At 65.9% G+C, this 110,449-nt stretch carries 115 protein-coding genes, 4 tRNA genes and 1 pseudogene (2 of these 120 only partly in view); 91 read left to right on the forward strand and 29 right to left on the reverse strand.

The features are described 5' to 3' along the window. From GO608_RS05070 to GO608_RS05080, 3 genes are all read right to left on the reverse strand, one after another. Positions 1-1,538, reverse strand: the 5' portion of a protein-coding gene (locus GO608_RS05070; RefSeq protein WP_169197193.1) for a putative bifunctional diguanylate cyclase/phosphodiesterase. Its footprint begins 343 nt before the window's first position; only the first 1,538 of its 1,881 coding nucleotides appear in the window; the start codon lies at positions 1,536-1,538; its stop codon lies off the left edge, out of view. Between the two features lie 257 nt (positions 1,539-1,795). After that, entirely contained in the window at positions 1,796-2,434 is a 639-nt protein-coding gene (locus GO608_RS05075) for a DedA family protein (protein WP_169197192.1), read from the reverse strand. Between the two features lie 73 nt (positions 2,435-2,507). Next, a complete protein-coding gene (locus GO608_RS05080; RefSeq protein WP_169197191.1) occupies positions 2,508-2,930 on the reverse strand; it encodes a DUF4124 domain-containing protein in 423 nt (140 codons plus the stop codon). A 413-nt stretch (positions 2,931-3,343) separates the two neighbouring features. Here GO608_RS05080 and GO608_RS05085 point away from each other — a divergent pair, with 413 nt between their 5' ends. The 9 genes from GO608_RS05085 (at position 3,344) to GO608_RS05125 (ending at position 14,330) form a co-directional block, all read left to right on the forward strand. Next, positions 3,344-5,320, forward strand: coding sequence for an AMP-dependent synthetase/ligase (locus tag GO608_RS05085; protein WP_169197190.1), 1,977 nt, complete (start codon positions 3,344-3,346; stop codon positions 5,318-5,320). An 11-nt stretch (positions 5,321-5,331) separates the two neighbouring features. After that, complete coding sequence (locus GO608_RS05090; protein ID WP_169197189.1) at positions 5,332-6,165, forward strand: ABC transporter ATP-binding protein; 834 nt, start codon at positions 5,332-5,334, stop codon at positions 6,163-6,165. Positions 6,166-6,303: 138 nt separating this feature from the next. Continuing rightward, positions 6,304-7,230 carry a branched-chain amino acid ABC transporter permease gene (locus GO608_RS05095; RefSeq protein ID WP_169197188.1) on the forward strand — a complete coding sequence of 309 codons (927 nt, stop codon included), beginning with the start codon at positions 6,304-6,306 and terminating at the stop codon, positions 7,228-7,230. Between the two features lie 154 nt (positions 7,231-7,384). Further along, positions 7,385-8,452, forward strand: a complete 1,068-nt coding sequence (locus GO608_RS05100; protein WP_169197187.1) for a branched-chain amino acid ABC transporter permease — start codon at positions 7,385-7,387, stop codon at positions 8,450-8,452. 91 nt (positions 8,453-8,543) lie between these two features. Beyond that, positions 8,544-9,866, forward strand: coding sequence for an ABC transporter substrate-binding protein (locus GO608_RS05105; RefSeq protein ID WP_169197186.1), 1,323 nt, complete (start codon positions 8,544-8,546; stop codon positions 9,864-9,866). A 166-nt stretch (positions 9,867-10,032) separates the two neighbouring features. Further along, entirely contained in the window at positions 10,033-10,875 is an 843-nt protein-coding gene (locus tag GO608_RS05110) for an ABC transporter ATP-binding protein (RefSeq protein ID WP_169197185.1), read from the forward strand. A 54-nt stretch (positions 10,876-10,929) separates the two neighbouring features. Further along, positions 10,930-12,162, forward strand: coding sequence for a phenylacetate--CoA ligase family protein (locus GO608_RS05115; RefSeq protein ID WP_169197184.1), 1,233 nt, complete (start codon positions 10,930-10,932; stop codon positions 12,160-12,162). 75 nt (positions 12,163-12,237) lie between these two features. Beyond that, complete coding sequence (locus tag GO608_RS05120; RefSeq protein WP_169197183.1) at positions 12,238-13,404, forward strand: CaiB/BaiF CoA transferase family protein; 1,167 nt, start codon at positions 12,238-12,240, stop codon at positions 13,402-13,404. A 35-nt stretch (positions 13,405-13,439) separates the two neighbouring features. Then, complete coding sequence (locus GO608_RS05125) at positions 13,440-14,330, forward strand: AEC family transporter (RefSeq protein WP_169197182.1); 891 nt, start codon at positions 13,440-13,442, stop codon at positions 14,328-14,330. 25 nt (positions 14,331-14,355) lie between these two features. Here GO608_RS05125 and GO608_RS05130 read toward each other — a convergent pair whose 3' ends face one another. The 3 genes from GO608_RS05130 to GO608_RS05140 form a co-directional block, all read right to left on the reverse strand. Next, positions 14,356-14,793 (reverse strand): PhaM family polyhydroxyalkanoate granule multifunctional regulatory protein, encoded by a 438-nt coding sequence (locus GO608_RS05130; RefSeq protein ID WP_169197181.1) that lies wholly within the window; start codon positions 14,791-14,793, stop codon positions 14,356-14,358. A gap of 64 nt (positions 14,794-14,857) precedes the next feature. Next, a complete protein-coding gene (locus GO608_RS05135; RefSeq protein ID WP_247002876.1) occupies positions 14,858-16,789 on the reverse strand; it encodes a hybrid sensor histidine kinase/response regulator in 1,932 nt (643 codons plus the stop codon). Beyond that, on the reverse strand, positions 16,786-17,715 hold the full coding sequence (locus GO608_RS05140) for an ABC transporter substrate-binding protein (RefSeq protein WP_169197180.1): 930 nt from the start codon (positions 17,713-17,715) through the stop codon (positions 16,786-16,788). The genes GO608_RS05135 and GO608_RS05140 overlap by 4 nt, the downstream gene beginning before the upstream one ends. A 534-nt stretch (positions 17,716-18,249) precedes the next feature. Between GO608_RS05140 and GO608_RS05145 the strand changes: the two genes are divergently transcribed. Continuing rightward, positions 18,250-18,876, forward strand: a complete 627-nt coding sequence (locus GO608_RS05145) for a response regulator transcription factor (RefSeq protein ID WP_169197179.1) — start codon at positions 18,250-18,252, stop codon at positions 18,874-18,876. Between the two features lie 20 nt (positions 18,877-18,896). Here GO608_RS05145 and GO608_RS05150 read toward each other — a convergent pair whose 3' ends face one another. From GO608_RS05150 to GO608_RS05160, 3 genes are all read right to left on the reverse strand, one after another. Continuing rightward, complete coding sequence (locus GO608_RS05150) at positions 18,897-19,610, reverse strand: P-loop NTPase family protein (RefSeq protein ID WP_169197178.1); 714 nt, start codon at positions 19,608-19,610, stop codon at positions 18,897-18,899. 93 nt (positions 19,611-19,703) lie between these two features. Next, positions 19,704-20,459, reverse strand: a complete 756-nt coding sequence (locus GO608_RS05155) for a class I SAM-dependent methyltransferase (protein ID WP_169197177.1) — start codon at positions 20,457-20,459, stop codon at positions 19,704-19,706. Positions 20,460-20,536: 77 nt separating this feature from the next. Next, entirely contained in the window at positions 20,537-21,943 is a 1,407-nt protein-coding gene (locus GO608_RS05160; RefSeq protein ID WP_169197176.1) for an FAD-binding oxidoreductase, read from the reverse strand. A gap of 121 nt (positions 21,944-22,064) precedes the next feature. Between GO608_RS05160 and GO608_RS05165 the strand changes: the two genes are divergently transcribed. The 48 genes and pseudogenes from GO608_RS05165 (at position 22,065) to galE (ending at position 55,887) form a co-directional block, all read left to right on the forward strand. Then, a complete protein-coding gene (locus GO608_RS05165) occupies positions 22,065-22,544 on the forward strand; it encodes an Lrp/AsnC family transcriptional regulator (RefSeq protein ID WP_169197175.1) in 480 nt (159 codons plus the stop codon). 62 nt (positions 22,545-22,606) lie between these two features. Beyond that, positions 22,607-22,691: transfer RNA gene (locus tag GO608_RS05170), tRNA-Tyr, on the forward strand. Between the two features lie 73 nt (positions 22,692-22,764). After that, positions 22,765-22,838: transfer RNA gene (locus GO608_RS05175), tRNA-Gly, on the forward strand. A gap of 24 nt (positions 22,839-22,862) precedes the next feature. Then, positions 22,863-22,937, forward strand: a tRNA-Thr gene (locus tag GO608_RS05180). 71 nt (positions 22,938-23,008) lie between these two features. After that, complete coding sequence (gene tuf, locus GO608_RS05185) at positions 23,009-24,199, forward strand: elongation factor Tu (protein WP_169197170.1); 1,191 nt, start codon at positions 23,009-23,011, stop codon at positions 24,197-24,199. A 74-nt stretch (positions 24,200-24,273) separates the two neighbouring features. Further along, positions 24,274-24,349, forward strand: a tRNA-Trp gene (locus tag GO608_RS05190). Positions 24,350-24,374: 25 nt separating this feature from the next. Next, positions 24,375-24,722 carry a preprotein translocase subunit SecE gene (gene secE / locus GO608_RS05195; protein WP_053420922.1) on the forward strand — a complete coding sequence of 116 codons (348 nt, stop codon included), beginning with the start codon at positions 24,375-24,377 and terminating at the stop codon, positions 24,720-24,722. Positions 24,723-24,724: 2 nt separating this feature from the next. Further along, positions 24,725-25,258, forward strand: a complete 534-nt coding sequence (gene nusG / locus GO608_RS05200) for a transcription termination/antitermination protein NusG (protein WP_011237961.1) — start codon at positions 24,725-24,727, stop codon at positions 25,256-25,258. Between the two features lie 102 nt (positions 25,259-25,360). Beyond that, a complete protein-coding gene (gene rplK / locus GO608_RS05205; protein WP_011237962.1) occupies positions 25,361-25,792 on the forward strand; it encodes a 50S ribosomal protein L11 in 432 nt (143 codons plus the stop codon). Positions 25,793-25,794: 2 nt separating this feature from the next. Next, positions 25,795-26,493, forward strand: coding sequence for a 50S ribosomal protein L1 (rplA, locus tag GO608_RS05210; RefSeq protein ID WP_169197174.1), 699 nt, complete (start codon positions 25,795-25,797; stop codon positions 26,491-26,493). A gap of 238 nt (positions 26,494-26,731) precedes the next feature. Next, positions 26,732-27,232, forward strand: a complete 501-nt coding sequence (gene rplJ / locus GO608_RS05215; RefSeq protein ID WP_169118083.1) for a 50S ribosomal protein L10 — start codon at positions 26,732-26,734, stop codon at positions 27,230-27,232. A 39-nt stretch (positions 27,233-27,271) separates the two neighbouring features. Next, complete coding sequence (gene rplL / locus GO608_RS05220; RefSeq protein WP_011237965.1) at positions 27,272-27,646, forward strand: 50S ribosomal protein L7/L12; 375 nt, start codon at positions 27,272-27,274, stop codon at positions 27,644-27,646. 177 nt (positions 27,647-27,823) lie between these two features. Beyond that, positions 27,824-31,957 (forward strand): DNA-directed RNA polymerase subunit beta, encoded by a 4,134-nt coding sequence (gene rpoB, locus GO608_RS05225; RefSeq protein ID WP_169197173.1) that lies wholly within the window; start codon positions 27,824-27,826, stop codon positions 31,955-31,957. A gap of 34 nt (positions 31,958-31,991) precedes the next feature. Beyond that, on the forward strand, positions 31,992-36,221 hold the full coding sequence (rpoC, locus tag GO608_RS05230) for a DNA-directed RNA polymerase subunit beta' (protein ID WP_169197172.1): 4,230 nt from the start codon (positions 31,992-31,994) through the stop codon (positions 36,219-36,221). Positions 36,222-36,351: 130 nt separating this feature from the next. Continuing rightward, on the forward strand, positions 36,352-36,729 hold the full coding sequence (gene rpsL / locus GO608_RS05235) for a 30S ribosomal protein S12 (protein ID WP_169197318.1): 378 nt from the start codon (positions 36,352-36,354) through the stop codon (positions 36,727-36,729). Positions 36,730-36,761: 32 nt separating this feature from the next. Further along, a complete protein-coding gene (gene rpsG / locus GO608_RS05240; protein ID WP_011237969.1) occupies positions 36,762-37,232 on the forward strand; it encodes a 30S ribosomal protein S7 in 471 nt (156 codons plus the stop codon). Between the two features lie 106 nt (positions 37,233-37,338). After that, positions 37,339-39,435: an elongation factor G gene (gene fusA, locus GO608_RS05245; protein ID WP_169197171.1), complete on the forward strand. Its 2,097-nt coding sequence runs from the start codon at positions 37,339-37,341 to the stop codon at positions 39,433-39,435. A 28-nt stretch (positions 39,436-39,463) separates the two neighbouring features. Continuing rightward, positions 39,464-40,654 (forward strand): elongation factor Tu, encoded by a 1,191-nt coding sequence (gene tuf, locus GO608_RS05250; protein WP_169197170.1) that lies wholly within the window; start codon positions 39,464-39,466, stop codon positions 40,652-40,654. Positions 40,655-40,713: 59 nt separating this feature from the next. Further along, entirely contained in the window at positions 40,714-41,025 is a 312-nt protein-coding gene (rpsJ, locus tag GO608_RS05255; RefSeq protein WP_011237971.1) for a 30S ribosomal protein S10, read from the forward strand. Positions 41,026-41,138: 113 nt separating this feature from the next. After that, complete coding sequence (gene rplC, locus GO608_RS05260; RefSeq protein ID WP_169197169.1) at positions 41,139-41,783, forward strand: 50S ribosomal protein L3; 645 nt, start codon at positions 41,139-41,141, stop codon at positions 41,781-41,783. Positions 41,784-41,794: 11 nt separating this feature from the next. Beyond that, entirely contained in the window at positions 41,795-42,415 is a 621-nt protein-coding gene (gene rplD / locus GO608_RS05265; protein WP_169197168.1) for a 50S ribosomal protein L4, read from the forward strand. Then, the gene (gene rplW / locus GO608_RS05270; protein WP_011237974.1) at positions 42,412-42,717 is read left to right on the forward strand and encodes a 50S ribosomal protein L23; all 306 of its coding nucleotides are present in this window, start codon (positions 42,412-42,414) and stop codon (positions 42,715-42,717) included. The genes rplD and rplW overlap by 4 nt, the downstream gene beginning before the upstream one ends. A gap of 6 nt (positions 42,718-42,723) precedes the next feature. Beyond that, on the forward strand, positions 42,724-43,551 hold the full coding sequence (gene rplB / locus GO608_RS05275) for a 50S ribosomal protein L2 (protein ID WP_053420930.1): 828 nt from the start codon (positions 42,724-42,726) through the stop codon (positions 43,549-43,551). 10 nt (positions 43,552-43,561) lie between these two features. Beyond that, positions 43,562-43,837, forward strand: coding sequence for a 30S ribosomal protein S19 (rpsS, locus tag GO608_RS05280; RefSeq protein ID WP_053420931.1), 276 nt, complete (start codon positions 43,562-43,564; stop codon positions 43,835-43,837). A gap of 9 nt (positions 43,838-43,846) precedes the next feature. Further along, positions 43,847-44,176, forward strand: a complete 330-nt coding sequence (gene rplV, locus GO608_RS05285; protein WP_169197167.1) for a 50S ribosomal protein L22 — start codon at positions 43,847-43,849, stop codon at positions 44,174-44,176. A 9-nt stretch (positions 44,177-44,185) separates the two neighbouring features. Then, positions 44,186-45,022, forward strand: coding sequence for a 30S ribosomal protein S3 (rpsC, locus tag GO608_RS05290; RefSeq protein WP_169197166.1), 837 nt, complete (start codon positions 44,186-44,188; stop codon positions 45,020-45,022). After that, entirely contained in the window at positions 44,991-45,404 is a 414-nt protein-coding gene (rplP, locus tag GO608_RS05295) for a 50S ribosomal protein L16 (RefSeq protein ID WP_053420934.1), read from the forward strand. The genes rpsC and rplP overlap by 32 nt, the downstream gene beginning before the upstream one ends. Before the next feature lie 2 nt (positions 45,405-45,406). After that, positions 45,407-45,601 carry a 50S ribosomal protein L29 gene (gene rpmC / locus GO608_RS05300; RefSeq protein ID WP_053420935.1) on the forward strand — a complete coding sequence of 65 codons (195 nt, stop codon included), beginning with the start codon at positions 45,407-45,409 and terminating at the stop codon, positions 45,599-45,601. Then, positions 45,598-45,867 (forward strand): 30S ribosomal protein S17, encoded by a 270-nt coding sequence (gene rpsQ / locus GO608_RS05305; protein WP_169197165.1) that lies wholly within the window; start codon positions 45,598-45,600, stop codon positions 45,865-45,867. Before rpmC ends, rpsQ begins: the two co-directional genes overlap by 4 nt. Positions 45,868-46,009: 142 nt before the next feature. Next, positions 46,010-46,378, forward strand: coding sequence for a 50S ribosomal protein L14 (gene rplN / locus GO608_RS05310; RefSeq protein ID WP_053420937.1), 369 nt, complete (start codon positions 46,010-46,012; stop codon positions 46,376-46,378). Positions 46,379-46,390: 12 nt separating this feature from the next. Next, positions 46,391-46,708, forward strand: coding sequence for a 50S ribosomal protein L24 (gene rplX, locus GO608_RS05315; protein WP_169197164.1), 318 nt, complete (start codon positions 46,391-46,393; stop codon positions 46,706-46,708). 9 nt (positions 46,709-46,717) lie between these two features. Continuing rightward, positions 46,718-47,257 (forward strand): 50S ribosomal protein L5, encoded by a 540-nt coding sequence (gene rplE / locus GO608_RS05320; protein ID WP_011237984.1) that lies wholly within the window; start codon positions 46,718-46,720, stop codon positions 47,255-47,257. A 7-nt stretch (positions 47,258-47,264) separates the two neighbouring features. Next, entirely contained in the window at positions 47,265-47,570 is a 306-nt protein-coding gene (gene rpsN / locus GO608_RS05325; protein ID WP_169197163.1) for a 30S ribosomal protein S14, read from the forward strand. A 12-nt stretch (positions 47,571-47,582) separates the two neighbouring features. Beyond that, complete coding sequence (rpsH, locus tag GO608_RS05330) at positions 47,583-47,978, forward strand: 30S ribosomal protein S8 (protein ID WP_011237986.1); 396 nt, start codon at positions 47,583-47,585, stop codon at positions 47,976-47,978. Between the two features lie 9 nt (positions 47,979-47,987). Further along, complete coding sequence (rplF, locus tag GO608_RS05335; RefSeq protein ID WP_169197162.1) at positions 47,988-48,521, forward strand: 50S ribosomal protein L6; 534 nt, start codon at positions 47,988-47,990, stop codon at positions 48,519-48,521. Positions 48,522-48,533: 12 nt separating this feature from the next. After that, positions 48,534-48,887, forward strand: a complete 354-nt coding sequence (gene rplR / locus GO608_RS05340) for a 50S ribosomal protein L18 (protein WP_053420943.1) — start codon at positions 48,534-48,536, stop codon at positions 48,885-48,887. A gap of 12 nt (positions 48,888-48,899) precedes the next feature. After that, the gene (rpsE, locus tag GO608_RS05345; protein WP_053420944.1) at positions 48,900-49,424 is read left to right on the forward strand and encodes a 30S ribosomal protein S5; all 525 of its coding nucleotides are present in this window, start codon (positions 48,900-48,902) and stop codon (positions 49,422-49,424) included. A gap of 3 nt (positions 49,425-49,427) precedes the next feature. Then, positions 49,428-49,610, forward strand: a complete 183-nt coding sequence (gene rpmD, locus GO608_RS05350) for a 50S ribosomal protein L30 (RefSeq protein WP_053420945.1) — start codon at positions 49,428-49,430, stop codon at positions 49,608-49,610. Position 49,611: 1 nt separating this feature from the next. Next, positions 49,612-50,049, forward strand: coding sequence for a 50S ribosomal protein L15 (gene rplO / locus GO608_RS05355; protein ID WP_169197161.1), 438 nt, complete (start codon positions 49,612-49,614; stop codon positions 50,047-50,049). Between the two features lie 16 nt (positions 50,050-50,065). Further along, positions 50,066-51,391 carry a preprotein translocase subunit SecY gene (secY, locus tag GO608_RS05360; protein WP_169197160.1) on the forward strand — a complete coding sequence of 442 codons (1,326 nt, stop codon included), beginning with the start codon at positions 50,066-50,068 and terminating at the stop codon, positions 51,389-51,391. Positions 51,392-51,394: 3 nt separating this feature from the next. Further along, positions 51,395-51,613 (forward strand): annotated as a pseudogene (gene infA, locus GO608_RS05365) (translation initiation factor IF-1). A 21-nt stretch (positions 51,614-51,634) separates the two neighbouring features. Beyond that, positions 51,635-51,748 (forward strand): 50S ribosomal protein L36, encoded by a 114-nt coding sequence (rpmJ, locus tag GO608_RS05370; RefSeq protein ID WP_079432668.1) that lies wholly within the window; start codon positions 51,635-51,637, stop codon positions 51,746-51,748. A 53-nt stretch (positions 51,749-51,801) separates the two neighbouring features. Beyond that, positions 51,802-52,164 carry a 30S ribosomal protein S13 gene (gene rpsM, locus GO608_RS05375; protein ID WP_169197159.1) on the forward strand — a complete coding sequence of 121 codons (363 nt, stop codon included), beginning with the start codon at positions 51,802-51,804 and terminating at the stop codon, positions 52,162-52,164. A gap of 12 nt (positions 52,165-52,176) precedes the next feature. Then, the gene (gene rpsK, locus GO608_RS05380; protein ID WP_011237995.1) at positions 52,177-52,566 is read left to right on the forward strand and encodes a 30S ribosomal protein S11; all 390 of its coding nucleotides are present in this window, start codon (positions 52,177-52,179) and stop codon (positions 52,564-52,566) included. Between the two features lie 13 nt (positions 52,567-52,579). Beyond that, positions 52,580-53,209, forward strand: coding sequence for a 30S ribosomal protein S4 (gene rpsD, locus GO608_RS05385; RefSeq protein ID WP_169197158.1), 630 nt, complete (start codon positions 52,580-52,582; stop codon positions 53,207-53,209). Positions 53,210-53,248: 39 nt separating this feature from the next. Continuing rightward, positions 53,249-54,229 carry a DNA-directed RNA polymerase subunit alpha gene (locus GO608_RS05390; RefSeq protein ID WP_011237997.1) on the forward strand — a complete coding sequence of 327 codons (981 nt, stop codon included), beginning with the start codon at positions 53,249-53,251 and terminating at the stop codon, positions 54,227-54,229. A 27-nt stretch (positions 54,230-54,256) separates the two neighbouring features. Continuing rightward, entirely contained in the window at positions 54,257-54,661 is a 405-nt protein-coding gene (gene rplQ / locus GO608_RS05395; RefSeq protein ID WP_169197157.1) for a 50S ribosomal protein L17, read from the forward strand. 206 nt (positions 54,662-54,867) lie between these two features. Continuing rightward, entirely contained in the window at positions 54,868-55,887 is a 1,020-nt protein-coding gene (galE, locus tag GO608_RS05400; RefSeq protein WP_169197156.1) for a UDP-glucose 4-epimerase GalE, read from the forward strand. Between the two features lie 87 nt (positions 55,888-55,974). On the opposite strand, the gene uvrA is transcribed toward galE, so the two are convergent. After that, positions 55,975-58,845 carry an excinuclease ABC subunit UvrA gene (uvrA, locus tag GO608_RS05405; protein WP_169197155.1) on the reverse strand — a complete coding sequence of 957 codons (2,871 nt, stop codon included), beginning with the start codon at positions 58,843-58,845 and terminating at the stop codon, positions 55,975-55,977. Positions 58,846-58,984: 139 nt separating this feature from the next. Here uvrA and GO608_RS05410 point away from each other — a divergent pair, with 139 nt between their 5' ends. The 3 genes from GO608_RS05410 (at position 58,985) to GO608_RS05420 (ending at position 61,526) form a co-directional block, all read left to right on the forward strand. Beyond that, positions 58,985-60,169, forward strand: a complete 1,185-nt coding sequence (locus GO608_RS05410) for an MFS transporter (protein ID WP_169197154.1) — start codon at positions 58,985-58,987, stop codon at positions 60,167-60,169. A 21-nt stretch (positions 60,170-60,190) separates the two neighbouring features. After that, positions 60,191-60,688, forward strand: coding sequence for a single-stranded DNA-binding protein (gene ssb / locus GO608_RS05415; RefSeq protein ID WP_169197153.1), 498 nt, complete (start codon positions 60,191-60,193; stop codon positions 60,686-60,688). Between the two features lie 244 nt (positions 60,689-60,932). Beyond that, positions 60,933-61,526, forward strand: coding sequence for a DUF4142 domain-containing protein (locus GO608_RS05420; protein ID WP_169197152.1), 594 nt, complete (start codon positions 60,933-60,935; stop codon positions 61,524-61,526). Between the two features lie 72 nt (positions 61,527-61,598). Here GO608_RS05420 and GO608_RS05425 read toward each other — a convergent pair whose 3' ends face one another. After that, entirely contained in the window at positions 61,599-62,747 is a 1,149-nt protein-coding gene (locus GO608_RS05425; protein ID WP_169197151.1) for a MalY/PatB family protein, read from the reverse strand. 113 nt (positions 62,748-62,860) lie between these two features. On the opposite strand from GO608_RS05425, the gene GO608_RS05430 reads away from it, so the two are divergent. After that, positions 62,861-63,829, forward strand: a complete 969-nt coding sequence (locus GO608_RS05430; protein ID WP_169197150.1) for an MBL fold metallo-hydrolase — start codon at positions 62,861-62,863, stop codon at positions 63,827-63,829. A 21-nt stretch (positions 63,830-63,850) separates the two neighbouring features. On the opposite strand, the gene GO608_RS05435 is transcribed toward GO608_RS05430, so the two are convergent. Further along, a complete protein-coding gene (locus GO608_RS05435) occupies positions 63,851-64,516 on the reverse strand; it encodes a tetratricopeptide repeat protein (protein ID WP_169197149.1) in 666 nt (221 codons plus the stop codon). Between the two features lie 103 nt (positions 64,517-64,619). Here GO608_RS05435 and GO608_RS05440 point away from each other — a divergent pair, with 103 nt between their 5' ends. From GO608_RS05440 to GO608_RS05460, 5 genes are all read left to right on the forward strand, one after another. Next, a complete protein-coding gene (locus GO608_RS05440; protein WP_169197148.1) occupies positions 64,620-65,441 on the forward strand; it encodes a tRNA threonylcarbamoyladenosine dehydratase in 822 nt (273 codons plus the stop codon). Then, the gene (locus GO608_RS05445) at positions 65,438-65,824 is read left to right on the forward strand and encodes a sirohydrochlorin chelatase (protein ID WP_169197147.1); all 387 of its coding nucleotides are present in this window, start codon (positions 65,438-65,440) and stop codon (positions 65,822-65,824) included. Before GO608_RS05440 ends, GO608_RS05445 begins: the two co-directional genes overlap by 4 nt. 88 nt (positions 65,825-65,912) lie before the next feature. Then, entirely contained in the window at positions 65,913-66,962 is a 1,050-nt protein-coding gene (locus GO608_RS05450; RefSeq protein WP_169197146.1) for an efflux RND transporter periplasmic adaptor subunit, read from the forward strand. A gap of 13 nt (positions 66,963-66,975) precedes the next feature. Then, positions 66,976-70,227 (forward strand): efflux RND transporter permease subunit, encoded by a 3,252-nt coding sequence (locus GO608_RS05455; protein ID WP_169197145.1) that lies wholly within the window; start codon positions 66,976-66,978, stop codon positions 70,225-70,227. Then, entirely contained in the window at positions 70,224-70,448 is a 225-nt protein-coding gene (locus GO608_RS05460; RefSeq protein WP_169197144.1) for a YgaP family membrane protein, read from the forward strand. The genes GO608_RS05455 and GO608_RS05460 overlap by 4 nt, the downstream gene beginning before the upstream one ends. Positions 70,449-70,469: 21 nt before the next feature. Here the strand turns inward: GO608_RS05460 and GO608_RS05465 are convergent, their stop codons facing one another. After that, a complete protein-coding gene (locus tag GO608_RS05465) occupies positions 70,470-70,970 on the reverse strand; it encodes a disulfide bond formation protein B (RefSeq protein ID WP_169197143.1) in 501 nt (166 codons plus the stop codon). Positions 70,971-71,062: 92 nt separating this feature from the next. Next, positions 71,063-72,691: a methyl-accepting chemotaxis protein gene (locus GO608_RS05470; protein WP_169197142.1), complete on the reverse strand. Its 1,629-nt coding sequence runs from the start codon at positions 72,689-72,691 to the stop codon at positions 71,063-71,065. A 245-nt stretch (positions 72,692-72,936) separates the two neighbouring features. Between GO608_RS05470 and GO608_RS05475 the strand changes: the two genes are divergently transcribed. Both GO608_RS05475 and GO608_RS05480 read left to right on the forward strand, forming a co-directional pair. Then, positions 72,937-73,536, forward strand: a complete 600-nt coding sequence (locus tag GO608_RS05475) for an FMN-dependent NADH-azoreductase (protein WP_169197141.1) — start codon at positions 72,937-72,939, stop codon at positions 73,534-73,536. A gap of 137 nt (positions 73,537-73,673) precedes the next feature. Then, entirely contained in the window at positions 73,674-74,561 is an 888-nt protein-coding gene (locus tag GO608_RS05480) for a pirin family protein (RefSeq protein WP_169197140.1), read from the forward strand. Between the two features lie 8 nt (positions 74,562-74,569). Here the strand turns inward: GO608_RS05480 and ybiB are convergent, their stop codons facing one another. After that, positions 74,570-75,490 carry a DNA-binding protein YbiB gene (gene ybiB / locus GO608_RS05485; RefSeq protein WP_169197139.1) on the reverse strand — a complete coding sequence of 307 codons (921 nt, stop codon included), beginning with the start codon at positions 75,488-75,490 and terminating at the stop codon, positions 74,570-74,572. A gap of 50 nt (positions 75,491-75,540) precedes the next feature. On the opposite strand from ybiB, the gene GO608_RS05490 reads away from it, so the two are divergent. Together GO608_RS05490 and GO608_RS05495 are read left to right on the forward strand one after the other, a co-directional pair. Continuing rightward, a complete protein-coding gene (locus tag GO608_RS05490; protein ID WP_169197138.1) occupies positions 75,541-76,434 on the forward strand; it encodes a 2-hydroxy-3-oxopropionate reductase in 894 nt (297 codons plus the stop codon). Next, on the forward strand, positions 76,434-77,306 hold the full coding sequence (locus tag GO608_RS05495; protein WP_169197317.1) for an NAD(P)-dependent oxidoreductase: 873 nt from the start codon (positions 76,434-76,436) through the stop codon (positions 77,304-77,306). Before GO608_RS05490 ends, GO608_RS05495 begins: the two co-directional genes overlap by 1 nt. Before the next feature lie 175 nt (positions 77,307-77,481). Here the strand turns inward: GO608_RS05495 and GO608_RS05500 are convergent, their stop codons facing one another. Beyond that, complete coding sequence (locus GO608_RS05500; protein WP_169197137.1) at positions 77,482-78,147, reverse strand: class II aldolase/adducin family protein; 666 nt, start codon at positions 78,145-78,147, stop codon at positions 77,482-77,484. After that, positions 78,144-79,208 (reverse strand): S-methyl-5-thioribose-1-phosphate isomerase, encoded by a 1,065-nt coding sequence (mtnA, locus tag GO608_RS05505; RefSeq protein ID WP_169197316.1) that lies wholly within the window; start codon positions 79,206-79,208, stop codon positions 78,144-78,146. Before mtnA ends, GO608_RS05500 begins: the two co-directional genes overlap by 4 nt. A gap of 148 nt (positions 79,209-79,356) precedes the next feature. Here mtnA and GO608_RS05510 point away from each other — a divergent pair, with 148 nt between their 5' ends. The 5 genes from GO608_RS05510 to GO608_RS05530 all read left to right on the forward strand — a co-directional run bounded on the left by GO608_RS05510 (position 79,357) and on the right by GO608_RS05530 (position 84,669). Next, the gene (locus GO608_RS05510; RefSeq protein WP_169197136.1) at positions 79,357-80,514 is read left to right on the forward strand and encodes a pyridoxal phosphate-dependent aminotransferase; all 1,158 of its coding nucleotides are present in this window, start codon (positions 79,357-79,359) and stop codon (positions 80,512-80,514) included. A 50-nt stretch (positions 80,515-80,564) separates the two neighbouring features. Continuing rightward, complete coding sequence (locus tag GO608_RS05515; RefSeq protein WP_169197135.1) at positions 80,565-80,807, forward strand: PP0621 family protein; 243 nt, start codon at positions 80,565-80,567, stop codon at positions 80,805-80,807. 15 nt (positions 80,808-80,822) lie between these two features. Beyond that, positions 80,823-82,406, forward strand: coding sequence for a sensor histidine kinase (locus GO608_RS05520; protein WP_169197134.1), 1,584 nt, complete (start codon positions 80,823-80,825; stop codon positions 82,404-82,406). Continuing rightward, positions 82,403-83,773 carry a sigma-54-dependent transcriptional regulator gene (locus GO608_RS05525; RefSeq protein WP_169197133.1) on the forward strand — a complete coding sequence of 457 codons (1,371 nt, stop codon included), beginning with the start codon at positions 82,403-82,405 and terminating at the stop codon, positions 83,771-83,773. The genes GO608_RS05520 and GO608_RS05525 overlap by 4 nt, the downstream gene beginning before the upstream one ends. Before the next feature lie 86 nt (positions 83,774-83,859). After that, the gene (locus GO608_RS05530) at positions 83,860-84,669 is read left to right on the forward strand and encodes a DUF3014 domain-containing protein (protein ID WP_169197132.1); all 810 of its coding nucleotides are present in this window, start codon (positions 83,860-83,862) and stop codon (positions 84,667-84,669) included. Between the two features lie 134 nt (positions 84,670-84,803). On the opposite strand, the gene GO608_RS05535 is transcribed toward GO608_RS05530, so the two are convergent. Continuing rightward, positions 84,804-85,283 carry a pilin gene (locus GO608_RS05535; RefSeq protein WP_169197131.1) on the reverse strand — a complete coding sequence of 160 codons (480 nt, stop codon included), beginning with the start codon at positions 85,281-85,283 and terminating at the stop codon, positions 84,804-84,806. A 492-nt stretch (positions 85,284-85,775) separates the two neighbouring features. Here GO608_RS05535 and GO608_RS05540 point away from each other — a divergent pair, with 492 nt between their 5' ends. Together GO608_RS05540 and GO608_RS05545 are read left to right on the forward strand one after the other, a co-directional pair. Next, complete coding sequence (locus GO608_RS05540) at positions 85,776-86,060, forward strand: nucleotidyltransferase family protein (RefSeq protein WP_169197130.1); 285 nt, start codon at positions 85,776-85,778, stop codon at positions 86,058-86,060. Between the two features lie 9 nt (positions 86,061-86,069). Beyond that, on the forward strand, positions 86,070-86,414 hold the full coding sequence (locus GO608_RS05545) for a HepT-like ribonuclease domain-containing protein (RefSeq protein WP_211159204.1): 345 nt from the start codon (positions 86,070-86,072) through the stop codon (positions 86,412-86,414). Between the two features lie 10 nt (positions 86,415-86,424). On the opposite strand, the gene GO608_RS05550 is transcribed toward GO608_RS05545, so the two are convergent. Both GO608_RS05550 and GO608_RS05555 read right to left on the reverse strand, forming a co-directional pair. After that, on the reverse strand, positions 86,425-87,636 hold the full coding sequence (locus GO608_RS05550; protein WP_211159203.1) for an MFS transporter: 1,212 nt from the start codon (positions 87,634-87,636) through the stop codon (positions 86,425-86,427). 18 nt (positions 87,637-87,654) lie between these two features. After that, positions 87,655-88,131 carry a MarR family winged helix-turn-helix transcriptional regulator gene (locus GO608_RS05555; protein ID WP_169197129.1) on the reverse strand — a complete coding sequence of 159 codons (477 nt, stop codon included), beginning with the start codon at positions 88,129-88,131 and terminating at the stop codon, positions 87,655-87,657. A 188-nt stretch (positions 88,132-88,319) separates the two neighbouring features. On the opposite strand from GO608_RS05555, the gene ampD reads away from it, so the two are divergent. Further along, positions 88,320-88,985, forward strand: coding sequence for a 1,6-anhydro-N-acetylmuramyl-L-alanine amidase AmpD (gene ampD, locus GO608_RS05560; RefSeq protein WP_211159202.1), 666 nt, complete (start codon positions 88,320-88,322; stop codon positions 88,983-88,985). 4 nt (positions 88,986-88,989) lie between these two features. On the opposite strand, the gene GO608_RS05565 is transcribed toward ampD, so the two are convergent. The 4 genes from GO608_RS05565 to GO608_RS05580 all read right to left on the reverse strand — a co-directional run bounded on the left by GO608_RS05565 (position 88,990) and on the right by GO608_RS05580 (position 92,319). Then, entirely contained in the window at positions 88,990-89,346 is a 357-nt protein-coding gene (locus GO608_RS05565) for a hypothetical protein (RefSeq protein WP_169197128.1), read from the reverse strand. 125 nt (positions 89,347-89,471) lie between these two features. Further along, positions 89,472-90,128, reverse strand: coding sequence for a LutC/YkgG family protein (locus GO608_RS05570; RefSeq protein WP_169197127.1), 657 nt, complete (start codon positions 90,126-90,128; stop codon positions 89,472-89,474). Then, entirely contained in the window at positions 90,125-91,531 is a 1,407-nt protein-coding gene (locus GO608_RS05575) for a LutB/LldF family L-lactate oxidation iron-sulfur protein (protein ID WP_169197126.1), read from the reverse strand. Before GO608_RS05575 ends, GO608_RS05570 begins: the two co-directional genes overlap by 4 nt. Then, positions 91,531-92,319, reverse strand: a complete 789-nt coding sequence (locus GO608_RS05580) for a (Fe-S)-binding protein (protein WP_169197125.1) — start codon at positions 92,317-92,319, stop codon at positions 91,531-91,533. The genes GO608_RS05575 and GO608_RS05580 overlap by 1 nt, the downstream gene beginning before the upstream one ends. A gap of 280 nt (positions 92,320-92,599) precedes the next feature. On the opposite strand from GO608_RS05580, the gene GO608_RS05585 reads away from it, so the two are divergent. From GO608_RS05585 to GO608_RS05615, 7 genes are all read left to right on the forward strand, one after another. Next, positions 92,600-93,631 (forward strand): efflux RND transporter periplasmic adaptor subunit, encoded by a 1,032-nt coding sequence (locus GO608_RS05585; protein ID WP_169197124.1) that lies wholly within the window; start codon positions 92,600-92,602, stop codon positions 93,629-93,631. Continuing rightward, entirely contained in the window at positions 93,628-96,789 is a 3,162-nt protein-coding gene (locus GO608_RS05590; RefSeq protein ID WP_169197123.1) for an efflux RND transporter permease subunit, read from the forward strand. Before GO608_RS05585 ends, GO608_RS05590 begins: the two co-directional genes overlap by 4 nt. A 31-nt stretch (positions 96,790-96,820) precedes the next feature. Then, entirely contained in the window at positions 96,821-97,225 is a 405-nt protein-coding gene (locus tag GO608_RS05595) for a DUF2784 domain-containing protein (RefSeq protein WP_169197122.1), read from the forward strand. A 115-nt stretch (positions 97,226-97,340) separates the two neighbouring features. Then, complete coding sequence (locus GO608_RS05600) at positions 97,341-99,413, forward strand: YgiQ family radical SAM protein (protein WP_169197312.1); 2,073 nt, start codon at positions 97,341-97,343, stop codon at positions 99,411-99,413. A gap of 51 nt (positions 99,414-99,464) precedes the next feature. After that, entirely contained in the window at positions 99,465-99,617 is a 153-nt protein-coding gene (locus tag GO608_RS05605; RefSeq protein WP_169197121.1) for a hypothetical protein, read from the forward strand. Next, positions 99,614-100,069, forward strand: a complete 456-nt coding sequence (locus GO608_RS05610; protein ID WP_169197120.1) for a DUF411 domain-containing protein — start codon at positions 99,614-99,616, stop codon at positions 100,067-100,069. Before GO608_RS05605 ends, GO608_RS05610 begins: the two co-directional genes overlap by 4 nt. A gap of 33 nt (positions 100,070-100,102) precedes the next feature. Beyond that, complete coding sequence (locus GO608_RS05615; RefSeq protein WP_169197119.1) at positions 100,103-100,423, forward strand: hypothetical protein; 321 nt, start codon at positions 100,103-100,105, stop codon at positions 100,421-100,423. 27 nt (positions 100,424-100,450) lie between these two features. Here the strand turns inward: GO608_RS05615 and GO608_RS05620 are convergent, their stop codons facing one another. The 5 genes from GO608_RS05620 to metK all read right to left on the reverse strand — a co-directional run bounded on the left by GO608_RS05620 (position 100,451) and on the right by metK (position 105,934). Then, positions 100,451-101,362, reverse strand: coding sequence for a bestrophin family protein (locus GO608_RS05620; protein WP_169197118.1), 912 nt, complete (start codon positions 101,360-101,362; stop codon positions 100,451-100,453). Positions 101,363-101,463: 101 nt separating this feature from the next. Beyond that, a complete protein-coding gene (locus GO608_RS05625; RefSeq protein WP_169197117.1) occupies positions 101,464-102,105 on the reverse strand; it encodes a PepSY-associated TM helix domain-containing protein in 642 nt (213 codons plus the stop codon). A gap of 37 nt (positions 102,106-102,142) precedes the next feature. After that, positions 102,143-104,242: a TonB-dependent siderophore receptor gene (locus GO608_RS05630; RefSeq protein ID WP_169197116.1), complete on the reverse strand. Its 2,100-nt coding sequence runs from the start codon at positions 104,240-104,242 to the stop codon at positions 102,143-102,145. A gap of 99 nt (positions 104,243-104,341) precedes the next feature. Next, positions 104,342-104,551: a hypothetical protein gene (locus tag GO608_RS05635; protein WP_169197115.1), complete on the reverse strand. Its 210-nt coding sequence runs from the start codon at positions 104,549-104,551 to the stop codon at positions 104,342-104,344. A gap of 216 nt (positions 104,552-104,767) precedes the next feature. Continuing rightward, entirely contained in the window at positions 104,768-105,934 is a 1,167-nt protein-coding gene (metK, locus tag GO608_RS05640) for a methionine adenosyltransferase (protein WP_169197114.1), read from the reverse strand. 286 nt (positions 105,935-106,220) lie between these two features. Here metK and GO608_RS05645 point away from each other — a divergent pair, with 286 nt between their 5' ends. The 5 genes from GO608_RS05645 to GO608_RS05665 all read left to right on the forward strand — a co-directional run. Next, on the forward strand, positions 106,221-107,090 hold the full coding sequence (locus GO608_RS05645) for a lysophospholipid acyltransferase family protein (protein WP_169197113.1): 870 nt from the start codon (positions 106,221-106,223) through the stop codon (positions 107,088-107,090). Further along, positions 107,084-107,971, forward strand: a complete 888-nt coding sequence (locus GO608_RS05650) for a lysophospholipid acyltransferase family protein (RefSeq protein WP_169197112.1) — start codon at positions 107,084-107,086, stop codon at positions 107,969-107,971. Before GO608_RS05645 ends, GO608_RS05650 begins: the two co-directional genes overlap by 7 nt. 99 nt (positions 107,972-108,070) lie before the next feature. Continuing rightward, complete coding sequence (gene dapF, locus GO608_RS05655; protein WP_169197111.1) at positions 108,071-108,904, forward strand: diaminopimelate epimerase; 834 nt, start codon at positions 108,071-108,073, stop codon at positions 108,902-108,904. Positions 108,905-108,983: 79 nt separating this feature from the next. Continuing rightward, positions 108,984-109,634: a DUF484 family protein gene (locus GO608_RS05660; protein WP_169197110.1), complete on the forward strand. Its 651-nt coding sequence runs from the start codon at positions 108,984-108,986 to the stop codon at positions 109,632-109,634. 342 nt (positions 109,635-109,976) lie between these two features. Then, on the forward strand, positions 109,977-110,449 hold the 5' portion of the coding sequence (locus GO608_RS05665) for an IclR family transcriptional regulator (protein ID WP_169197109.1). Its footprint extends 73 nt past the window's final position; 473 of the gene's 546 nt are visible here — the first part of the coding sequence; its start codon is at positions 109,977-109,979; its stop codon lies beyond the right edge, outside the window.

Below are 110,449 nucleotides of genomic sequence, written 5' to 3' on the forward strand. Positions count from 1 at the left end.
TCGTCGATGAAGAGCTCGACGCCGAGGGCCTTCAGGCGCTGGAGCGTCTTGAGTGCGCCGGCCGGGTCTTCCATCAGGGCGCTTTCGGTCAGTTCGAACTGCATCATCTCGGGCGGCATCGCCCACGTGGCAAACAGGCTCGAGATGCGGTCGACGAGGCGCGGGTCGCGCAGGTCCTGCGCCGACAGATTCACCGACAGCGGCTGGCGGATGCCCTGTTCGAACCACGTGTGGCTCTGGCGGAACGCAGTTTCGAGCACCCAGCGCGTCAGCGGCATGATCAGGCCGGCACGTTCGGCGAGCGCGATGAATTCGCCCGTCGCGACCATACCGTGCTGCGCGTGCTGCCAGCGCACCAGCGCTTCCGCGCCGCATACTTCGCCGGACGAGATCGACACTTTCGGCTGGCAGAACAGCAGCAGTTCGTTCTTGTCGATCGCGCTGCGCAGGTCGCTCATCAGCGCGAGGCGACGCGTGCATTCCTGATCGGCAGTGCCTTGGTACAGGGCGAATTTCGCGGCGGTGCGCTTTGCCTGGACGGCGGCGATCTTCGCGCGGCGCAGGATCGCATCGGCAGTGTTGCCGTGGCCGGGAAACATCGCGACGCCGATGTAAGCGTGCGGGTCGACGGTCAGCGGGCCGAGCGGCACCGGGTCGCAAACTTCGCGCATGATCCGCTGTGCGAGCCGGATCGCGACTTCAGCGCTGGTGTTCGGCAGGGCGAGCGCGAATTCGTCTTCACCAGCGCGCGCGACGGACCGTCCTTCGCCGGCGAGCTGCGACAGGCGCCTCGCCATCTCCTGCACCAGCAGGTCCGCCTCTTCGTAGCCCAGCGTGTCGCTGATCTCCTGGAAGTGCCCGATCTTGATGATCAGCAGCGCTAGCGGATTGTGCGCGGCATGCACCGCTTCGATCGCGGTCGTCAGCTCCTGGTGCAGTGAGGTGCGGTTCGGCAGGCCGGTGAGCGTGTCGAAGAAGGCCATGTGGCGGATCGTTTCTTCCGCCTCGCGGTGGCGCGCGCGCATCCGCAACGTGCCGATGCCGAAGCCGAGGTCATCGGCCATTTCGCCGAGCAGTGCACATTCCTGTTCGTTGAAAGCGTCGGGCTCGGCGGCGAAAATCGTCAGGTTGCCCGTCACCCGACCTTCGACCAGCAGCGGAAAGGCCGCGACCGAACCGTAGCCGCGCTCGATGGCTTCAGTGATCGGGATCGGCAGGTGGGGCGCGACCACGGTGTTGATATCCTGCACGACAGCCGGTTTGCCGGTTCGCACCGCCTGTGCGGTCGGGCCGCCTTCCCCTTCCGCCCAGGTGAAATGCGCGATGTCGAAAAAACCCTCTTCGAATCCCCTGTGAGCGACCGGCCGCAAGGTCTTCGCTTCATCCTGCTCGGCGAACCCGACCCATGCCATGCGGTAGCGGCCGAGTTCGACGATGATCCGGCACATCTCCTGCAACAGGCTCGTTTCGTCCTCGGCCCGCAGCAGCGCCCGGTTTCCGGCGCTCAACGTGCGCAAGGCACGTTCGGCATAATTCATGATCTTCCTTTTGTACCTCGCGCCCTGGGGACGCGCGGTCTCGCTGGATTCGATCGTGGCTGTCCCGCACGACTTTGCGATGGTTTGCCAGTGCGTCGCCCGATCGACAATAAGACCGGAGCTCTCGCAGATCGTGCCACCCTCCTGCCTTCAGGGTAGTGCCCGGAGTGTTCTGGCGCAACGACGGTAGATTGCGGGGCAGGCGGCGGCGCCGGAGGGCTGCGCGACGGCGAGCCGCATGATCGCCGACCCCCGCCTTACGCAGCGGAGCGTGATTTCCACGCCCCGATCGCGACCGGCACCAGCGACAGGACGATGATCGCGACGATGACGAGCGTGAGATTCTGCTTGATCCACGGCATGTTGCCGAACCAGTAGCCGGCGAACGTCAGCGATACGACCCAGGCCAGCGCGCCGATGACGTTGAAAAGCGTGAAACGTGCGTACGTCATGCTGCCGATGCCGGCGACGAACGGGGCGAAGGTGCGGAACAGCGGCAGAAAACGCGAGATGACGAGCGTCTTGCCGCCGTGCTTCTCGTAGAAAAGGTGCGTCTTCATCAGCGCCGCCTTGTTGAAGAGGCGCGAGTTTTCCCACTGGAACACCTTCGGCCCGAAGTAGCGGCCGATCGCATAGTTGAGGGTGTTGCCGAGCACCGCGGCGATCGTCAGCGCGGCGATCAGCAGGCCGATGTCCATGCCGCCGACCGCCGCGAGCGCGCCGGCGACGAACAGCAGCGAGTCGCCGGGCAGGAACGGCGTGACGACGAAACCCGTCTCGCTGAAGATCACTGCGAACAGGATCGCGTAGATCCATATCCCATAAGCCTGGACGAGCGCCTCGAGGTGCTTGTCGAGGTGCATCACGATGTCGATGAGGAAGTTGATGATTTCCATGGGCGGGGGCACGTGCGCCGGTTGGCGAAGTTGGGGATTTTACCCGACGGCGTCCGCCGCGCCCCATGGCGTTTCACCGCAGTCCCCCAGTGCGCCGGCACTCGAAAAACTCGCGTTCCGACAGCTTTTCCGCAGTCTCCCTTTCGCTCCGGGCATTGTCCGAGGGCCGCCGCGCTTTCGCCAGACGCTGCGCCCTCGCTCTGTCTTCGCGAATCTGCAAGCAGCGGTCCGATTCCGCCTTCTGCCGTAACTCATTCTCCGCGGCGGCGTCGCGGCGCCTCGCCGCCCGCTCGTCGTCGATGCGCCTCAGTTCGACCCGGCCGGTCTCGGTTCGCGAGCGCGCCCGCCGGTCGTCAAGCTGGTTGTAGTCGCCCGCTGCCGGCTTCACTTCGAGCGGCGCCGAATCGGCGTCGCAGGGGGTGCCGGAAAACACGATCCTGCCGCTTTCCCGGCATTGGTAGACCTGTCCCTGCGCGGATGGATGGAGCGCCAGCAAGGCGGCGCCGAGGCATAGCGAAAGGAGACGGGGAGTGAATGGACGTTCCTGCACGGTCGCTCCGTTCGATGGGGACGGGTTTCGGCGGCCTCGTCGCCCGCCCGCGGGGAAGGCCGCCCTTTTGCAAAGCTCGATTCTAGCCGGTGAAAAATCATTACGATTATTCCATATGGTTTTGCTTTCGGACGATGTGACGTCGTACGCTGCCTGCGACGCCATTGCAATAATTGACTACATTTCCCAAACAGTTGCGCAAACATCGCTTGCGACACTACCCATCAACACGTTCCGTCCCGGTCTTTCTGGCCGGACCGGGACGCCGGCGCCAGCGCTGCGCCATCCCGCAGGCCTGCAGCGAACCGCAGGGCTCGGGCACATAAGTGAAAGGAATCGAACCGAAGGAGGAAGTGGGTATGTCCGAATCGACCGGGCAAGCCGTGCACTTGGCTGCGCTGGACACGTTCCCGCGGTTGCTGATGCACCACGCGAGCGTGCGGCCGAACCGGCCGGCGATGCGCGAGAAGGAATACGGCATCTGGCAGACCCACAGCTGGGCGGCCGTGGCGCAGAACGTCCGCGCGATTGCATGCGGGCTCGCCGAACTGGGCTTCAGGCGCGGCGACCGGCTCGCGATCATCGGCGACAACCGGCCGCGGCTGTACTGGTCGGTCGCCGCGTGCCAGTGCCTCGGCGGCATTCCGGTGATGCTGTACCAGGACGCGGTCGCGCAGGAGATGATCTACGTGCTGCAGGATGCCGAGATCCAGTTCGCCGTCGTCGAGGACCAGGAGCAGGTCGACAAGATGCTCGAGATCGAGGCGCAAGTGCCGCTGCTGCGGCACGTCGTCTACGACGACCCGCGCGGCATGCGGCATTACACCCAGACGCTGTTGATGGGGCTCGACGCGCTGCAGGAGATGGGGCACAGCCACGATCGCAATCACCCCGATTTCCTCGACGCCGAGATCGACAAGGGCGCTTCCGATGACGTTTCGGTGATGCTGTACACGTCCGGCACGACCGGCAAGCCGAAAGGCGTGTGCCAGACGCATGGCGCGTTCATCGCCGCGGCGACCGGCGGGATGGAGTTCGACCGGCTGACCGACCGTGAGGACATCCTGTCGTACCTGCCGATGGCGTGGGTCGGCGATCACCTGTTCTCGTTCGCGCAAGCGATGGTCGCGGGCTTCACGATCAACTGCCCGGAGTCGGGCGACACGGTCATGACCGATCTCCGCGAGATCGGCCCGACCTATTATTTCGCGCCGCCGCGCGTGTTCGAGAACCTGCTCACCCAAGTGATGATCCGCATGGAAGACGCGGGGCCGGTGAAGCGCAAGCTCTTCCACCACTTCATGGACGTCGCGCGCCGCTGCGGAGCCGACATCCTCGACGGGAAACCGGTGTCGGCCGGTGACCGCGTGCAGTACGCGCTCGGCGACTTCCTCGTGTACGGGCCGCTGAAGAACGTGCTCGGCATGAGCCGCATCCGCGTCGCCTACACGGCCGGCGCGGCGATCGGGCCCGATCTGTTCCGCTTCTACCGCTCGATCGGCGTGAACCTGAAGCAGCTCTACGGCCAGACCGAGACCTGCGCCTACGTGTGCCTGCAGCCCGACGGCCAGATCAAGCTCGATTCGGTCGGCAAGCCGGCGCCGTTCGTCGAAGTCAGGCTCGACGACAAGGGCGAGATCCTCGTCAAGGGGCCGATGCTGCTGAAGGCCTACTACAAGCGCCCGGACGCGACTGCGGAATCGATCAACGCCGACGGCTACTTCATGACCGGCGACGCCGGCTTCTTCGACGAGGACGGCCACCTGAAGATCATCGACCGCGCCAAGGATGTCGGCAAGCTCAACGACGGGTCGATGTTCGCGCCGAACTACATCGAGAACAAGGTGAAGTTCTTCCCGTACGTGAAGGAGGCGGTCACGTTCGGCAATCACCGCGACTGCGTCACCGCGTTCATCAACATCGACCTCGAGGCGGTCGGCAACTGGGCCGAGCGGAAGGGCATGGCGTATTCGGGCTACACCGACCTCGCGTCGCAGCCGGCGGTGTATGAGCTGATCCGCGACTGCATCGAGAAAGTCAATGCCGACCTCGCCGCCGATCCGAAAATGAGCGGCTCGCAGATCCGCCGCTTCCTGATCCTGCACAAGGAGCTCGACGCCGATGACGGGGAGCTCACGCGCACGCGCAAGGTCCGCCGCAACTTCATCGCGGAACGCTACGGCGCACTGATCGAGGCGCTGTTCGAAGGGCGGAAGAGCCAGCACATCGAGACGCTGGTGAAGTACGAGGATGGCCGCGAGGGGCGCATCAGCGCCGACCTGCGCATCGAGGAAACGAAGACTTTCGCGCCGCACGCGGCGGCCCGTGCCGCGTGAGGAGAGGAGCGATGATGATGAACGACCTGATTCACGTGGCTCCCGACGCGCAACTCGCCGTCGCCGAGCGGCGCATCGGCGGCGTGGTCCTCGATCTGCAGAACATCTCGCTGTCGTTCGGCGGCGTCAAGGCGCTGACGAACATCAGCTTCGACGTGCGCGAGCACGAGATCCGCTCGATCATCGGTCCGAACGGCGCGGGCAAGAGCTCGATGCTGAACGTCATCAACGGCGTCTATCACCCGCAGGAGGGCCGCATCATGTTCCGCGGCGAGCTGCGCCAGAAAATGGAGCCGCACGTCGCCGCCGCACAGGGCATCGCGCGCACTTTCCAGAACATCGCGCTGTTCAAGGGCATGAGCGTGCTCGACAACATCATGACCGGGCGCAACCTGAAGATGAAATGCAACCTCTTCCAGCACGCGCTGTACTGGGGCCGCGCGCAGAAGGAGGAGATCGAGCATCGCCTCAAAGTCGAGGAAGTCATCGATTTCCTCGAGATCCAGGACATCCGCAAGACGCCGGTCGGGCGCCTGCCTTACGGGCTGCAAAAGCGCGTCGAACTCGGCCGCGCGCTCGCCGCCGAGCCGAGCCTGCTGCTGCTCGACGAGCCGATGGCCGGCATGAACGTCGAGGAAAAACAGGACATGTGTCGCTTCATCCTCGACGTGAACGACCAGTTCGGCACGACGATCGTGCTGATCGAGCATGACATGGGGGTCGTCATGGACATCTCGGACCGCGTCGTCGTGCTCGACTACGGCAAGAAGATCGGCGACGGCGCGCCGGACGAGGTCAAGAACAATCCGGAAGTGATCGCCGCCTACCTCGGCACGTCGCACTGATCGACTCACGGTCAACAGGAATCATTAAACCGGCGATTCGATACGACCGTTCGCCCTGAGCCCGTCGAAGGGCGCTGCCAGGGCTTCGACAAGCTCAGCCCGAACGGTATTTGGCTGCCGGGTTACTAGGAGACAGGAATGGGGTTCTTTTTCGAAGTACTGATCGGCGGCCTGCTGTCGGGCGTGCTGTACTCGCTGGTCGCGCTCGGCTTCGTGCTGATCTACAAGGCGTCGGGCGTGTTCAACTTCGCGCAGGGCGCGATGGTGTTCTTCGCCGCGCTGACCTTCGTCGGCTTCCAGGAAGTGCTGCCGGGCTGGACCGGGCTCGACGCGGACAGCAACGTCGTGTTCTGGCTCGCGTTCGTGCTCGCGCTCGCGGCGATGATCGTGCTCGGCATCCTGACCGAAAAAGTCGTGCTGCGCCCGCTCGTGAACCAGCCGCACATCACGCTGTTCATGGCGACGATCGGCCTGACTTTCCTTGTCGAGGGGATCGCGCAGGCCTTGTGGGGGGCGAACGTGCGGGGCCTGAGCTTGGGCATCGCGGACGAGCCGGTCGAATGGATCATGGAGAGCGCCGACATCCTGGTGTCGAAGTTCGATCTCTTCGCCGCGACGCTCGCCGGTGCGCTCGTCGCGTCGCTCGCGCTGTTCTTCCAATACACGAAAGTCGGCCGCGCGCTGCGGGCGGTCGCCGACGACCACCAGGCGGCGCTGTCGATCGGCATCCCGCTGCAGCACATCTGGGCGATCGTCTGGGCGGTGGCCGGTTTCGTCGCGCTCGTCGCCGGGCTGATCTGGGGCGCGAGGAGCGGCGTGCAGTTCGCGCTGACCTTCACCGCGCTGAAGGCGCTGCCGGTGCTGATCCTCGGCGGCTTCACGTCGGTGCCCGGGGCGATCGTCGGCGGGCTGATCATCGGCGCGTCGGAAAAGCTCGCCGAAGTGTATATCGGCCCGTTCGTCGGCGGCGGCATCGAAGGCTGGTTCCCGTACGTGCTCGCGCTCGGCTTCCTGCTGATCCGCCCCGAAGGGCTGTTCGGCGAGCGCCACATCGACCGGGTCTGAAGCGACTCGCGACCGCGATGGCACACCTACTGAACCGGCAATTGAATACGACCGTTCGCCCTGGGCCTGTCGAAGAGCGGTGGCAGGGCTTCGGCAAGCTCGGCCCGAACCGTATCGGGTTGCCGCGTTAACAAAAGAAAGACGGAGACAATGCATGCTTTATCGTGAAGCGGGCCAGTTCAAGGTCAGTTACCAAGAGGATCAACAGATCTTCCCGATCCGCCAGGACAGGGTCGGGTTCATCGCGATCCTCGGTTTCTTCTTCCTTGCCGTGCCGCTCGTCGCGAGCGAGTACTGGCTGCAGGCGATCCTCATCCCGGTGCTGATCTTCTCGCTCGCCGCGATCGGCCTGAACATCCTCACCGGCTATGCCGGGCAGCTGTCGCTCGGTTCGGCGGCGTTCATGGCGGTCGGCGCGTTCGGCGCATACAACTTCATGCTGCGCGTCGACGGCATGCCGTTCCTCGTCGCGCTGGCGATCGGCGGGCTGTGCGCGGCAGTGGTCGGCGTCGCGTTCGGCTTGCCGAGCCTGCGCATCAAGGGCTTCTACCTCGCGGTGGCGACGCTCGCGGCGCAGTTCTTCATCGTCTGGGCGCTGGTGAAGTTCCCCTGGTTCTCGAACAACTCGTCGTCGGGCGTGATTTCCGCGCAGCAGATCGAGATCCTCGGCTTCGCGTTCGACACGCCAGTGTCGAAATACCTGCTGACGCTCGGCATCGTCGCGGTGCTCGCGCTCGCGGCGAAGAACCTCGTGCGCAGCACGACCGGCCGCTCGTGGATGGCGGTGCGCGACATGGACGTCGCGGCCGAAGTCATCGGCATCCGACCGATGTTCGCGAAGCTGTCGGCGTTCGCGGTGTCGTCGTTCTATTGCGGCGTCGCCGGCGCGCTGTACGCATACGCCTACCTCGGCACGGTCGAGCCGGAAGGCTTCAATCTCGACCTGTCGTTCAAGATCCTGTTCATGATCATCATCGGCGGTGTCGGCTCGATCATGGGCTCCTTCCTCGGCGCGGCGTTCATCGTGCTGCTGCCGATCTTCCTGAACGTCGCGATGCACGCGCTGTTCGCCGGCTCGATGCCGGCGGGGCTCGGCTCGAACCTCGAACTGATCATCTTCGGCGGCCTGATCATCTTTTTCCTCATCGTCGAGCCGCACGGGCTCGCGCGGCTGTGGCAGATCGGCAAGGAAAAGCTGCGGCTGTGGCCGTTCCCGCACTGAGCATCGAACCTTCGAATGCCGGCACCCGCGGGGGCGCCGGCCGGTGGTCAAGGTAGAACGCAGCACCATTACATAAAAAAGAGGAGGCAACATGAAACTGAAGCACACCGCACTGATCGGCGCCGCCGTCGCCGGACTGCTCGCCACCGGCCATGCCGCCGCCCAGGAGCAGTTCATCGGCCTGCCGAGCTACCGCGTCGGCCCGTTCGGCGCGAACGGCGCGTCGCTGTATGGCGGCTGGATCGACTACATGGCGATGATCAACGCGCGCGACGGCGGGATCAACGGCGTCAAGCTGACGTGGGAAGAGTGCGAAACCGAATACAACAACGCGCGCGGCGTCGAATGCTACGAGCGGCTGAAGACGAAAGGTGCGACCGGCAACACGGTATTCCAGCCGCTGTCGACGGGCATCACCTACTCGGTGCTCGAGAAAGTCGCGCAGGACAAGATCCCGATGGTGACGATCGGCTACGGCCGCACCGACGCCGCCGACGGTCGCGTCTTCCCGTGGGTCTTCCCGATGATCTCGACGTACTGGACCCAGGCGTCCGCGATCATCAACTACCTCGGCACGAAGGAAGGCGGCATCGACAAGCTGAAAGGCAAGAAGATCGGCCTGCTGTACCACGACTCGGCGTACGGCAAGGAGTCGCACGCAATCCTCGACAAGCTCGCGGCGAAGCACGGCTTCACGGTCGAGAAGATCGCAGTGGCGAACCCCGGCAACGAGCAGCAGGCGCAGTGGCTGCAGATCCGCCAGATGAAGCCGGACTACGTGATCCTGTGGGGCTGGGGCGTGATGAACCCGACCGCGCTGCGCACCGCGGCCAAGACCGGTTATTCGCGCGACAAGATCGTCGGCGTGTGGTGGTCCGGCTCCGAAGAGGACACGATTCCCGCCGGCGACGCGGCAAAAGGCTACACCGCAGCGGGCTTCAACGTCGCCGGCACGAACTATCCGGTCGTGCAGGAAATCCAGAAGCACGTCTATGCGAAGAACGCCGGCAACATGGCCGACAAGGACCGTGTCGGCTCGGTGCTCTATAACCGCGGCGTGGTGCACGGAATCATCACCGTCGAGGCGATCCGCAAGGCGCAGGAAAAATATGGCAAGGGCAAGCCTGTGACGGGCGAGCAGGCGCGCTGGGGTTTCGAGAACCTGGACATCGACAACGCGCGGCTGACGCAGCTCGGTGCCGCCGGGTTCATGCCGGACCTGAAGATCACCTGCGCCGACCATGAAGGTGCGGGAAAAGTGAAGTTCCAGCAGTGGGACGGCACGAAGTGGAAAGTCGTCACCGACTGGATCCAGGGCGACCAGTCCGTCGTGCGTCCGATGATCGAGGAATCGGCCGCGGCCTACGCGAAAGAAAAAGGCATCACGCCGCGCGACTGCTCGAAGGAGAGTTGAGCGCCCCCAGGAAACGGCTTTGCCGTTTCCGCCCCCCGCGGGGGACAAGAAAACTTGGGGCGGCCCGGCGTTTTCTTGAGAGCGCAACGGACGGCGGGCGGGGTTTCTCCGCTCGTCGCCGGTTCAGGCGCCCCGGGGCGCAGACCACAACAGGCGAAGACACAGCATGCAGACGAATACAGCCGCGGCCCCTGCCGTGCCGGCAGCAGCGCCGTACCTCAGCATCAACAACGTCGAGGTCATCTACGACCATGTGATCCTCGTCCTCAAGGGCGTGTCGCTCGAGGTGCCGAAAGGCCGCATCGTCGCGCTGCTCGGCGCGAACGGCGCGGGCAAATCAACGACGCTGAAGTCGATCTCGAACCTGCTCGGCGCCGAGCGCGGCGACGTGACGAAAGGCAGCATCGAATTCAAGGGCGCACGCATCGACCGGATGACGCCGAACGACCTCGTTAGGCGCGGCGTGATCCAGGTCATGGAAGGCCGCCACTGCTTCGGCCACCTGACGATCGAGGAGAACCTGCTGACCGGCGCCTATACGCGCTCGATCTCGCGCACCGAGCTGAAGGACAGTCTCGAGAAGGTCTACCACTACTTCCCGCGGCTCAAGCAGCGGCGCACGTCGCAGGCCGGCTACACGTCGGGCGGCGAGCAGCAGATGTGCGCGATCGGCCGTGCGCTGATGGCGAAACCCGAGATGATCCTGCTCGACGAGCCGTCGATGGGTCTCGCGCCGCAGATCGTCGAGGAGATCTTCGAGATCGTGAAGGACCTGAACGCGAAGGAGCAGGTCAGCTTCTTGCTCGCCGAGCAGAACACGATGGTCGCGCTGCGCTACGCCGACTACGGCTACATCATGGAAAACGGCCGCATCGTCATGGAAGGCGAAGCGAAAGGACTCGCGAACAACGAGGACGTCAAGGAGTTCTACCTCGGCCTGTCGGGCGAGGGGAGGAAGAGCTTTCGCGACGTCAAGCATTACCGCCGGCGCAAGCGCTGGCTTTCTTGAGCGCGGACGGCCGCGCGCCTGATCCGGTCGTTTTTCCGTACCAAGGACTTAATGATGAACTTCTACGACGCCCGAGAAATCCGTGACCCCGCCGAGCGCGAACGCGAGCTGTTCGCTCGCCTGCCGGCGCAGCTCGCCCATGCGAAGGCGAACGCAGCGGCTTTCGCGAAGCTGCTCGACGGCGTCGACGCGGATGCGGTGACGAGCCGCGAAGCGCTCGCGAAGCTGCCCGTGACCCGCAAGTCGGCGCTGCTCGAACGCCAGAAGGCGGCGCGGCCGTTCGGCGGCTTCGCGACGACGCGCTGGGGCGCCGGGTGCCGTCGGGTGTTCGCGTCGCCGGGTCCGCTGTACGAGCCGGAAGGCGGGCGGCCGGACTATTACCGCATCGCGCGGGCGTTGTTCGCCGCCGGTTTCCGGGAAGGCGACCTCGTGCACAACACCTTCTCGTACCATTTCACGCCGGCCGGCTCGATGATGGAAACGGCCGCGCACGCGCTCGGCTGCACGGTGTTCCCGGCCGGCACCGGCCAGACCGAGCAGCAGCTCGCGGCGCTCACGGACCTGCGGCCGAACGCGTATGTCGGCACGCCGTCGTTCCTGCGCATCCTCCTCGATCGCGCCGATGAACTCGGCGTCGCTCACAGTTTCACGAAAGCTTTCGTCTCCGGCGAGGCCTTCCCGCCGAGCCTGCACGAGGCGTTCGCGGCGCGCGGCATCCCGGCATTCCAGGGCTACGCGACGGCCGACGTCGGGCTGATCGCGTACGAGACGTCGGCGCGCGAAGGCTTGGTCGTCGACGAGGATGTCGTGCTCGAAATCGTCCGCCCCGGCACCGGCGACCCGGTCGCACCCGGCGAAGTCGGCGAAGTCGTCGTCACGACCTTCAATCCGGACTATCCGCTGATCCGTTTCGGCACCGGCGACCTCTCCGCGCTGTTGCCGGGGATGTCGCCGTGCGGGCGCACGAACGCCCGCATCCGGGGCTGGATGGGGCGCGCCGACCAGACGACCAAAGTGAAAGGCATGTTCGTGCATCCGGGCCAGATCGCCGACGTCGTGCGGCGCCATCGCGAAATCCGGCGTGCGCGCCTCGTCGTCGACAACCCGGATCTGACCGACCGCATGACGCTGTATTGCGAGGTCGAGCAGGCTCCGGCGGGTCTCGACGCGGCGCTCGCGGCGAGCCTTCGCGAGCTGACGAAGCTGCGCGGCGAAGTGAGCTTCTGCGCGCCCGGCACCCTCGCCAACGACGGCAAGGTCATCGACGACGTGCGCACGTACGAGTGAGCGTCATGTGCGGGACGCGCGCCGCGGCCGGCTAGAATGCTGCCTCCGATCCCTTTCCGGAAATATACGCAAAGCATGCGACCGAAACCCCTGCACGGCCTGCGCGTCCTCGATCTCACGCGCCTTCTGCCCGGCCCGCTCGCGACCCAGCACCTGGCCGATTATGGTGCCGAAGTCATCAAGATCGAGGACACCGGCGCCGGCGACTACGCGCGCACGATGGGCGCGATGAACGGCGCGACGAGCTATTTCTATCAGGTCGTCAATCGCGGCAAGAAGAGCCTGCGCCTCGACCTCAAGAACGAGGCGGGGCGCGCGCTGTTCCTGCGCCTCGTGGCGAGCGCCGACGTCGTCGTCGAAGGCTTCCGCCCGGGCGTCATGGACAAGCTCGGCCTCGGCTACACCACGCTCGCCGAGGCAAAACCGGCGATCGTCTACTGCAGCATCTCCGGCTACGGCCAGACCGGCCCGTACGCTCAGCGCGCCGGCCACGACATCAACTATCTCGGCTATTCCGGCGTGCTCGACCAGATCGGCGTGGCCGGAGGGCCGCCGGCGATCCCCAACCTGCAGATCGGCGACCTGCTCGGCGGCAGCCTGTCCGCGCTGCTCGGCCTGCTCGTCGCGGTCATCGACGCGAAGGCGACCGGGCGCGGCCGCCACGTGGACGTCGCGATGACCGATGCGGCGCTCGCGCATGCGATCTTCCCGCTCGTCGAAGTGCTCGCGCACGGCGGCGTGCGCCCGCGCGGCGAAGACCTGCTGACGGGCGGCGTGCCGTGCTACGGCGTGTACGAGACTGCGGACGGGCGCCACATGGCGGTCGGCGCGCTCGAGGAGAAGTTCTGGTTGTTGGTGTGCGACACGCTCGGCCGGCCGGACCTGAAAGCCGCGCACCTGGCGACAGGCGCGGACGGGACGCAGGCGCGCAATGAGCTCGCGGCGATTTTTCGCGGCCGAGCGCAGGCCGAATGGGTGGCGATCTTCGACGCCGTCGACTGCTGCGTGACGCCGGTGCTGCGGCTCGAGGAGAGCCTCGCGAACCCTCACCTCGCCGCGCGCGGCATGGTCGTCGAAGTCGCCGGGGTGCGCCAGTTCGCGCCGCCGGTCCGCCTGTCGGAATTCGAGCCGGGGCCGGCGACCGCAGCGCCCGAGGCAGGCGGGAACAGCGACGAAATCCTCGCGGGCCTCGGGCTCGATGCGGCGCAGATTGCGCGCCTGCGGGCGGACGCAGTGATCTGACGCGGTCCGCCGTGCCGATCGGGTAAGCTCGGGGCATGCAAAGCCTGCTCCTGCTCCTGCCCGATTTCTCGCTGATTCTCCTCGGCGCGGGCCTGCGCCGGAGCCTCATTCCTGACGGCGCGTTCTGGGCGGGCGTCGAGAGACTCGTCTATTTCATCCTGTTCCCGGCGCTGCTCTTCCATGCGATGGCGGGAGCGGACATCGATCCCGGCAAGGCGCTGCCGCTGTTTCTCGCTGGGCTGGGCGTGATGGTCGCGGGTTTCGTTCTCGGCTGGCTCGGGCGCCCGCTGATGGGCCTGGACGCGATCGGCTTCGCGTCGCGGCTGCAGTGCGCGTATCGCTTCAATACCTATATCGGCATCGCCGTCGCCGGGAAGCTCCATGGCGCCGCGGGCGTGGCGATGATGGGCGCGCTGTGCGGCGCGATGGTGCCGTTCGCGAACATCATGGCGGTCGGCATGCTCGCTCGGCATGGCCATGGCGGCCTGTTGCGCGAGCTGGTGCGCAATCCGCTGGTGCTCGCGACCCTCGCCGGCCTGGCCGTAAACCTGTCCGGCGTCGCGCTCGCCGAGCCGTTTCAGTTCTTCCTCAAGCGCCTTAGCGATGCGGCCGTCGCGCTCGGCCTGCTCGCAGTCGGGTCGGCCCTGCGCTGGGGCGAAGCGGGCGGGAGGTGGGGCGGCTCGGCCTGGCTGGTCAGCGTGAAACTGATGCTGCTGCCGGCGCTCGCGTGGGCGCTCGGGCGCCAGCTCGGGCTCGGCGGCATCGCGTTCGACACGCTGGTGATGTTTGCCGCGCTGCCGTCGGCGAGTTCGGCGTACATTCTCGCGATGCGCATGGGCGGGGACGGACCGGGCGTGGCATGGCTGATCTCCGCGACGACGCTGCTCGCAGTCGCGTCGCTGACGTTCTGGCTGCAGCTGCTCTAGGCCGGTGCCCGGAGCCGCCGGCCGCCTACTTCGGCTGCGTTGTCGATTTGGCCGTTGCGGCCCCGGAAGGCTTCGGTTCGGCCTTCTTCTGATCCGGCGTCGAGGAGGGCTCGCCGGCCGCAGGCGGCGTCCCCGCCATCAGGTTCCAGGGCCACATCGCCGCGGCGGCGAACGGGTTGTCCCCCTGCTGGGCAGGATTTTCCGTGGCTTCGCGCGCCTGCTGGGTCATCGCCTGCATCGTGGCGATCGCGACGCGCTGCATCTCCAGCCCCTGGATCGTCATCTGCAGCATGTTCAGGTTCATCTTGAGCCAGTTTTCGACCGCTTTCAGGTCGGCGATCCGCTTGTCGAGTTCATCGACGTCGAGCGTCGGCGTGACCATCCCGGGCAGCGAAAACCCCATGCTGCTCCACATGCCGCGCACGAACTCGAGCGGATCCTTGGCTGACGTTTCTTTCGACACGGGAGTCTCCTGCAGCGGATCGACAAACGCCGATCTTACCCTACTCCGTGCGGAGCGCGCGGCGTCAGAAATCCCGCTCCGGGTGGGACAGGCGGTTGAGCAGCGCCCGCAGGCGCGCCGGCCGGACCGGCTTGTGGAGCAGCGCCAGGCCTTCGGCCTGCGCCAGACGCAGGGTTTCGGGGGCGGTGTCGCCGCTGATCAACGCCGCCGGGAGGTTTTCGCCGTATCGTGCGCGCGTCATGCGGATCGCATCGATGCCGTTCGAGGTGGGGTGCAGGCGGTAATCGCTGATGATCAGCTGCGGCTCGTCGCCGGACCGCGCGAGTGCCTCCAGCACGCTTTCGATGTCGCTGCCCGCGCTGACTTCGCACCCCCAGGACGTCAGCAGGCTGCGCATGCCCGCTTGGGCGAGCGGATCGTCATCGACGAGCGCGACGCGTACGCCGGCCAGGTCGCCGGGCTGCCGGCGGGTCTCGCCGGGCTCGGCGTATTCGACCGGTTGCGTGAGCGGCACTTCGATTGCGAACACCGACCCCCTGCCGGGACGGGAGCGGACCGCGAGGCGATGGCCGAGCAGATCGGTGAGGCGTCGCACGATCGCGAGCCCGAGCCCGAGCCCCTTGTCGCGCGAACGCGCCGGATTGTCGAGCTGGATGAACTCCTGGAAGATGATTTCCTGTGCGTCGGCGGCGATGCCGACGCCGCTGTCGCGCACTTCGATCCGCACTCGCTCGCCGCGCCGCCGGCATGCGATCAGGACCCGGCCCTTGCGCGTGTAGCGCACCGCGTTGCTGACGAGGTTGCCGATGATCCGCTCGAACAGCACCGGATCGCTCTCGACCCACAGCGGCGTCGGCCGGGTCCTGAGCAGCAGGTCCTGCGTGTCCGCGCGAGGACGCTGCTCGGCGGCGATGCGGTCGAGGACCGGTTGCAGCGGAAAACTGCTGATGTGCGGCTCCAGCACGCCGGCATCGAGTTTCGAGATGTCGAGCAGGCTGTCGAGCAGGTTCTCCATCGCTTCGGCCGAGGCCGCGATGCGCTCGACGAGGCGGCGCGACGCCGGCGCGTGCGTGTGTTGCGACAGCTCGGCGATGAACAGGCCCAGCGCATGCATCGGTTGGCGCAGGTCGTGGCTGGCAGCGGCGAGGAAGCGCGACTTCGACAAGGTCGCGCGCTCGGCTTCGTCCTTGCGTGCCCGCAGCTCCGCCGTGGCGTCCGCGATCTGGCGACTCATGTCCTCGTGCGCACTCGCGAGCTTCGCCGCCATCTGGTTGACTCCGTCGGCAAGCGTGCGCAGCGTGCCACCGCCGATACCCGACAGCCGTGCGGAAAACTGGCCTCGCCCGATGCGCTCGACTGCCGACGCGACACGCCGGATCGGCCCGGTGACGCCGCGGCTCATGTAGTGCGCGAGCACGAGGCTGCCGATCAGCACCATGAGGATCGCAGTGCTGCCGGTGATCAGCAGTTCGTTCTGCCGTGCGTTGAGCTGCGCTCGCGAGATGTCGACGACGACCGTGCCGAGCGCTGGGGGCGGCTTCGCGCCGGAAGGTGGGTCGAGGGCCGCTCCGTTGAAACCGTCGTCCAGATCGAGCGACGTCGGCAGTACCGGCTCGATGACGCGCAGCGTCCCGCTCGCGGTGACGAGGCCTGGCGTCCACGCCGTGCGCCGCGGCAGCGGCAGCGTCGCATCGAGCCGTCCGCTTCGCGCGAGCGCGTCTCCGTTGCGGTCGATGATCATCACGCCGAGGACGTCGGTCTCGGCGAGCATCGCGCCGGCGAGGCGCCGCAACGACTCCCGGTTGCCGGAAAACACGGCATATTCGCTCGCTGCTGCGAGCTGCCGCGCAAACGCCTGGCCGCGGGCGAGGTGGGCTTCGCGATGATCGGTGACTCGCGAGCCGGTGTAGAACGCGGTGAGCACGATCGCCAGCACCAGTGTCGGCAGCACTGCGACCAGCATCACGCGCGACCGGATGCCCCAGTTCCTGATCATGGCCGGGCGTCCCTGCGGATCATCCGCGCGGCGATCTCCTCCGCCGGTTCGAGCGTGATGCCCAGCGAGCGCGCGACATTCTGGTTGATGCCGACTTCGAACTGCCGTGGCGGCTGTGGCGGCGGCAGTGCTCCGCCGGCGAGGACGGTACGGATCGCCTCCGCGGCCTGTTCGCTGATTTGCGCCGGCGTCGAAAACAGGCCGAGCAGCGCACCCGCGCGAACGTAGGCGGGCGAAAAGCCGATCAGCGGCGAGCGGTGGCGGTAGCTCGTGAGCAGAATGTTCTGGATCGTGTAGCTGTTGAACACGACGCGATCGGGCAGCGCCAGCAGGATCGCGCGTTCGGCCAGCAGACGCTCCAGCGCCGGATAGATTTCGCGGTCGGTCGCAATGTTCTCGATCGTCACCACCATCTGCTGCTCGCGTGCGGCTGCGGCGAGCTTGGCGGCGAGATGCTGGCTACGCGGCCCGGCCAGCAGCGCGAGCTGCCGCCACTCGGGAAGGGCTTCGACAAGCAGCGCGATCTGCCGCTGGACCGGCTGATCGAGGAACACCGCGGAGCGTCGGCCGGCTCCCGAGGGGGCAGGCAGGTTCTCGAAGCTTTCGCGCGGCAACAGCGTGTGCAGCACCGGCTGGCGCGGTGCCTGTTCGGCCACCGCCTGCGCCGCTTCGGCGCCGACCGTGACGATGATCCGGCTGCCGGCGAGCGCGTCCGGGCTCACGTGTTGCGTCTCCACGACCGCGATGTTGGCAGCGGCGACACCCGGGGCGAGCGCTGTGCTGATCGCCGCGATCGTCTCTTCGTATGCTCCGCTGCGTTCGCTGCTCACGAACAGTACGTCCGCAGCCGCGACGGCCTCTCCCCGGCCGAGGGTGGCGGCGAGGAAAAGCAGGGTGGCAAGAAAAATGCGGCAGCCGCGGGGCATGATCGGTATCGGGTCGAGACTCAGGTGCGCCGCCAGCGGGACGCGGTCGCGTGGTTGAAGTAAGGCGCTGCCCAGCGCCGGCTTCCGGATGCAGACGCCGATCTCGAAGACTGCATCCGGACGGAGAACGGAAGCGGGGCGAGATGGTGCCCGAAAAATCCTCTCGTGCGTTCCTCACGGGGCATGCGTGCCGGATTTTTGTTGCCGCCGGGAGGGTCGGTGAATTTCGTCGCCGCGGGATGCGTCTTATGCATGAGGAATTCCTCGCGCCTGGTCTTTGCGGATCGTCATAGCATGCCGCGGTCCGTGACGCCATGTCTCGAGCCTTGAAAGCTCGGGCCCGCCGTCGCGGTTTCCCCGTGCCGGCCGGGGCGATACCATAGCGCGGCCGCCGGCGAGCGTGCGGTAATCCGCTGTTCCCGCATCCCGCAGTGCTGCAGTCCGCGCTCGTCCCGCGCCGGGTGGTGCAGAACGTTTTGTTACATCTGCGCGTGCTATGCTTTCTGCCTATCGCCGCCGCCTCCGGAGCAAGCAGTGACCCGCATACTCATCGTCGAAGACCATGCGCTCGTGCGCGAGGCGCTGGCGCAGACTCTCGCCCGACTCGGGGACGGGGTAGAGTGCGTCGAGGCGAAAGGTTCGGAAGAGGCGCTTGCCCGACTCGAGGAGAGTGCGGACTGGGATCTCGCGGTGATCGACCTGATGCTGCCCGACCTCAACGGGTTCGGTCTGCTTGCGGTGCTGGCGCGGCGTTTCCCCGACGTTCCGGCGATCGTCGTGTCGGCGCTCGACGATTCGGCGACGATCCGGCGCGCGATGAGAGGCGGAGCTTCGGGCTTCGTGTCGAAGGCGAGTTCGGGCGAAGTGCTGAGAAGTGCGGTCAGATGCGTGCTCGAAGGTGGCATCTATGCGCCCAGTGAGCCCGAAGGCGGCGCAAAGCGCTCCGGTGCGCCGGCCAGCGAGCGTTTCGGGCTCACTGCAGGGCAGACGCGAGTCATGGAACTGCTGGCGCAAGGAAAATCCAACCGCGAGATTGCCGAGCTGCTCGGATTGTCGGAAGGCACCGTCAAGGTGCATATGTCGGCGATCTTCCGCGCCTTGAACGTCAGCAGCCGGGCGCAGGCGCTGATCGTGATCGCCCGCCACGGGCCGCGGCTGTAGCCGGTGCGATCGATCCGCCGTCAGTACGGGCGGCGGCTCGCCTGGCTCAGGCGCATCGGCATCTCGGCGGGCGAGAGCCGGCCGCCAATCTGGTCGGCGTCGTGGCACCCGGTCGGGGCCGGTTCTGCGCCGTCGATCTCCATGATCTCGAGCACTTGGCGAGCGAATGCGCGGCAGGCATTGGCCAGCGGAGTCGGCAATTGTTCCGGCACTTTCTTGTGCACCAGCAGCTTGGATGCGGAAAGGGCACAGACGGGATTCAGGATGCGCTCGCGATACGCTCCCATCAGCTGCGACACGCAGCGGTCCGCGGCGTCGCGCTGCCAGGCGTTGGTTGGCCATTGGGCCGGCACGGCGTAGGCGCGCGGGAACATCTCGAGGTCGCGCAGCACCGTGCGGATGTCTTCATGGGACTCGCGGAAAGGCAGCAGCACGATGTCCGCCAGGGCGTACAGATGGCGATCCATCTCGGTGCGGTTGCCGCCGCCGTCGATGATGCCGATCCATTCGTCGAGGGTGCGCAGCTTGTCCACGACTTTGGTCAGTGCGTCACGGGTGCGGGCGTCGGCAGTGATGTAACGCCGCCCTTCCGGGCTCAGGGGTTCGCGCGTGGTGTCGGTCAGTACGCACGCCGAACGATGGCCGAGCAAGCCCAGGCCTTGCGAAAGCATATGGGAAAGCGTCGTCTTGCCGGTTCCACCCTTGTTGCCGATGACGCAGATGATTTCAGCCATTGCGGTGTTCCTCGTTCGCGGCCCTTTTGCCGCCCTGCCATTATCGGGGCTGGTTTCGGCGGCCGAGCGGGAAAAAGGATGGGGAATCGGCCGCTATTCCGCTGGGGGTGCGGCCAGTGCGAAGCGGTAGACGTAGAGGACGGTCGCACGTGCGTCCGGGACCTCGACGATCCGCTCCGGAGGCTCGCCGGGCACCGGAAAGCTGTTGCTGATCAGCAGCCCGTCGTGCAATTCCCGGCGTGCCTTGGCCCACACGTCGGCCATCGGTACCGGCGACAGAAAAGCGTAGATGATGTCGCACCCGGACCAGGAACTGGAGAAGAAATCTCCCCGCTCGAAGCGCACATTAGGCGGATTCCGTGTCCACAACCGGCTCATCAGCCACGGCCCGGGCGCAGCCTCGATTCCCCTGAAGCTGCAGTCCGGCCGCAGTCGCGCAAGGGGGCGCAGCAGCGAGCCGGTGCCGCTGCCGAGGTCGAGCAGCCGTGAGCGTCGGCCGGGCGGCAGCAGGCCGGCGACTGCGGCGACCGTTGCCCGGTTCGTCGGATACAGCGGTACCTGAGTGCGGAAGCTCGTCCAATACACTGCGAGCAGCAGCCCGAACGCTGCGAGATACCAGCCCGGCGCGACATCGAGCCGCCCGGCGAGCACCAGCAGCGGGACGAAGCCCAGATGGATCGGCAGCCACCACCGGGCGCTGCGAAGAACCGTCCCGATCGCTGCGGCGCTGATTGCCTGGACAGCCACGAGCGGCCAGATGCCTGCTCCGAGCGGGGCGCTGCGTACGAGAGTGGCGGCGATGACGCAGCCGGCAAGCTGGGCAAGCAGGGCCTTGAGGGCAGGAGGCATGAGTCGACGGCCGGGGCGGAGTTGCCGATGATAACCGGGTGGTCGCCCACAATCGCTTCGCATGAGCCCTGAGGGCTTTATCCGGCAGGCACGATTTTCCCCGGGTTCAGCAGGTTGTCCGGGTCGAGTGCCCGCTTGACGGCGCGCATCGCATCGACCGCGTCGGCGCCGTGTTCGGCGACGAGGAAATCCTGCTTGCCGAAGCCGATGCCGTGCTCGCCGGTGCACGTGCCGCCCATCGCCAGTGCGCGCTCGACGATCCTGCGGTTGAGCGCCTCGGCGCGCAGGATTTCGGCGTCGTCGTTCGGGTCGACGAGGACGACGGTATGAAAGTTGCCGTCCCCGACGTGGCCGACGATCGGCGCGATCAGGCCGCTGGCGGCGATATCCTCGCGCGCCCCGGCGATGCAGTCGGCGAGCCGCGAGATCGGCACGCATACGTCGGTCGTCAGCCCGCGGCAGCCCGGGCGCAGCGCGATGCACGAGAAATAGACGTCATGGCGCGCTGCCCACAGCCGGGTGCGGTCCTCCGGATGCGTCGCCCATTCGAAATCCTGACCGCCGTTGTCGCGGGCGATTTCCTGGACCGTCTGCGCCTGCTCCTCGACGCTCGCCTTTGATCCGTGGAACTCGAAGAACAGCATCGGCGACTCGCGCAGCGTCGTCTTGCTGTAGCGGTTGATCGCCTGCACCGTCAGTTCGTCGAGCAGCTCGATGCGTGCGACCGGCACGCCGAGCTGGATCGTCTGGATCACGGTGTGCACCGCGCTCGCGACGTCCGCAAACGCGCAGACTGCCGCCGACACCGCTTCGGGCAGCGGATGCAGCCGCACGATCAGTTCGGTGATCAGCCCGAGCGTGCCTTCGGAGCCGATCATCAGACGCGTCAGGTCGTAGCCGGACGACGATTTTCGCGCCCGCCCGCCGGTGCGTATGACGCGCCCGTCGGCAAGCACCGCCTCCATGCCGAGCACGTTGTCGCGCATCGTCCCGTAGCGCACCGCATTGGTTCCCGACGCACGCGTCGCGGCCATCCCGCCGAGGCTCGCATCCGCCCCCGGATCGACCGGAAAGAAGAGTCCGCTGCCGTGCAGTGCGGCGTTGAGCTGCTTGCGCGTGATGCCCGGCTGCACGACCACGTCCATGTCTTCGCCATGGACCGCGAGCACCTTGTTCATTTCGGAAAAGTCGACGCTGATGCCGCCATGGAGCGGCAGGATGTGTCCTTCGAGCGAGCTGCCGGCGCCGAACGGTACGATCGGCACACGATGCCTGCCGCAGGCTTCGACGATCGCGACGACCTCGGCGGTGTCGTGGGGCCAGACGACGGCATCGGGCAGCATGTCGGGGAAATGCGATTCGTCGTGGCCGTGATGCGCGCGCACCGCCTCGGCGGTCGAAAAACGCGTGCCGAAGCGCGCGCCGAGCTCTTCGGTGAATGCGGCGGGCAATGGCCGGCGAGCCGGAGCGTGGGGCAGGTTCATGCAGGTCTCCTCGTGATCGGGCGGCTCGTGCCGCACGCGATTATTGCGCCCGTGACGGATCTATCCAATCTGCGCGATCATCTGCTCCCTTTCAGAGCCCATCTGCGGCGCGGAGCAGTTCATGAACGAATCGATCGACCGGACAGATCTGCGCATTCTCGAACTGCTGCAGCGCGACGGCCGCCTTTCCAACGCCGACCTGGCGCAACAGGTCGCGCTGTCGCCGTCGCCGTGCCTGCGGCGCGTGCGCCAGCTCGAGCAGTCGGGAGTGATCCGCGGCTATGCCGCGCTGCTCGAGCCGCGGCGCCTCGGGCTGGGCCTGCAGGCCTTCGTCACGGTGACGCTCGAGAAACGGCGCGACACGCCGATGCACGCGTTTCACGCCGCGGTGCAAGCAGCGCCCGAAGTGCTGTCGTGCTTCGCGCTGACCGGCGAGATGGACTACCTGCTGCACGTCGTCGCCGAAGACCTGGAGCATTTTTCGCGTTTTCTGATGGATCGCCTGCTCAAGCTCGATGGCATCGCGAACGTGAAATCCTCGTTCATGCTCCAATCGATCAAGGATACGACCGAGATGCCCCTTGGGCAGATCGCACGTTGAACAAATTCCAGAAAAAGATTTGACAGAGGCGGTTTGGCCCTCTATAGTCCAGCGCTTCGCTTGGAGGGGTTCCCGAGCGGTCAAAGGGATCAGACTGTAAATCTGACGGCACTGCCTTCGAAGGTTCGAATCCTTCCCCCTCCACCAGCAAGTTTTATTGCCGGCTTCAGTTCGGTCTGATGACTGGCATCGGGTGTAATGCGGTTCGTCTGCGTTGTATGCGGGTGTAGCTCAATGGTAGAGCAGAAGCCTTCCAAGCTTATGACGAGGGTTCGATTCCCTTCACCCGCTCCAGGTTCGGCGGTTGGTTGTTTCGGAGCCCATGTAGCTCAGTGGTAGAGCACTCCCTTGGTAAGGGAGAGGCCACGTGTTCAATCCACGTCATGGGCACCACAGCTTTTCTGCCGGTCTGGCGTAGCGGTCGATCGGTCCGGTTTTTCTGATTCTGAATATGAGGTGGCGGCATGGCGAAAGGCAAGTTTGAGCGGACGAAACCGCACGTAAACGTCGGGACGATCGGTCACGTCGACCACGGCAAGACCACCCTGACGGCGGCGATCACGACGATCCTGTCGAAGAAGTTCGGCGGCGAGGCGAAAGCCTACGACCAGATCGACGCGGCGCCCGAAGAGAAGGCGCGCGGCATCACGATCAACACCGCTCACGTCGAGTACGAGACGGCCAACCGTCACTACGCGCACGTCGACTGCCCGGGTCACGCCGACTACGTGAAGAACATGATCACCGGTGCGGCGCAGATGGACGGCGCGATCCTGGTGTGCTCGGCCGCGGACGGCCCGATGCCGCAGACGCGCGAGCACATCCTGCTCGCGCGCCAGGTCGGCGTGCCGTACATCATCGTGTTCCTCAACAAGTGCGACATGGTCGACGACGAAGAGCTGCTCGAGCTCGTCGAGATGGAAGTGCGCGAGCTGCTGTCGAAGTACGACTTCCCGGGCGACGATGTGCCGATCGTCAAGGGCAGCGCGCTCAAGGCGCTCGAAGGCGACCAGAGCGACATCGGCGAGCCGGCGATCTTCCGCCTGGCCGAAGCGCTCGACAGCTACATCCCGACCCCGGAGCGCGCGATCGACCGCCCGTTCCTGCTGCCGATCGAAGACGTGTTCTCGATCTCGGGTCGCGGCACCGTCGTGACCGGCCGCGTCGAGCGCGGCATCGTCAAAGTCGGCGAGGAAGTCGAGATCGTCGGCATCAAGGCGACCGTCAAGACCACCTGCACCGGCGTCGAGATGTTCCGCAAGCTGCTCGATCAGGGCCAGGCGGGCGACAACGTCGGCGTGCTGCTGCGTGGCACCAAGCGCGAGGACGTCGAGCGCGGCCAGGTGCTGTGCAAGCCCGGTTCGATCAAGCCGCACACCCACTTCACCGGCGAAGTGTACGTGCTGTCGAAGGAAGAGGGCGGGCGCCACACGCCGTTCTTCAACAACTATCGGCCGCAGTTCTACTTCCGCACCACCGACGTGACCGGTTCGATCGAGCTGCCCGAAGGCACCGAGATGGTGATGCCGGGCGACAACGTGTCGATCACCGTCAAGCTAATGGCGCCGATCGCGATGGAAGAAGGCCTGCGGTTCGCGATCCGCGAAGGCGGCCGTACCGTCGGCGCCGGCGTCGTCGCCAAGATCATCGAGTAATTGCATATTGTCCTCATAGCAATTGCTTGATCGGAAGGCGTCCCGGAACCGGGACGCCTCGTAGTCTCTGCTGCAGGGGCATAGCTCAATTGGCAGAGCGTCGGTCTCCAAAACCGAAGGTTGGGGGTTCGATTCCCTCTGCCCCTGCCACTCCTTTCCGGATATTCATATTTCGATGGCCGATAAGTTCAAGGTTGCGCTGGCTCTCGCGCTGATTGCGGCCGGTGTGGTCGGCTTTTACCTACTTTCCGAGCAGGCGCTGGTTCTGCGCGTGCTGTCGGTTCTCGCCGGCGTCGCCGCCGGCGTGGCGGTCGCGTGGCAGTCGGAGCCGGGGCGGCGTTTCGTCGCGTTCGCGCGCGAGTCGATCACCGAAACCAAGAAGGTCGTCTGGCCGTCGCGCAAGGAGACGGTTCAGACCACGGGTCTGGTGTTCGCCTTCGTTGTCGTGATGGCGGTTTTTTTGTGGGTCACGGATAAGAGTCTGGAATGGGTGCTGTACGACCTGATCCTGGGGTGGAAGTAATCATGACGAAGCGCTGGTACGTGGTACATGCTTATTCGGGCTTCGAGAAGTCCGTCCAACGCGCCTTGGTGGATCGGATCAATCGCTCTGGAATGCAGGATTTTTTCGGCCAGATTCTGGTGCCGGTCGAAGAAGTCGTCGAAATGAAGAGCGGCCAGAAGAGCATTTCCGAGCGGAAATTCTTCCCCGGCTATGTCCTCGTCGAGATGGAAATGAACGACGAGAGCTGGCACCTCGTGAAGTCGACGCCGAAGGTCACCGGTTTCGTCGGCGGCACGGCAAACAAGCCTTCCCCGATTTCCGAAAAGGAAGTCGAGAAAATCATGCAGCAGATGCAGGAAGGCGTGGAGAAGCCGCGCCCGAAAGTGCTGTGGGAGCTGGGCGAAGTCGTGCGCGTCAAGGAAGGCCCGTTCACCGATTTCCATGGCGCGGTGGAAGACGTCAATTACGACAAGAGCAAGCTGCGGGTGTCCGTGACGATTTTCGGTCGTGCGACGCCGGTGGAACTGGATTTCAGCCAGGTCGAAAAGACCTGACGCAGGCGGGCCTCCGGGCCCGGACGTGCCCGATGAATCGGGCGTAGCGAGGAGCACCGGCCGCGACCGGTGCGTTTGTACTCAAGACAGGAGCTAGCCGCAATGGCGAAGAAAATCACCGGCTATATCAAGCTGCAGGTGCCAGCTGGTAAAGCCAACCCCAGTCCCCCGATCGGCCCGGCGCTCGGTCAGCGCGGCCTGAATATCATGGAATTCTGCAAGGCGTTCAACGCCCGGACTCAGGGCCTCGAGCCCGGTCTGCCGATTCCGGTGGTGATCACGGCGTTCGCGGACAAGAGCTTCACCTTCATCATGAAGACGCCGCCGGCGACGATCCTGATCAAGAAGGCTGCGAAGATCACGAAGGGTTCGCCGAAGCCGCATACCGACAAGGTCGGTTCGATCACGCGTGCCCAGGTCGAGGAAATCGCCAAGACCAAGATGGCCGATCTGACTGCTGCCGATATGGAAGCCGCGGTGCGCACCATCGCCGGTTCCGCCCGCAGCATGGGCATCACCGTGGAGGGGCTGTAATCATGGCGAAGCTTTCCAAGCGCGTTCAGGCGCTGCGCACCAAAGTTGACCGCAACCGCACCTATCCGGTGAGCGAAGCGCTGGCGCTGGTCAAGGAATGCGCAACGGCGAAGTTCGACGAGTCGATCGACATCGCCGTGAACCTCGGCGTCGATGCGCGCAAGTCCGACCAGCTGGTACGCGGTTCGGTCGTGCTGCCTGCCGGTACCGGCAAGAGCGTCCGCGTCGCGGTCTTCGCGCAGGGCGACAAGGCCGAAGCCGCGCGTGCAGCGGGCGCCGACGTGGTCGGTTTCGAAGATCTCGCCGAGCAGGTCAAGGCCGGCAACATCGATTTCGATCTGTGCATCGCCACGCCGGACGCGATGCGCGTCGTCGGCCAACTGGGCCAGATTCTCGGTCCGCGCGGTCTGATGCCGAACCCGAAAGTCGGTACCGTGACGATGGACGTCACGACCGCAGTGAAGAATGCGAAGGCCGGTCAGGTGCAGTACCGCACCGACAAGGGCGGCATCATCCACGCGACGATCGGCCGTGCGTCGTTCAGCACGGAAGCCCTGCAGCAGAACCTCGGCGCGCTGATCGATGCGCTCGTGAAGGCCAAACCGGCTGCGTCGAAAGGGATCTACCTGCGTCGCGTCGCGCTGTCGAGCACGATGGGCTCGGGCGTTCGCGTCGAGCCGTCGAGCATCAACGCCGCCTGACAAGGCTGAAACTAGAACTTTGGGTCGACCCGGCGCCGCGGTGCCGGGTCGAATCGTCAAAGACCGCAGGTGCGGTCGCTCTGGGGCGACTGCTTAAGCATTCAACAATGGCCTGCGCAGACGGTGTGCCCAGAACAGGATTCTGGCTGATTCTTCAGCCGCGCTCCTGATCCAGGTCGCCGTGGGTGCGAATCGCAGGTTTGCGGTTCGCGTGTGGACTTGAAAGGAGGAAAGGCCTGTGGGTCTCAATCTCGATGACAAGAAAGCCGTAGTGGCAGAGGTGTCGGCACAAGTGGCCAACGCACAGACCATCGCGGTGGCCGAGTATCGTGGCATAGCGGTGGGCGATCTCACCGGGCTGCGTGCCAAGGCCCGCGAATCTGGCGTTTACCTGCGTGTGCTGAAAAACACCCTGGTGCGCCGCGCGATCGCCGAAACGCCGTTTGCCGGGCTGTCCGACCAGCTGGTCGGTCCGCTGATCTATGGCATCTCGGAAGATCCGGTCGCTGCAGCCAAAGTGCTCAACGACTTTGCGAAGGGTAACGACAAGCTGGTGCTGAAAGCCGGTTCCTATGCGGGCAATACGCTCGACAAGGCTGGCGTGCAGGCGCTCGCGTCGATCCCGGGTCGCGAAGAGTTGCTCGCCAGGCTGCTGGGCGTGATGCAGGCGCCGGTGACCGGTTTCGCTTGCACGCTGGCTGCCCTCGCGAAGAAGCGCGAGGAAGAAGTGGCTGCCTGAGCGTTTTCCGAATAGTTTTCGATTTAGGAGTGTTTTGAAATGGCAATCAGCAAAGAAGACATCCTCGAAGCCGTCGGCTCGATGACGGTGATGGAACTGAACGACCTGGTCAAGGCGTTCGAAGAGAAGTTCGGCGTTTCCGCCGCCTCGATGGCCGTGGCCGCTCCGGGTGCCGGCGCTGCCGCTGCACCGGTCGAGGAAAAGACCGAGTTCGACGTGATCCTGCTTGCCGCGGGCGAGAAGAAGGTCGAGGCGATCAAGGTCGTCCGTGCCGCTACCGGCCTGGGCCTGAAGGAAGCGAAGGATCTCGTCGACGGCGCACCGAAGGCCGTCAAGGAAGGCATCTCGAAGGCGGACGCCGAAGCGATCAAGAAGCAGTTGGAAGACGCCGGCGCCAAGGTCGAGATCAAGTAATACCTGTTCGTTTATCGGGGCTGGCGCTCTCCGGAGCGCCAGCCCTTTCGTGCTTTGTAACGCCAAGAAGCCAGAACCCAGCGCGAGCGCAGGTGTCTACACCCCTCCCGCCCGGTCCGCACCCTACGGGGCGCTGCGTTCTGTCTCTTTGACGTCCGACCTCTACCCGGAGCATCCATGGCGTATTCCTACACCGAAAAGAAACGTATCCGCAAGAGCTTCGCCAAGCGCGCGGCAGTGTTGAACGTGCCTTTCCTGCTTGCAACCCAGATCGAATCGTTCGCCTCTTTCCTGCAGGCCGATACGCCTCCTCCGTCGCGCCTGAACCACGGTCTGCAGGCCGCGTTCACGTCGATCTTTCCGATTTCCAGCCACAGCGGCAACGCGCGGCTGGAGTTCGTTCAGTACATGCTCGGCGAACCTGCTTTCGACGTCAAGGAGTGCCAGCAGCGCGGGCTGACTTTTGCGTCGCCGTTGCGCGCGCGCGTGCGGCTGGTGATTCTCGATCGCGATGCGCCGAAGGAGACGGTCAAGGAGGTCAAAGAGCAGGAAGTGTACATGGGCGAAATCCCGCTCATGACCACCACCGGCTCGTTCGTCATCAACGGGACCGAGCGTGTCATCGTCTCGCAGCTGCACCGCTCGCCCGGCGTGTTCTTCGAGCACGACCGCGGCAAGACCCACTCGTCGGGCAAGCTGCTGTTCTCGGCGCGCATCATTCCGTATCGCGGTTCGTGGCTCGATTTCGAGTTCGATCCGAAGGATGCGCTGTACTTCCGCGTCGACCGCCGTCGCAAGATGCCCGCGACGATCCTGCTGCGCGCGATCGGCATGGGACCGGAGGAAATCCTCGCGACCTTCCACGACTTCGACGCGTTCCACCTCAAGGGCAACGAGGCGGCGTTCGAACTGGTGCCAGATCGCCTGCGCGGCGATGTGGCGAAGTTCGACATCACCGACGGCGCCGGCAACGTGATCGTCGCGCGCGACAAGCGCATCACCGCCAAGCACATTCGCGAGCTCGACCAGGCCGGCGTGAAGATGATTTCGGTTCCCGACGAGTTCCTGCTCGGGCGCATCATCGCGCGCAATATCGTCGACGCGGAGACCGGCGAGATCGTCGCGCGGGCGAACGACGAGATCACCGAAGACTTGCTCGACAAGCTGCGCGACGCCGGCGTCAAGGACATCGAGACGCTCTACGTCAACGACCTCGACCGCGGGGCGTACATCTCCCAGACGCTGCGCATCGACGAGACCGCCGACCAATGGGCGGCGCGCGTCGCGATCTACCGCATGATGCGTCCGGGCGAACCGCCGACGGAAGACGCCGTCGAAGCGCTGTTCCAGGGCCTGTTCTATTCCGAGGAACGCTACGACCTGTCGTCCGTGGGCCGCATGAAGTTCAACCGCCGCGCCTATCCTGAGAAGATCGAGGACAAGGCGCCGGGCTGGCTGAAGCGCTTCTACGAGACAGTCGGTCCGCGTGGCGAGGAAGGGCCGGCGACGCTGTCGAACGAAGACATTCTCGCCGTCATCGGCGTGCTCGTCGAACTGCGCAACGGCCGTGGCGAGATCGACGACATCGACCACCTCGGCAACCGTCGTGTCCGGTCTGTTGGCGAACTTGCGGAAAACCAGTTCCGTGCGGGCTTGGTGCGCGTCGAGCGCGCCGTCAAGGAGCGCCTGTCCCAAGCCGAGTCCGACAACCTGATGCCGCACGACCTGATCAACGCGAAGCCGATTTCGGCCGCGATCAAGGAGTTCTTCGGCTCGAGCCAGCTGTCGCAGTTCATGGACCAAACCAACCCGCTGTCCGAGATCACGCACAAGCGCCGCGTCTCGGCCCTCGGCCCGGGCGGCCTGACGCGCGAGCGCGCCGGCTTCGAAGTCCGCGACGTGCATCCGACCCACTACGGCCGCGTGTGCCCGATCGAGACGCCGGAAGGTCCGAACATCGGTCTGATCAACTCGCTCGCCGTGTATGCGCAGACGAACCGCCACGGTTTTCTCGAGACGCCGTACCGCAAGGTCGTCGATAGCAAGGTCACCGACCAGATCGACTTCCTGTCGGCCATCGAGGAAGGCCAGTACGTGATCGCGCAGGCGAACGCCGAGATCGGTGCCGACGGCGTGCTGGAAGGCGACCTCGTGTCGTGCCGCCACAAAGGTGAGTTCGCGCTGTCGACGGCCGACCAGGTGCAGTACATGGACGTTGCGCCAGGCCAGATCGTGTCGGTCGCCGCGTCGCTGATCCCGTTCCTCGAGCACGACGACGCGAACCGCGCGCTGATGGGCGCGAACATGCAGCGGCAGGCCGTGCCCTGCCTGCGACCCGAGAAGCCGCTCGTCGGCACCGGCATCGAGCGCACCGTCGCAGTCGACTCCGGCACCGCGGTGCAGGCGATGCGCGGCGGCATCGTCGACTATGTCGATGCGAACCGGATCGTGGTGCGGGTCAACGACGACGAAACCCTCGCGGGCGAAGTCGGCGTCGACATCTACAACATGATCAAGTACACGCGCTCGAACCAGAACACGAACATCAACCAGCGTCCGGTGGTCAAGGTCGGCGATCACATCGGCAAGGGCGACGTCATCGCCGACGGCGCGTCGACCGACCTCGGCGAGCTCGCGCTGGGCCAGAACATGCTGGTCGCGTTCATGCCGTGGAACGGCTACAACTTCGAGGACTCGATCCTGATCTCGGAGCGCGTCGTCGCCGAAGACCGCTTCACGTCGATCCACATCGAGGAACTCACGGTCGTCGCGCGCGACACCAAGCTCGGCCCCGAGGAAATCACGCGCGACATCGCCTCGCTCGGCGAAGCGCAGCTGTCGCGCCTCGACGAGTCCGGCATCGTCTATATCGGCGCTGAAGTCGACGCCGGCGACGTGCTCGTGGGCAAGGTCACGCCGAAGGGCGAGACCCAGCTGACGCCGGAAGAAAAGCTGCTGCGCGCGATCTTCGGCGAGAAGGCCTCCGACGTGAAGGACACGTCGCTGCGCGTGTCGTCCGGCATGAACGGCACGGTCATCGATGTGCAGGTGTTCACGCGTGAAGGGATCGAGCGCGACAAGCGCGCGCAGAGCATCATCGACGACATGCTGCGCAGCTTCAAGACCGATTTGGCCGACCAGATGCGCATCGTCGAGCGCGACGCGTTCGCGCGGATCCGCCGCCTGATCGTCGGCCAGAAAGCCAACGGCGGGCCGAAGAAGCTCCTCAAGGGGACGGCGATCACCGGCGAGTATCTCGATTCGCTCGAGTTCTACCACTGGTTCGACATCCGCATGGCCGACGAGGAACTCGCCGGCCAGCTCGAAGCGATCCGCGAGGGTCTGGAGAAGACGCGCAAGGACTTCGACCAGGCTTTCGAGACCAAGAAGAAGAAACTCACGCAGGGCGACGAACTGCCGCCGGGCGTGCAGAAGATGGTCAAGGTCTATCTGGCGGTGAAGCGCCGCCTGCAGCCCGGCGACAAGATGGCAGGCCGCCACGGGAACAAGGGCGTCGTGTCGCGGATCGTACCGGTCGAGGACATGCCGCACATGGCGGACGGGACGCCGGTCGACATCGTGCTCAACCCGCTCGGCGTGCCGTCGCGGATGAACATCGGCCAGATCCTCGAAACTCACTTAGGCTGGGCGGCGAAAGCGCTCGGCAACAAGATCGGCGCAATGCTGCGGGCGAACGCTGCGGCAGCGGAGGTGCGCGAGTTGCTCGAGCACATCTACAACGACAACGGTCGCCCGGAAGACATGGGGTCGCTGAAGGACGACGAAGTCATCGAACTGGCGTCGAACCTGTCGAAAGGCGTGCCGTTCGCGACGCCGGTGTTCGACGGCGCGAAGGAAGAAGAGATCGAGGCGATGTTCGAACTTGCCGGGCTCGCTCCCGGCGGCCAAGTGACGCTGTACGACGGGCGCACCGGCGAAGCATTCGACCGCCAGGTGACGGTCGGCTACAAGCACGTGCTGAAGCTGCATCACCTCGTCGATGACAAGATGCACGCCCGTTCGACCGGGCCGTACTCACTGGTCACACAGCAGCCGCTCGGCGGCAAGGCGCAGTTCGGCGGCCAGCGGTTCGGCGAAATGGAAGTGTGGGCGCTCGAAGCGTACGGCGCCGCCTACACGCTGCAGGAAATGCTGACCGTGAAGTCCGACGACGTTACCGGCCGGACGAAGGTGTACGAAAGCATCGTCAAGGGCGAACACAAGATCGATGCGGGCATGCCCGAATCCTTCAACGTGCTGGTGAAGGAAATCCGCTCGCTCGCGATCGACATCGATCTGGACACGTACTGAACCGGGCGCTCTCCAGCCCCGGACGGAGTGATATATGAAAAGCCTGCTCGCTGACCTGTTCAAGCAAACCCTGCCGAACGAAGACCAGTTCGACGCGATCACGATCGGCCTCGCGTCGCCGGACAAGATCCGCTCGTGGTCGTACGGTGAAGTCAAGAAACCCGAGACGATCAACTACCGCACGTTCAAGCCCGAACGCGACGGCCTCTTCTGCGCGAAGATCTTCGGGCCGGTCAAGGACTACGAGTGCCTGTGCGGCAAGTACAAGCGCCTGAAGCACCGTGGCGTGATCTGCGAGAAATGCGGCGTCGAAGTGACGCTGTCGAAAGTGCGCCGCGAGCGCATGGCGCACATCGAGCTCGCGAGCCCGACCGCGCACATCTGGTTCCTGAAGAGCCTACCGAGCCGTCTCGGCATGGTGCTCGACATGACGCTGCGCGACATCGAGCGCGTGCTGTACTTCGAAGCCTTCGTCGTCGTCGAGCCGGGCATGACGCCGCTGAATCGCGGCCAGCTGCTGACCGAGGACGACTATCTCGCGAAAGTCGAGGAGTACGGTGACGACTTCGACGCGCTGATGGGTGCCGAAGGCATCCGCGGCCTGCTGCGCACGCTCGACGTCAAGCTCGAGATCGAGAAGCTGCGCGGCGACCTCGAGACGACCGGCTCCGAAGCGAAGATCAAGAAGTTCTCGAAGCGCCTGAAAGTGCTCGAGGCGTTCATGCAGTCGGGCATCAAGCCCGAGTGGATGATCCTCGAAGTGCTGCCGGTGCTGCCGCCGGACCTGCGTCCGCTGGTGCCGCTCGACGGGGGCCGCTTCGCGACCTCGGACCTCAACGACCTCTATCGCCGCGTCATCAACCGCAACAACCGGCTGAAGCGCCTCCTGGAGCTCAAGGCGCCGGAGATCATCGTGCGCAACGAAAAGCGCATGCTGCAGGAGTCGGTCGATTCGCTGCTCGACAACGGCCGCCGCGGCAAGGCGATGACCGGCGCGAACAAGCGGCCGCTGAAGTCGCTCGCCGACATGATCAAGGGCAAGGGCGGCCGCTTCCGCCAGAACCTGCTCGGCAAGCGCGTCGACTACTCGGGCCGTTCGGTCATCGTCGTCGGCCCGCAGCTGAAGCTGCACCAGTGCGGCCTGCCGAAGCTGATGGCGCTCGAGCTCTTCAAGCCGTTCATCTTCAACAAGCTCGAACTGATGGGCTTGGCGACGACGATCAAGCAGGCGAAGAAGATGGTCGAGAGCCAGGAGCCGGTCGTCTGGGACATCCTCGAAGAAGTCATCCGCGAACATCCGGTGATGCTGAACCGCGCGCCGACGCTGCACCGCCTCGGCATCCAGGCGTTCGAGCCGGTGCTGATCGAAGGCAAGGCGATCCAGCTCCACCCGCTCGTCTGCGTCGCGTTCAACGCCGACTTCGACGGCGACCAGATGGCCGTCCACGTGCCGCTGTCGCTCGAAGCGCAGATGGAAGCGCGCACGCTGATGCTGGCGTCGAACAACGTGCTGTCGCCGGCGAACGGCGAGCCGATCATCGTGCCGTCGCAGGACATCGTGCTCGGTCTGTACTACGCGACCCGCGAAGGCGTGAACGTCGCGGGTGAAGGCATGGCGTTCTCGGACGTCGGCGAGCTCAAGCGCGCGTATGAATCGAAGCAGCTGTCGCTGCACGCGCGCGTGTCGGTGCGGCTGAAGGAAGTCGAGGTGTCGGCCGACGGCGAGCGGCGCGAGAAGATCACCCGCTACAACACGACCGCCGGCCGCGCGATGCTGTCGGAAATCCTGCCGCCGGGACTGCCGTTCAGCGTGCTCGACAAGCCGATGAAGAAGAAGGAGATCTCGAAGCTGATCAACGCCTCCTTCCGCCGCTGCGGGCTGAAGGAAACGGTCGTGTTCGCCGACAAGCTGATGCAGTTCGGCTTCCGCCTGGCGACGCGTGCCGGCATCTCGATCGCAGTGAAGGACATGCTCGTGCCGCGGCAGAAGGACGTGCTGATTCATGCCGCCGAGCAGGAAGTGAAGGAAATCGCGCGTCAATACACGTCGGGTCTGGTGACCGATGGCGAGCGGTACAACAAGGTCGTCGATATCTGGGGTCGCGCCGGCGACCAGGTCGCGAAGGCGATGATGGACCAGCTCGGCCAGGAAGACGTCGTCAATCGTCACGGCGACACCGTGAAGCAGGAATCCTTCAACTCGATCTACATGATGGCGGACTCGGGCGCGCGTGGTTCGGCCGCGCAGATTCGTCAGCTCGCCGGTATGCGCGGCCTGATGGCGAAGCCGGACGGCTCGATCATCGAGACGCCGATCACGACGAACTTCCGCGAAGGCCTGAACGTCCTGCAGTACTTCATCTCGACGCACGGCGCGCGTAAAGGCCTGGCCGACACTGCGCTGAAGACCGCGAACTCGGGTTACCTGACGCGCCGCCTCGTCGACGTGACGCAGGATTTGGTCGTCACCGAGGACGACTGCGGCACACGTGACGGTTTCGTGATGAAGGCGCTGATCGAAGGCGGTGAAGTCATCGAGCCGTTGCGCGACCGCATCCTCGGCCGCGTGTGCGCCGAGGACGTCGTGAATCCGGAGTCCCAGGAGACGGTCATCGAAGCCGGGTCGTTGCTCGGCGAGGACGCGGTCGACCTGATCGAGAGCCTCGGTATCGACGAGGTCAAAGTGCGCACCGCCCTGACGTGCGAAACGCGCTACGGCCTGTGCGGCAAGTGCTACGGTCGCGACCTCGGCCGCGGCTCGCAGGTGAACGTCGGCGAAGCGGTGGGTGTCATCGCCGCCCAGTCGATCGGCGAACCGGGCACGCAGCTGACGATGCGGACGTTCCACGTCGGTGGCGCGGCATCGCGGGCTGCTGCCGCGAGCGGCGTCGAATCGAAGTCGGCCGGTACGGTGCGTTTTGCCGGCAACATGCGCTACGTTTCGAATGCGAAGGGCGAGAAAGTCATCATCGCGCGCTCGGCCGAGATTGTCGTCGCCGACGACATGGGTCGCGAGCGCGAGCGCCACAAGCTGCCGTACGGCGCGACGCTGCTCGTCGATGACGGCGCAGCGGTCAAGGCCGGCGTGATGCTGGCGACGTGGGATCCGCACACCCGCCCGATCGTCACGGAATATTCCGGTACCGTGAAGTTCGAGAACGTCGAAGAGGGCGCGACCGTCGCGAAGCAGATCGACGAAGTGACCGGTCTGTCGACGCTGGTCGTCATCGACGGCAAGCGGCGCACGAGCGGCGCGTCGTCGAAAGGCGTGCGTCCGCAGGTCAAGCTGCTCGACGAGCGGGGCGAAGAAGTCAAGATCGCCGGCACCGACCATTCGGTGGCGATCACTTTCCAGGTCGGTTCGCTGATCACCGTCAAGGACGGCCAGGAAGTCAGCGTGGGCGATGTCCTCGCGCGGATTCCGCAGGAATCGGCAAAGACGCGCGACATCACCGGCGGTCTGCCGCGCGTCGCCGAGCTCTTCGAAGCACGTCCGCCGAAGGACGCCGGCGTGCTGGCGGAATACACCGGCACGGTGTCGTTCGGCAAGGACACGAAGGGCAAGCAGCGCCTCGTGATCACCGAAGCCGACGGCACGGCGCACGAATTCCTGATCCCGAAGGACAAGCACGTCATGGTCCATGACGGGCAGGTCGTCAACAAGGGCGAACTGATCGTCGACGGACCGGCCGACCCGCACGACATCCTGCGCCTGCAGGGCATCGAGGCGCTGGCGCGCTACATCATCGACGAAGTGCAGGACGTCTATCGCCTGCAGGGTGTGAAGATCAACGACAAGCACATCGAAGTGATCGTTCGCCAGATGCTGCGCCGGGTGGTCATCAACGACGCGGGCAACTCGCGCTTCATCCGTGAGGAGCAGGTCGAGCGTTCGGAAGTGCTCGACGAGAACGACCGCATCGAGGCCGAAGGCCAGCTGCCGGCGCAGTACCAGAACGTGCTGCTGGGTATCACGAAGGCGTCGCTGTCCACCGATTCGTTCATCTCGGCGGCATCCTTCCAGGAAACGACGCGTGTTCTGACCGAAGCGGCAATCATGGGCAAACGCGACGACCTGCGCGGGTTGAAGGAAAACGTCATCGTCGGCCGCCTGATTCCTGCAGGTACCGGCATGGCCTATCACCGCAACCGCAAGGCGCAGAACGCAGGGGAGGATCTGGGCCCCGAACATGCATGGGCGGAAATGCAGGAAGTGCCGCCGGAGGTGCCAGCCGACGTCTCGCAGGACGTGCAGGCCGGTTGACGCAGAACCCTATTTCAGGATAACATCCGGCCTCTTTTTGTGGGCTGACCAATCGTAGTCAGTCACAGCCGGAATCAACCGCCCGAGGCGGCCCGTGGGGCGCCTCGGTATAATGGAAAATTCTCAAGCTATGCCAACAATTAATCAGCTCGTCCGCAAGCCGCGGCAACTGGCCGTCGTCAAAAGCAAGGTGCCGGCACTCGATGCGTGCCCGCAAAAACGCGGCGTATGCACGCGGGTCTATACGACCACGCCGAAAAAGCCGAACTCCGCGCTGCGGAAAGTCGCCAAGGTGCGCCTGACCAACGGTTTCGAGGTCATCTCCTATATCGGCGGTGAAGGTCACAACCTGCAGGAGCACTCCGTGGTCCTGATTCGTGGTGGCCGGGTCAAGGACTTGCCGGGTGTGCGTTACCACATCGTGCGCGGTTCGCTTGACCTGCAGGGCGTCAAGGATCGTAAGCAGTCCCGCTCCAAGTACGGCGCGAAGCGCCCGAAGAAAGCCTAATTGTCGGCATTCAGAAATAGCTAGAGGTTGTCATGCCCCGTCGTCGCGAAGTACCGAAGCGTGAAATCCTGCCCGATCCGAAATTCGGCTCGCAGGACGTATCCAAGTTCATCAACGTGATCATGCAGGCCGGCAAGAAGTCCGTTGCCGAGCGTATCGTCTATGGCGCGTTTGCGCAGATTTCCGGCAAGGCCGGCAAGGATCCGCTCGAGGTGTTCTCGTCGGCTGTTGCCAATGTCAAGCCTGTTGTCGAAGTCAAGAGTCGCCGCGTCGGCGGTGCGAACTATCAGGTTCCGGTCGAAGTGCGTCCGTCGCGCCGCATGGCGCTGTCGATGCGCTGGCTGCGCGAAGCTGCCCGCAAGCGCGCCGAGAAGTCGATGGCCCAGCGCCTCGCCGGCGAGCTGCTCGAGGCCGCGGAAGGGCGCGGTTCGGCGATGAAGAAGCGCGAAGAAGTGCACCGCATGGCCGAAGCGAACAAGGCATTCTCTCACTACCGTTTCTGAGATTCCGGAACGGTGGTTAATCGGGCCCTGGCAAGGGCTCGATTGTTTTGTGACAACACAATTGGATTTTCGCGCAGCGCGCGAATTCTCGAAGGCAGGGTAGACCGTGGCTCGCAAGACTCCCATTGAGCGTTACCGCAACATCGGTATTTCGGCTCACATTGACGCCGGCAAGACAACGACGACCGAGCGCATCCTTTTTTATACCGGCGTGAACCACAAGATTGGTGAAGTTCACGACGGCGCGGCGACGATGGACTGGATGGAGCAGGAGCAGGAGCGGGGGATCACGATCACCTCGGCCGCGACGACCTGCTTCTGGAAAGGCATGGAATTGTCTTATCCGGAGCATCGATTCAACATCATCGATACGCCGGGGCACGTCGATTTCACGATCGAAGTCGAACGTTCGATGCGTGTCCTCGATGGCGCATGCATGGTGTATTGCGCCGTCGGCGGTGTCCAGCCGCAGTCCGAAACCGTGTGGCGTCAGGCGACGAAGTACAAGGTGCCGCGTCTCGCGTTCGTCAACAAGATGGACCGCCAGGGGGCAAACTTCTTCAAGGTCGTCGAGCAGATGAAGCTGCGTCTCAAGGCGAACCCGGTGCCGATCGTGATCCCGATCGGCGCGGAAGAGAACTTCGTCGGCGTCATCGATCTGGTCCGCATGAAAGCCATCTACTGGGACGAGGCTTCCCAGGGCATGAAGTTCGACTACCGCGAGATTCCAGCCGAGCTTCAGGCGTCGGCCGAAGAGTGGCGGGAGAAGATGCTCGAGGCCGCTGCCGAAGCCAGCGAAGAGCTGATGAACGAATATCTCGAGAATGGCGATCTGCCGCACGAGAAGATCGTTGCCGGCCTGCGTCAGCGCACGATCGCCTGCGAAATCCAGCCGATGTTGTGCGGTACGGCGTTCAAGAACAAGGGCGTTCAGCGGATGCTCGACGCCGTCATCGAACTGCTTCCGTCGCCGGTCGATATCCCCCCGGTTTCCGGCGTCGATGACTACGAAAAGCACGTCGAGCGGCGTGCGGACGATTCCGAGAAGTTCGCTGCGCTCGCGTTCAAGCTGATGACCGACCCGTTCGTCGGCCAGTTGACGTTCGTGCGTGTGTATTCCGGCGTGTTGAAATCCGGCGAGACGGTGCTGAACTCGGTCAAGGGCAAGAAGGAGCGCATCGGCCGGATCCTGCAGATGCACGCAAACGAGCGGCAGGAAATCAAGGAAGTGCTGGCCGGCGACATTGCGGCGTGTGTCGGCCTGAAGGAGGTGACCACGGGCGAGACGCTGTGCGACCCGTCGGCGCCGATCATCCTCGAACGCATGATCTTCCCGGAGCCGGTGATTCACGTCGCCGTCGAACCGAAGACCAAGGCGGACCAGGAAAAAATGGGTATCGCGCTCGGTCGGCTGGCCGCGGAAGATCCGTCGTTCCGTGTCCGCACCGACGAGGAATCCGGTCAGACGATCATCTCCGGCATGGGGGAACTGCACCTCGAAATTCTCGTTGACCGTATGAAGCGCGAATTCAACGTCGAGGCGACGGTCGGCGCACCGCAGGTGGCGTACCGTGAAGCGATCCGCAAGCCGGTCGAGCAGGAAGGCAAGTTCGTCAAGCAGTCCGGTGGTCGCGGCCAGTTCGGTCACGTGTGGATCAAGCTCGAGCCGAACGAAACCGGCAAGGGCTACGAGTTCATCGACGCGATCAAGGGCGGTGTCGTCCCGCGCGAGTACATTCCGGCGGTCGACAAGGGCCTCCAGGAAACGCTGCCGAACGGCGTGCTGGCCGGCTTCCCGGTCGTCGACGTCAAGGTCACGCTGTTCGACGGTTCGTATCACGACGTGGATTCGAACGAAAACGCGTTCAAGATGGCCGCTTCGATGGCGTTCAAGGACGCGATGCGCAAGGCGAGCCCGGTGCTGCTCGAGCCGATGATGGCAGTGGTCGTCGAAACTCCCGAGGACTACATGGGCAACGTCATGGGCGACCTCTCCGGTCGTCGCGGCATCGTGCAGGGCATGGACGATCTGCCCGGGGGCATGAAAGAAGTCAAGGCCGAAGTGCCGCTCGCCGAGATGTTCGGCTACGCGACGCAGCTGCGGTCGTTGACGCAGGGTCGCGCGACGTACTCGATGGAATTCAAGCACTATTCCGAGGCGCCGAAGAGCGTGGCGGAAGCGGTGATCAACAATCGCAAGTAATCAACGAACCGAAGCGAGGAATTGAGCAATGGCGAAAGGCAAGTTTGAGCGGACGAAACCGCACGTAAACGTCGGGACGATCGGTCACGTCGACCACGGCAAGACCACCCTGACGGCGGCGATCACGACGATCCTGTCGAAGAAGTTCGGCGGCGAGGCGAAAGCCTACGACCAGATCGACGCGGCGCCCGAAGAGAAGGCGCGCGGCATCACGATCAACACCGCTCACGTCGAGTACGAGACGGCCAACCGTCACTACGCGCACGTCGACTGCCCGGGTCACGCCGACTACGTGAAGAACATGATCACCGGTGCGGCGCAGATGGACGGCGCGATCCTGGTGTGCTCGGCCGCGGACGGCCCGATGCCGCAGACGCGCGAGCACATCCTGCTCGCGCGCCAGGTCGGCGTGCCGTACATCATCGTGTTCCTCAACAAGTGCGACATGGTCGACGACGAAGAGCTGCTCGAGCTCGTCGAGATGGAAGTGCGCGAGCTGCTGTCGAAGTACGACTTCCCGGGCGACGATGTGCCGATCGTCAAGGGCAGCGCGCTCAAGGCGCTCGAAGGCGACCAGAGCGACATCGGCGAGCCGGCGATCTTCCGCCTGGCCGAAGCGCTCGACAGCTACATCCCGACCCCGGAGCGCGCGATCGACCGCCCGTTCCTGCTGCCGATCGAAGACGTGTTCTCGATCTCGGGTCGCGGCACCGTCGTGACCGGCCGCGTCGAGCGCGGCATCGTCAAAGTCGGCGAGGAAGTCGAGATCGTCGGCATCAAGGCGACCGTCAAGACCACCTGCACCGGCGTCGAGATGTTCCGCAAGCTGCTCGATCAGGGCCAGGCGGGCGACAACGTCGGCGTGCTGCTGCGTGGCACCAAGCGCGAGGACGTCGAGCGCGGCCAGGTGCTGTGCAAGCCCGGTTCGATCAAGCCGCACACCCACTTCACCGGCGAAGTGTACGTGCTGTCGAAGGAAGAGGGCGGGCGCCACACGCCGTTCTTCAACAACTATCGGCCGCAGTTCTACTTCCGCACCACCGACGTGACCGGTTCGATCGAGCTGCCCGAAGGCACCGAGATGGTGATGCCGGGCGACAACGTGTCGATCACCGTCAAGCTAATGGCGCCGATCGCGATGGAAGAAGGCCTGCGGTTCGCGATCCGCGAAGGCGGCCGTACCGTCGGCGCCGGCGTCGTCGCCAAGATCATCGAGTAATTGCTCGTCTCCGCCTGGGGCTCATTGCCCCGGGTTTTCGCTCTTTCAGGATTTCATCCATGCAAAACCAGAAGATTCGCATCCGTTTGAAGGCGTTCGACTACCGGCTGATCGATCAGTCCGCCCTCGAGATCGTCGATACCGCCAAGCGCACGGGTGCGGTGGTCCGCGGCCCCGTGCCGTTGCCGACCCGTATCGAGCGTTTCGACCTGCTGCGTTCGCCGCACGTCAACAAAGCGTCGCGGGACCAGTTCGAGATCCGCACCCACCAGCGCCTGATGGACATCATCGATCCGACCGACAAGACGGTCGATGCGCTGATGAAGCTGGATCTCCCCGCCGGGGTTGATGTCGAGATCAAGTTGCAGTAAGCCGCTCTAGTTGCGGAGCTTTGCGAAAGGCCGGTATAATCCGGCCTTTGCGCCTTTGGGCGCAATTTACGTGATAGGGCCCGGTCAATCGTAACCGGGGACAGGAGAAGAAGATGAGTCTAGGCCTTGTGGGACGCAAGGTTGGCATGACTCGCATCTTCGCCGAGGACGGCAGGAGTGTCCCGGTGACGGTGCTTGACGTGTCCAACAATCGTGTGACCCAAATCAAGACGCCTGAAAACGACGGTTATGCCGCCGTGCAGGTGACTTTCGGCAAACGCCGCGCAAGTCGGGTTGGAAAGCCCCTTGCCGGGCACCTTGCCAAGGCCGGCGTCGAAGCCGGTCACATGCTCAAGGAATTCCGTGTCGAAACCGAGCAGGTTGCTGGCTTCAAGGCCGGGGATGTCGTCGGTGTCGACCTCTTTGCGGTCGGGCAGAAGGTGGATGTCACCGGCACGTCGATCGGCAAGGGTTTTTCCGGGGTGATCAAGCGGCACAACTTCTCGTCGAACCGCGCGTCGCACGGCAACTCCGTGTCGCATAACGCGCCGGGCTCGATCGGCATGGCTCAGGATCCGGGTCGGGTCTTTCCCGGCAAGCGGATGGCCGGACAGTACGGCAACACCACGTGCACCACTCAGAGTCTCGAAGTGGTCCGTGTCGATGTCGAGCGTCAGTTGCTCCTGGTAAAGGGGGCGGTACCCGGCTCGAAGGGCGGCGACGTGATCGTCCGTCCGGCGGTCAAGGCCCGTGGCTGAGCGAGGGCGTAATGGAACTTAAATTATTGAATGATCAGGGCGGGCAGGCGGCAACGCTGCAGGCCTCTGATGCGCTGTTCGGGCGCGATTACAACGAAGCCCTGATCCATCAGGTCGTCGTGGCGTACATGGCCAATGCCCGCTCGGGCAACCGCGCGCAGAAAGGTCGTGCGGAAGTTTCCAAGTCGACGCGCAAGCCGTGGCGCCAGAAAGGCACCGGCCGCGCTCGTGCCGGTATGGCGTCGAGCCCGCTGTGGCGCGGAGGCGGCCGGATTTTCCCGAATTCGCCTGAAGACAACTTTTCGCAGAAGCTGAACCGCAAGATGTACCGCGCCGGTGTCGCGTCGATTCTTTCGCAGCTCGCGCGTGAAGGCCGCCTGGCAGTCGTCGAGAACTTCAGCGTCGAGGCGCCGAAGACGCGCCTGCTGTCACAGAAGCTCAAAGGCATGGGGCTCGATTCGGTGCTGGTCATTACCGATGAGTTCGATGAAAACCTGTTCCTGTCGTCACGGAACCTGCACAAGGTGCTGGTTCTCGAGGTCAGCGAGACGGATCCGGTGTCGCTTGTGCACTACGACCGGGTCATCGTGACCAAGGGTGCGCTGGCCAAGATGGAGGAGGCCTGGCAATGAGCGGATTTAGCCAAGAGCGTCTGATGCAGGTGCTGCTCGCGCCCCAGATCTCCGAAAAGGCGACGTATGTCGCCGACAAGAACGAGCAGGTTGTGTTCAAGGTTGCGTCGACCGCGACCAAGCCCGAAGTCAAGGCGGCTGTCGAATTGCTCTTCAAGGTTGAAGTGAAGTCGGTGCAGATTGCGAACGTGAAAGGCAAGGTCAAGCGTTTCGGCAAGATGACCGGCCGCCGCAAGGACTGGAAGAAGGCGTTCGTTTGCCTCAAGCCGGGCCAGGAAATCAACTTCGCGGCCGGGGAGTGAGGAATCATGGCACTGGTAAAACTTAAGCCTACGTCTGCCGGCCGTCGCGCGATGGTCAAGGTCGTCAATGCGGATCTCTACAAGGGACGTCCGCATGCCGCGCTGGTCGAGAAGCAGTCGAAGAACGCCGGCCGCAACAACAGCGGCCGCATCACCGTCCGCCATCAGGGCGGCGGGCACAAGCAGCATTACCGTCTGGTGGATTTTCGTCGCAACAAAGACGGCATCGCCGCACGCGTCGAACGCGTCGAGTACGACCCGAACCGTTCCGCGAACATTGCGCTGATCTGCTACGCCGACGGCGAACGCGCCTACATCATCGCGCCGAAGGGGCTCGAAGTGGGACAGACGGTCCTTAGCGGGCCGGAAGCGCCGATCAAGGCAGGCAACGTGCTGCCGATCCGGAATATTCCAGTCGGTTCGACGATCCACTGCGTCGAGCTGATGCCGGGCAAGGGGGCGCAGATCGCGCGTGCCGCCGGTACGTCGGTGCAGCTGCTCGCTCGCGAAGGCGCGTATGCCCAGCTCCGGCTGCGCTCTGGCGAAGTTCGTCGCGTGCACGTCGAGTGCCGTGCCGCCATCGGCGTGGTTGGAAACGAAGAGCACGGCCTGCGCAAGATCGGCAAGGCGGGTGCGAACCGCTGGCGCGGTATTCGTCCGACCGTGCGCGGCGTGGCGATGAACCCGGTCGATCACCCGCACGGCGGCGGTGAAGGCCGCACCGGCGAAGGTGGTGTGCCGCGCAGTCCGTGGGGACAGCCTGCCAAGGGCTACCGCACGCGCAGCAACAAGCGCACCGACACGATGATCGTGCAGCGTCGTCACAAGCGTTAAGGGGTAACAAATGGCACGTTCTATTAAAAAAGGCCCGTTTGTCGACGCGCACCTGCTCAAGAAGGTCGACGCCGTGCGGGCGAGCAACGACAAGCGTCCGATCAAGACCTGGTCCCGTCGCTCGACGGTGTTGCCGGACTTCGTCGGCCTGACGATTGCGGTCCATAACGGTCGCCAGCATGTTCCGGTCTTCGTGTCGGAAAACATGGTCGGCCACAAGCTCGGCGAGTTTGCCCTGACCCGTACCTTCAAGGGTCACGCGGCGAGCAAGAAGGCGAAGAGGTAAGGAGTCATCATGGAAACCAGAGCAATTCTCCGCGGCGTTCGCCTGTCTGCCCAGAAGGGGCGGCTGGTGGCGGACCAGGTGCGGGGCAGGCCGGTTGATCAGGCACTCAACATCCTCGCCTTCTCGCCGAAAAAGGGCGCGCAGATCATCCGCAAAGTGGTGGAGTCGGCGATCGCCAACGCAGAACACAACGATGGCGCAGATATCGACACCCTCAAGGTCAAGACGATCTACGTCGAGGAAGGCATGTCGCTGAAGCGCTTCGCGGCGCGGGCAAAAGGACGCGGGGCCCGCATTCTCAAGCCGACCTGCCACATCTACGTGACCGTCGGGGAATAAGGGGTACATATGGGTCAGAAAATTCATCCGACCGGGTTCCGCCTTGCGGTCACTCGCGACTGGAGTTCCCGTTGGTTCGCCTCGAGCGGCGATTACTCGAGAATGTTGCACGAGGACCTGAAGGTCCGCGATTTTCTCAAGAAGCGTCTTGCTCACGCCTCGGTGGGGCGCATCGTCATCGAGCGCCCGGCGAAGAACGCACGCATCACCCTTTTCAGCGCGCGTCCCGGTGTCGTCATCGGCAAGAAGGGTGAGGACATCGAGCTCCTGAAGCGCGAGCTTCAGAAGATCATGGGTGTGCCAGTGCACGTCAATATCGAAGAAGTGCGCAAGCCGGAAATCGATGCCAAGCTGATCGCCGATTCGATCGCCCAGCAGCTCGAAAAGCGGATCATGTTCCGTCGCGCGATGAAGCGCGCGATGCAGAACGCAATGCGGCTCGGTGCGCAGGGCATCAAGATCATGAGCGCCGGTCGCCTGAACGGTGCGGAAATTGCGCGTACCGAGTGGTACCGCGAAGGCCGCGTTCCGCTGCATACGCTGCGTGCCGATATCGACTATGGCGTGTCCGAAGCGAAGACCACGTACGGCATCATCGGTATCAAGGTGTGGGTGTACAAGGGTGAGATGCTCGGGCGCAACGAGCGGCCTGCGGTCGTCGAGAACGAGAACGAGGCTCGTCGCGGTCGCCGCGCGCCTCGCAATGATGCCGGTGACAACCGCGGCGCCAAGCGCCCCGCACGTCGCACCGGTGCCGAACAAACGGGAGCTGGCGACAAGGCCGGCACCCGGACCAGGAAAGCGGGAGTAGACGATGCTGCAGCCGTCGAGAAGGAAGTATCGTAAGGAGCAGAAGGGCCGGAACACCGGGGTCGCGACGCGCGGCGCCAAGGTCAGCTTCGGCGAGTTCGGGCTCAAGGCGATCGGCCGCGGTCGTCTGACCGCCCGTCAGATCGAGTCCGCACGGCGGGCAATGACCCGGCACATCAAGCGGGGTGGGCGCATCTGGATCCGGATTTTCCCGGACAAGCCGATCTCGAAGAAGCCGGCTGAGGTGCGGATGGGTAACGGCAAGGGGAACCCGGAATACTGGGTCGCCGAGATTCAGCCCGGCAAGGTGTTGTATGAGATGGACGGTGTCGACGAGACGCTCGCCCGCGAAGCGTTCCGGCTTGCCGCTGCGAAGCTTCCGCTCGAGACGGTCTTTGTTCATCGTCAGATGGGGTGAGCATGAAAGCGAGTGAACTCCGCGCGAAAAGCGCCGGTGAATTGAATCAAGAATTGCTCGAACTGCTGAAAGCGCAATTTTCGTTGCGCATGCAACTTGCGACTCAGCAGCTCGGCAATACGAGCCAACTCGGGAAAGTGCGCCGCGACATCGCGCGCGTCCGTACTCTCCTGCGGGAAAAGGCGGTGCAGAAATGACCGAGCAAGTCGAAAAAGTCAGGCGCGCGCTGGTCGGACGTGTAGTCAGCGACAAGATGCAGAACACCGTGACCGTTCTCGTCGAGCGCCGTGTGAAGCACGAGCTCTACGGCAAGGTGATCACGCGGTCCGCGAAATATCACGCGCATGTCGAAGATGGCGGCGCTGCGGCGGGCGATCTGGTGGAAATCGAGGAATGCCGTCCGATTTCAAAAACCAAATCGTGGCGTGTGGCCAAGGTGCTCGAGAAGGCTCGGATCATCTGACTGTAAGGTAGGTCTTCGGACAGCTTGGCAATACCACGCCAAGCTGTTATAGTTTTTATCTTTGCTTTTCGCTCTTCGGGGCTTTCTACCCGTACGGGTTCCAAGACTGACCGCTGTAGCGGGGCAAGTTGGAGATAAATTCATGATTCAAATGCAGTCCAGGCTGGACGTTGCCGACAATACCGGCGCGCGTTCAGTGATGTGCATCAAGGTCCTTGGTGGTTCGAAGCGCCGCTACGCGAGTATCGGCGACATCATCAAGGTCACCATCAAGGATGCCGCGCCCCGCGGGCGCGTGAAAAAGGGCGATATCTACAGCGCCGTCGTCGTGCGTACCGCCAAGGGCGTGCGTCGTCCCGACGGTTCGCTCGTCAAGTTCGATGGCAATGCGGCAGTACTGCTCAACAACAAGCTCGAGCCGATCGGCACGCGCATCTTCGGGCCAGTGACGCGCGAGTTGCGCACCGAGCGGTTCATGAAGATTGTTTCGCTCGCGCCTGAAGTGCTCTAAGGAGGGCGTGAGATGAACAAGATCCGCAAGGGTGATGAAGTGGTGGTTCTGGCTGGCAAGGATCGCGGTCGTCGCGGCGTCGTGCTGAGTCGCGTCGATGACGAGCGGCTGGTCGTCGAAGGCGTGAATCGGGTCAAGAAGCACGTGCGTCCGAACCCGCTCAAGGGTGAAGTGGGCGGCATCGTCGAGAAAGAGATGCCTCTGCATGTTTCCAACGTCGCATTGTTCAATCCTGCGGCCCAAAAGGGCGATCGCGTGGGAATCCGGGTGCTTGAGGATGGGCGCAAGGTGCGCTTCTTCAAGTCGAATGGCGAACTGGTGGACGCGTAAGGAGTGGCAATGGCGCGCTTGCAGGAATTCTACAAAGAAACGGTGGCTCCGGACTTGCTCAAGCAGTTCGGATACAAATCCGTGATGGAAGTGCCGCGCATCACCAAGATCACCCTGAACATGGGTGTCGGTGAAGCTGTCGGCGACAAGAAGATTCTCGAACACGCGGTTGGCGACATGGTCAAGATCGCCGGGCAGAAGCCGGTGGTGACGAAAGCTCGCAAGTCGATCGCAGGCTTCAAGATTCGTGACGGTTACCCGATCGGCTGCATGGTGACGTTGCGTGGCGCAAAGATGTTCGAGTTCCTCGATCGCCTGGTGACGGTGGCGATGCCGCGAATTCGCGACTTTCGCGGCATTGGCGGCAAGGGTTTCGACGGTCGTGGCAACTACAACCTCGGCGTCAAGGAACAGATCATTTTCCCCGAAATCGAGTACGACAAGATCGATGCCCTTCGGGGGATGAACATCAGCATCACGACGACCGCCAAGAGCGATCAGGAAGCTCGGGCCCTGCTCGTCGCGTTCAAGTTCCCGTTCAAGAATTGAGGAAGTTATGGCGAAACTGTCCCTGATCAATCGAGAAGAGAAGCGCCGCAAGACGGTCGAGAAATTCGCCGCCAAGCGGACCGCGCTGATCGCTCAGATCAACGATTTCAAGCTGCCGGAAGAGGAGCGCATGGCTGCTCGCCTGAAGCTGCAGCAGTTGCCGCGCAATGCAAGTCCGGTTCGGAAGCGTAATCGCTGTGCCTTGACCGGGCGTCCGCGCGGTGTGTTCCGCAAATTTGGATTGTCCCGTAACAAGCTGCGCGACCTGGCGTTCCGCGGCGAGGTGCCCGGCATGACCAAGGCGAGCTGGTAAGGAGATTATCGTATGAGTATGTCCGATCCTATCGCCGACATGCTGACCCGTATCCGTAACGGTCAGCAGGCTCAGAAAGTGAGCGTGTCGATGCCTTGCTCGAAGCTGAAGGTCGCGATCGCGAAAGTCCTGCAGGACGAAGGCTATATCGACGGCTATTCCATTCGCGAAGCGGGTGGCAAGCCGGAACTCGATGTTGCTCTCAAGTACTACGCCGGCCGTCCGGTCATCGAACGGATCGAGCGCGTCAGCCGCCCCGGTCTGCGCGTGTACAAGGGCAGCGGCGATCTTCCCCGTGTCATGAACGGGCTGGGTGTCGCGATCGTGTCGACCCCGCGCGGCGTCATGACGGACCGCGCGGCGCGAGCCGGACGGGTCGGCGGCGAAGTCATTTGTTACGTCGCATAAGGGGGGATCATGTCTCGTGTAGCTAAGAATCCGGTGGCAATCCCCCAAGGCGTCGAGATCACGGTCGGGGCCGACGAAGTCTCCGTCAAGGGACCGCTGGGGGCCGTGAAGCAATACATCGGCAATGCGGTGACCCTCGAACGCGATGGTGATGCGCTGGTGTGCAAGGCACGCGAAGGCGTTGCAAATAGCCGCGCGATGTCCGGCACGGTGCGCGCCCTCGTCAACAACATGGTGACCGGGGTGACGAAAGGCTTCGAGCGCAAGCTCACGCTGGTCGGCGTCGGCTATCGGGCCCAGGCGCAGGGCGACAAGCTCAACCTGACGCTCGGTTTCTCCCATCCGGTGGTGCATCAGATGCCGGCCGGCGTGAAAGTGGAAACTCCGACTCAGACCGAGATCGTCATCAAGGGCATCGACAAGCAGCAGGTCGGTCAGGTCGCAGCCGAGGTGCGTGCATACCGCGAACCCGAGCCGTACAAGGGCAAGGGCGTCCGTTATTCGGACGAAGTGGTTGTGCTTAAGGAAACCAAGAAGAAGTAAGGGCGGTTCGTCATGAACAAGAAAGAAGTTCGTCTGCGTCGTGCTCGTAAAACCCGAGCCAAAATCGCGGAGCTGAAGTCGGTGCGCCTAACCGTGTTCCGGACCAACTCCCATATCTACGCCCAAGTCATCGACGGTAGCGGTTCGCGGGTGTTGGCGGCGGCATCGACCGTCGAGGCCGACGTGCGCTCGCAGCTGCCGAACGGCGGCAACAAGCAGGCCGCGCAAGTCGTCGGCAAGCTCATCGCCGAGCGGGCGAAGGCCGCCGGGATCGAAGCGGTGGCGTTCGACCGTGCCGGCTTCCAGTATCACGGTCGCGTCAAGGCGCTGGCCGAGGCCGCCCGCGAAGGCGGACTCAAGTTCTAAGCGAGGTTTCGAATGGCTAAGCAACAAAGCAAGCGACCGCAAGCGGCGGATGAGCGCGACGACGGCCTGCGGGAGAAAATGGTCGCGATCAATCGCGTGACCAAGGTCGTCAAGGGCGGCCGGATCCTCGGTTTTGCGGCGCTTACGGTTGTCGGTGATGGCGACGGCGGCGTCGGAATGGGCAAGGGCAAGTCGCGCGAAGTGCCGGTGGCCGTGCAGAAGGCGATGGACGAAGCGCGTCGCAAGCTCAAGAAGATTTCGCTCAAGAACGGTACGTTGCAGCACTCGGTCGTGGGCAAGCACGGCGCGGCCTCCGTGCTGATGCAGCCGGCCCCGAGCGGCACCGGCATCATCGCGGGCGGTCCGATGCGGGCGGTGTTCGAAGTGATGGGCGTCACCGACGTGACTTGCAAGTGCCTCGGCTCCGCCAATCCTTACAACGTCGTGCGTGCGACGCTCAACGGTCTGCTGGCGATCAATACGCCGGCCGAGATCGCTGCCAAGCGTGGCAAGTCGGTCGAAGAGATCCTGGGGTAAGCGATGTCCGAGAAAACGATCAAGGTCACGCTCGTGAAGAGCGTGATCGGCACCAAGCAGTCGCACCGTGCAACCGTCCGCGGTCTCGGCCTGCGACGCATGAACCACTGTGTCGAACTGCAGGACACGCCTGAAGTTCGCGGCATGGTGAACAAGGTGTCGTATCTGCTGAAGTGTGAGGGTTGATATGCGACTCAATACGATAAAGCCCGGCGCCGGTTCGAAATCGGCAGCCAAGCGTGTCGGCCGCGGCATTGGCAGCGGCTTGGGCAAGACCTGCGGGCGCGGCCACAAGGGCCAGAAGTCCCGTGCCGGCGGCTTTCACAAAGTCGGTTTCGAAGGCGGTCAGATGCCGCTGCAGCGCCGGCTGCCGAAGCGCGGCTTCGTGTCGCTGACGGCTGCGCGCAAAGTCGAGGTGCGCCTGTCGGAACTCGACAAGCTGCCCGTCGACGACATCGATCTGCTGGTACTGATGCAGGCCGGCGTCGTTCCGGCCGATGCGCTGTCCGCAAAAGTCGTGCTGTCGGGGACGATCGGACGCAAGATCACGCTGCGCGGCGTCGGCGCGACCAAAGGCGCGCTGGCGGCGATCGAAGCTGCCGGCGGGTCGGTAGCGACCGCCTAAACCAAGGGAAAGCGAAGTGGCCAATCCTGCTGCCACGCTGGGGGCGTCCGGGCGTTTCGGGGATCTGAAACGCCGTGTCCTGTTCCTGCTCGGTGCACTCATCGTGTACCGGATCGGCGCACACATCCCTGTTCCCGGCATCGATCCGGCTCGACTGTCCGAGCTTTTCCAGTCGCAGGCGGGCGGGATCCTCGGCGTGTTCAACCTGTTTTCCGGCGGAGCGCTGTCACGGTTCACGATTTTCGCGCTCGGCATCATGCCGTACATCTCGGCATCGATCATCATGCAGCTGATGACGGTCGCGGTGCCGCAGCTCGAGGCGCTGAAGAAAGAGGGTGAGGCAGGGCGGCGCAAGATCACGCAATACACGCGCTACGGAACGGTGGCGCTGTCCCTCGCGCAGTCGCTCGGCATTGCGATCGCGCTCGAGAGCCAGCCCGGACTGGTGCTCGATCCGGGGCTCATGTTCCGTTTCGTGACCGTCGCGACGCTGGTTACGGGCACGATGTTCCTGATGTGGCTGGGCGAACAGATCACCGAGCGCGGCATCGGCAACGGCATTTCGCTGATCATTTTTGCCGGTATTGCGGCAGGTTTGCCGAGTGCCATCGGCGGGCTGTTCGAACTGGTGCGCACCGGCGCGATGCATCCTTTCACGGCGTTGCTGATCTGTGTGCTGGTGGTGCTGGTCACCGGCTTCGTCGTCTTCGTCGAACGGGGTCAGCGCAAGATCCTGGTGAATTACGCAAAGCGCCAGGTCGGGAACAAGATCTATGGCGGGCAGAGTTCGCATTTGCCGTTGAAGCTCAACATGGCAGGGGTGATCCCGCCGATTTTTGCTTCGAGCATCATCCTGTTTCCGGCGACGCTGGGGCAATGGTTCGGCGCCAGCGAAGGCATGACGTGGCTTCGCGATATCTCCTCGACGCTCGCGCCGGGACAGCCGATCTACGTGATGCTTTATGCAGCGGCCATCATGTTTTTCTGTTTCTTCTACACGGCGCTGGTGTTCAACGCCCGGGAGACGGCAGACAACCTGAAGAAGAGCGGTGCTTTCGTTCCCGGGATTCGGCCCGGCGATCAGACCGCGCGCTATATCGACAAGATCCTTACGCGGCTGACCCTCGTCGGTGCGGTGTACATCACTCTGGTGTGCCTGCTGCCCGAGTTCCTGATCCTTCGCTGGAATGTTCCGTTCTACTTCGGCGGGACCTCGTTGCTGATCATCGTCGTCGTGACGATGGATTTCATGACGCAGGTACAGGCTTACGTGATGTCCCATCAATATGAGAGTTTGCTGAAGAAGGCGAACTTCAAGGGTGCGGGCCTTCCTACCCGGTAACTCATGGCGAGGGGGCGTAATCGAGAGATGCAGGGCGAGGTGAACGAGAACCTGCCCGACGCAATGTTCCGCGTCCGGCTCGAGAACGGACAGGTGATTCTCGGACACATCTAGGGAAGAACGTGGCGGCACTGCATCCGCGTTCTTCCCGGCGACAAGGTCACTGTGCAACTGACGCCCTACGACCTGACGAAGGCCCGGATCGTTTTCCGGACCAGGTAATCAAGAAACTGGAGTAACAAAATGAGAGTTCAGGCTTCGGTAAAGCGGCTCTGCCGCAACTGCAAAATCGTGCGTCGTAAAGGCGTGGTTCGCGTGATCTGCACCGACCCGCGTCACAAGCAGCGCCAGGGTTGATTCTCTGGCGTTCACGTATTATTATTTAATGTTTCGCTTTTTGGGGTAATCGAATGGCCCGTATTGCTGGGGTAAACATTCCCAACCACAAGCATGCCGAGATCGCGCTGACCGCCATCTATGGAATTGGCCGTTCGCGTGCTCAGAAGATTTGCGATGCTGCCAGCGTCGTGCGTTCCGTCAAGATGAAGGATCTCACCGAATCCGACATGGAACGGCTGCGTGACGAAGTGGCGAAATTCATCGTCGAGGGTGATCTTCGTCGCGAGACGACGATGAACATCAAGCGCCTGATGGATCTCGGTTGCTATCGTGGTGTTCGTCATCGTCGCGGCCTGCCGCTTCGTGGCCAGCGCACCCGCACCAATGCGCGTACCCGGAAAGGGCCGCGCAAGGCAATCGCCGGCAAGAAGTGATAGGAATAGATAATGGCTAAAACTGCGGCGAAAGTTCGCAAGAAGGTCAAGAAGAACGTCGCCGAGGGTATCGCCCACGTGCACGCGAGCTTCAACAACACGATCATCACTATCACCGACCGTCAGGGCAATGCGTTGTCCTGGGCGACCTCGGGTGGTGCCGGCTTCAAGGGCTCGCGGAAGAGCACCCCGTTTGCCGCCCAGGTCGCGGCCGAAGCTGCCGGCAAAGCTGCACAGGAATGTGGCGTCAAGAATCTGGAAGTCCGCATCAAGGGCCCGGGGCCCGGGCGCGAATCCGCTGTCCGCGCGCTCAATGCGCTCGGCATGAAGATCTCCAGCATTACCGACATCACGCCGATCCCGCATAACGGCTGCCGTCCGCCGAAAAAGCGCCGCATCTGACAAGGAGTGTAACGTGGCTCGTAATCTGGATCCCAAGTGCCGTCAGTGCCGTCGCGAGGGCGAAAAGCTGTTTCTGAAGGCCGAGAAGTGCTTCACCGATAAATGCGCCATCGAGCGCCGTGCGTATGCGCCCGGCCAGCACGGCCAGCGTTCCGGTCAACGGATGTCCGGCTACGGCGTGCAGTTGCGCGAAAAGCAGAAGATCCGTCGCCTGTACGGCGTGCTCGAAGCGCAGTTCCGCAAAGTCTATGCCGAGGCCGAGCGCCGTCGTGGCCAGACCGGCGAGAACCTGCTGCAACTGCTCGAAGGACGCCTGGACTCGGTCGTCTATCGCATGGGCTTTGGCGGTTCGCGTGCCGAATCGCGCCAGCTCGTGCGGCACAACGGCATCCTCGTGAACGGCAAGCGGGTGAACATCCCGTCGTATGTCGTTCGTCCGGGCGAAGTCGTCGAACTCACCGAAGGGTCGCGCGCTCAGCTGCGCGTCAAGGCCGCGCTCGAAGCAGCTGCTTCCCGTGGTTTCCCGGAATGGCTGGAGGTCGATGCGAAGGCTGGCAAGGGCACCTTCAAGGCATATCCGCAGCGCGCTGAATTGCCGCCGACGATCAATGAAGGCCTGGTCGTCGAACTGTATTCCCGCTAACGGGTTCGCCTGAAGAATCAAAGATCCGAGGAACTGCTGATGCAAAGCAATTCGCTGCTGAAACCCCGCATCATCGACGTCCAGAGTGTGTCGCCGGTCCAGGCCCGCGTCACGATGGAGCCGTTCGAACGCGGTTTCGGCCATACCCTGGGGAATGCGCTGCGGCGCATTCTCCTGTCCTCGTTGCCGGGCTATGCCCCGACCGAAGTGTCCATCGAAGGCGTGCTGCATGAGTATTCCACTCTTGACGGCGTGCGCGAGGACATCGTCGATCTGCTATTGAACCTCAAGGGTGTGGTGCTCAAGCTCCACAGCCGCAGCGAGGCGACGCTGCGCCTGGCGAAGTCAGGCGATGGTGTGGTCACCGCGCGCGACATCGAGGTTGGGCACGACGTGGAAATCATCAACCCGGATCATGTGATTGCGCACCTCGCGCCGGGCGGAAAGCTCGACATGCAGATCAAGGTCGAGGAAGGCCGCGGTTACGTGCCGGGCAACGTCCGTCCGGCTGCCGGCGACACCAAGACCATCGGCCGCGTCGTGCTCGACGCGTCCTTCAGCCCGGTGCGGCGCGTGAGTTACCTGGTCGAGAGCGCCCGGGTGGAACAGCGCACCGACCTCGACCGGCTGGTGATCGACATCGAAACGAACGGCGCAGTGGACCCCGAGGAGGCCATCCGCTACGCGGCACGCGTCCTAATGGATCAGCTGTCGGTGTTTGCCGATCTCGAAGGCACCGCACCGGTCGTCGAACAGTCCGCTGCGCAGACGATCGACCCGGTGCTGCTGCGCCCGGTGGATGATCTGGAGTTGACGGTTCGGTCGGCCAACTGCCTGAAGGCGGAGAACATTTACTACATCGGCGACCTGATCCAGCGCACTGAGACGGAGTTGCTGAAGACGCCGAATCTGGGCCGCAAGTCGCTGAATGAAATCAAGGAAGTGTTGGCCTCCCGTGGGCTGACTCTCGGGATGAAACTGGAAAACTGGCCGCCGGCCGGGCTCGAAAAGCTCGGTTGAGGCGTGTCAGTGGAGTGAGGAAGAAAAATGCGTCACCGCAACGGTCTTCGCAAACTTAATCGTACCAGCAGCCACCGCCAGGCGATGTTTCGCAACATGGCCAACTCGCTGCTGCGTCACGAAGTCATCAAGACGACTCTGCCCAAGGCCAAGGAATTGCGCCGCGTGGTCGAGCCGCTGATCACCCTCGGCAAGAAGCCGAGCCTGTCGAATCGGCGTCTGGCATTCAACCGGATGCGCGACCGCGAGATGGTGGTCAAGCTGTTCGACGTGCTGGGTCCGCGCTTTGCCGAGCGTAACGGCGGCTATCTGCGCATCCTGAAGTTCGGTTTCCGCGACGGCGACAATGCGCCGATGGCGTTGATCGAACTGCTCGACCGCCCGGATGAAGGCGAGGAAGGGGCGAATGTCAGCGAGGCGGCCGCGGCCTGAATCGGGTCGCCGTAACGTTTCGCATATGAATGGGCCGGGAAACCGGCCCGTTTTTTTTCCTCGGCCCCGTTCCTCGAGTCGGCAGCGGGAAAGTCGGTTCGGATTCCCGTTCGCCGGGCTGCGAAAGCGCCGCGATCGGTCCGGATCGCTCGGGAACCGCTCCGCAACTCGTTCCGGGGCTTTGGAAGACAGGACAGGAGAAGGCGATGGGCTTGGTGCTGGTGACCGGCGGGGCGGGATATATCGGCTCCCACACTTGCGTGGAATTGCTCCAGAGTGGCCATGACGTCGTGGTCGTCGACAACCTGTGCAACAGCAAGCCCGAGGCGCTCGCGAGGGTCGAGCAGATCGCCGGGCGCAGGCTCGCGGGATTCCACGAGCTCGATGTCCGCGAACCCGGCGGCCTGAAAGCCGTTTTCGGCGCTTACCGGGTCGATGCGGTGATCCATTTCGCCGCCCTGAAAGCGGTCGGGGAATCGGTGCGCGAGCCGCTCGAGTACTACGACAACAACGTCGGCGGGACGATCGCGCTGACGCGGGCGATGGCCGAAGCGGGTGTGCGCCGGCTCGTGTTCAGCTCCTCGGCGACGGTGTACGGCGATCCGCACAGCGTGCCGATCGCGGAAAACGCCCCCGCTGCGCCGACCAATCCGTACGGCCGGACGAAGTGGATGACCGAGCAGGTGCTGTCGGACCTCGCCGCGTCCGATCCGCGCTGGCAGGTGGTGCTGCTGCGCTACTTCAACCCGGTCGGCGCCCACCGCAGCGGTCGGATCGGGGAAGATCCCAATGGAATCCCGAACAATCTGATGCCGTACATCAGCCAGGTCGCGGTGGGACGCCTGCCGCAACTGCAGGTGTTCGGCGGCGATTACGCGACGCCGGACGGGACCGGTGTTCGCGACTACATCCACGTCGTGGATCTCGCGCGCGGCCACGTGCAGGCGGTCGAGCGCCTCGCAGGGCTGCCCGGCGTGACGTGCCTGAATCTCGGTACCGGACGCGGATACAGCGTGCTCGAAGTCGTTCGCAGCTTCGAGGCTGCGTCCGGTCGATCGGTCCCGTACTGCATCGTCGACCGTCGTCCTGGCGACATCGCCGCGTGCTGGGCGGATGCCGGCCGCGCGGAAAAAGTGCTGGGCTGGCGGCCGGAGCACGACCTCGACGCGATGTGCCGGGATGCCTGGCACTGGCAGACGAGCAATCCGGAAGGCTACCCGGGCTGACGGCAAAGAGGTGGGGGCGATGCGCAACGCGCGCCGTCGTCGCGGCCCCACACGATCGGTCGGCGGCGGCGCTTCACAACCGGCCTGTCACGAACTGGAGTGCGCGGCAATCCCCGACGCGGCCGGGCGCGCCTCGTCCCGTGCCATCGCGTTCTTCAGATAGCGGCCGGTGTGACTTGCCGGGTGGGCAGCGACGGTTTCGGGAGGGGCGCTGCAAAGGATTTCGCCGCCGCGCCCGCCCCCTTCGGGGCCGAGGTCGATCAGCCAGTCCGCAGTCTTGATGACATCGAGGTTGTGCTCGATGACGACGACAGTGTTGCCGTGATCGCGCAGGCGGTGCAGCACGCCGAGCAGCAGCTCGATGTCGCGAAAATGCAGGCCGGTCGTCGGCTCGTCGAGGATGTAGAGGGTACGGCCGGTGTCGCGTTTCGACAGCTCGAGCGCGAGCTTGACCCGCTGCGCTTCCCCGCCGGAAAGCGTCGTCGCGCTCTGGCCGAGGCGAATGTAGCCGAGGCCGACGTCCACGAGCGTTTCGAGTTTGCGCGCGACGGCCGGAACGGCCCGGAAGAATTCCAGCGCGTTTTCGACCGTCATGTCGAGCACGTCGAAGACCGTCTTGCCCTTGTAGCGGATCTCCAGCGTTTCACGGTTGTAGCGCTTGCCGTGGCAGACGTCGCACGGCACGTACATGTCGGGCAGGAAGTGCATCTCGACCTTGATCAGCCCGTCGCCTTGGCAGGCTTCGCAGCGCCCCCCCTTGACGTTGAACGAGAAGCGTCCAGGGCCGTAGCCGCGCGCGCGCGCTTCGGGCACGCCGGCGAAGAGTTCGCGCACGGGAGTCAGCAAGCCGGTGTACGTTGCCGGATTCGAGCGCGGCGTCCGGCCGATCGGCGACTGGTCGACGTTGATGACCTTGTCGAAGAACTCCAGCCCCTCGACCGATGTGTAGGGCGCGGGCTCGGTGTTCGATCCGTAAAGATGCTTCGCCGCGATCGCATACAGCGTGTCGTTGATCAGCGTCGATTTGCCCGAGCCTGAAACGCCCGTCACGCACGTGAGCAGGCCGACCGGCAGTTCCAGGGCGACGTCCTTGAGGTTGTTCCCGCTGCAGCCGCGAAGCGTGAGCATGCGCTCCGGATCGGGCGCGGTGCGCCGTCGCGGGCTCGGGATGGCAAGGCGTCCCGCGAGGTACGCGCCGGTCAATGACGTCTCGCTGGCGAGGATTTCCGCCGGCGTGCCCCGGGCGACGATTTCGCCACCATGCACGCCGGCGCCCGGGCCCATGTCGACGACGTAGTCAGCCGAGCGGATCGCATCCTCGTCATGCTCGACGACGATCACCGTGTTGCCGAGGTCGCGAAGCTGGCGCAGCGTGCCGAGCAGGCGGTCGTTGTCACGCTGGTGCAGGCCGATCGACGGCTCGTCGAGCACGTACATGACGCCAGTCAGGCCCGAACCGATCTGGCTCGCGAGGCGGATGCGCTGGGCCTCGCCGCCCGACAGCGTGTCGGCCGAGCGATCGAGCGACAGGTAGTCGAGCCCGACGTTGATCAGGAAGCTCAGGCGGTCCGAGATTTCCTTGACGATCTTGCCGGCGACGAGTCCGCGGTGGCCGCTCAGCGAAAGCGCGTCGAAAAAGCGCTTGCAGTCGCCGAGCGGCAGCCGTCCGACGGCGTGGATCGGCTGCCCGCCGATCAGCACGTGGCGGGCTTCGGTGCGCAGCCGCGTGCCGCCGCAGCCCGGGCACGGGTGGGTCGCGCGGTACTTGGCGAGCTCCTCGCGCACGGCCGTCGAGTCGGTTTCGCGATAGCGCCGCTCGAGGTTCGGGATGATCCCTTCGAACGAATGTTCCTTCGCGACCATGCGGCCGTTGTCGGAGAGATAGCGGAACGGGATTTTCCGGCGCCCGGAACCGTGCAGCACGACTTCGCGCACCTCTTCGGGCAGCTCGCTGAACGGCGTATCGACGTCGAAACCGTAATGCGCGGCGAGGCTCGCGAGCATCTGGAAGTAGAACTGGTTGCGGCGGTCCCAGCCGCGGATCGCGCCGGCCGACAGCGACAGATCGGGATGCACGACGACGCGGGCGGGATCGAAGAAATCGACCTGGCCCAGACCGTCGCACTTCGGGCACGCGCCAGCGGGATTGTTGAACGAAAACAGGCGGGGTTCGAGCTCGGCGAGCGCGTAGCTGCAGACCGGGCACGCGAAGCGGGCGGAAAACAGGTGCTCGACGCCGCTGTCGATCTCGGTCGCGATCGCGCGACCGTCGGCATGGGTCAGCGCCGTCTCGAAGGATTCGGCGATGCGCCCGCGCTGGTCGGCGCGTACCTTGAGCCGGTCGATGACCACTTCGACCGTGTGGCGCCGGCCTTTCTCGAGCGCGGGCAGGGCGTCGAGTTCGCTGACGACGCCATCGACGCGCACGCGCACGAAACCCTGTGCGCGCAGTTCGGCGAACAGGTCGTGCTGCTCGCCCTTGCGGTATGCGACGACCGGCGCGAGGATCATCAGCCGCGTGTCCTGCGGCAACGCCAGCACGTGATCGACCATCTGCGAGACCGTCTGCGCTTCGAGCGCCTGGTCCGGGTGGTCCGGGCAGTGCGGCGTACCGGCCCGCGCGTACAGCAGGCGCAGGTAGTCGTGGATCTCGGTGACGGTGCCGACCGTCGAACGCGGATTGTGACTCGTCGCTTTCTGCTCGATCGCGATCGCCGGCGAAAGCCCCTCGATCAGGTCGACGTCGGGCTTCTCCATCAGCTGCAGGAACTGCCTCGCATACGCGGAAAGCGACTCGACGTAGCGGCGCTGGCCTTCGGCATACAGCGTGTCGAACGCGAGCGAGGACTTGCCCGACCCCGACAGGCCGGTGATCACGGTCAGCCGGTTGCGTGGCAGGTCGAGGCTGATGTTCTTCAGGTTATGGGTGCGGGCGCCGCGGATGCGGATTTCGTCCATGGGGCGGGGGAATTGCCGGAGGGGGAACGCGCCACTATACGAGAGAACACCGGTCGATCCAAACCGGATGACGGCGAATGCTAGAATCGCCGCTTTGGTCCGCCGCGTCCCCCTAATGTCCCGATTCGAGCACGATTCCATGACTCCCGCGGAGAAGCGGGCCGGCATGAGCCTCGCGGCGATCTTCGCGCTGCGCATGCTCGGCCTGTTCCTGATCCTGCCGGTGTTCGCGGTTCATGCCCACGAGATTCCCGGCGGCGACGATCTGACGCTCGTCGGGCTGGCGATCGGCGCCTACGGGCTGACGCAGGCGTTCCTGCAGATCGCCTACGGCGCCGCATCCGACCGTTTCGGCCGCAAGCCGGTGATCGTGTTCGGCCTGCTGCTGTTCGTCATCGGCAGCGCCGTCGCCGCCTTGGCCGACAGCATCTACATCGTCATCGTCGGCCGGGTCCTGCAGGGCGCCGGCGCGATTTCCGCCGCCGTGACCGCGCTCGCCGCCGACCTCACGCGCGACCAGCACCGCACCAAGGTGATGGCGATGATCGGGTCGAGCATCGGCCTGGTGTTCGCGATTTCGATGGTCGCGGCGCCGCTGCTGTACACGCTGGTCGGCATGAGCGGGATTTTCTGGCTGACCGCGGTGCTGGCCTTCCTTGCGATCGGCGTCGTCGTCTACGTCGTGCCGACCGTGCCGGTCATTCCGCGCGCCCATGGCGGCCGGCTCGTCGATGTCTTGCGCAACGGACAGCTGATGCGGCTGAACGTCGGCGTGTTCGCGCTGCACCTGATCCAGACCGCGATGTGGGTGCTGGTGCCCGCCGCGATCGTCGCCGGCGGCGCATTGCCGCTGCCCGAGCACTGGAAGGTGTATCTTCCCGCGGTGCTGCTGTCGTTCGCGTTGATGGTGCCGGCGGTGATCGTCGCCGAGCGCCGCGGCATGATGAAAGTGATCTTCAATGCGGCGATCGCGCTGCTGGTCGTCGTGCAGCTCGGCCTGTATGTGTTCGGCGACAGCCTGCTGGCGCTCGGCTTGTGGCTGACGCTGTTTTTCGTCGCCTTCAACGTGCTCGAAGCGGTCCTGCCGTCGTGGATATCGAAGATCGCGCCGGCCCACGCGCGGGGCACTGCGCTCGGCGTCTACAACACGCTGCAATCGGTCGGTCTCTTTCTCGGTGGAATGGTCGGCGGCTGGATCGCGCAGAACTACGGACCGTCGGCCGTCAACCTCGCCTGCGGGTTGCTCGCGCTGGTCTGGCTGATGGTGGCAGCGACAATGAACTCGCCTCCGCGCCGTGTCGTGGCGGCGCCGGCGGCACGTTAACCCCTACATGAGGAGAATCGCATGGCATCCCTGAACAAAGTGATCCTGATCGGCAATCTCGGCAAGGATCCCGAAACGCGCTATGCCCCCAGCGGCGATGCGATCTGCAACATCACGGTAGCGACGAGCGAAACCTGGAAGGACAAGGCGACGGGCGAAAAGAAGGAGCAGACCGAATGGCACCGCGTCGTGTTCTTCGGCCGGCTCGCCGAAATCGCGGCCCAGTACCTGCGCAAGGGCAGCCAGATCTACGTGGAAGGCCGGCTGCAGACGCGCAAGTGGCAGGACAAGGAAGGGCAGGACCGCTACACGACCGAGATCCGCGGCGACGAGATGAAGATGCTCGGTTCGCGCCAGGGCACGGGTGATGCATCCTCCGGCCGCCAGTACGACGCGGGCGGCTACGACGCGCCCGCCGCATCGCGCCCGAGCCCGCAACCGGCCGCGCCGAAGGCTCCGACGAAGAGCAGCGGCGGTGGCGCCGGTTTCGGCGATTTCGACGACGACATTCCGTTCTGACGGGGCTTCGGCCGCAGACGTTGTTCCCGGCTGGCTACGTGTTCCTTCGCGATGCATTATTTTCGCGTCGATGGGCGGCTTTACAGGCCACAGTTCGAGCCTCTGCCGTCGTCCGGGTCCAAAAGCTCTCGGGAAACGGTGTGCCGCCGCTTGCGGCACGGGGAATGAAAATTGCCACGGTCATGCTCCGTGAGTCGCACCGGCTCGGTGCGACTCGACGACTCACTTGTCGAAGGAGCATCCCATGACATCTCCGTTTCGCAGCAAAAGCCTTTGTATCGCCGCGGCAATCGGCCTGATCTCCCCGTCGGTGTTGTTCGCGCAAGCCAGCGGATCGGCACCGGCTGGGGCGCAGGGCTCGACTTCGGGCACGTCGAGCGCCGCGACCACGGCGCAGCAGTTGGCGGAGGACGACAGGGAGTTCGTCGAGAAAGCCGCTTCGGCGGGTCTTGCCGAAGTGCAGATGGGGCAGCTCGCCAGCAAGAGCGCAGCGTCTTCGCAGGTCAAGCAGTTCGCCGAGCGGATGGTGAAAGACCACGGCACCGCGAACAGCCAGCTGCAACAGATCGTCTCGGACACCGGCATGGAGCTGCCCAAGCAGCCCGACGACAAGCATCAGGACAAGCTCAAGGACTTGCAGAAGCATTCGGGCCAGAAGTTCGACCGCGAATACATGGAGCTGATGGTCAAGGAGCATGAGAAGGACATCGAAATCTTCGAGAAATACGCGAAGGATTCGAAGCACGCCGGACTCAAGTCCTTCGCCGAAAAAAACCTGCCGATCCTGCGCGAACACTTGGATCTTGCCAAGAAAAACGAGCGGGCTCTCAAGGATTGAAGCCGCGACGGTGACGCCGGGGCCCGAGCCACGGCTAGGGGGCTGCGCCGGCCGCGTTGCGCGTTTTTCCGGCTACCTTTCACCCAGCGCGCGCTGCATCCGTCCGAGCGCTTCGGCGAGCAGCGCTCGGGTGCAGCCGAAATTCATGCGTACGAACCCTGGCATCCCGAACGGCGCGCCGTCGGACAGGCCGACGCCGGCGGCTTCGAAGAACTTCCCCGGGTCTTCGAGGCCGGTCCTGCGGCAGTCGATCCACGCGAGGTAAGTCGCCTGCGGTCGTGCGGCCTCCAGTCCCGGCATCGTGTCGATCGCGGCCATCACAAGGTCGCGGTTGCCGCGCAGGTAGTCGAGCAGCGCCGTGCGCCACGGACCGCCGTCGCGGTAGGCCGCTTCGGCGGCGACCATCCCGAGCACGTTCGGATGCGGCACGATGCCGTGCATCGCGTGACGAAAGCGCCGCCGCAGGCGAGTGTCGGAAATGACGGCGAAAGCACAGTACAGCGCCGGGATGTTCCACGTCTTCGATGGCGCCATCAGCGTGATCGTGCGTTGCGCGACCGACGCATCGAGCGCGGCGATCGGGACGTGCGGGGCGTCGTCGTCGAGCACCAGGCCGCAGTGGATTTCGTCGGAACAGATCGTCAGGTCGTGCCGCTCGGCGAGGTCGGCGAGCCAGCGCAATTCGTCCTGGTCGAACACGCGGCCGACCGGATTGTGCGGGTTGCACAGCATCAGCAGGCGGCTGCGCGGCGTCAGCGCGGCTTCGAACGCGGCGCGATCCCAGCACCAGCGGCCGTCGGCGAAGGCGAGCGGACGCGTCACGAGGCGACGATCGCTGTTGCCCGGCGCGGCGAGGAAGGGCGGATAGACGGGGGTCGCGGTCAGCACTTCGTCGCCGGCTTCGCCGGTGATGCGGCAAGCGAGATTGAAGCCGGTCACGACACCGGGCAGCCACACCAGCCAGTCCGGTTCGATCCGCCACGCGTGGTCGCGCGCGAGGCCTTCGATCACCGCTTCGATCAGGCCGGGCCAGGCGTCGGTGTAGCCGAAGACGCGGTGGTCGAGGCGGCGCTGGAGCGCTTCGACGACCGGTGGCGGCGCAGCGAAATCCATGTCGGCGACCCACAGCGGAAGAATGTCGCGCCCTTCATAGCGTCCCCATTTTTCGCCGGGAACGCGCCGCCGGTCTATCTCAGTGTCGAAATCGAAAATCGGATTCATCGTCGTCGGCCCTGCGGCAATGCAAGAAAAGCTTGCGGTTCGATGCCGGGTCTTTGTCCCGTGCAGCGGATACAATTGCGGAAAACTAACCGAATGTGCAGGAGGAAGACAACGTGCAGCACGTCACCGCCCACCCCGACGGCATTCTTGCGGTCGATGCCGGCTACGGCCGGCCCGGCGTCGCGGCGATCCACCTGGTCATCCATCAGGGGCACGCCGCGGTCGTCGACACCGGCACGAACGCGTCCGTCCCCCGCGTGCTCGGCGCCCTCGTCGCCGCCGGCATCGCGCCCGAGAACGTCGACTGGGTAATCCTCACCCACATTCACCTCGACCACGCCGGCGGCGCGGGCAGCCTGATGTGCGCGCTGCCGAACGCCAGGCTGGTCGTCCATCCGCGCGGTGTGCGCCACCTCGTCGACCCGGCGAAACTGTGGGAAGGCACTTCCGCAGTGTACGGCGCGGAGCGGGCGTTTGCGCTCTACGGACGGCTTGCGCCGGTGCCGCCGGAGCGCATCGTGGCTGCCACCGAGGGGACTGAAATCGATCTCGCCGGGCGCCGCTTCCTCGTCCTCGAGACGCCGGGACATTCGCGACATCATATCTGCGTGTGGGACGAGACGGCCCGCGCCTTCTTCACCGGTGACACGTTCGGGCTTTCCTACCGCGAACTCGACGTCGACGGCCGCGCGTCGATTTTCCCGACCACGACGCCGACGCAGTTCGATCCCGACGCGCTGCATGCGTCGATCGACCGCCTGCTGAGTTTCTTCCCCGAGGCGATGTATCTGACCCACTACAGCCGCGTGACCGACGTCGAACGCCTCGCCGCGGACCTGCATCGCCTGATCGGTGCCCATGTCGCGGTCGCGCAGGCGGCGCGGGGCGAGGGCGTCGCGCGCCACGTCGAGATCCTTGCGGGACTGGAGCAGATCGTGCGCGAGGAAGCCGAGCGCCAGGGCTGGACACACCCCGAAGCCGAAGTGCTCGACCTGTTCCGGCAGGATCTGGAGCTCAATGCGCAAGGGCTCGGAATATGGCTCGATTTCACTGCCGGGAAGGAGCCGGCGCCGACGCAGTAGTGTCGCCTGCGCCGGGGGCGCTCACGGCGTGGTGGCCTCGATCTGCGACATCAGCGCAGCATGCTTCTCCCGCGCGAGCGCGTCGCCCTGCTGCGCCGCCTGCAGGTACCAGTGCGCCGCCAGCCGCGGGTCCCGCACGACGCCGTTGCCGGTCTCGTACAGGCTCGCGATGATGGATTGTGCGGCGACGTCGCCGGCGCGCGCGGCGGCAAGATACCAGCGTGCCGCAGTCGCGGCCTCGAGCGGAACGCCGTCGCCGGCGAGATGCATCGCCGCCAAGCTCACCTGCGCTTCGACGTGTCCCTGCCCGGCAGCGCGCCGATACCACTCCGCCGCGGTCGGCAGCGACTGCGGTACGTCGTCGCCGTGTTCGTACAGTCGCGCGAGCGTGAACTGCGCCTGCGGCAGCCCGGCCCCGGCGGCACGGCGCAGCCAGCGCCACGCCGAGTTCGCGTCGCGTGACTGCGCCTCGTTGCGGTACAGCATCATCGCGTAATTGAACTGGGCGAGGCGGTTGCCGGCGCGCGCGGCGCGCTCGAACAGCCGGGCCGCTTCGTCGTGGTGTCCCGCCTCGTAGGCGCCGATCGCGGTCTGGGCGAGCGCTGCTGCCGGAGGGTCCGCACCCGCGTACGCGCAGCCGAACGCCAGCGTGATGCAGAACAGTGCCTGGCGTAGCGGTCGATGCATGGTCGTTCCCCCTGTCGCAGGTTGGAGCAAGGCAGGTGCGATTCGGTTCAGGCGCGCGCGGGCTGAGGTAACATCGGCGCTCTCCCTTCCGCTTGCAGGTTTCATGTCGGCACCGATCACTTCCACCGTTCCGGATGTCGACCGGGAACGACGCTTCGGCGGCATCGCCCGCCTTTATGGCAACGATGCGCTGCCGCGGCTCGATCGCGGGCGCGTCTGCGTCGTCGGCATCGGCGGAGTCGGTTCCTGGGCGGCCGAGGCGCTCGCACGCAGCGGCGTCGGTCACCTCACGCTGATCGACCTCGACCACGTCGCCGAATCGAACATCAACCGGCAAAGCCACGCGCTCGACGCGACGCTCGGGCAGGCGAAAGTCGTCGCGATGGCCGAGCGGCTGCGTGCGATCAATCCGCTCGTGAACGTCGTGGTGGTCGAGGACTTCATCGGCGAGGACAACGCGGCGGCGCTGCTGCGCGATTTCGACGTCGTCATCGACGCGATCGACAACGTGCGCGCCAAGGTCGCGATCGTGCTGACGTGTCGCATGCGCCGCATTCCACTGATCGTCGCTGGCAGCGCGGGCGGCAAGACCGATCCGGGGAAGATCCGCGTCGACGACCTGTCGCGCACCGAGCAGGATCCGCTGCTGGCAAAAATGCGCAAGCGGCTGCGCAGCGAGCACGGCTTTCCGCGCAACCCGAAGCGGCCGTTCGGCATCGAGGCAGTGTATTCGAGCGAAGCGCTGCGCATCGATGGGGCGGCTTGCGACCTGCCTCACGGGCCGCAAGGGCTCGCCTGCGCCGGCTATGGTTCGAGCATGATGATGACGGCCAGCGTCGGCCTGTTCGCCGCGGCCCGCGCGCTCGAACGGCTGCTGGCGCGCCCGGCCGGCGACGCCGCCGACCTTCAGGAGGACCAGGCATGACTCATGACAGGGCAGTAGTGCTGTTCGGCCACGGCGCACGCGATCCGGCGTGGGCGCAGCCGATGGAGCGTGTTCGCGACACGCTGCACGCACTGGCGCCGGAGCTCGGGGTCGAGCTCGCGTTCCTCGAGTTCCTCGCACCGACGTTGGACGAGGCGATCGATGCGCTGGTCGCACGTGGCGCGCGGCGGATCGTTATCGTGCCGATGTTCATCGCCCGTGGCGGGCACCTGAAAAACGATCTGCCGAAGCTCGTCGCTGCGGCGTGCGAGCGCCATCCCGGCTGCGAGATCGTCCAGACGCTCGCCGTCGGCGAGGCGGAACCGGTCGTCGCGGCGATGGCGAGCTATGCGCGGCAATGCGCGTTCGAAGACGATGACTGAACGCTGACGACACGTTTGCCACCTTCGCGGGTAGCCTGCAATGGGGAGAGGTCTTGACTTGCTTGAATATTAGCATAAACTGATATTCATGATCGATCGGCTCCTGATCCGCCTACTGCTGATTTCGCTGGCGCTTGTCGCGGCCGGAATCGCGCACGCGGAACTGCCCACCGTCCGCGTTGAAGCTCGCGTCGTGGCGCGCTCGCACCCGGCCGAAGCGACGCTCGAAGCGGTTCACCAGGTCGCGCTCGCGGCGCAGGTGCCGGGCCGCATCGTCGCCCTGAACGTCGATGCCGGCGATCGGATCGCGAAAGGCGAAGTGCTGTTGCGTATCGACGCCGTCGAGGCGGCGCAGGCCGTTGCGGGCGCCGAAGCCGGCATCGCCGAGGCGCAGGCGAACCTCATCAATGCGAAAGCGGCATTGGAGCGCACTGCGCGTCTGCTCGAGCGCCGCTTCGTCAGCCCTGCCGCGCTCGACCAGGCGAAAGCGGTATACGACGCCGCCGAAGCGCAGCTGCGCGCGGCACGCGCTGGGCGCGGCCAAGCGGGCGCGGTGCAGGGTTACACGGCGATCGTCTCGCCCTTGACGGGGCTCGTCGCCGCGCGCCACGTCGAACTGGGCGACATGGCGCAGCCCGGGCGCGTGCTGCTGACCGTCTATGATCCGGCAGCGATGCGCGCGATCGTCGACGTGCCGCAATATCGCATCGCCGGCGTCGCCGGAGAGCAGCTGACGGCGCGCATCGAGCTGCCGGAGTCGGGGCGCTGGTTCGACGCGGCGCGCGTCGTCGTGCTGCCCGCGGCCGACCCGCGCACGCATACGGTCCGCGTGCGTGTCGATCTGCCGCGGCAGGCGGACGGGCTGGTGCCGGGAATGTTCGCGCGCGTCCATTTCGCGACCGGCGCGGACCGACGCATCGCGGTTCCGGCCGAAGCGATCCTGCGGCGCGGCGAAATCACTGGCGTATATGTTGCCGACGGCAAAGGCGGCTTCGGCTTGCGGCAGATTCGCGCCGGCCAGGCATTGGCGGACGGCAGCGTCGAAGTGCTCGCCGGGCTCGTCGGCGGCGAGGAGGTCGCGCTCGATCCGGTCCAGGCAAGCATCGCCGGCCGTGCCACCCGCGCCGCGAGCCGCTGACGGGAGCGCGACGATGACCCCCCTCGGCATCTCCGGCCGCATCGCCGGCGCGTTCCAGCGCAACGCGCTGACGCCGCTGCTGGCGCTGATCCTGTTGCTGATGGGCGTGTTCGCGACGCTCGTCACGCCGAAGGAGGAAGAACCGCAGATCGACGTGACGATGGCGAACGTGCTCGTGCCGTTTCCCGGTGCCTCCGCCCGCGACGTCGAGGCGCTCGTCGCGCGCCCGGCCGAGCAGGTGCTGTCGCGCATGGCGGGCGTCGAGCACGTGTATTCGGTGTCGCGCCCCGGTATGGCGGTCATTACCGTGCAGTTCGAAGTCGGCGTGCCGAACCAGGACGCGCTCGTGAAGCTCTACGACACGATCCATTCGAACCGCGACTGGCTCAGCCCGCAGCTCGGCGTCGGCGACCCGATCGTCAAGCCGAAAGGCATCGACGACGTGCCGATCGTCGCGCTGACTTTCTGGACTGCCGACCCGGCCCGCGCCGGCTTCGACGTGCAGCAGGTGTCGCGCGCGGTCGAGCTCGAATTGAAGCGCGTGCGCGGCACGCGCGACGTCGCGACGATCGGTGGCCCCGGCCACGTCGTGCGCGTGCTGATGGACGCCGAGCGGATGAACGCGCACGCGGTCACGGCGCAGGACGTGCGCGCCGGGCTGCAACTCGCGAATGCGTCGCAGCCGGCCGGCAACCTCGTCGCCGCGAACCGCGAAGTGCTGGTGCAGACGGGCACGTATCTCGAATCCGCCGACGACGTGCGCGGCCTCGTCGTCGGCGTCGCCGGCGGCCGCCCGGTCTTCATGAGGGATGTCGCGACCGTCGAGGACGGCCCGGACCAGCCGACGCAGTACGTGTGGTTCGGCACCGGCGCCGCGACCGCCCCGACGGGCGTTCGCGACAACGGCGTGTTTCCCGCCGTGACGCTCGCCGTGTCGAAGAAGCCCGGCGCGAACGCCGCCGACGTCGCCGAGGACGTCCTCGCGCGCGCCGAATCGCTGCGCGGCGAGCTCATCCCGGAAGGTGTCGATTTCACCGTCACGCGCAACTACGGTCAGACGGCGAACGACAAGGCCAACACGCTGATCGGCAAGCTCGTGTTCGCGACCGCCGCGGTCGTGCTGCTGGTGTTCTTCGCGCTCGGGCTGCGTGAGGCGCTGATCGTCGGCGTCGCGGTCGCTCTGACGCTCGCGGCGACGCTGTTCGCGTCGTGGGCGTGGGGGTTCACGCTGAACCGCGTGAGTCTGTTCGCGTTGATCTTCTCGATCGGCATCCTCGTCGACGACGCGATCGTCGTCGTCGAGAACATCCACCGCTGGCACACGCTCGAGCCCGACACGCCGCTGTGGCAGCTGATCCCGCGGGCCGTCGATGAGGTCGGCGGGCCGACGATCCTCGCGACTTTCACCGTGATCGCCGCGCTCTTGCCGATGGCCTTCGTCACCGGGCTGATGGGGCCGTACATGAGCCCGATCCCGATCAACGCGTCGATGGGGATGTTCATCTCGCTCGCGGTCGCGTTCGTCGTCACGCCGTGGCTTGCGCAGCGGCTGCTGAAGTCGGTCGACGCGCATCATCACGAAGGCGAGGACAAGCTCACCGCGCGGCTCGACCGCTTCTTCCGCCGCGTCATGACGCCGATGCTCGATCCGGTCAAGGGCGGGCGCGCGCGGCTGCGGTTGTGGCTGGTCGTCGGCGCGCTGATCGTCGCGTCGGTAGCGCTGCCCGCGGTGCAGCTCGTCGTCATGAAGATGCTGCCGTTCGACAACAAGAGCGAGTTCCAGGTCGTGCTCGACATGCCGGTGGGCACGCCGGTCGAGGAGACGGCGCGGGTGCTGCGCGAGATCGGCGAGCACGTCGGGAGCGTCGCGGAAGTCAGCGACTGGCAGGCGTATGCCGGCACTGCGAGCCCGATCAACTTCAACGGCCTCGTGCGCCAGTATTACCTTCGCAGCGCGCCGGAGCAGGGCGACGTGCAGGTCAATCTCGTCGACAAGGCGCACCGTTCGCGCAAGAGCCACGAGATCGCGGTGTCGGTGCGCGACGAGGTGACGCGGATCGCCCGCGCGGCGGGAGGCAACGCGAAAGTCGTCGAAGTGCCGCCGGGCCCGCCGGTGCTGTCGCCGATCGTCGCCGAAGTGTATGGGCCCGACTACGCCGGCCAGGTCGTGGTCGCCGGCCGCGTGCGCGCGGCGTTCGAGGGCGCGGCCGACATCGTCGGCGTCGACGATACCGTCGATGAAGCGGCGCCGAAGCTCGTGCTGCGCGTCGACCAGGCGAAGGCTGCGCGCATGGGCGTCGCGCAGGCGGATATCGTCGAAGTCGTGCGCTTGGGGCTCGCCGGCGAGGATGTCACACCAATCCACGGCGGCGACAACAAGTACGAGATTCCGGTGCGCATCCAGCTGCCGTCCGAACGGAAGTCGAGCGTCGATCCGCTCTTGGCGATGAAAGTGCGGGCGCGCGACGGCACGCTGGTGTCGGTGTCGGAGCTCGTGCGGGCGCAGGAGACTGTCCGCGAGCAGGTGATCTACCGCAAGGACCTGCTGCCGGTGGTGTATGTCACCGGTGACATGGGTGGACGGCTCGATTCGCCGCTGTATGGCATGTTCGACATCCGCTCGAAAGTGAAGGACCTCGCGCTCGACGGGGCGCCCGGGCTCGGTGGCACGCTCGGCGAATGGTTCATCCGTGTGCCGGTCGACCCGTATGCGGGCTACAGCCTGAAGTGGGACGGCGAATGGCAGGTCACGTACGAGACGTTCCGCGACATGGGCGCCGCCTACGCGGTCGGCCTGATCCTGATCTACCTGCTCGTCGTCGCGCAGTTCCGCAGCTATCTCGTGCCGCTCGTCATCATGGCGCCGATCCCGCTGACGATCATCGGCGTGATGCCCGGGCACGCGCTGCTCGGCGCGCAATTCACCGCGACGTCGATGATCGGCATGATAGCGCTCGCCGGCATCATCGTGCGCAACTCGATCCTGCTCGTCGATTTCGTCAATCAGCAGGTGCGCGCAGGCATGGATCTGGGCGAAGCGGTGATCCGCGCCGCGGCAGTACGCGCGAAGCCGATCGGGCTCACTGCGCTCGCAGCGATGATCGGCGCGCTGTTCATCCTCGACGACCCGATCTTCAACGGCCTGGCGATCAGCCTGATCTTCGGCATTTTCGTCTCCACCGTGCTGACGCTGGTCGTCATCCCGGTGCTGTATTTCGCCGCGATGCGCAATCGCGTCGCCCAACTGCAAGGAGAAACACCATGAACCTGACCGTCAACCAGTTCGTTCGCATTTTCGCCGGCGCCTTCGTGCTGATCTCGCTCGCGCTCGGCGTCGAAGCTTCGCCGCTGTTCGTCGACGCGAATTTCCTGTGGTTCACCGCCTTCGTCGGGGCGAACCTGTTCCAGAGCGGCTTCACGGGTATCTGCCCGCTCGAAACGATCCTTCGCAAGTTTGGCGTCAGGGACGCGGTCGCGTGCCGGTGAGCGGCGGGCCGGGAGGGTGCTTCAGCCGCCGCGCTTGCGCGCGATCATCATGATCGCAAACACTGCGACGAGCGTCAGGCATACCAGCGACCAGTTCGCGATCGACAGGCCGAGGAAAGCCCAGTCGACTTTCGAGCAGTCGCCCGCGCCCTGGAAGATCATCGGCAGCGCGTCGGCCAGCGGAAAGCTGCCGAGCATGAATTCGAGGTCGGGCCCGCATTCGGCGAACTCCGGCGGGTAGAGCTGCATCCACGTCTGGCGCAGCGCGACCCCCCCGCCGGCGAGCGCCAGCAACAGGATCACGGCGGCGTAGGCGCGCGTGCCGCTGCGTCCCGGCGCATGCAGCCCGGCGACCAGCGCCGTCAGCGCGATCGCGACGAACGCATAGCGCTGCATGATGCACATCGGGCACGGTTCGAGCCCGACGACGTGCTGCAGGTACAGGCCGAAGCCGAGCAGCCCGGCACATACCGCGAAAAGGCCGAGAAACAGCGCACGGGAAGAAAAGGCGAGAGCTTGCATGTTTGGCAGCGAGGGGTTGGGTAGGGCCGGATTGTAGGTCAGGACCTGCCTTCGTCGCTGCGCTGCAAGAAAAGTTCGTCGACCGCTCGCGCTCAGACCCTGAAGCGCCCGACCGCTCCTTCCAGCGCCCGCGACAATTCCGCGAGTTCCCGTGCGTGGCCGGCGGATTCGGCGGCCGCCGCGTGGTTGCGCGACGCCATGTCCGCGACCTGCTCGACGTTGCGCGCGATGTCCTGACTTGCGCTGTTCTGCTCGTCCAGGGCGTGCGTGATCTCGCCCACCGCCCGCGCCGCAGTGCCCGCGACGTCGGCGACCTGGCGTATCGCTTCGCCCGCGGCTTGGGCCAGGGCGACGCCGCTCTTCACTTGCCGGACGCCGTCTTCCACGTTGCTGACAGTGCTCCGCGTGCCGTTCTGGATCTGCGTGACGATGCCGATAATCTCCTGCGTCGACTGGGTCGTGCGTTCGGCCAGTTTGCGCACCTCGTCGGCCACGACCGCGAACCCGCGCCCCTGTTCGCCGGCGCGCGCCGCTTCGATCGCGGCGTTGAGCGCCAGGAGGTTGGTCTGCTCGGCGATGTCCTTGATCGCCTGCACGATGCTCGAGATCGCTTCCGCATCCTTGCCGAGCGCGGCGATCGATGCGGCGGCACTGCCGACGCCGGCCGCGATGCGCTGGATCGCGTCGGAAGCGTCGCTCGCGACCGCCACGCCGTCGCGCGACAGGCGACCGGACTCGGCCGACGCGCTTGCGACTTCGCGCGCATGTTCCGAGATCTGGCGAATGCTCGCGGTAAGCTCTTCGATGGTCGCGGCCATCGTGCCGGCCGCCTCGTTCTGGCTGGAACTGGTGTCGAGCGCAATGCCCGAAACGTCGACGAGGCGTGCGCTGCGCTCGGCGATGCGGCTGCCGTTCGAGCGCACTTCGCGGACGATGCTCTGCAGGTTTTCGAGCAGGTCATTGAAGGCGGCCACCGCATGCCCGATTTCGTTGTCGCCGCTCGAGGGCGCGCGCAGCGTCAGATCGCCGCTCGTGCGAATGCCGTTTGCGGTGCGCGCGAGCGCGCTCAACGGCGGGACGATGCGGCGGTAAGTCAGCATGCACAGCGCCGCGGTCAAAATCGCCGCGAGGAGCACGGCGGCGGCGATCGCCCACTGGCTGAACCGCATCGTCTCGTGCGCGGACGCGCGCGTGCGCGCGGCCTCAGCTTCGATGTGCGCGGCGAGCCCGTTCATTTCCGTTTCGAGCGCGCTGAAGTCCTTCATGAAGTCGATCAGCAGTACGGCGGTGTCGTCATAGCCGCCGACCAGCTTGCCGACGATCCGCTTGGCATTCGTCGTGTAGCGTTCGAGCGCCGGGCGCATCGACTCGACCGCAGCCCCGACTGCCGGGTCGAGTTCCTGCCGGGTGCTGCCAGCGAACGCTTCCTCGAGCGCGCCGACGTCGGCGTGCAAGCGGCGGCCGGCCTCTTCGACCGCCGCGTAATCGTCTTGTTCAGCGGCGAGCAGCGCGGCGAGGACGTCGCTGCGGACCGTGCCGCGCACGACGTCGGCTTCGACCTGCCGCAGTGCCGCCGCCGCCGCTTCGTGGCTGCGGGCGACCGATCCTTCCAGGCTCGTGACGCTGCGCAATCCGATCCCGCCTACTGCGAGCAGCATCGCCAGCACCACCAGCGACAGCGCAATCAACGCCGCCCTTATCGATAGAGCTTTCGCTTTCATGTCTCCTCCAGATGGTTCCGGTCGGCGTGATACATTTTTTCGCCCGTTTTTTCCGGTCTTGTAATGATTGATTAGCGTCCCGGAGGCGCCGAACTTGAGGAAAATCTTGCAGGACGGCGAACGGAGGCCCGGGGCACAGTGCAATTTTTGCAATAACAGGAACAGTGTTGTCAGGTTTCGTGGCTTTTCAGGCAACAGTTCAGGCAATAAAGTAGAACCCGCAAAACACTCACATGGAGAACGCAATGAACATCCTGCAAATCAATTCGAGCGCCCGCAGCGACGCTTCCAACTCCACCCGCGTCGCGAATAGCATCGTCGAGCGGCTGCGCGCGTCGCACCCCGGCGCCGCAGTCGTCGTGCGCAGCCTCGCGCAGAACCCGCACCCGGTGCTCGACGAAGCGGCGCTCGGCGCGCTGTTCACACCGGCCGACAAGCGCACGCCCGAGCAGGCGGCCCGCGTCGCGCTCGATGACGTGCTGATCGCCGAGATCCAGGCCGCCGACGCCGTCGTCATCGGCGTGCCGATGTACAACTTCGGCGTGCCGGTGCAGCTGAAGAACTGGATCGACGCGATCACGCGCCTCAAAGTCACATTCCGCTACACGGCGAACGGTCCCGAAGGCCTGCTGAAGGACAAGAAGGTGTACGTCGCATTCGCCCGCGGTGGCCGCTATCGCGACACGCCCGCCGATACCCAGGTCCCGTACCTCAAGACGATCTTCGGTTTCCTCGGCATGACCGACGTGCATTTCGTCTTTGCCGAAGGCCTCGCGATGGGCGCCGACGCCGCAGAGCAAGCTTTCGCCGAAGCCGAGCGCGATATCGAGGCGGCGCTCGCCTGACGGATCCTCGCAGCGCCCGTCTGAACCGGGTGCTGCGGCCTCACGCCGCACCTGCACCGATCGCTTCCGCAAAGACGGATGCCGCCTGCCCGTGCGGGCGGCACGAGCGAACCCCCGACCCCATCAGGAGAACCGCGATGCCTGCCGAACTCCCCGCAGCAACCATCGAATGCGTCATGCAGAGCCGCGCCGTCGAGCGCCTCGTTGCTGGACAGGCGACGTCCGACGGTGCCGGCGTGAAGCTCACGCGCGTGCTGACCCAGCCGCTGCAGCGTCGGCTCGATCCGTTCCTGATGCTCGACGCGTTCGGCAACGAGAACCCCGATGATTACCTCGCCGGTTTTCCCGACCATCCGCATCGCGGCTTCGAGACGGTGACTTACATGATCGCCGGACGCATGCGCCACCGCGACAGCGCCGGCCACGAAGGGCTGCTCGCGAACGGCAGCGTGCAGTGGATGACTGCCGGCCGCGGCGTGATCCACTCCGAAATGCCGGAGCAGGAAGAAGGCGTCATGGAAGGTTTCCAGCTGTGGCTGAACCTGCCGGCGCGCGACAAGCTGTGCGAGCCGTGGTACCGCGACTTCGCCGCTGCCGACCTGCCGCGGTTCACTACGGCGGACGGTGCCGAAGTCCGGGTCATCGCCGGCGCGAGCGACGGTGTCGCCGGTGCAGTCACGCGCGAAGCGACCGCGCCGCTGTATCTCGACGTCCACCTGCCGGCCGCGACGCGCTTCGCCCAGACGCTGCCGCCGACGCACAATGCGTTCCTCTACGTCTATCGCGGCGAAGTCGCGGTCGGCGGCACGGCGGTCGCCGAACGGCGCATGGCGATCCTCGCGAACGCGCCGCACGCCGACGGCGTCGTCATCGAGGCGGGCACGGTGCCTGCGCGGTTGCTGCTGATCGCCGGTCGGCCGCTGAACGAGCCGATCGCGCAGTACGGCCCGTTCGTCATGAACACCGAGGCCGAGATCCACGCCGCGCTCGCCGACTGCCGCGACGGGCGCTTCGCCCCGCGCTGACGAGGGGGTCAGTCTTCCCGCGCAAGCTGCACGAGCGCCGCGACCTGGTCGAGGATCGGTTGCGGCGTCGCGACGCTGCCGGCGAGCATCGCGCGGATCAGCACCGCGTTGGCGACGACGCCGGGCGCGTCGGCGACCCCTTCGAGCGGTGGCGCCCCGCCGCTTTCGGCGGGCCATGCGACGCTGGCGACGCCTTCGCGGAACGCTTCCATCGCCGGACGCCGGCGCGGATTCGCGTAGGCTTCGCCTTCGGTGCCGCGCATCAGCATCGCCCTCCCGCCATCGACGAGCAGGAACTCGTGCATCCGTTCGAGATATTCGGGGTGCGTGACCGCGACGACGCGCACGCTGCGGACGACGCACGGGTCGACCAGCTTCGCCATCGTGTGGCCGCTGCCGCGCACGCCGAGGCGCAGTCGCAGGCTGAGGAGGTGGTCCAGGCCGGGCAGCAGCTGCGGCAGCGTCAGGCACGCGATGCGGCGCTCGGCGAGCGCGCGGGCCGCGTCGTCGGTGTTCGCCGCCGGAACGATGTCGAGCGCGGCGAGGAGCCCGAACGGGCTGGTGCGCGACTCGAAGTCGTGCCGCCCCTGGATCAGCACCGGCACGCCTTCGCGCGCAACGAGCAGCGCGACGAGCGGCATCAGGTTCGCCTGGCGGCGCGCGCCGTTGTAAGTCGGCAGCACGACGCAGCGCGGTCCCGGCGGCACCTCCACGGCTTCGGTGCGGGCGTCCATCGCGCGCTTGAAGCCGACGAGCTCGTCGAGCGACTCGGTCTTGATGCGCAGCGCGATCAGCATCGCGCCGAGCTCGAGATCCGGCACCTTGCCGTCGAGAATGTCGCCGAACAGCGCTTCGGCGCTCGCCGTGTCGAGGGAGCGCGCGCCCTTGGCGCCGCGTCCGATTTCCTTGATGATCGAGGCGTAGGTCATGGCGCGATTATCCGTCGCCGTGGGCATTCCAGCCAGCCAGGAGCACAAGAATGGAAGTCGGATTTATCGGACTCGGCCTGATGGGCCGTCCCATGGCGCTGAACCTGATGCGCGCGGGTCACCGCGTGCACGTCTGGAGCCGGCGCCGCGAATCGATGCAGCCGCTGCTCGACGCCGGCGCGGGCGACTGCGCGAGCGCGGCGGACGTCGCGTCGCGCGCCGAAGTCGTCATCAGCATTGTCGCCGACGCGCCCGATGTCGAAGAGGTCGCGCTCGGCGCGCAGGGGCTCGCCGACGGCGCGCGCCCCGGCCTCGTGTTCGTCGACATGAGCACGATCGCGCCGGCCGCGGCACAGTCGATCGCGGCGCGGCTCGCCGAGCGCGGCATCGCGATGCTCGACGCGCCGGTGTCCGGCGGCGAAGTCGGCGCGATCGGCGCGACGCTGACGATCATGGTCGGCGGCGACACTGCTGCATTCGAGCGGGCAAAGCCGCTGTTCGACGCGATGGGCCGCACGGTATCGCTGATCGGCGCGAGCGGCGCCGGGCAGGTCGCGAAAGCATGCAACCAGATTCTCACCGGCGTCGGCGTCGCGGCCGTTGCCGAAGCGATGAACTTCGCGCACAAGAGCGGCGTCGATGCGGCGAAAGTGCGCGAAGCGCTGCTCGGCGGCTTCGCCTATTCGCGCATCCTCGAAAACCACGGCCAGCGGATGCTGGAGCGCAACTTCAAGCCGGGCTTCAAGGCGTGGATGCACCAGAAGGACATGCGCATCGTCATGGAAGAGGCGCATCGCCTCGGCCTCGCGCTGCCGTCGGCGGCAGCGACTGCGCAGATGTTCAACGCGATGGTCGGCAGTGGGCTGGGCGACGACGACTCGGTCGCGATGCTGAAGCTCCTCGAACGCATGAGCGGCGGCGAGCGCGGGCCGGAGGGCGAATGATGGAAGTCGGCTTCGTCGGCCTCGGCGTCATGGGCCTGCCGATGGCGCGGCACCTGCAACAGGCCGGCCACCGCCTGCACCTGTGGGCGCGACGGCCGGAGAGCGTCGCGCCGTTCGCGGGCAGCGATGCGGTCACGCACGCCCGTCCGGCTGCGCTTGCTGCAGCGACGGAGGTTACGTTCACCGTCGTCACCGCGAGCGCGGACGTCGAGCAGCTCGCGCTCGGCGCGGAAGGCTTGATCCACGGGGCGCGGCCCGGCTGGGTGCATGTCGACATGAGCACGATCGCTCCGGCCAGCGCGCGTCGCATCGCGGCAGCTTTCGAAGCGCGCGGCGCGGCGATGCTCGATGCGCCGGTATCGGGCGGCGCGCAAGGGGCGCAGGACGCGACGCTCGCGATCATGGTCGGCGGCGGCGCCGACGTGCTCGAACGGCTGCGGCCGCTGCTCGCGTGCCTCGGGCGGACGATCGTGCATGTCGGCGGCAGCGGCGCCGGGCAGGTCGCGAAAGCGTGCAACCAGATGATCATGGTCGCCGCGATCGAAGCCTGTGCCGAAGCGATGCATCTGGCGAACGCGCACGGCGTCGACCTCGCGGCGGTCCGCAGCGCGCTGCTCGGCGGTTCGGCGGCATCCCGGGTGCTGGAAGTGATGGGCGAACGGATGGTGCGGCGCGACTTCGCCGCCGGCATCGAGTCGCGGTTGCATCACAAGGATTTCGGCATCCTCATGGACGAAGCGGCGAGGCTCGGCGCGCCGCTGCCGATCGCTGCGCAGGTGTGGCAGCAGTTGAACGCGCTGATGGCGGGCGGCGGCGGGCGGGACGACACGTCCGCGCTGCTGCGGGTGCTCGAAGCGGCGTCCGGAGCGTGAGGCGAAGTGATGGCGACTTCGGCGCAGCGACCGAGCGCAGACGAGGCAGGCAAATACCGTTCGGGCTGAGCCTGTCGAAGCCCTGCCAATGCCCTTCGACAGGGCTCAGGGCGAACGGTTGTAATTAATTGCCGAACGTGCGCGCCTCCGGCGAGGCGAAATTTTGTTTCCCGCGCTACGGCTGCTGCTCCGCCGGCTTGCCGTACCAGCGGAAGCGCTCGACGACTTCTTGCATCTCGTCGTCCGACAGCAGCACCGGTTCGCCGAGCTGCCGCGTGCGCCAGTATTGTTCGCACAGGCTCTCGAACTCGAGCGCGAGCGCGAGCGCATTGGCGAGGTTGCGGCCGAACACGAGCATGCCGTGGTTCGCGATCAGGCACGCGCTGCGTTCTTCGATCGCCACCGAGATGTTGTCCGACAGCGCCTGCGTGCCGAACGTCGCATACGCGGCGCAGCGCACGGTATGGCCGCCGAAGCGCGCGATCATGTAGTGGAACGGCGGGATCTCGAGTCGCTGGCATGCGAGCGCGGTCGCGAACGGCGCGTGCGCGTGGATGATCGCGCCGGCTTCGGGCCGCAGCGCATAGAGGTCGTGGTGCAGCCGCCATTCGCTCGATGGCGCGAACCGGCCGGTCGGCGTGCCGTCGGCGGCGACGACGACCATGTCCTCGGCACCGCAGGATTCGGGCGCGAGGCCGCTCGGCGTGATCAGCATGCCGCCGCGCGTGCGCGCGCTCGCATTGCCCGAGCTGCCGATGTTCAGACGCGCCGCACTCGTCGCCAGCGCAGTCGCGAGGAGTTCGGCACGGAGGTCGGCGCCCTGGGCGTCCGGCGGGCTCATGGTGCCTCCGGGAACAGGTCGCGTAGCCGGCCGGGGGGGCTCGCTCCGCGCTCGGTGATGATGCTCGTGATCAGGCGGGCCGGCGTCACGTCGAACGCCGGGTTCGCGGCGCCGGTGGTGTCCGGCACGAGCGCGACGTTCTGCACGCTGCCGTCGACTGCAACGCCCTGCACGCTGCGCACTTCGGCCGGGCCGCGGTCTTCGATCGGGATCGCGGCGCCGTCCGGGCAGGCGAAGTCGATCGTCGACAGCGGCGCGGCGATATGGAACGGCACACCGTGTTCGCGCGCCGCGAGCGCTTTCAGGTACGTCCCGACCTTGTTCGCCGAGTCGCCGTTCGCCGCGACGCGGTCGGCGCCGGTGATCACGAGGTCGACTTCGCCGCGCGCGAGCAGGATTCCGGCGGCATTGTCCGCGATCACGCTGTGCGGCACGCCCGCTTCGCGCAGCTCCCACGCGGTCAGCAGCCCCTGGTTGCGCGGCCGCGTTTCGCTGACCCACACATGCACTGCGATGCCCCGTGCATGGGCAGCGTAGACCGGCGCGAGCGCGGTGCCGGCGCCGCAGGTCGCGAGCCAGCCGGCGTTGCAATGGGTCATGACGCGGACCGGCCCGTTGCGCCGCGCGGCGACCGCTTCGAGCAGCGCGACGCCGTGGGCGCCAATCGCGGCACAGGTCTCGGCGTCGCCGGCGCGGATCGTTTCGGCTTCGGCCCACGCCGCGTCGAGCCGCGCCGAAGCGGGCAGCGGGCGCAGCCGCGCCTCCATGCGGCCGAGCGCCCAGTGCAGGTTGACGGCAGTCGGTCGCGTCGCGGCGAGCGTCTGCAGCGCGATGTCGAGCTGCGCGTCGCTGCCGTCGGCGATGAGTGCGATCGCGACACCGAACGCGGCGGTCGCGCCGATCAGCGGCGCGCCGCGCACTTCCATCGAATGGATCGCGGTGGCGACCGCAGCGAGCGTGGCCAACCGGCGCTGTTCGGTGCGGAATGGCAGCCGCGTCTGGTCGAGGACCACGATCGCGTCGCCGTCGCGGGCCAGCGTCGGCACGGGTTGAGTGAAAATCGGATGAGTAGGCATGATCGCCATTTTAGCGCTTCGCGACGGCAGCACCGCGCACGGGCTCCCGCGATGCCCCGGCATTGGCCCCTCATTGGTCGTTCTCGCGCACTCTGCGAGAATCCCCCGATCCCGTTCTCGCGCGCCGCTCACCATGCCCACTTTCCCCGCCCGCATCGACTCCCGCCTGCCGCAGGTCGGCACGACGATCTTCACGGTGATGTCCCGTCTCGCGCAGGAATGCGGCGCGATCAACCTGTCGCAGGGCTTCCCCGACTTCAACGCTGACGACATGCTGTTCGAGCGCGTCGCGTACTGGATGCGCGCCGGATTCAATCAGTACGCGCCGCTGGCGGGCGTGCCGCCGCTGCGCGAGGCGATCGCGCACAAGGTCGCGGCGCTGTATGGCACCACGTACGACGCGGAAACCGAGATCACGGTCACTGCCGGGGCGACGCAAGCTCTTTTCACCGCGGTCGCGGCGCTCGTGCATCCGGGCGACGAAGTCATCGTGTTCGAGCCGGTGTACGACTCGTACGCGCCGGCGATCGAACTGCAGGGCGGACGCGTCGTGCGGCTGCAGCTGGCCGCCCCGGACTACCGGCCCGACTGGGACGCGGTCGCCGCCGCGATTACGCCGCGCACGCGGATGATCATGATCAACAGCCCGCACAACCCGACCGCGACGGTGTGGTCGGCCGACGACCTCGCGTGGCTCGCGGCGCTGACGCGCGGCACTGGCATCGTCGTCGTGTCCGACGAGGTCTATGAGCACATCGTCTTCGACGGCACGCGCCACGAGAGCTGCGCGCGCGACGCCGAACTCGCTGCGCGCAGCGTCATCGTGTCGAGCTTCGGCAAGACGTATCACATCACCGGCTGGAAAGTCGGTTACGTCGTCGCGCCGCGCGAGCTGATGGCCGAGTTCCGCAAGGTGCACCAGTTCAACGTGTTCACCGTCAACACCCCGGTTCAGCTCGCGCTCGCCGACTACATGGCGGACGCGTCGCGACACGAAGGGCTCGCGGCGTTCTATCAGGCCAAGCGCGATTTCTTCCGCGCTGCGCTCGGCGGCTCGCGCTTCGAACTGCTGCCGTCGGCCGGCACGTATTTCCAGCTCGTCCGTTATCGCGCGATCTGCGACGAGCCCGACACCGCTTTCGTCGAACGCCTGACGCGCGACACTGGTGTCGCCGCGATTCCGGTTTCCGCATTCTTCGCCGACGGTCGCGACGAGCGCGTGATCCGCTTCTGTTTCGCGAAGAACGAGGCGACACTCGCCGCGGCATGCGAGCGGCTGTGCCGGGTGTAACGTTGGCTGCGTGCTAAACTCGCCGCGCTTCGTTCCTGATAGATCCGCTCGTGCGAAACCTGCTCATCTTCATTCTCGTCCTCGTCGTCATCTGGTGGGTGCGCCGCGCGTTGAGCAAGCCCCGCGGAAGCGATCCGCGCGCGGCCGGCCGGCGGGGGGGACCGAAGAACGCGCCCGAACCGATGCTCGCGTGCGACCAGTGCGGCGTGCATGTGCCGGAGAGCGAAGGCGTGCACGACGACAACGGGTTTTTCTGCTGCGAGGAACACCGGCGCCTCGGCGTGCGGCGCTGACGGCGCGTGCGCCCGATGGCTGTGGCGGCATTCCCCGATCCGGACCTGGACCCGTCGCGCTGGGTTCCGCTGCGCTACCTGAACTTTTTCCGGCTCGTCATCGCCGGGCTGTTCCTCGTCGCCGGCAGCGAGCTGCAGCTCGGTCATGAAGCGCCGAAAGTCCTCATCGCGGTCGCGTTCGCCTATATCGCCGCCGTCCTGACGCTGGGGTTCCCGGACGCCGCGCGGCGCATCGGCCTCGATCGGCTGATCATGCTGCAGGTCGTCATCGACATCGCCGTGCTCGCGACGATCATGTGGGCGAGCGGCGGCTACCGCAGCGGCATCCCGGTGCTGATGATGGTGATCCTCGCGGGCGCCGGGCTGGTCGCGCAGGGGCGGGCGGTGCTGTTCTTCGCGTCGCTCGCGACCGTCGTCGTGCTCGCCGAGAACAGCTGGCGGTTCTTCAGCGGACGCTCCTCGGCGGATTTCCTGCAGGTCGGCTTCGTCTGCATCGGCTTCTTCGGCATCGCGATCGTCGCGCGTCTGCTCGCGCTGCGCGCGAAAGCGAACGAGTCGCTCGCGACGCTGCGCGGCGTAGCGCTGGCGAAGCAGCAGGCCGTCAATGAACGCATCATCCGCGACATGCAGGACGGCGTGTTGGTGCTCGGCGCCGACGGACGGGTGCGCCAGGCCAACCCGAGCGCCGCGCTGCTGCTCGGCGTCGATTCGCTCGAAGGCAGGCTGCTCGCCGAACTCGACGAGAGTTTTTCCGATTTCCGCGTCCGCTGCGCGACTGCAGACGGTGCGCTGCAGCGCATGCGCGCGTCCGGCAAGCTGCTGCGCTGCCGCGCGGTTGGCGCCGGGGAAGATCGCGAGGGCGACGGAGGAGAGTGGGGAGGAAGCGAGGGCGACACCCTGGTCTACCTGACCGATTTCGAAGAAATCCTGCAGCGCATGCAGCAGATGAAGCTCGCGGCGCTGGGCCGCCTGACGGCGAGCATGGCGCACGAGATCCGCAACCCGCTGTCGGCGGTGATGCAGGCGGCCGAGCTGCTGACCGAGGAAAAGCGCGCCGACGTCCAGGTCCGGCTGGTGCGCATCATCAACGACAACGCGCGGCGCATCGAGCGCATGGTGCGCGACGTGCTGGCGCTCGGCCGGCGCGAGGAAGCGCTGCCCGAGGCGCTTGCGCTCGCCCCTTTCGTCGCAACCGTGATCGAGGAATCGACGCTCGGCGGCGCAGCGGAACGGGACGTTTTCCGTGTCGAAATCCCGGCGCGGGCGACGCTCGGCATCGACCGCGCGCATCTGCACCAGATCCTCGACAACCTCGTCGCGAACGCGCGGCGCTATTGCTCCGGCCAGCCCGGCTCGGTGCGCCTGTTCGCCGTCGACGAGGGCGGGCGCACGGCGCTCCACGTGCTCGACGACGGGCCCGGCATCGATGCCGCCGAGCGGCTGCGCGTCTTCGAACCTTTCTTCACGACACATCCGAAAGGCACCGGCCTCGGGCTTTATATCGCGCGCGAACTCGCCGAAGCGAACGGCGCGACGCTCGAGCTCGCGGACAACGCTCCCGGCGCCCACTTCGTGCTCACTGGACGTACCCAGCCATGAACCATCCCGAACGACGCCAACGCCCCCGCATCGACGTCCTCGTCGTCGACGACGAGGAAGACATCCGCGAAGTGCTCGAGCTGTCGCTGATGCGCATGGGCCTCGGGTGCGACACCGCCGGCACGATCGCCGACGCGCGCCGCTTGCTCGGCGACAAGGCTTATCGCCTGTGCCTCACCGACATGCGCCTGCCCGACGGCGACGGCATCGAGCTCGTCGCCCACATCCAGGCCCACCAGCCGGGCCTGCCGGTCGCCGTCGTCACCGCTTACGGCAGCATCGAAACGGCGATCCGCGCGCTCAAGGCCGGCGCTTTCGACTTCGTCACGAAGCCTGTCGAGCTGAAGGCGCTGCGCGAACTCGTCAGTCACGCCCTCCGGCTTGCGCAGCCGGCCAGGGTCGCTCCTGCTGTCGCGAGCGGCCGCAGCCTGATCGGGTGCTCCGTGGCGCTCGCGCAGTTGCGCGTGCAGGTCGAAAAGCTCGCGCGCAACCAGGCGCCGGTGTTCATCCACGGCGAATCCGGTACCGGCAAGGAAGTCACCGCGCGCCTGATCCACGAACTCGGCCCGCGCGCCGCCGGCCCGTTCGTGCCGGTCAACTGCGGCGCGATCTCGCCGGAGCTGATGGAAAGCGAGTTCTTCGGCCACCGCAAAGGCAGTTTCACCGGCGCGGTGTCGGACAAGGATGGCTTGTTCCAGGCGGCGCGCGGCGGCACGCTGTTTCTCGACGAAGTCGCCGATCTGCCGCTGGCGATGCAGGTGAAGCTGCTGCGCGCGATCCAGGAACGCGCAGTGCGCCCGGTCGGCGCGCACGCCGAGGAGTCGGTCGACGTGCGCATCCTGTCGGCGTCGCACCGCGACCTCGCGCAGCTCGTCGCCGCAGGCAAGTTTCGCCAGGACCTGTACTTCCGCATCAACGTCATCACGCTGCGCGTGCCGCCGCTGCGCGAACGCCCCGAGGACATCCCGGAGCTTGCCGCGCACATCCTCGCCCGGCTCGCCGAGCGCGAAGGCGGCCCGCTTCGTCGCCTGAGCGCAGGCGCCGCTGCCGAACTCCGGCAGCACGCATTTCCCGGCAACGTGCGCGAGCTCGAAAACCTCCTCGAACGCGCGTGCGCGCTGTGCGACGGCGACGAGATCGGCGTCGACGACGTCAAGCTGTACCCGACGACAGGCATCGGCGAGCCGCTGCGCTTCGACTTCGGCGACCACCCCGACGATGAGTGCGCCGGCGACGGCGACGACGAGCGCCTGCGCGTGCTGCGCATGCTCGACGACACCCGCTGGAACCGTTCCGAAGCCGCGCGCCGGCTCGGCATGACGTTGCGGCAGCTGCGGTATCGGCTGCAGAAGTGGGGGATGGAGTAACGGGAAACGGGCGTACGGAACGCGTATGGAACGGATTCGCCGGCGCCGGATCACACCCCACGTCCGGGCAACGACAGGGGGATTTCATGAACGCAACGAAAAGCTGGGGACTTGTCGCGGTGGTCGCGCTGGCCGCCGTGGCCGGGTATTTCGCGCTGCGGGGAGCGGACCCGCAGCCCGATCCGCTGGTCGGGGTCGAAGAGCCGTCCGCGCCCGCGCCGATCACCGCCGAGCCGTCGATCCAATACCCGATCGAGGCCGTCGTCGACCCCGCCGCCGAAGTGCCCGATGCCGGGCCGCTGCCGGCGCTGGACGAAAGCGACGCCGCCGTCAGTGCCTCGCTCGACTCGCTTCTTGCCGGCGGTGCGCGGCCGGACCTGCTGTTGCTCCAGGACGTCATCCGCCGCGTCGTCGTCACCGTCGACAACCTGCCCCGCGAACGCTTCGCACGACGCCTGTCGCCGGTCAAGTCCGTCGAAGGTGGGCTGCTCGTGAGCGGCGCCGGCGGCGAACTGGTGATCAGCGAAGACAACCGGGCGCGCTACGCCCCGTATGTCGCGCTAGTCGAAGCCGTCGACATCCGCTATCTCGCATCGCTCTACGCGCGCTTCTATCCGCTTTTCCAGCAGGCGTACCAGGAACTCGGCTATCCGCAGGGGTATTTCAACGACCGCCTCGTCGCAGTCCTCGACCACCTGCTCGCGACGCCCGAACCCGCAGGCCCGCTGCGCGTCGTCCAGCCGAAAGTCCTCTACCAGTTCGCCGACCCCGAACTCGAACGCCTGTCGGCTGGGCAGAAGATCCTGGTGCGCATGGGGCCGGACAATGCGGCACGGGTCAAGGCGCGGCTACGGGAATTGCGGCGGCGAGTCGCGGGGGGAGTGAGCGCGCCGTGAAAATTTTCTCCTCTGTGCGATCTATCGGGCGATTTTCAAAACGAAGAAGACCGCCGGAGCGGTCTTCTTCGATGCTGTTTGGGTCAGGAGAAAAACGTGGTCTGTCCCCGTTTTTTCGTTTTTCCGCCACAGATTTAGCAAATGGCTCCGGCGCCGCGGGTTACGCATCCCCCCGATTTCACCCAGCCAATCTTCCCGTCCGCTGCTAGGGTGCCAGTGAGAACGTAAGTGTCGGCTGCGGCGACACCGTTTACAGCGTTAGGGACCAAGGTAAGAGTCGCAACGTTAGTTGCCACGGCCAACGTCACGCCCGCCGGGTTGAAGACTGTGCCCCCGGACGCAAGGCCGGGAATACCCGCGGCGACTGCCGGTGCGTCGGGTACGCCGGCAGCAACGGCGATGGCTGTGAAGTTTCCGCCCGTTACGCAGTCGCCATTCTGGGCGCACACTTCAAGCGCGAGTTTGTAAGGAGAGCTAGCCGCCACTACTTCTGTGTAACGTGCCTTGATCGTGTAGTTCTGATACGCAGGAATCGCCACCGCCGCCAGAATCCCAATGATCGCCACGACGATCATCAGTTCGATCAGCGTAAAACCCTGTTGAACCTTCTTCATGATGTTCCCCTTTGAACAGCGGAAAGCCCGCTTGGCAGGGATAACGCAACGGCCATGCCAGAAGTCCTGACGCCGGAATTACAGGGGCATGCCCTCGAAAAGCCGCTCCGGAGCGTCAAGGTGTGACGAGAGGGCGTGACGGATTGTCAAAAAATGACAGAGCAGGAATCGCCGCGCCGGAAGCCGGGGCACGAACCGCAAGTTGGAAGCGGTCCGCGTCCGGCCCCTGCTCCTTGCCCCGCACGGCGCAACCGGCACCTATAATTCCCATCATGCGACTCACCGACACTCAAGGGACGACGATTCGGCAATTGACTGCGGAACTGGCCGGCCTGTCTGCCAGCGTCCGCCTTTTCGGCTGGCGGCTCGGCGACGCAGCACGGGGGGGAGCGCGTGGGCGGTGAAAATGGGAGAGGCAGGCACGGCGAATTCACTGCTAGACTTTCCTTGGTGTCATTTCTGCTTCCACGAACCGAGCAATACGAGCTGATCATGCATCCTGTCATCGAAACCCACCGCAAGGAGCTTCGCGCGCTTGCACGACGCTACGGCGTACGTTCGATCAAGGTCTTCGGCTCGATGGCCCGTGACGAGGCGGATGTGGAAAGCGACGTCGATCTGCTGGTAGAGACGACACCGGATATCTCGGGATTCACGCTCGGAGCGCTCCTCATGGATGCGCAGGACCTTCTCGGGAGGCGGGTCGATATCGTGACTCCGGCGTCACTCCACCCGGCGATCCGCGCTCGCGTGTTGCGCGAGGCACGGGCGATTTGAGGCCGCATCTTGAAACCCGGCCCTGACGCCGACCGGGTTTATCTGGCGCATATGCTCGAGTGCATCGCCCGGATCGACGAGTATGTCGAGGGCGACGAGGGCAAGTTCCGGTCTTCCCGCCTCGTCCAGGATGCCGTCATCCGTAACCTCCAGACGCTGGCGGAATCGAGTCAGCGACTCAGCGAGGCCATAAAGGCCAGTGAACATCGAGTGCCGTGGCGCGCAATCTCGGGGTTCCGGAACATCCTCGTGCATGACTATCTTGGCGTCGATGTCGATAGCGTCTGGCAGGTCGTGAAGCGGGAATTGCCGCCATTGCAGGCTGCGCTTGCCCGGATGCGGGGCGAGGAATAGAGGACGACAGTCACTCCGACTTCGGCAACGAGGCGGCCAGCGCGTCGCGCGCGCGCAACCGGCCCACGTGCCGGCCGTGCAGCACATAAAACACGGGCATGCCGAGGACGGCGAGCGCTGCCATGCTGCCGTACAGGTTGCGGTAGCCTATTTCGGAGATCGCCAGGCCAAGGAGGTACGGGCCAAAGCCCAGACTCGCATCCATCGAAATATAGAAAGTCGATGTCGCCAGACCCATGCGCTGCGGCGCGACCACTTTGACGGCGACGGCATAGAGCGCGGATTGCAGGTTGCCGAATCCAATGCCGATCAATACCGCCGCCACCAGCAAGCCCATGCCGGACTGGACAGTGGCCAGCACGACCAGTCCGAGAGCGAGGAACAGGCAGGACGGGAAGACCACCATGTTGGAGCCTTTCCGGTCCAGCAGCCGTCCCGTCAGAGGGCGCGACAAAAGCACCACTGCGGAATACACGATGAAAAAGAAACTCGCCGCGGTGACAAGATCGAGCTCGACGGCGTAACCATTGATGAAGGCCAGCACGCTCGCATAGCACAGGCCGTACAGGAACGTGACGACGGAAATGGGAATCGCGCGGGCCTCGACCAGATTGGCCCATGAGAACTGGAACCCCCTGAGGCCTGCATGCGATGCCCCTTCCGGCACCTGCGCCCACATCGCGGCAAGCAGGCCGAGGATCGCGACGGCGACGCAAGCGGCGAATATCCAGTTGAAGTTCGTGTGCTGCAGCAGCCACACTCCCAGGAACGGTCCGGTTGCCGCAGCGAGCGTCGTGCTGAGGCTGTAGTAGCTGATGCCCTCCGCCCGGCGATCACGAGGGATGATATGGGCCACGGCAGTGCCGGCGGCCGTGCTGCCCACGCCGAGCGCGAGGCCGTGCACGAAACGTACGGCAATCAGCGTGGCTATGGAATCGCTGAGGAAATACAGGCCGCTCGTGATCGTGAAGGCGATCATGCCGATGACCATCGTTTTCTTCCGGCCCAATGCGTCGACGAACTGGCCGATGATCAGCCGCCCCAGCAAGGTGCCGATGACGAAAATGCCGGCGACCAGTCCTGCCTGGCTCAGCGACGAACCGTATTCCTGCATCGCATGCGCGCCGATCACGACGATCAGCATGTAAAACACCAGGGCCAGAAAAAAATTGACCGCAAAAACGATCACGAAGTCGCGGGTCCAGAGTTTTGTCGGTTGCATGATGAGCCCGGGGGAACGCTATTTGATGTTGCCGAGCAACTGCTGGAAGACCGTGACCGTCTGTTCCAGCTGCTCGGTGGCGATACCGGCGGTGGCGCGTCGCTCCAACGCCGTGATCTGCTCGCGGCACTCCGTGTAGATGCGCTGCCCTTCGGCAGTCAGGGCTAGCGATTTCTCGCGGCGGTCATTGCCCGGCGCACTCGTCAGATACCCCAGCTCCTCCAGGCGTTGCACGCGACGGGTGATGCCGGGCTTTTCGATACCGTAATAAGCGGAAATCTCCACCAGCGAGGCCTGCTCGTGCTCGTGCAGATAGAACATCACCTGCCACAGCGAATGGGACAAGTCATACGAATGGAGCAGCTGGTTCAGGGCCTGGATCACGGGCCGGTACAGCGACAGGTAGTGTCTGAAAAAACCCTGCATGGCGTAGATGGTTGCCTTGAGTAATAGTAAACTAAGGCAACTATATTTGAGCGGCAATTCAGCTGTCAATCGCCCGGGGGTCCGCCACGCCTTCGCTCTTGCCACCGGAACTGGAATCTAGGCGGAGGGGGGGCGATGAAGCCACTGGCAATGCTGCAGGGGCAGTTTTGAAAGTGACGGATAATGAAAACAGAACCTGCACGTTTTGCAGGGAAAACTTGGGGAGCTGGAACTCGTCCCCGTGAAGGTCGGGAACCATGACGTCGAGTACTGAAGCCGGGCGCCCCGAGGTGCCCGACGAGCGCGGGGCGCGAGAGGCGCTGCCGGTTTTCGCCGACGGCTGGCTCGCGGACGCCGAGCGCTGCGAGTCGCCGAATTACGACGCGCGACCCGCAGGCTGCGAGGTGCGGCTCGTCGTCGTGCATGCGATCAGCCTGCCGCCGGATGAGTTCGGCGGGCCGGGAGTTTCGCAGCTGTTCACGAACGCGCTCGACCCGGCGGCGCATCCGTATTACGCGACGATCCGCGACCTGCGCGTGTCGGCGCATTTCTTCATCGCGCGCGACGGCCGGCTGATGCAGTTCGTCTCCGCGGACAGGCGCGCGTGGCACGCCGGGGCGTCGAACTGGCGCGGGCGCGAGCGGTGCAACGATTTTTCGCTCGGCATCGAGCTCGAAGGCTGCGACACGTTGCCGTTCGAGACGGCGCAGTACGAGCGGCTCGCGGCCCTCGTGCGCACGCTCTGTGCGCATTACCCGATCGAGGACGTCGTCGGGCATTCGGACATCGCGCCGGGGCGCAAGACCGATCCGGGGCCGTTTTTCGATTGGGAGCGATTGGGCGCGTTGCTCGCCGGGCCGGGAGCGGTTGCCGTCCGCGGGACGCAACCGCCGCGACCGGCGGCAGGCGCAGAAGCCGGCTGAACGCTCAGCGGATCGGGATGACGATCGGCGGGATGCTGACGCCGATGACGACTGCGGGGTCGCGCGAATACACCGGTGCCGGCGGCACGTAGTACGACGGGCGCTCGCGCTCGTAGTAGCGGTATTCGCGCACGACCGGGCGACGCTCGACGATGCGTTCGCGGATCACGACGCGCTCGCGGTCGTGCTTCCAGTGCTTCTTGTAGTGACCGTGGCGGTGGCCGCGGTCGTGGTCGCGCCATTCGCGGTCATGGTCACGCCATTCGCGGTGTTCGCCGCGGTCGGCGTGGGCCGGTAACGCGGTGAGCAGGGCGCCGGCGGCGACGAGTGCGGCGAGCAGTTTGAGCGTGTGCGATTTCATGGCTGTCTCCTTGTTGGGCCGGATACGAGCAGCCGGCGCGTGTCGCACCGGGATCCTCTTGCCCGATTAAACGCGAGCCGGAGACGAAAGGTTGGCGTGGAGTTGTAAGTGAATATGGGTACGGCTCAGCCGACGAGGATCACATGCACGCGTCGCGGGCCGTGCGCGCCGAGCTGGATCGTCTGCTCGACGTCGGCGGTGCGCGACGGGCCGGAGATGATGTTCGTCGCCCGCGGCATGCCTTCTGGGCGGGCGCGCAGCTCGGTCCACCCGTCCTCGAAGTGGTCGACGATGCGGGCGGTCTCGAGCACGACGACGTGGTCGTCGGGGACGAAGTTGTGCGTCGTCGGGCTGTGCGGACCTGATGCGAGCATCAGGCTGCCGGTCTCGGCGATGCCGCACAGCGCCCGCGACACGGCGAGCGCTTCGGTGATGCCGGCCGCTTCATGATGGATCAGCCAGCCGTCGGGCCACGCGAGATCTTTCAGCGCCGCGCCGACTGCCGCGCGTTGGGGCAGGCGGTGCGCGAGCCGATAGGCTTCGACCGCGGCGGGAACCGCGTCGCGCGAGGCGACGCGCTCGATCGTCCCGGCGCGGCTTTCGAACTTGCGCATGAAGCGCGTGACGAGGTCTTCGTCGTGTGCCGGGCGGGTGTGGCGCGGCACGCGCGCGTCGAGCGCGGCGACCTGCGTCGCGTCGAGCGGATCGCGGCGCAGCGCGTCGCGGACGGATTTCAGGATCGCGTCCCGCGCATTGCCGCTTGCGTTTGCTGGTGCGTTCATCGCTGGCCTCGCTTGCCTTGCCACAGTTCGAGAAAAGTGCGTCCGGTCGGCGCCGGCAGGTCGCGCGAATCGGTCCAGCCGCCCGCGAGCGGCAGGCGCCGGATGCGCCCGCGCCGCGCGATGCCCGACAGCGCGCGGGCGGCGAGCTGCTCGAGCGCGTGGTAGAGCTTCGGCCGCGTCGCGACCCAGCGCCAGATGCCGAGCGCGCGCTTTTGCATCACCGGCGTGATGTTCTGCTGGTGCTGCAGGTGGCGCAGCTCGCGCAGCAATTCCGGGAGCGGGATCTTGACCGGGCACACCGACTGGCAGCGGCCGTTCAGCGTGCAGGCGTTCGGCAGGTCGTACGCGGCGTCGAGACCCTTGATCAGCGGCGTCAGCACCGAGCCCATCGGGCCGGGATAGACCCAGCCGTACGCGTGGCCGCCGACCGCGCCATACACCGGGCAGTGGTTCATGCACGCGCCGCAGCGGATGCAGCGCAGCATGTCGCGGAAACGCCCGGCGAGCATCTTCGAGCGGCCGTTGTCGACGAGAACGACGTGGTATTCCTCCGGCCCGTCGAGGTCGTCGGCGCGGCGCGGGCCGGTCGAGATCGTCGTGTAGGTCTCGGTCTCCTGGCCGGTTGCGCTGCGGGCGAGCAGCCGCAGGAACAGCGTTGCGTCGTCGAGCGTCGGCACGACGCGCTCGATGCCGGACGTGACGATATGCACTTTCGCCAGCGTCTGCGTCAGGTCGCCGTTGCCTTCGTTCGTGACGATGATCGACGAGCCGGTCTCGGCGACGAGGAAGTTGCCGCCGGTGATGCCGACGTCGGCGCGGAAATACTTGTCGCGCAGCACGCGCCGCGCTTCGTCGACGAGCTCGGGCACCTGCGTCTTGCGTGGCCCGCCGTGCGCGGCTTCGAAGAGGTCCGACACCTGGTCCTTCGTCTTGTGCACTGCTGGCGCGATGATGTGCGACGGCGGCTCGTGCGCAAGCTGGATGATGTATTCGCCGAGGTCCGTCTCGACGACTTCCATGCCGTTGTCGATCAGCGCCTCGTTGAGGTCGATTTCCTCGGACACCATCGACTTGCCTTTCGTGACCGTCTTCGCACCGACGCGCTTGCAGATGCCGAGGATGATCTTCCGCGCTTCCTCGGCATCGCGCGCCCAGTGCACCTGGCCGCCGGACGCGACGACCGCCTGCTCATAGCGGGCGAGGTAGTGGTCGAGATTGTCGAGGACATGGTTCTTGAGGTTCTTCGCCTCCTCGCGCAACTGCTCGAATTCCGGCAGATCGGCGACCTGCTGTGCGCGCTTGCCAACGAAGCCGTAGCGTGCGCGCCCGAGCGCGGTCTGCAGGTTCGCGTCGTGGATCGCGAAGACCGAGCGTTCCTTGAATTCATCCGAGCGGATCTGCATCAGCGCGACTCCTTCGGCGCGTCGGCGAGACCGGCTCCGTCGGCGAAGCCGGCGAGCACTTCGGCGATGTGGAACACCTTGACCGGAGCGTGGATGCGCTTCAGCCGGCCGGCGATGTTCATCAGGCAGCCCAGATCGCCGCCGAGCAGCGTGTCGGCGCCGGTGGCGAGGATGTTGCGCACTTTGTCATCGACCATTTTCTCGGAAATTTCCGGGTATTTGACGCAGAACGTGCCGCCGAAGCCGCAGCACACTTCGGCGTCTTCCATCTCCTTGAGCTTGAGTCCGTCGACTTCGCCGAGCAGTGCGCGCGGCTGGCCTTTGATGCCGAGGCCGCGCAGGCCCGAGCACGAGTCGTGGTAAGTCGCGGTGCCCGCGTAGCGCGCATCGACCGTGACCGCCGCGCCGCGCACGTCGGCGAGGAACGACAGCAGCTCGAAGCTCTTCCTCGACAGCGCTTCGGCACGCGGCAGCCACTGCGGGTCGTCAGCGAAGAGCGCGGGGTAGTCGTGGCGGATCGTCGCCATGCACGAGCCGGACGGCCCGACGACATAGTCGAAATGCTCGAACGCCTCGATGACCTGCCGCGCCAGCGCGCGCGCCGCGTCATAGTCGCCGCTGTTGTAGCCGGGCTGGCCGCAGCACGTCTGGCTCGCCGGCACCTCGACGCTGCATCCCGCGTCTTCGAGCAGCTTGACTGCGGAAAAACCGACGTTCGGCCGGAACAGGTTCATCAGGCAGGTGGCGAACAGTCCGACGCGGGGCCCGGCAGTGGGCGATGAGGTCATGAAGCGGTCTCCGGTTCTTGTTCTGGGCAGGGTGAGCGGTGAGGGCAGAGCGATGTTAGCAAGCGCCGCCGCGATGCAGGGCGAGGGATTTTCAGGCCGGCGATGAGCGCGTTTCATGCCAGCGGCAGCATAGCAGAGGCCTGCGGCGACGTCCGGCGGGCAACGCCCGCAGGTCGCCGCCCGCATATCGAGCGAGCGTGGCACACTGCGCGGTTTGTGCCGTTGCCGCCCCGGCCGGCAGCCGGATCAGGGTCGCGCTTACCGAACGGGAATATTCCGCATGATGCGTTTCGTATGCCTTGCCGTGATGCTCTCCGCGCTGTTGTCTGGCGTTGCGACGGCTGCCGGGTGGTCGACCCGGCCGTTGTCCGAAGTCGCCGTGTATCCCGAATTCCGCGCCTCGGCGCACGTCGTCGCGGTCGACGAGGCGCGTATCGCCGCCGAAGTTTCCGGGCGCATCGAGAGCCTGCCGACGCGCGTCGGGCAGGCGGTCGCGAAAGGCGCGGAGCTCGCACGCATCGATGCCGCCGCGTATCGCATCGAGGTGGAGCGCGCCGCGGCGCAGAGCCGCTTGGTCGGCGATCGCGTCAGGCTCGCCGAGGCGCAGCTCGACCAGGCGCGCGCACTCGCATCGAAAGGCTTCATCAGCGCGGATGCGCTCAGGATCAGGGAAACCGAGCTCGCGGTGCTGAAAAGCGAACTCGATGCGGCGCGCCAGGAGGTTGCGGCGGCCCGGCTGCAGCTCGCGCGCACGACGGTCCGCGCGCCGTTCGCCGGCGTCGTGCGTGAGCGCATCGCGAGCGTCGGCGACCTCGCCGTGCCCGGCACGCCGCTGCTGGTGCTGTCGGCGAGCGCGGACAGCGAAGTGCGCGCGCGGGTGCCGACGGCGCAGATCGAATCGCTGCGCGCCGCCGGAAAGTGGCAGTTCGTCGCCGGCGGCACGACGAGCCGGCTCACGCTGCTGCGCGTGTCGGCGGTCGTCGAGGCGGCCGGGCAGGCGCGCAACGCCGTGTTCTCGTCGGCGACGCCGCTGCCAGCGGGGCTTGCCGGTGAAGTCAGATGGACCGGGGCGACGCCGCATCTTCCCGCCGGCTACGTGCAGCAGCGCGGCGGGGCGCTCGGGGCCTACGTCGAGCGCGGCGGGCGCGCAGTCTTCATCGAGCTGCCGGACGCGCAAGTCGGGCGGCCGGTCGCAGTGAACTGGACGCCCGACACGCGAATCGTCGATGAAGGCCGGTTCTCGATCGGCCTCGGCCGCGATCTACACGACGAGCGCGCGCCTGAAACCGGCGGCGAGGGCGGGGGGGCATGACAGACTGGTACCGCCGCCTGATCGGCAACCACCCGCTCGCGAACATCGCGTTCGCCCTGGTGCTGCTCGGCGGCATCGTCACGTACCTGACGATGCCGCGGGCGCAGGACCCGGAAGTCAATTTCAACTGGGTCAGCATCATCACCGCGCTGCCGGGCGCGTCCGCCGAGGACATCGAGCGCGAGCTGACCGGGCCGCTCGAAGACGCGATCGAGCAGGTCAAGGACATAAAGTTCGTGTCGTCGTCGAGCCGCGAGGGCGTCTCGTCGATCCTCGTGCGCTTCGAGGAAATCAGCGGGCGCCAGTTCGACCGGCGCATCAACGACCTGCGCCGCGAAGTGCAGAACAAGGCCGACGCCGAGCTGCCGCCGGAGGCGACCGAGCCCGAGATCATCGAGATCACGTCGTCGAACGGCTTTCCGACCGCGATCCTCGTGCTGTACGGCGCGGGCGGCGGCGAGCGCCTGCGCAGCGCGGCGTTCGGCATCCGGAAGGATCTCGAACGCTTCGCCGACATCGACCAGGTGGTCGCCGCCGGATTCGACGAACCGGAACTGCACGTCGATTTCGATCCGGAACGGGTCGCCGCCGTCGGGTTGTCGCCGCTCGACCTGTCGGACAGCGTTGCGGCGTGGTTTCGCAACACGCTCGGCGGGCGCATCCGCGTGCAGGACCGCGAATGGCTCGTGCGCCTCGAAGGCAAGACGCCCGATCCGGACGTGCTCGCCCAAGCGGCCGTCATCACCCCTGCGGGGCGCGTCGCGCTCGGTGAAGTCGCGGCCGTCGCGCGCGGGCACGAGCGCACCGGCCAGCTCGTCAGCTACAACGGCCAGCCGGCGGTGATGCTGTCGATCACGAAGGAGGCCGGCAGCAACACGCTGGAGCTCGTCGACCGCCTGAACCGCTTCGTCGCCGAGCGCAATCCGCTGCTGTTCGGGCAGGGCGTGCAGCTCGTGATGATCGACGACCAGACGCATGCGACGCGCGACGCGATCGGCGTCATGGAGTCGAACGCGCTGCTCGGCCTGGTGCTGGTGCTCGGCCTGTGCTGGGTGTTCCTCGGCTCGCGGCTCGCGCTGCTGGTCGGACTCGGCGTGCCGTTCGCGCTCGCCGGCACGTTCCTGCTCGTCGACCTGATCGGTTCGACGCTGAACCTGACGGTGCTGCTCGGCGTCGTCATTGCGCTCGGCATGCTCGTCGACGACGCAGTGGTGATCGTCGAGGCGATTTATTACCGGCTGCAACGCGGCGAGCCGGTGCACCACGCGGTGACCGAAGGCGTCGCCGAAGTCGCGTTGCCGGTGATCTCGTCGGTGCTGACGACGATCGCGGCGTTCCTGCCGCTGATGCTGTTGCCGGGCATCCTCGGCTCGTTCATGTTCCTCGTGCCTTTCGTCGTCACCTGCGGCCTGCTCGTCAGCCTCGTCGAGGCGTTCTGGATGATGCCGGCGCACATCCTCCTGCTGCGGCCCGATTTCGGCGCCCGCCGCAGCCGCGTACAGGCGCGACGCGAGCGCTTCACGCACTGGCTGCGGGTGAAGTACTCGCGTGCGCTGGTTGCGGTGATGCGGCGGCCGAAGACCGCGCTCGCGGTGCTGCTGCTCGTCATGGCCGGGGCGGCCGGCGCGCTCGCCGGCGGACTCGTGAAGATCCAGTTCTTCGCGTTCGATCCGATCCGGCTGTTCTACGTCAGCATCGACATGCCCGCCGGCGTCCCGCTCGAGCGCACGCTCCAGGAGTCCGAGCGCGCCGCGGCGGTGCTGCGCAGAACGCTCGATCCGGCGGAAGTCCGCTCGATCACTGCGTATGCCGGAATCAAGTTCACCGAGACCGAGCCGCTGTATGGCGACCAGTACGGGCAGGTGATCGTGTCGCTGCAGCCGCGCAGCGGCGAGTTGCGCGATACCGCCGAAGTGATCGCCGCGGCGCACGATCCGGTACTGGCCTTGCAGGGCGAGGCGAAGTTCTCGTTCCTCGAACTCAAAGGCGGCCCGCCGACCGCGCGGCCGATCAGCGTCAAGGTCAAGGCCGACGATTACGGCGAGCTGCGCGCCGCGACCGACGCCTTGCTCGATGAAGTCGCGAAGATCCCCGGCGTGCGGGACATCACCGATGACGACGTGCCGGGACGCCCGGAGCTGCGGCTGACGCTGAACCGCGAGAAGCTCGCGCGCGCAGGGGTCGCACCGGGAGAGGTCGCGCGCCTGCTGCGGTTGTATGGCGAAGGCGAGGTCGTCGCGACGACTCGCGACGAGGGCGAGAAGGTTGAAGTCATCGTGCGCGCGCGGCCGCAATCGCTGACCGACGTCACCGAACTGCTGCAGCGCCCGGTGCCGCTCACGGCCGACGCGGAAGACGCGGAAGATGGCGGGGGCGCGCGACGCAGCGTGCAGCTCGGCTCGCTCGTCGACGCCGAGCCACGCATCGCGAAGGGCTACATCCGCCATTATCAGCTCACCCGCGCGATCACCGTCGAAGCCGGCCTCGACCAAGACGAGATCGACACGCTGACGGCGAACAACCGGCTGAAGGCGGCCTGGGCCGAGCTGCAGCCGCGCTTCCCGAACGTCGAGCTCGACTTCTCGGGCGAACTCGACGACATCCAGGAAAGCCTGGACTCGATGGCCGTGCTGTTCTCGCTGGGCGTCGGCCTGATCTACCTGATCCTCGCGACCCAGTTCCGCAGCTACTGGCAACCGTTCATGATCCTCGTGACCGTGCCGCTCGCCTTCACCGGCGTCGTGCTCGGCCTGCTCGTGTCGGGCAACCCGCTGTCGCTGTATACGATGTACGGTGTCATCGCGCTCGCCGGTATCGCCGTGAACTCCGCGATCGTGCTGATCGACGCGGCGAACGAGCGCCGTGCCGCCGGCATGAGCGTCGAGCACGCGGCGATCTACGCCGGGCGGCGGCGCGTCGTGCCGGTGCTGATCACGTCGTCGACGACGATCGGCGGCCTGGTCTCCCTGGCGGCCGGCCTCGGCGGCAAGTCGCTGATGTGGGGGCCGGTCGCGGCGAGCATCGTGTGGGGGCTCGGGTTCTCGACTTTGCTGACCTTGTTCGCGATCCCGCTGATCTACCGCTTGGCGATGGGACGGTCGCGGCCGGAGCGCGGCGTTCCCGTCGCCCGCCTCGCGTCGCCCCGCTCGCCGCGGTGAGCGAGCGGGGCGGCACTTGCCGGAGGAGCCGATGCTCGCGAGTTTCGCTGCCAATTTCGTCGTCCTGGTCCATTTCGCGTTCATCGTGTTCGTCGTCGCGGGCGGCGCGCTGGTGCTGCGCTGGCCGCGCCTCGCGTGGCTGCATCTGCCGGCAGTCGCGTGGGGAACGGGAATCGAGCTGATCGGCGGCGTGTGCCCGCTGACACCGCTCGAAAACGCGTTGCGCCGCGCAGCGGGCGAAGCGGGCTACGCGGGAGGTTTCATCGAGCATTACCTGCTGCCGCTGATCTACCCTGCGGGGCTGACGCCGGCGATCGGCACGGTGCTCGGCGTTTTCGTGCTCGCGGTCAATGCGGTGTTCTATGCGGTGCTGTGGCGTCGCCGGCGACGGGGCGCGCGAAGCGCATCGGACACTCGGCCGGGCTCCGGCGATTGAACCGAAGCGCGGCTCGGGGCGTCCCAGTACAATGCCCGCCACCATGCCTGCCGCTCCCGTCCCCAGCATTTTCGCCCGCGCCCGCCCCGCCCCGAGCCCTGCCCCGTTCCTGCCGATGTCGCGCGCCGAGATGGGCGCGCTCGGCTGGGACGAGTGCGATGTCGTCCTCGTCACCGGCGACGCGTACCTCGACCACCCGAGCTTCGGCATGGCGCTCGTCGGGCGGCTGCTCGAAGCGCAGGGCTTTCGCGTCGGCATCATCAGCCAGCCTGACTGGAAGAGCGCGGAGTCGTTCCGCGCGCTGGGGCGCCCGCGGCTGTTCTTCGGCATCACTGCGGGGAACATGGATTCGCTGATCAACCGCTACACCGCCGAGCGAAAGATCCGCTCGGAAGACGCCTATACGCCGGGCGCGCAGGCCGGCCGCCGGCCCGACCGCGCGGTGACCGTCTACGCCCAGCGTGCGCGCGAAGCTTTCCCCGGCGCGAATGTCGTCATCGGCAGCATCGAAGCGTCGCTGCGCCGCATCGCGCATTACGACTACTGGTCGGACAAGGTGCGCCGTTCGGTGCTCGCGGACTCGAAAGCCGACCTGCTGCTATTCGGCAACGCCGAGCGCGCGCTGGTCGCACTTGCGCACCGCCTCGCCGACGGCGAACCGATCGACGCGATCCGCGACCTGCGCGGCACGGCTTTCCTGGTCCGGCCGGGTTGGCTGCCGGGCGCCGAATGGTGCGAGCAGGACTCGACCGCGCTCGACCGTCCGGGCCGCGTCGAGCCGCATCCCGACCCGTACGCGATGGAGCCCGAAAAGCCGCCGGCAGCCGGGGAAGGCGGCGCACAGCCGGTGCGCATCGTCCCGGCGGCGGAACGCGCCGCGGCGCGGCGGCAGGCGCGCGGCAGGACCGTCGTGCGCCTGCCGTCGTACGAGACGGTCGTCGCAGATCCGGTAATGTACGCGCACGCTTCGCGCGTGTTCCACCTCGAATCGAACCCCGGCAACGCGCGCGCGCTGGTCCAGGCGCACGGCGACGGGCCGGGGCGGCGCGACGTGTGGCTCAACCCGCCGCCGCTGCCGCTTTCCACGCCCGAGATGGATTTCGTCTTCGGCCTGCCGTACGCGCGCCGGCCGCATCCGTCATACGGCGACGCGCGCATCCCGGCGTGGGACATGATCAAGTTCTCGATCAACATCATGCGCGGCTGCTTCGGCGGCTGTACGTTCTGCTCGATCACCGAGCACGAAGGCCGCATCATCCAGAGCCGCTCGGAGGCATCGATCCTGCACGAGATCGAGGAGATCCGCGACCGCACGCCGGACTTCAAGGGGCACATCACCGACCTCGGCGGCCCGACCGCTAACATGTACCGCATGGCGTGCAAGGACAAGCAGATCGAGTCCTCGTGCCGGCGACTGTCGTGCGTCTATCCCGGCATCTGCGAGAACCTGAAAACCGACCACGCGCCGCTGATCTCGCTGTACCGCAAGGCGCGCGCGATTCCGGGCGTCAAGCGCGTGACGATCGGCTCGGGGCTGCGCTACGACCTCGCGGTGCGCTCACCGGAATATGTCAAGGAACTCGTCACGCACCACGTCAGCGGCCTGTTGAAGATCGCGCCCGAGCATACCGAGGAAGGGCCGCTGTCGAAGATGATGAAGCCCGGCATCGGCACGTACGAGAAGTTCGCCGCGATGTTCGAGAAATACTCGCGCGAGGCCGGCAAGAAGCAGCACCTCGTGCCGTACTTCATCGCCGCGCACCCGGGTACGACCGACGAGGACATGCTGAACCTCGCGCTGTGGCTGAAGAAGAACGGCTTCAGGCCCGACCAGGTGCAGACGTTCATGCCGACGCCGATGGCGATGGCGACGACGATGTACCACAGCCGCCGCAACCCGCTGCGCAAGGTGTCCGCCGACTCGGAGATCGTCGAGACCGCGCGCGCCGGCAAGCTCAGGAAGTTGCACAAGGCGCTGCTGCGCTGGCACGACCCGGAGAACTGGCCGCTGATCCGCGAAGCGCTGCTCGGCATGGGCCGCGCCGAGCTGATCGGCAGCGGCCCGAACTGCCTCGTGCCGCGGCATCAGCCGGGCGTGCCGCTCGCCGTCGACCGCCCGGGACGTCGCCCCGCCGCGCGTTCCGGGGGCGAGTGCCGCGCGGCGCCGGCCCGCAAGGGCAAGCGGTAGCGGGGCGGCTGCAGCGCCGGCGATATCACCGGCGCAAGGCCCGCTCCTGACATGGCCACGCCGCTGCGACGTTTGTCGCTGCTCAAGGCCGATCGCTGCGTCAGTGCAGACAATGGCACGAACGGCAACGTGATCGCGAAGCGTTTAGGGCAACGGTCGCGGCGCCGGAAATATTTCACCCCTCTGCAACAGGAGTCGATATGAACACCCGTCCCGCCTTCCTCCGTCTCGTTTCCGCCCTCGGGCTGGTCGCTGCATTCGCGGGCGGACCGGTTTTCGCAGCCGGCGAGGAAGTGGTCATGTACAAGGATCCGAATTGCGGCTGCTGCGGCAAGTGGGCCGAGCACATGCGCGCGAGCGGATTTGCCGTGAAGGAAGTTCGCAGCACCGCGATGAGCGCCGTCAAGCGCGAAGCTGGCGTGCCGCAGGCACTCGCTTCGTGCCACACGGCGAAGATCGGCGGCTATGTCGTCGAAGGTCACGTGCCTGCGGCGGACGTGCGGCGCCTGCTCGCCGAAAAGCCGAAAGTGGCCGGCATCGCGGCACCGGGAATGCCGGCCGGCTCGCCCGGCATGGAAGGACCGTATCCTGCCGAGCGTTACGACGTCGTCAGCTTCGATGCGGACGGCAAGCACCGGACGTTCGCGTCGCACTGACGCCGGCGGCGGAAGTTGACCAGGGAGTCAGCCATGAAAAAACTGTTCATCGCGAGCCTGGCGGCAGGCTTTCTTTCGTCGACCCCGGCGTTCGCGCAGGCCGATGACGCGGTGCTCGGCGACCGGGGGAGCGGCATGATCGTCGACCTCGTCCTCGTGCGGCCGCTGACCTTCGTCGGTTCGGTGGTCGGGATCGCCGCTTTCATCGTTTCGCTGCCATTCACCGCGCCGACCGGCTCGGCGTCCGATGCGGCGCGCGAGCTGGTCGGCAAGCCGCTCGAGTACACCTTCAACCGGCCGCTCGGCGATTTCCGCAACTGCGGGGCGGACCGCCACCCTTGCGGCGGGCGGTGACCGGGCCGCGGGCGCAGCGGTCCCGCGTCACGCGAGCACGAAGTTCTCGTCGGGGACAGGCACCGGAGGCGGCTCTTCGCCGAGCATCTCGCGCAGGCTCGCGTTGACGCCGGCGACGAGCGCGTCGAGCGCGAGATCGTTCGCCATCGTGCCGAAAGGCTCTTCGATCTCATCGCTGAGCGCTTCGAGCGCGAAGAACGTGTAGGACACGAAGCTCACGACCAGCGGCGTCATGAGGCCGATCGAATCGACCAGCCCGAAAGGCAGCAGGGTGCAATAAACATAGGCGCTGCGGTGCAGGATCACCGTATAGGTGAAGGGCAACGGGGTATTGGCGATGCGCTCGCAGCCGCCGAGTGACGACGACAGCCCGTTCAGCGACTGCTCCATCTGCTGCGCGAGCATGATGTCGAGTTGCCCCGCTTCGCGGCGCTCGCGCAGCCATTGACCGAGCCACAGCAACACCAGCGCCGGCGCCGAGCGGGCGGCGCGGGCGCGCTCGATGACGACGGCGGGAAGCAGACCGAGCAGGTCGGCGTCGCGCGGCTGGTGGCGCAGCTGGTTGCGCATCGCCGCGGCGAAGCCGATGAGGCCGAGCACGAACGGCCGGCTCTCGACGTTGCGGGCCGTCAGCGTCAGGGCCTGCCGCGCGAGGTTGCGCGTCTCGACGAGGACGTCGCCCCACAGTTTGCGCGCTTCCCAGTAGCGGTCATAGCTCGCGTTGATGCGAAAGCCGAGGAAGATCGCGAGTGCGACCCCCATCAGCGAGAACGGGTTCGCGTTGAGCGTCACCTTGAAGTGGAAAAGCTGGCCGTGCATCAGCACGACGCCGCACGACAGCGCAAGGATGAACAGCTGCTGCGGCAGGATGCGGGAAACGAGCGACCCGCGGCGAACGAACAGCAAATGCATCCAGTGCGGACGAGGGCGGACGATCACGGCGGGGAATGTGGCGGTCGGGCGGCGGCGGGGGTGCGATTCTCTCAGGTTTTGGCGCGATGCGGATGTCAATTTGCTGCATTGCAAGAAAAAATCCGTGCCTACCCGGCAAGCCAAGCGAGCGTGCCGGTGAGGGCAAGTCCGGCGCTGGCGAGCAGCGTCAGCCTGCGCCGCGAGCCGTGCAGCCGTCCCCACAGCCAGAAGCCCGACAGGCCGAGAAACGCGAGGCCGAGCGCGGCGGCGTCGGACAGCAGGATCCACGCCGGCCCGGTACCGATCGACATGTGCAGGCGCGCCAGGTACAGCCACAGGTTCGGTTTCGTCCGCTTCACCTCGGCCTGGGGACTGCCGAGCCAGTATTCGACCTCCAACGTTTCGGAAGGGGTATCGGCGCGCAGCGTCCAGCGCTCGGGCTGGCGCAGTTCGCCGCCACCCCAGCTCACGGCGCGCGAAGGCTCGATACGCGGCTTCAGCGCCTCGGCTTCGATGCCGAGCGCCGGAGCGAGTGCCGCGGCGAGCGCCTGCGGATCGGCGGGCCCGGCTTCGAGCGACAGTATCTGCGTCACCTCGCTGCGGTCGAGCGCCGGAATCTTCATCACCGCGCGGTGGTTCAGCAGGAAGCCGGTCACTGCGAACAGCAGTAGCATCGCTGCGATCGCGAGCCCGAACCACGCATGAACGCGGCGCAGCCACTTTTGCACGTTGCCGCGCTGCGCCGCCGGGCGGGGATGAAGGTGGATCACGAAAGGCTCTCGGGTAACAGGGATGGGTCAGGAGGGATCAGAACGAAAGTTTCGCGGACAGCCGCAGCGTGCGCGGCATGCCAACCGCAAGCAGTGGGGAGTTCGAGTTTACCCGGCTATCGCCGGCCGCTGCCCAGTAGCGCTTGTCGGTCACGTTCTCGAGGTTCGCGACGAGGTCGAGCTGGCTCGTGCCGAGTTTCGTCCGATAGCGCGCGCCGACGTCGTAACGAGTGTAGCCGGCCACGGTCGCCTGGTTCAGCGGGTCGACTTCGCGCTCGCCGGTGTAATACGCGCCCGCCGACAGTGCGAGGCCCGGTGCCGCAGCGAGCTGATGCTCGACGAACAGGCTCGCGGTGAACTCGGGCGTGTTCGCCGGCCGGTTGCCGATCAGCCGGGGATCGTTCTCGGCGTCGGTGAACTCGGCGTCGAGCCACTGAGCCGACGCGAACAGGCTCCAGCGACGTGCGAACGGGCCGCCGGCCGACAGCTCGACGCCGCGCAGCCGCGCTTCGCCCATGCGCTGAAAGACGCGGTCCACCTCGCCGTTCATCGGCCGCTCGATCTGAAACAGCGCCGCATTGGTCTGCAGGCCCATCCATTCGCTCTTGATGCCGGCCTCCCATTGCTCGCTGACGAGCGGTTCGAGCGAGGTTCCCGCGTTGAGCGCTTCCGGCCGCGCGATGCCGCCGTCCTCGAGGCCTTCGAGGTATCCTGCATAAACATTGGTCGCCGGCGTGAGTTTGTAGACGGCGGCAATCGTCGGAGTCACCTTGCTCTTGCTGTAGTCCTGCGCCGGATCCGTCGCGTGCTCGAATTCGAACTTGCTGCCGCGGGCGCCGCCCATGACGAGCCAGTTGCCGAAGCCGATTCGATCGAATACGTACCAGCCTTTGTCGTAGGTGCGCGAGTGCGCCGCGCGGGCGGGGTAGCTTACCGGCGACTCCGGTATGTCCCGCGGATCGAAGAGGTTCTGCCGCACGACGAGGGTGCGCGTCGCGCCGACCGTCTGCCGCAGCGTGTTCTGCGCATAGCCGAACGTCGCGTCGTGCGTGACGAGGCCGGTATCGAACCGGCCGGCGATTTCGGTGCGGGCATTGCGGTTCTCGTATTCCTGGCCTTTCGTCCGCGAGATGCGCAGGTCGCCTTCGCCGGTCGCAAGGTCGTAGTTTTGCAGCTGCGAGAAGTTGCGGTCGCGCTCGAGCCATGCGCGGCCGGCTTCGACGGTCCAGATCCACGCGTCGTTGAGCGCGAAGTCGCTGCGTACCTGCACGTTGCGCGCGCGCGCGTCGTAGTTCGCCCAGTCCGGCGCGATCAGCTTCTCTGGGCCGGGGATGCGCGGCAGCGGGATCCGGCCGTTAATCGCCGGCAGCGCGAGGATGCTCGACTGCTCGACGACGTCCTTCGCGATGTCCTCGACGTCGAGCTTCAGCAGCCAGCGGTCGGTGACGTTCCAGTCGAACGCTCCGGCAACGAGCCGGCGATCGCCGTCGGCGCCTTCGACCGGGCTTTCGAGCTCGCCGCCGACGATGTTCACGCGTGCGCCAAACTGGCCCTCGGAGCCGAAGCGCCGGCCGACGTCGAGGCCGGCGACCGCGCTGCCGTTGTCGTCGGTCGAAAAGTGCAGTGCGGCCACCGGCGTATTGCCCGCGCGCTTCGTCACGAGGTTGACGATGCCGGACGGCGGCACGAAGCCGTAGTAGAGGCCGCCGACGCCTTTCAAGACTTCGACGCGCTCCTTGTTCTCGAGCGGCAGGTCGATGAGGTTCACGATCGGCAGGCCGCCGTTCAGGCGGTAGTTCGAGCGGTTCTCGACGAGCAGGCCGCGGATCGACAGGTTGTCGTACACGGTGGCGCCGAGCTGCGCGCGCGTGACGCCGGCAGTGTTCTTCAGCGCTTCGTACAGGCCGTTCGCCTGCTGCGCGTCGAGCAGGTCGCGGTCGATGACGTTGATGGTCATCGGCACGTCCTTTGCCGGCGTGTCGCGGAACGTGCCGACGCCGACGCTGCCAGCGCGCCAGCCGGAATCGGTGGCGAACACTTCGACCGCTTCGAGCTGCTGGTCGGCGGCGAGGAGGGGGCCGTGCGCGGCGAGCAGCGCCGCAGCGGGAATCAGGCGAGCAAGGGTTTTGAGTCGCATGTCTGGATCTTGTAGGTCGATGGAACGGAAAGGTCGAAAGCGGCCGGTAGTGCCCACCGACGCAGTAACGCCGGCGGACTGGCTGCGACAGGCCGGAAGTCAGAAGCGGTAGGTCGCGGTCGCCTGCAGCGCGCGTGCTGCGGCCGGCTGGTTCAGCCCATTGACGGAGGGGGTGACGCCTGCGTGGTCGGTGACGGGCGGCAGCGTGACCTGAGGCGGAGCTTGGGGCGAGGTTTGGGCCGAGGTCTGGGCGGCCGCGAGCGCAAGCAGCGCGGCTGCGATCGCCGTGCCGAGGGTGCGAAGATGCATCGGAACTCCGGTCGGAAGCGTTGCTGGCTGGCGATTCGGCCGGAAAAGGCGGAGTGGCTGGCTGCGATGGGGAAGAATTGTATTTCTATATGGTAATGCGAATCAATATTATTGTTGCGGACGGTCGGTGCAGGATTTGCGCGTCACGGCGGAGCCATGAGAGCGGGAGCGCGGCATCGCGCCCCCGCGAGCGTCACTGGTGTGCAGCGAAGCGGCTTAAAGGCCTGCGTCAGCGCGCAGCGCCGCCGCCTTGTCGGTTGCTTCCCACGTGAATTCGGGCTCGTCGCGGCCGAAGTGGCCGTACGCCGCGGTCTTGCCGTAGATCGGGCGCAGCAGGTTGAGCTCCTGGATGATCGCCTTCGGACGCAGGTCGAAATGCTTGCCGATCAGCTCGACGATGCGCTCGTCGCTGACCCTGCCGGTGCCGAAAGTCTCGACCATCAGCGACACCGGCTTGGCGACACCGATCGCATAGGCGACCTGCACTTCGCAGCGATCGGCGAGTCCTGCCGCAACGATGTTCTTCGCGACCCAGCGCCCGGCGTACGCGGCGGAGCGGTCGACTTTCGACGGATCCTTGCCGGAGAACGCGCCGCCGCCGTGGTGCGCTGCGCCGCCGTAGGTGTCGACGATGATCTTGCGCCCGGTCAGGCCGCAGTCGCCGTGCGGGCCGCCGATGACGAAGCGCCCGGTCGGGTTGATCAGGTAGCGCACTTGGCCCTGCATCAACACCTCAGGCAGCACCGGCTTGATGATTTCCTCGATGACGAGTTCGGTGATCTGCGCGTGCGAGACTTCCGGGCTGTGCTGCGTCGACACGACGACGGTGTCGATCGCGACCGGCTTGCCGTCGACGTAGCGGACCGTCAACTGGCTCTTCGCGTCCGGGCGCAGCCAGTTCAGCCGGCCGTCCTTCCTCAGTTCGGACTGGCGTTGCATGATGCGGTGAGCATAATAGATCGGCAGCGGCATCAGCGATGGCGTCTCGTTGCACGCATAGCCGAACATCAACCCTTGGTCGCCGGCGCCCTGGTCGAGGTCGAGGCCTTCGCCTTCATTGACGCCTTGGGCGATGTCTGCAGACTGGCGGTTGATCGCGGCCAGCACCGCGCAACTCTTGTAGTCGAAGCCGATGTCGGAGTTGTCGTAGCCGATGCGGCGGATCACTTCCTGCGCGATCTCGCGGTAGTTCGGATGGGCAGTGGTCGTGATCTCGCCGGAGATGACCACGAGGCCCGTCGATACCAGGGTTTCGCATGCGACCCGCGCATGGGGGTCGTCGGCGAGGATCGCGTCGAGGACGCCATCGGAAACCTGGTCGGCAACCTTGTCGGGATGGCCTTCGGACACCGATTCCGAGGTGAAGAGGTATTCCCTGCTCATGCGCTGCTCCTGAAAACGAAAAATCCCCAAAGCTGTCCGGCGTGGCCGGCTCCGGGGATTTCGTCGAGCAGGCGACGCTTTAGCAGTACTTGTGTGCCACGACCGGTTAGGTGCGTTCGTGGCGCCGCCCTGCAAGTTGTCGTATTAACTCGGCGGCTGGGCGATAATTATATGCTTTGTGATCCGGCGGTCAAATGTGCCGGGTCCGGAGCGGGCGCTTGGGCCTGTCCCCGGGCCTGCGCCGATTCGACCGGCGCCGATGCTCTCCTCGATGTGACCTCTTCGCGTGACCTTCTTCGTCAATCTGTCATTCCGCATTCTCGCCGGCCTGCCGCTGTCATGGCTTCATCGGCTCGGCGGCTGGGCCGGCTGGACCATCTGGCGCTGTTCACCGTCATACCGTCGCCGCCTCGAGGACAATCTCGCCCAGGCGACCGGCCGGCGCGACCCAGCGCTGCGTGACGCGGCGGTCGCCGAAGCCGGGCGGCAGGCGCTCGAGCTGCCGTTCGTGTGGCTGCGTCCGCAGGACGAGGTGTTGGCGCGCATCGTGCGGGTCGAAGGGCAGGAGCTGATCGCTCGGGCGCAGGCCGAGGGCGCCAGCGTGCTGCTGCTGACTGCGCACCTCGGCTGCTTCGAGATGTGCGCGCAGTATTGTTCGACGCACGGACCGATCACCGTGCTGTTCCGCCCGCCGCGCAAGACGGCGCTGCGCCCGCTGATGGAAGCCGGGCGTGCGCGCGGCGCGATCCGCGTTGCCCCGGCGGATGTGTCCGGCGTGCGCCGTCTGGTCAAGGCGCTGCGCAGCGGCGAGATGGTCGGCATGCTGCCGGACCAGGCGCCGGCCGAAGGCGAAGGCGTGTGGGCGCCGTTCTTCGGCCGGCCGGCATGGACGATGACGCTCGCGGCGCGCCTGTCGGAAGTGAAAGGCGTCAAGGTGGTGATGGTGTGGACCGAGCGGCTGCCGCACGGGGCAGGCTATGTGCTGCGGCTTTCCGAACCCGTGGAACCGATCGCGGGCTCACTCGAAGAGCGCTGCGCGGCGATCAATCGCGAGATCGAACGTCTCGTGCTTGCATGCCCGGCGCAGTACCTGTGGGGCTACAACCGCTATAAACGTCCTTCGGGCGTGCCGCCGCCCCCGGAGGCGACGTGCTGACGGGCGCGCTCACGCGCCTGACGGTGGCGCTGTTCTGGCTCCTGCACTGGCTGCCGCTGCCGGTGCTCGCGGTGATCGGCAGCGCCGTCGGCGAAGCGATGTACTGGGTCGCGCGCCCGCGACGCCACATAGCGTCGGTGAACCTGCGGCTGTGCTTTCCCGAGCTCGACGCCGGTGCGCGCCGGCGTCTTGTGCGCGCGCATTTTCGTGCGCTCGGACGCAGCCTCGTCGAGCGCGGGCTGCTGTGGTGGGCGAGCGAGGCGCGGCTCAAGCGGCTGATCCGGCTCGAAGGCGCGGAGCGGCTGCGCGCGCTGCTCGACTCGGGCCGGCCGGTGATCCTGCTCGCGCCGCATTTTGTCGGCCTCGACATGGGCGGCTCGCGCGTCGCGATGGAGTTCGACAGCGTCAGCATCTACGCGCGGCAGAAGAACCGCGTGCTCGACCGCTGGCTGTACCACGGACGCAGCCGCTTCGGCGATCAATTGCTGCTGTCGCGTCAGGACGGCGTGCGCGGTACGGTCAAGGCGATGAAGGCGGGGCGTCCGTTCTACTATCTGCCCGACATGGACTACGGCCGCAAGGACGCGATCTTCGTGCCGTTCTTCGACGTGCCGGCGGCGACGATCACCGGGCTTTCGCGGCTCGGCCGGCTCGCGGGCGCGGCCGTCGTGCCGTGCGTGACGAGAATGCTGCCGGGCGGGCGCGGCTACGTCGCCGAGCTCGGCGAGCCGTGGCCGGACTATCCGACGCGGGACGTCGAGGACGACACCGCGCTGATGAACCGCTGGATCGAATCCGTGGTGCGGACGATGCCCGAGCAGTATTACTGGGTGCACCGGCGCTTCAAGACGCGCCCTGCCGGCGAGGCGCGGCCGTACTGAGAATGCGTACAGCGTGCTGTCGCTGGACGTCCTGCAGCGGCTGAGCCAGAATTCGCCGAGCCACCGCTCCCCCTGCATCCACCCGAGCTGCGATTTCCCATGCTTCTGCGCTTCACGAAAATGCACGGCCTCGGCAACGATTTCATCGTCATCGACGCCATCCGCCAGTCCGTCCACCTGACCCCGGAGCAGGTCCGCCATCTTGCCGACCGCCATTTCGGCATCGGCTGCGACCAGCTGCTGGTGGTCGAGGAAGCGAGCCGCCCCGACGTCGATTTCCGCTACCGGATCTTCAACGCCGATGGTGGCGAAGTCGAGCAGTGCGGCAATGGCGCGCGCTGTTTCGTGCGTTTCGTGCACGAGCAGGGGCTCACCGCGAAGCGTCGCATCCGCGTCGAGACGCGCTCCGGCATCATCGCGCCGCAGCTCGAAGACGATGGTCTCGTGACGGTCGATATGGGCGTGCCGGTGCTCGAGCCCGCGCGCGTGCCGTTCGTGTCCGACTCCGACGCGATCGTGCAGCCGCTCGACGTCGGCGGTGAAACTATCGCGATCACCGCCGTGTCGATGGGCAATCCGCACGCCGTGCAGGTCGTCGCCGATGTCGACGCCGCGCCCGTCGCGGCGCACGGAGCGCTGATCGAACGCCATCCGCGCTTTCCGGCACGCGTCAATGCCGGCTTCGTGCAGGTCGTCGATGCCCACCGTATCCGCCTGCGGGTGTTCGAGCGCGGTGCGGGAGAAACGCTTGCTTGCGGCACCGGCGCCTGCGCGGCGGTCGTGGCCGTGATCCTGTGCGAACTCGCGCAGTCGCCGGTGCGCGTCGAGACGCGCGGCGGAGAACTCGACATCGCGTGGGGAGGCCCGGGGCAGCCGGTGCTGATGACCGGTCCGGCGGTGACTGTTTTCGCGGGCGAAATCGCCGTCGACTGAGCGACCTCGGCCGAGCGGTTTCGCTGATTGCAACGAATACGAGGAGGCGCGCATGGGCCTCACGGGGAGCAGCTTTTCCATGAATGCCGCTGATGTCGCACGTTATCTGAAGGAACATCCGGACTTTCTCGCCGACCACGGCGAACTGTTCACGCAGCTGACCGTTCCGCATCCGCACGGCGGGCAGGCCATCTCCCTGGCCGAACGGCAGCTTCATGCGTTGCGCGACAAGATCCGGCAGCTCGAAAGCAAGCTCGCCGAACTGATTCGCTACGGCGAGGAAAACGACGAAATCGGCGAAAAAGTCCATCGCCTGACGCTTGCGCTGGTCGAAGCCGAAGACTACGACACGCTGCGTTTTGCGTTGCTCGAAAATGTGCGCGACAACTTTTCGGTGCCGAACGTCGCGCTACGCATTTGGGCTGATGCGCAGTTGCGCGAAAGTGAGGACTTTTCGCCGGTAACCGAAGAGCTGCGCTTTTTCGCGACGGACCTGAGTCACCCGTATTGCGGCGCGCCGGCGAATCTTGAAGTGATCGACTGGTTCGGCCCCGCCGCTTGTCATATCCGTTCCGTGGCGCTGGTGCCGCTGCGCCGCGACGACCAGGTGCTCGGCCTGCTCGCGCTTGGCAGCGAAGAGGCCGAACGCTTCTACCCCGGGATGGGAACGCTGTATCTCGCGCGCATCGGCGACCTGGTCGCAGCGGCGCTGCGACGGCAGCTGGCCTGACGGGGTGCGCCGCGGACCGAGAGGCCGCGGCGCCGCAAGAACAGCTCGTCCCGCGAGCATTTGCAGTTCGCCGATCCTCCCTACACACCCTTCTGCATCTGGTCAAGGTTCCCGACGCGGCGCCCGCCGCGCAAGGAACCGCCGAGCCTCGCTGCGCCGCCTCGAGCGCCAGGCGCTGCCCCGCCACGTCCGGTCTTTCTGCCGGCGCCTCCCGCCAAACACTCGATGCCCAAATCGGGTAACAAAGTTTGAACCCGCACGCGGCTATTCAGCTATTCTGAAACATCTCTTAACAAATCTTCCCTCGGACCCGACGCCGCAGGCTGTGGGAGCAAGGCAGCAATGCCCGACATTGATCCTGAAACTCCTGGCGCCGGTGCGCCCGACAGCCCCAACGACGGGGCCGCCCAGACGCGTGTTTCGCTGCTGCGCAATGCGGCGATCGTGCTTGCCCGCTACCAGGTTCACAGCCTGAGGCGCCTGTTCGAGGAGTTCGAGCGGGATATTCTCTTGCCGATCCTGCTCGGCGAAATCGCGCTGCACAATATCGGTGCGCTCGAACACGACGACGAAAGCGATCGCCTCACCGCAGACGAAGTCGAGGGAGAATCCGACGAAGAGCACATGTCCCGGCTGCGGCCGTGCAACGCCTATTCGATCGCCGCTGCAACCGGCCTGCCGCGCGAGACGGTCCGGCGCAAGATCGGGCGCCTCGTCGAGCTGGGCTGGATCCGCAAGCAGCAGAACGGGCATCTGTATCTCACGCCGCGCGCGCTGAAGCATTTCGGCAACCTGCTGTGCTCGCGTGATCTGCC

It is taken from the genome of Aromatoleum buckelii (assembly GCF_012910785.2).
GTDB classification, from domain to species: domain Bacteria; phylum Pseudomonadota; class Gammaproteobacteria; order Burkholderiales; family Rhodocyclaceae; genus Aromatoleum; species Aromatoleum buckelii.

What these genes read in the sequence shown, in the direction of transcription:
- GO608_RS05425 (WP_169197151.1), bottom strand. Translation starts at nt 62,747, where the DNA reads ATGAATCCGATTTTCGATTTCGACACTGAGATAGACCGGCGGCGCGTT.
- rplC (WP_169197169.1), top strand. Translation starts at nt 41,139, where the DNA reads ATGAGTCTAGGCCTTGTGGGACGCAAGGTTGGCATGACTCGCATCTTC.
- GO608_RS05470 (WP_169197142.1), bottom strand. Translation starts at nt 72,691, where the DNA reads ATGAAAGCGAAAGCTCTATCGATAAGGGCGGCGTTGATTGCGCTGTCG.
- GO608_RS05610 (WP_169197120.1), top strand. Translation starts at nt 99,614, where the DNA reads ATGAACACCCGTCCCGCCTTCCTCCGTCTCGTTTCCGCCCTCGGGCTG.
- GO608_RS05440 (WP_169197148.1), top strand. Translation starts at nt 64,620, where the DNA reads ATGTCGGCACCGATCACTTCCACCGTTCCGGATGTCGACCGGGAACGA.
- GO608_RS05550 (WP_211159203.1), bottom strand. Translation starts at nt 87,636, where the DNA reads ATGCAACCGACAAAACTCTGGACCCGCGACTTCGTGATCGTTTTTGCG.
- galE (WP_169197156.1), top strand. Translation starts at nt 54,868, where the DNA reads ATGGGCTTGGTGCTGGTGACCGGCGGGGCGGGATATATCGGCTCCCAC.
- GO608_RS05120 (WP_169197183.1), top strand. Translation starts at nt 12,238, where the DNA reads ATGCGACCGAAACCCCTGCACGGCCTGCGCGTCCTCGATCTCACGCGC.
- GO608_RS05605 (WP_169197121.1), top strand. Translation starts at nt 99,465, where the DNA reads ATGGCCACGCCGCTGCGACGTTTGTCGCTGCTCAAGGCCGATCGCTGC.
- GO608_RS05460 (WP_169197144.1), top strand. Translation starts at nt 70,224, where the DNA reads ATGAACCTGACCGTCAACCAGTTCGTTCGCATTTTCGCCGGCGCCTTC.
- GO608_RS05155 (WP_169197177.1), bottom strand. Translation starts at nt 20,459, where the DNA reads ATGCCTCCTGCCCTCAAGGCCCTGCTTGCCCAGCTTGCCGGCTGCGTC.
- GO608_RS05590 (WP_169197123.1), top strand. Translation starts at nt 93,628, where the DNA reads ATGACAGACTGGTACCGCCGCCTGATCGGCAACCACCCGCTCGCGAAC.
- rpsJ (WP_011237971.1), top strand. Translation starts at nt 40,714, where the DNA reads ATGCAAAACCAGAAGATTCGCATCCGTTTGAAGGCGTTCGACTACCGG.
- rplQ (WP_169197157.1), top strand. Translation starts at nt 54,257, where the DNA reads ATGCGTCACCGCAACGGTCTTCGCAAACTTAATCGTACCAGCAGCCAC.
- GO608_RS05445 (WP_169197147.1), top strand. Translation starts at nt 65,438, where the DNA reads ATGACTCATGACAGGGCAGTAGTGCTGTTCGGCCACGGCGCACGCGAT.
- GO608_RS05125 (WP_169197182.1), top strand. Translation starts at nt 13,440, where the DNA reads ATGCAAAGCCTGCTCCTGCTCCTGCCCGATTTCTCGCTGATTCTCCTC.
- GO608_RS05500 (WP_169197137.1), bottom strand. Translation starts at nt 78,147, where the DNA reads ATGAGCCCGCCGGACGCCCAGGGCGCCGACCTCCGTGCCGAACTCCTC.
- rpmJ (WP_079432668.1), top strand. Translation starts at nt 51,635, where the DNA reads ATGAGAGTTCAGGCTTCGGTAAAGCGGCTCTGCCGCAACTGCAAAATC.
- rplB (WP_053420930.1), top strand. Translation starts at nt 42,724, where the DNA reads ATGGCACTGGTAAAACTTAAGCCTACGTCTGCCGGCCGTCGCGCGATG.
- GO608_RS05435 (WP_169197149.1), bottom strand. Translation starts at nt 64,516, where the DNA reads ATGCATCGACCGCTACGCCAGGCACTGTTCTGCATCACGCTGGCGTTC.
- ampD (WP_211159202.1), top strand. Translation starts at nt 88,320, where the DNA reads ATGACGTCGAGTACTGAAGCCGGGCGCCCCGAGGTGCCCGACGAGCGC.
- GO608_RS05410 (WP_169197154.1), top strand. Translation starts at nt 58,985, where the DNA reads ATGACTCCCGCGGAGAAGCGGGCCGGCATGAGCCTCGCGGCGATCTTC.
- rpsH (WP_011237986.1), top strand. Translation starts at nt 47,583, where the DNA reads ATGAGTATGTCCGATCCTATCGCCGACATGCTGACCCGTATCCGTAAC.
- GO608_RS05450 (WP_169197146.1), top strand. Translation starts at nt 65,913, where the DNA reads ATGATCGATCGGCTCCTGATCCGCCTACTGCTGATTTCGCTGGCGCTT.
- GO608_RS05115 (WP_169197184.1), top strand. Translation starts at nt 10,930, where the DNA reads ATGAACTTCTACGACGCCCGAGAAATCCGTGACCCCGCCGAGCGCGAA.
- dapF (WP_169197111.1), top strand. Translation starts at nt 108,071, where the DNA reads ATGCTTCTGCGCTTCACGAAAATGCACGGCCTCGGCAACGATTTCATC.
- rplL (WP_011237965.1), top strand. Translation starts at nt 27,272, where the DNA reads ATGGCAATCAGCAAAGAAGACATCCTCGAAGCCGTCGGCTCGATGACG.
- GO608_RS05535 (WP_169197131.1), bottom strand. Translation starts at nt 85,283, where the DNA reads ATGAAGAAGGTTCAACAGGGTTTTACGCTGATCGAACTGATGATCGTC.
- GO608_RS05520 (WP_169197134.1), top strand. Translation starts at nt 80,823, where the DNA reads ATGGCTGTGGCGGCATTCCCCGATCCGGACCTGGACCCGTCGCGCTGG.
- tuf (WP_169197170.1), top strand. Translation starts at nt 23,009, where the DNA reads ATGGCGAAAGGCAAGTTTGAGCGGACGAAACCGCACGTAAACGTCGGG.
- rplO (WP_169197161.1), top strand. Translation starts at nt 49,612, where the DNA reads ATGCGACTCAATACGATAAAGCCCGGCGCCGGTTCGAAATCGGCAGCC.
- GO608_RS05390 (WP_011237997.1), top strand. Translation starts at nt 53,249, where the DNA reads ATGCAAAGCAATTCGCTGCTGAAACCCCGCATCATCGACGTCCAGAGT.
- rpmC (WP_053420935.1), top strand. Translation starts at nt 45,407, where the DNA reads ATGAAAGCGAGTGAACTCCGCGCGAAAAGCGCCGGTGAATTGAATCAA.
- GO608_RS05105 (WP_169197186.1), top strand. Translation starts at nt 8,544, where the DNA reads ATGAAACTGAAGCACACCGCACTGATCGGCGCCGCCGTCGCCGGACTG.
- GO608_RS05495 (WP_169197317.1), top strand. Translation starts at nt 76,434, where the DNA reads ATGGAAGTCGGCTTCGTCGGCCTCGGCGTCATGGGCCTGCCGATGGCG.
- GO608_RS05420 (WP_169197152.1), top strand. Translation starts at nt 60,933, where the DNA reads ATGACATCTCCGTTTCGCAGCAAAAGCCTTTGTATCGCCGCGGCAATC.
- GO608_RS05140 (WP_169197180.1), bottom strand. Translation starts at nt 17,715, where the DNA reads ATGCCCCGCGGCTGCCGCATTTTTCTTGCCACCCTGCTTTTCCTCGCC.
- GO608_RS05630 (WP_169197116.1), bottom strand. Translation starts at nt 104,242, where the DNA reads ATGCGACTCAAAACCCTTGCTCGCCTGATTCCCGCTGCGGCGCTGCTC.
- GO608_RS05480 (WP_169197140.1), top strand. Translation starts at nt 73,674, where the DNA reads ATGCCTGCCGAACTCCCCGCAGCAACCATCGAATGCGTCATGCAGAGC.
- rplF (WP_169197162.1), top strand. Translation starts at nt 47,988, where the DNA reads ATGTCTCGTGTAGCTAAGAATCCGGTGGCAATCCCCCAAGGCGTCGAG.
- GO608_RS05455 (WP_169197145.1), top strand. Translation starts at nt 66,976, where the DNA reads ATGACCCCCCTCGGCATCTCCGGCCGCATCGCCGGCGCGTTCCAGCGC.
- GO608_RS05110 (WP_169197185.1), top strand. Translation starts at nt 10,033, where the DNA reads ATGCAGACGAATACAGCCGCGGCCCCTGCCGTGCCGGCAGCAGCGCCG.
- rpsG (WP_011237969.1), top strand. Translation starts at nt 36,762, where the DNA reads ATGCCCCGTCGTCGCGAAGTACCGAAGCGTGAAATCCTGCCCGATCCG.
- GO608_RS05475 (WP_169197141.1), top strand. Translation starts at nt 72,937, where the DNA reads ATGAACATCCTGCAAATCAATTCGAGCGCCCGCAGCGACGCTTCCAAC.
- GO608_RS05090 (WP_169197189.1), top strand. Translation starts at nt 5,332, where the DNA reads ATGATGATGAACGACCTGATTCACGTGGCTCCCGACGCGCAACTCGCC.
- GO608_RS05085 (WP_169197190.1), top strand. Translation starts at nt 3,344, where the DNA reads ATGTCCGAATCGACCGGGCAAGCCGTGCACTTGGCTGCGCTGGACACG.
- rplD (WP_169197168.1), top strand. Translation starts at nt 41,795, where the DNA reads ATGGAACTTAAATTATTGAATGATCAGGGCGGGCAGGCGGCAACGCTG.
- rplN (WP_053420937.1), top strand. Translation starts at nt 46,010, where the DNA reads ATGATTCAAATGCAGTCCAGGCTGGACGTTGCCGACAATACCGGCGCG.
- rpsK (WP_011237995.1), top strand. Translation starts at nt 52,177, where the DNA reads ATGGCTAAAACTGCGGCGAAAGTTCGCAAGAAGGTCAAGAAGAACGTC.
- uvrA (WP_169197155.1), bottom strand. Translation starts at nt 58,845, where the DNA reads ATGGACGAAATCCGCATCCGCGGCGCCCGCACCCATAACCTGAAGAAC.
- rpsC (WP_169197166.1), top strand. Translation starts at nt 44,186, where the DNA reads ATGGGTCAGAAAATTCATCCGACCGGGTTCCGCCTTGCGGTCACTCGC.
- metK (WP_169197114.1), bottom strand. Translation starts at nt 105,934, where the DNA reads ATGAGCAGGGAATACCTCTTCACCTCGGAATCGGTGTCCGAAGGCCAT.
- GO608_RS05600 (WP_169197312.1), top strand. Translation starts at nt 97,341, where the DNA reads ATGTCGCGCGCCGAGATGGGCGCGCTCGGCTGGGACGAGTGCGATGTC.
- rplR (WP_053420943.1), top strand. Translation starts at nt 48,534, where the DNA reads ATGAACAAGAAAGAAGTTCGTCTGCGTCGTGCTCGTAAAACCCGAGCC.
- GO608_RS05100 (WP_169197187.1), top strand. Translation starts at nt 7,385, where the DNA reads ATGCTTTATCGTGAAGCGGGCCAGTTCAAGGTCAGTTACCAAGAGGAT.
- GO608_RS05075 (WP_169197192.1), bottom strand. Translation starts at nt 2,434, where the DNA reads ATGGAAATCATCAACTTCCTCATCGACATCGTGATGCACCTCGACAAG.
- GO608_RS05165 (WP_169197175.1), top strand. Translation starts at nt 22,065, where the DNA reads ATGAACGAATCGATCGACCGGACAGATCTGCGCATTCTCGAACTGCTG.
- ssb (WP_169197153.1), top strand. Translation starts at nt 60,191, where the DNA reads ATGGCATCCCTGAACAAAGTGATCCTGATCGGCAATCTCGGCAAGGAT.
- rplV (WP_169197167.1), top strand. Translation starts at nt 43,847, where the DNA reads ATGGAAACCAGAGCAATTCTCCGCGGCGTTCGCCTGTCTGCCCAGAAG.
- GO608_RS05525 (WP_169197133.1), top strand. Translation starts at nt 82,403, where the DNA reads ATGAACCATCCCGAACGACGCCAACGCCCCCGCATCGACGTCCTCGTC.
- rplX (WP_169197164.1), top strand. Translation starts at nt 46,391, where the DNA reads ATGAACAAGATCCGCAAGGGTGATGAAGTGGTGGTTCTGGCTGGCAAG.
- GO608_RS05570 (WP_169197127.1), bottom strand. Translation starts at nt 90,128, where the DNA reads ATGAACGCACCAGCAAACGCAAGCGGCAATGCGCGGGACGCGATCCTG.
- tuf (WP_169197170.1), top strand. Translation starts at nt 39,464, where the DNA reads ATGGCGAAAGGCAAGTTTGAGCGGACGAAACCGCACGTAAACGTCGGG.
- rplA (WP_169197174.1), top strand. Translation starts at nt 25,795, where the DNA reads ATGGCGAAGCTTTCCAAGCGCGTTCAGGCGCTGCGCACCAAAGTTGAC.
- GO608_RS05565 (WP_169197128.1), bottom strand. Translation starts at nt 89,346, where the DNA reads ATGAAATCGCACACGCTCAAACTGCTCGCCGCACTCGTCGCCGCCGGC.
- ybiB (WP_169197139.1), bottom strand. Translation starts at nt 75,490, where the DNA reads ATGACCTACGCCTCGATCATCAAGGAAATCGGACGCGGCGCCAAGGGC.
- GO608_RS05595 (WP_169197122.1), top strand. Translation starts at nt 96,821, where the DNA reads ATGCTCGCGAGTTTCGCTGCCAATTTCGTCGTCCTGGTCCATTTCGCG.
- rpoC (WP_169197172.1), top strand. Translation starts at nt 31,992, where the DNA reads ATGAAAAGCCTGCTCGCTGACCTGTTCAAGCAAACCCTGCCGAACGAA.
- rplK (WP_011237962.1), top strand. Translation starts at nt 25,361, where the DNA reads ATGGCGAAGAAAATCACCGGCTATATCAAGCTGCAGGTGCCAGCTGGT.
- GO608_RS05465 (WP_169197143.1), bottom strand. Translation starts at nt 70,970, where the DNA reads ATGCAAGCTCTCGCCTTTTCTTCCCGTGCGCTGTTTCTCGGCCTTTTC.
- secE (WP_053420922.1), top strand. Translation starts at nt 24,375, where the DNA reads ATGGCCGATAAGTTCAAGGTTGCGCTGGCTCTCGCGCTGATTGCGGCC.
- GO608_RS05490 (WP_169197138.1), top strand. Translation starts at nt 75,541, where the DNA reads ATGGAAGTCGGATTTATCGGACTCGGCCTGATGGGCCGTCCCATGGCG.
- GO608_RS05540 (WP_169197130.1), top strand. Translation starts at nt 85,776, where the DNA reads ATGCATCCTGTCATCGAAACCCACCGCAAGGAGCTTCGCGCGCTTGCA.
- GO608_RS05160 (WP_169197176.1), bottom strand. Translation starts at nt 21,943, where the DNA reads ATGAACCTGCCCCACGCTCCGGCTCGCCGGCCATTGCCCGCCGCATTC.
- GO608_RS05135 (WP_247002876.1), bottom strand. Translation starts at nt 16,789, where the DNA reads ATGATCAGGAACTGGGGCATCCGGTCGCGCGTGATGCTGGTCGCAGTG.
- GO608_RS05635 (WP_169197115.1), bottom strand. Translation starts at nt 104,551, where the DNA reads ATGCATCTTCGCACCCTCGGCACGGCGATCGCAGCCGCGCTGCTTGCG.
- rpsE (WP_053420944.1), top strand. Translation starts at nt 48,900, where the DNA reads ATGGCTAAGCAACAAAGCAAGCGACCGCAAGCGGCGGATGAGCGCGAC.
- rpsQ (WP_169197165.1), top strand. Translation starts at nt 45,598, where the DNA reads ATGACCGAGCAAGTCGAAAAAGTCAGGCGCGCGCTGGTCGGACGTGTA.
- rpsS (WP_053420931.1), top strand. Translation starts at nt 43,562, where the DNA reads ATGGCACGTTCTATTAAAAAAGGCCCGTTTGTCGACGCGCACCTGCTC.
- GO608_RS05660 (WP_169197110.1), top strand. Translation starts at nt 108,984, where the DNA reads ATGAATGCCGCTGATGTCGCACGTTATCTGAAGGAACATCCGGACTTT.
- GO608_RS05615 (WP_169197119.1), top strand. Translation starts at nt 100,103, where the DNA reads ATGAAAAAACTGTTCATCGCGAGCCTGGCGGCAGGCTTTCTTTCGTCG.
- GO608_RS05510 (WP_169197136.1), top strand. Translation starts at nt 79,357, where the DNA reads ATGCCCACTTTCCCCGCCCGCATCGACTCCCGCCTGCCGCAGGTCGGC.
- rplP (WP_053420934.1), top strand. Translation starts at nt 44,991, where the DNA reads ATGCTGCAGCCGTCGAGAAGGAAGTATCGTAAGGAGCAGAAGGGCCGG.
- rpsN (WP_169197163.1), top strand. Translation starts at nt 47,265, where the DNA reads ATGGCGAAACTGTCCCTGATCAATCGAGAAGAGAAGCGCCGCAAGACG.
- rplE (WP_011237984.1), top strand. Translation starts at nt 46,718, where the DNA reads ATGGCGCGCTTGCAGGAATTCTACAAAGAAACGGTGGCTCCGGACTTG.
- GO608_RS05530 (WP_169197132.1), top strand. Translation starts at nt 83,860, where the DNA reads ATGAACGCAACGAAAAGCTGGGGACTTGTCGCGGTGGTCGCGCTGGCC.
- GO608_RS05575 (WP_169197126.1), bottom strand. Translation starts at nt 91,531, where the DNA reads ATGCAGATCCGCTCGGATGAATTCAAGGAACGCTCGGTCTTCGCGATC.
- GO608_RS05150 (WP_169197178.1), bottom strand. Translation starts at nt 19,610, where the DNA reads ATGGCTGAAATCATCTGCGTCATCGGCAACAAGGGTGGAACCGGCAAG.
- nusG (WP_011237961.1), top strand. Translation starts at nt 24,725, where the DNA reads ATGACGAAGCGCTGGTACGTGGTACATGCTTATTCGGGCTTCGAGAAG.
- rpsM (WP_169197159.1), top strand. Translation starts at nt 51,802, where the DNA reads ATGGCCCGTATTGCTGGGGTAAACATTCCCAACCACAAGCATGCCGAG.
- GO608_RS05585 (WP_169197124.1), top strand. Translation starts at nt 92,600, where the DNA reads ATGATGCGTTTCGTATGCCTTGCCGTGATGCTCTCCGCGCTGTTGTCT.
- rpmD (WP_053420945.1), top strand. Translation starts at nt 49,428, where the DNA reads ATGTCCGAGAAAACGATCAAGGTCACGCTCGTGAAGAGCGTGATCGGC.
- rpoB (WP_169197173.1), top strand. Translation starts at nt 27,824, where the DNA reads ATGGCGTATTCCTACACCGAAAAGAAACGTATCCGCAAGAGCTTCGCC.
- GO608_RS05095 (WP_169197188.1), top strand. Translation starts at nt 6,304, where the DNA reads ATGGGGTTCTTTTTCGAAGTACTGATCGGCGGCCTGCTGTCGGGCGTG.
- rpsL (WP_169197318.1), top strand. Translation starts at nt 36,352, where the DNA reads ATGCCAACAATTAATCAGCTCGTCCGCAAGCCGCGGCAACTGGCCGTC.
- GO608_RS05580 (WP_169197125.1), bottom strand. Translation starts at nt 92,319, where the DNA reads ATGACCTCATCGCCCACTGCCGGGCCCCGCGTCGGACTGTTCGCCACC.
- rplW (WP_011237974.1), top strand. Translation starts at nt 42,412, where the DNA reads ATGAGCGGATTTAGCCAAGAGCGTCTGATGCAGGTGCTGCTCGCGCCC.